General features: G+C 40.8%; 89 protein-coding genes (2 of these 89 only partly in view). 51 read left to right on the top strand and 38 right to left on the bottom strand.

Annotated elements, in window-relative coordinates; genetic code table 11:
• The 3 genes from GDK41_RS18115 to GDK41_RS18105 form a co-directional block, all read left to right on the top strand.
• Window positions 1-1,054 carry the 3' portion of a PAS domain-containing sensor histidine kinase gene (locus tag GDK41_RS18115; RefSeq protein ID WP_232056610.1) on the top strand. The gene continues 755 nt to the left of window position 1, outside the view, so 1,054 of the gene's 1,809 nt are visible here — the last part of the coding sequence; the start codon falls outside the window, past its left edge; the stop codon is at window positions 1,052-1,054.
• 9 nt (window positions 1,055-1,063) lie between these two features.
• A complete protein-coding gene (locus tag GDK41_RS18110; protein ID WP_152087882.1) occupies window positions 1,064-1,393 on the top strand; it encodes a response regulator in 330 nt (109 codons plus the stop codon).
• A gap of 115 nt (window positions 1,394-1,508) precedes the next feature.
• Window positions 1,509-2,690 (top strand): EAL domain-containing response regulator, encoded by a 1,182-nt coding sequence (locus GDK41_RS18105; protein WP_152087881.1) that lies wholly within the window; start codon window positions 1,509-1,511, stop codon window positions 2,688-2,690.
• A gap of 137 nt (window positions 2,691-2,827) precedes the next feature.
• Here GDK41_RS18105 and hmpA read toward each other — a convergent pair whose 3' ends face one another.
• Genes hmpA through GDK41_RS18090 form a run of 3 tightly spaced genes read right to left on the bottom strand, consistent with a single transcriptional unit; the run spans window position 2,828 to window position 5,452 of the window.
• On the bottom strand, window positions 2,828-3,991 hold the full coding sequence (gene hmpA, locus GDK41_RS18100; protein WP_152087880.1) for an NO-inducible flavohemoprotein: 1,164 nt from the start codon (window positions 3,989-3,991) through the stop codon (window positions 2,828-2,830).
• Window positions 3,992-4,010: 19 nt separating this feature from the next.
• Window positions 4,011-5,228, bottom strand: coding sequence for an NnrS family protein (locus GDK41_RS18095; RefSeq protein WP_152087879.1), 1,218 nt, complete (start codon window positions 5,226-5,228; stop codon window positions 4,011-4,013).
• Complete coding sequence (locus GDK41_RS18090; protein WP_152087878.1) at window positions 5,228-5,452, bottom strand: hypothetical protein; 225 nt, start codon at window positions 5,450-5,452, stop codon at window positions 5,228-5,230. Before GDK41_RS18090 ends, GDK41_RS18095 begins: the two co-directional genes overlap by 1 nt.
• A 160-nt stretch (window positions 5,453-5,612) precedes the next feature.
• Here GDK41_RS18090 and norR point away from each other — a divergent pair, with 160 nt between their 5' ends.
• From norR to bfr (GDK41_RS18075), 3 genes are all read left to right on the top strand, one after another.
• Window positions 5,613-7,175 (top strand): nitric oxide reductase transcriptional regulator NorR, encoded by a 1,563-nt coding sequence (gene norR / locus GDK41_RS18085; protein ID WP_152087877.1) that lies wholly within the window; start codon window positions 5,613-5,615, stop codon window positions 7,173-7,175.
• A gap of 244 nt (window positions 7,176-7,419) precedes the next feature.
• Window positions 7,420-7,890, top strand: coding sequence for a bacterioferritin (bfr, locus tag GDK41_RS18080; RefSeq protein ID WP_152087876.1), 471 nt, complete (start codon window positions 7,420-7,422; stop codon window positions 7,888-7,890).
• Between the two features lie 3 nt (window positions 7,891-7,893).
• On the top strand, window positions 7,894-8,379 hold the full coding sequence (bfr, locus tag GDK41_RS18075; RefSeq protein WP_152087875.1) for a bacterioferritin: 486 nt from the start codon (window positions 7,894-7,896) through the stop codon (window positions 8,377-8,379).
• A 111-nt stretch (window positions 8,380-8,490) separates the two neighbouring features.
• Here bfr (GDK41_RS18075) and bla read toward each other — a convergent pair whose 3' ends face one another.
• Complete coding sequence (gene bla, locus GDK41_RS18070; protein WP_152087874.1) at window positions 8,491-9,204, bottom strand: subclass B1 metallo-beta-lactamase; 714 nt, start codon at window positions 9,202-9,204, stop codon at window positions 8,491-8,493.
• A 504-nt stretch (window positions 9,205-9,708) separates the two neighbouring features.
• Between bla and GDK41_RS18065 the strand changes: the two genes are divergently transcribed.
• From GDK41_RS18065 to GDK41_RS20500, 7 genes are all read left to right on the top strand, one after another.
• The gene (locus GDK41_RS18065) at window positions 9,709-10,305 is read left to right on the top strand and encodes a TetR/AcrR family transcriptional regulator (protein ID WP_152087873.1); all 597 of its coding nucleotides are present in this window, start codon (window positions 9,709-9,711) and stop codon (window positions 10,303-10,305) included.
• On the top strand, window positions 10,298-11,140 hold the full coding sequence (locus GDK41_RS18060; protein ID WP_172971676.1) for an alpha/beta fold hydrolase: 843 nt from the start codon (window positions 10,298-10,300) through the stop codon (window positions 11,138-11,140). The genes GDK41_RS18065 and GDK41_RS18060 overlap by 8 nt, the downstream gene beginning before the upstream one ends.
• A gap of 155 nt (window positions 11,141-11,295) precedes the next feature.
• Window positions 11,296-12,528: an ABC transporter substrate-binding protein gene (locus GDK41_RS18055; RefSeq protein ID WP_152087871.1), complete on the top strand. Its 1,233-nt coding sequence runs from the start codon at window positions 11,296-11,298 to the stop codon at window positions 12,526-12,528.
• Window positions 12,525-15,842 carry a PAS domain-containing hybrid sensor histidine kinase/response regulator gene (locus GDK41_RS18050; protein WP_152087870.1) on the top strand — a complete coding sequence of 1,106 codons (3,318 nt, stop codon included), beginning with the start codon at window positions 12,525-12,527 and terminating at the stop codon, window positions 15,840-15,842. The genes GDK41_RS18055 and GDK41_RS18050 overlap by 4 nt, the downstream gene beginning before the upstream one ends.
• A gap of 53 nt (window positions 15,843-15,895) precedes the next feature.
• A complete protein-coding gene (locus GDK41_RS18045; RefSeq protein ID WP_152087869.1) occupies window positions 15,896-18,055 on the top strand; it encodes an exonuclease domain-containing protein in 2,160 nt (719 codons plus the stop codon).
• A gap of 83 nt (window positions 18,056-18,138) precedes the next feature.
• Window positions 18,139-19,146, top strand: a complete 1,008-nt coding sequence (locus GDK41_RS18040) for a tetratricopeptide repeat protein (protein WP_232056608.1) — start codon at window positions 18,139-18,141, stop codon at window positions 19,144-19,146.
• A gap of 148 nt (window positions 19,147-19,294) precedes the next feature.
• Entirely contained in the window at window positions 19,295-19,612 is a 318-nt protein-coding gene (locus GDK41_RS20500; RefSeq protein ID WP_442960220.1) for a DUF1294 domain-containing protein, read from the top strand.
• Here GDK41_RS20500 and GDK41_RS18030 read toward each other — a convergent pair.
• The gene (locus GDK41_RS18030) at window positions 19,598-21,763 is read right to left on the bottom strand and encodes a cation:dicarboxylate symporter family transporter (RefSeq protein WP_152087868.1); all 2,166 of its coding nucleotides are present in this window, start codon (window positions 21,761-21,763) and stop codon (window positions 19,598-19,600) included. The two genes, GDK41_RS20500 and GDK41_RS18030, sit on opposite strands and share 15 nt — an antisense overlap.
• 361 nt (window positions 21,764-22,124) lie before the next feature.
• On the opposite strand from GDK41_RS18030, the gene GDK41_RS18025 reads away from it, so the two are divergent.
• Window positions 22,125-22,595, top strand: coding sequence for a GNAT family N-acetyltransferase (locus GDK41_RS18025; RefSeq protein ID WP_152087867.1), 471 nt, complete (start codon window positions 22,125-22,127; stop codon window positions 22,593-22,595).
• A gap of 497 nt (window positions 22,596-23,092) precedes the next feature.
• Here GDK41_RS18025 and soxR read toward each other — a convergent pair whose 3' ends face one another.
• From soxR to GDK41_RS18010, 3 genes are all read right to left on the bottom strand, one after another.
• Entirely contained in the window at window positions 23,093-23,560 is a 468-nt protein-coding gene (gene soxR, locus GDK41_RS18020) for a redox-sensitive transcriptional activator SoxR (protein ID WP_152087866.1), read from the bottom strand.
• Window positions 23,547-24,044 (bottom strand): MgtC/SapB family protein, encoded by a 498-nt coding sequence (locus GDK41_RS18015; protein ID WP_152087865.1) that lies wholly within the window; start codon window positions 24,042-24,044, stop codon window positions 23,547-23,549. The genes soxR and GDK41_RS18015 overlap by 14 nt, the downstream gene beginning before the upstream one ends.
• Window positions 24,045-24,166: 122 nt before the next feature.
• Entirely contained in the window at window positions 24,167-26,416 is a 2,250-nt protein-coding gene (locus GDK41_RS18010; protein WP_152087864.1) for a TonB-dependent receptor, read from the bottom strand.
• Between the two features lie 302 nt (window positions 26,417-26,718).
• On the opposite strand from GDK41_RS18010, the gene GDK41_RS18005 reads away from it, so the two are divergent.
• The 6 genes from GDK41_RS18005 to GDK41_RS17980 all read left to right on the top strand — a co-directional run bounded on the left by GDK41_RS18005 (window position 26,719) and on the right by GDK41_RS17980 (window position 34,719).
• The gene (locus GDK41_RS18005; protein WP_152087863.1) at window positions 26,719-27,726 is read left to right on the top strand and encodes a LacI family DNA-binding transcriptional regulator; all 1,008 of its coding nucleotides are present in this window, start codon (window positions 26,719-26,721) and stop codon (window positions 27,724-27,726) included.
• A 107-nt stretch (window positions 27,727-27,833) separates the two neighbouring features.
• Complete coding sequence (locus tag GDK41_RS18000; RefSeq protein ID WP_152087862.1) at window positions 27,834-29,096, top strand: MFS transporter; 1,263 nt, start codon at window positions 27,834-27,836, stop codon at window positions 29,094-29,096.
• Window positions 29,097-29,105: 9 nt separating this feature from the next.
• A complete protein-coding gene (locus GDK41_RS17995) occupies window positions 29,106-30,611 on the top strand; it encodes a trehalase family glycosidase (RefSeq protein WP_152087861.1) in 1,506 nt (501 codons plus the stop codon).
• Between the two features lie 156 nt (window positions 30,612-30,767).
• A complete protein-coding gene (locus tag GDK41_RS17990; protein ID WP_172971674.1) occupies window positions 30,768-33,608 on the top strand; it encodes a reprolysin-like metallopeptidase in 2,841 nt (946 codons plus the stop codon).
• Window positions 33,601-33,990, top strand: coding sequence for a hypothetical protein (locus GDK41_RS17985; RefSeq protein WP_152087859.1), 390 nt, complete (start codon window positions 33,601-33,603; stop codon window positions 33,988-33,990). The genes GDK41_RS17990 and GDK41_RS17985 overlap by 8 nt, the downstream gene beginning before the upstream one ends.
• 270 nt (window positions 33,991-34,260) lie before the next feature.
• Window positions 34,261-34,719: a helix-turn-helix domain-containing protein gene (locus tag GDK41_RS17980; protein WP_152087858.1), complete on the top strand. Its 459-nt coding sequence runs from the start codon at window positions 34,261-34,263 to the stop codon at window positions 34,717-34,719.
• A 55-nt stretch (window positions 34,720-34,774) separates the two neighbouring features.
• Here the strand turns inward: GDK41_RS17980 and GDK41_RS17975 are convergent, their stop codons facing one another.
• The gene (locus GDK41_RS17975; protein ID WP_152087857.1) at window positions 34,775-35,920 is read right to left on the bottom strand and encodes an acyltransferase family protein; all 1,146 of its coding nucleotides are present in this window, start codon (window positions 35,918-35,920) and stop codon (window positions 34,775-34,777) included.
• 168 nt (window positions 35,921-36,088) lie between these two features.
• On the opposite strand from GDK41_RS17975, the gene GDK41_RS17970 reads away from it, so the two are divergent.
• Both GDK41_RS17970 and GDK41_RS17965 read left to right on the top strand, forming a co-directional pair.
• Window positions 36,089-37,231, top strand: a complete 1,143-nt coding sequence (locus GDK41_RS17970) for a sensor histidine kinase (protein ID WP_152087856.1) — start codon at window positions 36,089-36,091, stop codon at window positions 37,229-37,231.
• On the top strand, window positions 37,224-37,850 hold the full coding sequence (locus GDK41_RS17965) for a response regulator (protein ID WP_332096124.1): 627 nt from the start codon (window positions 37,224-37,226) through the stop codon (window positions 37,848-37,850). Before GDK41_RS17970 ends, GDK41_RS17965 begins: the two co-directional genes overlap by 8 nt.
• Before the next feature lie 59 nt (window positions 37,851-37,909).
• On the opposite strand, the gene GDK41_RS17960 is transcribed toward GDK41_RS17965, so the two are convergent.
• On the bottom strand, window positions 37,910-39,136 hold the full coding sequence (locus GDK41_RS17960) for a threonine/serine ThrE exporter family protein (protein ID WP_152087855.1): 1,227 nt from the start codon (window positions 39,134-39,136) through the stop codon (window positions 37,910-37,912).
• A gap of 122 nt (window positions 39,137-39,258) precedes the next feature.
• Entirely contained in the window at window positions 39,259-40,494 is a 1,236-nt protein-coding gene (locus GDK41_RS17955) for a glycosyltransferase (protein WP_232056607.1), read from the bottom strand.
• 301 nt (window positions 40,495-40,795) lie between these two features.
• On the opposite strand from GDK41_RS17955, the gene GDK41_RS17950 reads away from it, so the two are divergent.
• The 4 genes from GDK41_RS17950 (at window position 40,796) to GDK41_RS17935 (ending at window position 45,605) form a co-directional block, all read left to right on the top strand.
• Window positions 40,796-43,312 (top strand): S9 family peptidase, encoded by a 2,517-nt coding sequence (locus GDK41_RS17950; RefSeq protein ID WP_152087854.1) that lies wholly within the window; start codon window positions 40,796-40,798, stop codon window positions 43,310-43,312.
• A 3-nt stretch (window positions 43,313-43,315) separates the two neighbouring features.
• Window positions 43,316-43,726, top strand: a complete 411-nt coding sequence (locus GDK41_RS17945) for a hypothetical protein (RefSeq protein WP_152087853.1) — start codon at window positions 43,316-43,318, stop codon at window positions 43,724-43,726.
• Between the two features lie 160 nt (window positions 43,727-43,886).
• On the top strand, window positions 43,887-44,846 hold the full coding sequence (locus GDK41_RS17940; RefSeq protein WP_152087852.1) for a S41 family peptidase: 960 nt from the start codon (window positions 43,887-43,889) through the stop codon (window positions 44,844-44,846).
• A gap of 99 nt (window positions 44,847-44,945) precedes the next feature.
• A complete protein-coding gene (locus tag GDK41_RS17935) occupies window positions 44,946-45,605 on the top strand; it encodes a hypothetical protein (protein WP_152087851.1) in 660 nt (219 codons plus the stop codon).
• Here GDK41_RS17935 and GDK41_RS17930 read toward each other — a convergent pair.
• From GDK41_RS17930 to GDK41_RS17915, 4 genes are all read right to left on the bottom strand, one after another.
• Complete coding sequence (locus GDK41_RS17930) at window positions 45,602-46,456, bottom strand: EamA family transporter (protein ID WP_152087850.1); 855 nt, start codon at window positions 46,454-46,456, stop codon at window positions 45,602-45,604. The genes GDK41_RS17935 and GDK41_RS17930 overlap by 4 nt on opposite strands.
• A gap of 200 nt (window positions 46,457-46,656) precedes the next feature.
• Window positions 46,657-47,457 (bottom strand): class I SAM-dependent methyltransferase, encoded by an 801-nt coding sequence (locus tag GDK41_RS17925; RefSeq protein ID WP_152087849.1) that lies wholly within the window; start codon window positions 47,455-47,457, stop codon window positions 46,657-46,659.
• Window positions 47,458-47,534: 77 nt separating this feature from the next.
• Window positions 47,535-48,347, bottom strand: coding sequence for a GGDEF domain-containing protein (locus GDK41_RS17920; protein WP_152087848.1), 813 nt, complete (start codon window positions 48,345-48,347; stop codon window positions 47,535-47,537).
• Window positions 48,348-48,413: 66 nt separating this feature from the next.
• The gene (locus tag GDK41_RS17915; RefSeq protein WP_152087847.1) at window positions 48,414-48,839 is read right to left on the bottom strand and encodes a DUF3429 domain-containing protein; all 426 of its coding nucleotides are present in this window, start codon (window positions 48,837-48,839) and stop codon (window positions 48,414-48,416) included.
• Window positions 48,840-49,100: 261 nt separating this feature from the next.
• Here GDK41_RS17915 and ahpC point away from each other — a divergent pair, with 261 nt between their 5' ends.
• Window positions 49,101-49,670 carry an alkyl hydroperoxide reductase subunit C gene (ahpC, locus tag GDK41_RS17910; protein WP_152087846.1) on the top strand — a complete coding sequence of 190 codons (570 nt, stop codon included), beginning with the start codon at window positions 49,101-49,103 and terminating at the stop codon, window positions 49,668-49,670.
• Window positions 49,671-49,739: 69 nt separating this feature from the next.
• Complete coding sequence (gene ahpF, locus GDK41_RS17905) at window positions 49,740-51,314, top strand: alkyl hydroperoxide reductase subunit F (protein WP_152087845.1); 1,575 nt, start codon at window positions 49,740-49,742, stop codon at window positions 51,312-51,314.
• 430 nt (window positions 51,315-51,744) lie between these two features.
• On the opposite strand, the gene GDK41_RS17900 is transcribed toward ahpF, so the two are convergent.
• Complete coding sequence (locus GDK41_RS17900; RefSeq protein WP_152087844.1) at window positions 51,745-53,307, bottom strand: LytTR family DNA-binding domain-containing protein; 1,563 nt, start codon at window positions 53,305-53,307, stop codon at window positions 51,745-51,747.
• Between the two features lie 145 nt (window positions 53,308-53,452).
• Here GDK41_RS17900 and GDK41_RS17895 point away from each other — a divergent pair, with 145 nt between their 5' ends.
• Together GDK41_RS17895 and GDK41_RS17890 are read left to right on the top strand one after the other, a co-directional pair.
• Window positions 53,453-54,913 (top strand): alpha/beta fold hydrolase, encoded by a 1,461-nt coding sequence (locus GDK41_RS17895; RefSeq protein ID WP_152087843.1) that lies wholly within the window; start codon window positions 53,453-53,455, stop codon window positions 54,911-54,913.
• A 184-nt stretch (window positions 54,914-55,097) separates the two neighbouring features.
• On the top strand, window positions 55,098-56,168 hold the full coding sequence (locus GDK41_RS17890; RefSeq protein WP_152087842.1) for an SGNH/GDSL hydrolase family protein: 1,071 nt from the start codon (window positions 55,098-55,100) through the stop codon (window positions 56,166-56,168).
• 62 nt (window positions 56,169-56,230) lie between these two features.
• Here the strand turns inward: GDK41_RS17890 and GDK41_RS17885 are convergent, their stop codons facing one another.
• The 5 genes from GDK41_RS17885 to GDK41_RS17870 form a co-directional block, all read right to left on the bottom strand.
• A complete protein-coding gene (locus tag GDK41_RS17885; protein ID WP_232056606.1) occupies window positions 56,231-57,877 on the bottom strand; it encodes a methyl-accepting chemotaxis protein in 1,647 nt (548 codons plus the stop codon).
• Between the two features lie 344 nt (window positions 57,878-58,221).
• On the bottom strand, window positions 58,222-58,782 hold the full coding sequence (locus GDK41_RS17880; RefSeq protein WP_152087841.1) for a hypothetical protein: 561 nt from the start codon (window positions 58,780-58,782) through the stop codon (window positions 58,222-58,224).
• 27 nt (window positions 58,783-58,809) lie between these two features.
• Window positions 58,810-58,968 carry a hypothetical protein gene (locus tag GDK41_RS20275; protein ID WP_172971673.1) on the bottom strand — a complete coding sequence of 53 codons (159 nt, stop codon included), beginning with the start codon at window positions 58,966-58,968 and terminating at the stop codon, window positions 58,810-58,812.
• Between the two features lie 641 nt (window positions 58,969-59,609).
• A complete protein-coding gene (locus GDK41_RS17875) occupies window positions 59,610-60,062 on the bottom strand; it encodes an NfeD family protein (RefSeq protein WP_152087840.1) in 453 nt (150 codons plus the stop codon).
• Window positions 60,063-60,066: 4 nt separating this feature from the next.
• Window positions 60,067-61,020 carry an SPFH domain-containing protein gene (locus GDK41_RS17870; protein ID WP_152087839.1) on the bottom strand — a complete coding sequence of 318 codons (954 nt, stop codon included), beginning with the start codon at window positions 61,018-61,020 and terminating at the stop codon, window positions 60,067-60,069.
• A 359-nt stretch (window positions 61,021-61,379) separates the two neighbouring features.
• Between GDK41_RS17870 and GDK41_RS17865 the strand changes: the two genes are divergently transcribed.
• Complete coding sequence (locus tag GDK41_RS17865) at window positions 61,380-63,449, top strand: M13 family metallopeptidase (protein WP_152087838.1); 2,070 nt, start codon at window positions 61,380-61,382, stop codon at window positions 63,447-63,449.
• A 103-nt stretch (window positions 63,450-63,552) separates the two neighbouring features.
• Here the strand turns inward: GDK41_RS17865 and nudB are convergent, their stop codons facing one another.
• Entirely contained in the window at window positions 63,553-63,984 is a 432-nt protein-coding gene (gene nudB, locus GDK41_RS17860) for a dihydroneopterin triphosphate diphosphatase (RefSeq protein ID WP_152087837.1), read from the bottom strand.
• A 1,125-nt stretch (window positions 63,985-65,109) separates the two neighbouring features.
• On the opposite strand from nudB, the gene GDK41_RS17855 reads away from it, so the two are divergent.
• Both GDK41_RS17855 and GDK41_RS17850 read left to right on the top strand, forming a co-directional pair.
• Window positions 65,110-65,961, top strand: coding sequence for a hypothetical protein (locus GDK41_RS17855; protein ID WP_152087836.1), 852 nt, complete (start codon window positions 65,110-65,112; stop codon window positions 65,959-65,961).
• A complete protein-coding gene (locus GDK41_RS17850) occupies window positions 65,933-68,386 on the top strand; it encodes a DEAD/DEAH box helicase (RefSeq protein ID WP_152087835.1) in 2,454 nt (817 codons plus the stop codon). Before GDK41_RS17855 ends, GDK41_RS17850 begins: the two co-directional genes overlap by 29 nt.
• Window positions 68,387-68,553: 167 nt before the next feature.
• On the opposite strand, the gene dgt is transcribed toward GDK41_RS17850, so the two are convergent.
• The gene (gene dgt / locus GDK41_RS17845; protein ID WP_152087834.1) at window positions 68,554-70,032 is read right to left on the bottom strand and encodes a dGTPase; all 1,479 of its coding nucleotides are present in this window, start codon (window positions 70,030-70,032) and stop codon (window positions 68,554-68,556) included.
• Window positions 70,033-70,216: 184 nt separating this feature from the next.
• On the opposite strand from dgt, the gene GDK41_RS17840 reads away from it, so the two are divergent.
• Both GDK41_RS17840 and GDK41_RS17835 read left to right on the top strand, forming a co-directional pair.
• The gene (locus tag GDK41_RS17840; protein ID WP_152087833.1) at window positions 70,217-71,614 is read left to right on the top strand and encodes a hypothetical protein; all 1,398 of its coding nucleotides are present in this window, start codon (window positions 70,217-70,219) and stop codon (window positions 71,612-71,614) included.
• A 712-nt stretch (window positions 71,615-72,326) separates the two neighbouring features.
• Complete coding sequence (locus GDK41_RS17835; RefSeq protein WP_152087832.1) at window positions 72,327-73,307, top strand: LNS2 domain-containing protein; 981 nt, start codon at window positions 72,327-72,329, stop codon at window positions 73,305-73,307.
• A gap of 53 nt (window positions 73,308-73,360) precedes the next feature.
• Here the strand turns inward: GDK41_RS17835 and GDK41_RS17830 are convergent, their stop codons facing one another.
• Together GDK41_RS17830 and GDK41_RS17825 are read right to left on the bottom strand one after the other, a co-directional pair.
• Window positions 73,361-74,749, bottom strand: a complete 1,389-nt coding sequence (locus GDK41_RS17830; protein ID WP_152087831.1) for an MATE family efflux transporter — start codon at window positions 74,747-74,749, stop codon at window positions 73,361-73,363.
• 61 nt (window positions 74,750-74,810) lie between these two features.
• The gene (locus GDK41_RS17825) at window positions 74,811-76,199 is read right to left on the bottom strand and encodes an aminotransferase-like domain-containing protein (protein ID WP_152087830.1); all 1,389 of its coding nucleotides are present in this window, start codon (window positions 76,197-76,199) and stop codon (window positions 74,811-74,813) included.
• A gap of 93 nt (window positions 76,200-76,292) precedes the next feature.
• Between GDK41_RS17825 and GDK41_RS17820 the strand changes: the two genes are divergently transcribed.
• Both GDK41_RS17820 and GDK41_RS17815 read left to right on the top strand, forming a co-directional pair.
• On the top strand, window positions 76,293-77,663 hold the full coding sequence (locus tag GDK41_RS17820; protein WP_152087829.1) for a pyridoxal phosphate-dependent decarboxylase family protein: 1,371 nt from the start codon (window positions 76,293-76,295) through the stop codon (window positions 77,661-77,663).
• Between the two features lie 90 nt (window positions 77,664-77,753).
• The gene (locus tag GDK41_RS17815; protein WP_152087828.1) at window positions 77,754-78,794 is read left to right on the top strand and encodes a hypothetical protein; all 1,041 of its coding nucleotides are present in this window, start codon (window positions 77,754-77,756) and stop codon (window positions 78,792-78,794) included.
• 120 nt (window positions 78,795-78,914) lie between these two features.
• On the opposite strand, the gene GDK41_RS17810 is transcribed toward GDK41_RS17815, so the two are convergent.
• On the bottom strand, window positions 78,915-79,220 hold the full coding sequence (locus tag GDK41_RS17810) for a hypothetical protein (RefSeq protein ID WP_152087827.1): 306 nt from the start codon (window positions 79,218-79,220) through the stop codon (window positions 78,915-78,917).
• A gap of 116 nt (window positions 79,221-79,336) precedes the next feature.
• On the opposite strand from GDK41_RS17810, the gene GDK41_RS17805 reads away from it, so the two are divergent.
• Entirely contained in the window at window positions 79,337-80,212 is an 876-nt protein-coding gene (locus GDK41_RS17805; RefSeq protein ID WP_152087826.1) for a LysR substrate-binding domain-containing protein, read from the top strand.
• Between the two features lie 42 nt (window positions 80,213-80,254).
• Here GDK41_RS17805 and GDK41_RS17800 read toward each other — a convergent pair whose 3' ends face one another.
• The gene (locus GDK41_RS17800; protein ID WP_152087825.1) at window positions 80,255-80,734 is read right to left on the bottom strand and encodes a DUF1842 domain-containing protein; all 480 of its coding nucleotides are present in this window, start codon (window positions 80,732-80,734) and stop codon (window positions 80,255-80,257) included.
• A gap of 239 nt (window positions 80,735-80,973) precedes the next feature.
• Here GDK41_RS17800 and GDK41_RS17795 point away from each other — a divergent pair, with 239 nt between their 5' ends.
• The 4 genes from GDK41_RS17795 to GDK41_RS17780 all read left to right on the top strand — a co-directional run bounded on the left by GDK41_RS17795 (window position 80,974) and on the right by GDK41_RS17780 (window position 85,975).
• Entirely contained in the window at window positions 80,974-81,963 is a 990-nt protein-coding gene (locus tag GDK41_RS17795; RefSeq protein WP_152087824.1) for a WD40 repeat domain-containing protein, read from the top strand.
• A 15-nt stretch (window positions 81,964-81,978) separates the two neighbouring features.
• The gene (locus GDK41_RS17790) at window positions 81,979-82,962 is read left to right on the top strand and encodes a WD40 repeat domain-containing protein (RefSeq protein ID WP_152087823.1); all 984 of its coding nucleotides are present in this window, start codon (window positions 81,979-81,981) and stop codon (window positions 82,960-82,962) included.
• Between the two features lie 115 nt (window positions 82,963-83,077).
• Window positions 83,078-84,307 (top strand): nuclease-related domain-containing protein, encoded by a 1,230-nt coding sequence (locus GDK41_RS17785; RefSeq protein WP_172971672.1) that lies wholly within the window; start codon window positions 83,078-83,080, stop codon window positions 84,305-84,307.
• 264 nt (window positions 84,308-84,571) lie between these two features.
• On the top strand, window positions 84,572-85,975 hold the full coding sequence (locus GDK41_RS17780; protein WP_152087821.1) for a YfcC family protein: 1,404 nt from the start codon (window positions 84,572-84,574) through the stop codon (window positions 85,973-85,975).
• Window positions 85,976-86,332: 357 nt separating this feature from the next.
• On the opposite strand, the gene GDK41_RS17775 is transcribed toward GDK41_RS17780, so the two are convergent.
• The 3 genes from GDK41_RS17775 to GDK41_RS17765 form a co-directional block, all read right to left on the bottom strand.
• Window positions 86,333-87,208, bottom strand: a complete 876-nt coding sequence (locus GDK41_RS17775) for an AraC family transcriptional regulator (RefSeq protein WP_152087820.1) — start codon at window positions 87,206-87,208, stop codon at window positions 86,333-86,335.
• 192 nt (window positions 87,209-87,400) lie between these two features.
• Window positions 87,401-88,624, bottom strand: coding sequence for an EAL domain-containing response regulator (locus GDK41_RS17770; protein WP_172971671.1), 1,224 nt, complete (start codon window positions 88,622-88,624; stop codon window positions 87,401-87,403).
• 45 nt (window positions 88,625-88,669) lie between these two features.
• A complete protein-coding gene (locus GDK41_RS17765; protein WP_152087818.1) occupies window positions 88,670-93,478 on the bottom strand; it encodes an ATP-binding protein in 4,809 nt (1,602 codons plus the stop codon).
• 71 nt (window positions 93,479-93,549) lie between these two features.
• Between GDK41_RS17765 and GDK41_RS17760 the strand changes: the two genes are divergently transcribed.
• The 3 genes from GDK41_RS17760 to GDK41_RS17750 all read left to right on the top strand — a co-directional run bounded on the left by GDK41_RS17760 (window position 93,550) and on the right by GDK41_RS17750 (window position 97,954).
• On the top strand, window positions 93,550-94,029 hold the full coding sequence (locus GDK41_RS17760; protein ID WP_152087817.1) for a GAF domain-containing protein: 480 nt from the start codon (window positions 93,550-93,552) through the stop codon (window positions 94,027-94,029).
• A 131-nt stretch (window positions 94,030-94,160) separates the two neighbouring features.
• On the top strand, window positions 94,161-95,051 hold the full coding sequence (locus GDK41_RS17755; protein ID WP_152087816.1) for a cation diffusion facilitator family transporter: 891 nt from the start codon (window positions 94,161-94,163) through the stop codon (window positions 95,049-95,051).
• A gap of 140 nt (window positions 95,052-95,191) precedes the next feature.
• Window positions 95,192-97,954: a hybrid sensor histidine kinase/response regulator gene (locus tag GDK41_RS17750; RefSeq protein WP_152087815.1), complete on the top strand. Its 2,763-nt coding sequence runs from the start codon at window positions 95,192-95,194 to the stop codon at window positions 97,952-97,954.
• Window positions 97,955-98,026: 72 nt separating this feature from the next.
• Here the strand turns inward: GDK41_RS17750 and GDK41_RS17745 are convergent, their stop codons facing one another.
• Entirely contained in the window at window positions 98,027-102,460 is a 4,434-nt protein-coding gene (locus GDK41_RS17745) for an EAL domain-containing protein (RefSeq protein ID WP_232056605.1), read from the bottom strand.
• Window positions 102,461-102,927: 467 nt separating this feature from the next.
• Here GDK41_RS17745 and GDK41_RS17740 point away from each other — a divergent pair, with 467 nt between their 5' ends.
• Window positions 102,928-103,122 carry a bacterioferritin-associated ferredoxin gene (locus tag GDK41_RS17740; RefSeq protein ID WP_152087813.1) on the top strand — a complete coding sequence of 65 codons (195 nt, stop codon included), beginning with the start codon at window positions 102,928-102,930 and terminating at the stop codon, window positions 103,120-103,122.
• Between the two features lie 54 nt (window positions 103,123-103,176).
• On the opposite strand, the gene bfr (GDK41_RS17735) is transcribed toward GDK41_RS17740, so the two are convergent.
• The 5 genes from bfr (GDK41_RS17735) to GDK41_RS17715 all read right to left on the bottom strand — a co-directional run bounded on the left by bfr (GDK41_RS17735) (window position 103,177) and on the right by GDK41_RS17715 (window position 109,111).
• Window positions 103,177-103,641 carry a bacterioferritin gene (gene bfr, locus GDK41_RS17735; RefSeq protein WP_152087812.1) on the bottom strand — a complete coding sequence of 155 codons (465 nt, stop codon included), beginning with the start codon at window positions 103,639-103,641 and terminating at the stop codon, window positions 103,177-103,179.
• A gap of 9 nt (window positions 103,642-103,650) precedes the next feature.
• Window positions 103,651-104,118: a bacterioferritin gene (bfr, locus tag GDK41_RS17730; RefSeq protein ID WP_152087811.1), complete on the bottom strand. Its 468-nt coding sequence runs from the start codon at window positions 104,116-104,118 to the stop codon at window positions 103,651-103,653.
• Window positions 104,119-104,333: 215 nt separating this feature from the next.
• On the bottom strand, window positions 104,334-107,465 hold the full coding sequence (locus tag GDK41_RS17725; RefSeq protein WP_152087810.1) for an efflux RND transporter permease subunit: 3,132 nt from the start codon (window positions 107,463-107,465) through the stop codon (window positions 104,334-104,336).
• A gap of 14 nt (window positions 107,466-107,479) precedes the next feature.
• Window positions 107,480-108,631 (bottom strand): efflux RND transporter periplasmic adaptor subunit, encoded by a 1,152-nt coding sequence (locus GDK41_RS17720; RefSeq protein WP_152087809.1) that lies wholly within the window; start codon window positions 108,629-108,631, stop codon window positions 107,480-107,482.
• A gap of 132 nt (window positions 108,632-108,763) precedes the next feature.
• Window positions 108,764-109,111 carry a hypothetical protein gene (locus tag GDK41_RS17715; RefSeq protein WP_152087808.1) on the bottom strand — a complete coding sequence of 116 codons (348 nt, stop codon included), beginning with the start codon at window positions 109,109-109,111 and terminating at the stop codon, window positions 108,764-108,766.
• A gap of 174 nt (window positions 109,112-109,285) precedes the next feature.
• Here GDK41_RS17715 and GDK41_RS17710 point away from each other — a divergent pair, with 174 nt between their 5' ends.
• From GDK41_RS17710 to GDK41_RS17695, 4 genes are all read left to right on the top strand, one after another.
• Complete coding sequence (locus GDK41_RS17710; RefSeq protein ID WP_152087807.1) at window positions 109,286-110,650, top strand: DNA-3-methyladenine glycosylase 2 family protein; 1,365 nt, start codon at window positions 109,286-109,288, stop codon at window positions 110,648-110,650.
• Window positions 110,647-111,111: a methylated-DNA--[protein]-cysteine S-methyltransferase gene (locus GDK41_RS17705; protein WP_172971670.1), complete on the top strand. Its 465-nt coding sequence runs from the start codon at window positions 110,647-110,649 to the stop codon at window positions 111,109-111,111. Before GDK41_RS17710 ends, GDK41_RS17705 begins: the two co-directional genes overlap by 4 nt.
• Before the next feature lie 138 nt (window positions 111,112-111,249).
• Window positions 111,250-111,966: a transporter substrate-binding domain-containing protein gene (locus tag GDK41_RS17700; protein WP_152087806.1), complete on the top strand. Its 717-nt coding sequence runs from the start codon at window positions 111,250-111,252 to the stop codon at window positions 111,964-111,966.
• Window positions 111,967-112,026: 60 nt separating this feature from the next.
• Window positions 112,027-112,623, top strand: a complete 597-nt coding sequence (locus GDK41_RS17695; protein ID WP_152087805.1) for a thymidine kinase — start codon at window positions 112,027-112,029, stop codon at window positions 112,621-112,623.
• A 76-nt stretch (window positions 112,624-112,699) separates the two neighbouring features.
• Here GDK41_RS17695 and rlmF read toward each other — a convergent pair whose 3' ends face one another.
• A complete protein-coding gene (rlmF, locus tag GDK41_RS17690) occupies window positions 112,700-113,581 on the bottom strand; it encodes a 23S rRNA (adenine(1618)-N(6))-methyltransferase RlmF (RefSeq protein ID WP_152087804.1) in 882 nt (293 codons plus the stop codon).
• Window positions 113,582-113,683: 102 nt separating this feature from the next.
• Between rlmF and GDK41_RS17685 the strand changes: the two genes are divergently transcribed.
• Window positions 113,684-114,601: an alpha/beta fold hydrolase gene (locus GDK41_RS17685; RefSeq protein WP_152087803.1), complete on the top strand. Its 918-nt coding sequence runs from the start codon at window positions 113,684-113,686 to the stop codon at window positions 114,599-114,601.
• Here GDK41_RS17685 and GDK41_RS17680 read toward each other — a convergent pair.
• Window positions 114,546-115,343, bottom strand: the 3' portion of a protein-coding gene (locus GDK41_RS17680) for a tetratricopeptide repeat-containing sulfotransferase family protein (RefSeq protein WP_152087802.1). It continues 681 nt past the right edge of the window; 798 of the gene's 1,479 nt are visible here — the last part of the coding sequence; the start codon falls outside the window, past its right edge; it ends in the stop codon at window positions 114,546-114,548. The genes GDK41_RS17685 and GDK41_RS17680 overlap by 56 nt on opposite strands.

Below are 115,343 nucleotides of genomic sequence, written 5' to 3'. Positions count from 1 at the left end.
TAGTTCAATTGCAAAAATAGGCGGGTGGGAGCTTGATGTGCGAACAGGTGAATTAACTTGGACCGATGAAACGTTCAAAATATTAGAGTTTTCAAAAAAAGCCGGGCAAAAACCCATATTGCCTGAAGGACTTGAACTTTTTACTTCAGAGTATAAGCCAGTTATAGAGCGCGCAGTGGCACGAGCGATAGAGTTTGGCGAGCCTTATGACTTAGAGGTTAAAGCATTAACCGCGAAAGGAAATGAGCGTTGGGTACACACCACTGGGCATGCAAATGTTCATGAGGGTAAAGTGGTGTCGTTGTCTGGCACTATTCAAGATATCGACGAAAAAAAGAAGATTGAATATAAATATAAGCTTGAAAAACAAAACAGTATACAACAATCAAAATTAGCTTCCCTTGGTGAGCTTGCGGCAAGCATGGCGCATGAAATTAATAACCCGCTAGGTATTATCTCTGGAAATACGGAGTTGCTTCTGCTCACCGAGGAACTATCACAAAAAGGTCGCAACAAGTTAGATGTGATTTTTGAGTCTTGTGAGCGTATCACGCACATGGTTAAAAACTTGAAGCGTTTTTCAAGAAAAGAGAACGACACGACCAAAAAACACTGCGACTTGGCTCAAATCATTAATAACTCGGTTGCTATGGCTATGCCGAGGTTGAAGCGAGAGCAAGTTGTTTTACGCTTTTACAAACTTGAAGAATGTATCATTGAATGTTTAGAGTTTGAAATTGAACAAGTTTTTTTAAATCTTATTAATAATGCGATAGACGCGATTAGTCGTTTGGAACAACGGTTTATTGAAATAAGTATGTATGTTCAAGACGAGTTTATTCTATGTAGAGTGCTAGACGCTGGCTGTGGCATTAACAAAAGTGAAAGAGATAAAATATTTGAGCCATTTTATACTTCTAAACCGGTTGATGTTGGTACGGGTTTAGGTTTGTCAATCGTAAAAAACATACTTTCTGAGCATAACGCAAAGATTGAGTATGATGCTAGCTGTACAAATACGTGCTTTGTTCTTAAATTTCCCAAATGTCCTTAGGGAGCGGTTGTGATTATTTATTATTTAGATGATGAGGTTGCGTTATGCGAGCTCTTTGATGAGTTTATGAGTGGTGAGGGTGTAAATGTGTCGACATTTAATGATGCGCAATCATTGATAATAGCTTGTCAAAATACCCAGCCTGATCTTGTTGTTTTAGATTACCGGTTGACTGAAACAACGGGAGATAAAGTTGCGGCAAAGTTAGATAGTGAAATTTGTAAAGTATTAGTAACGGGAGAGCTGGACCTACCGAGATGTGATTTGTTCACACAAATCATTACTAAGCCTTATAAATTAAGCGACTTGAAAGGAAAGCTTATGCAAATGATGGAGTAGCTTTTTGTCATTTAAATATAAAAGCTATGGTCCCCTTGCAGTATATCTGTAGTTCTTCCATATTTTATAGTGGCATAAGTGAATAAAAAAAATACTGACTCTAAGAGAGGCTTAAATGATGCTTAAACGGATAATCGTTATTGATGATGAGCCACATTATAGAGAACTAATTAAAGAATTCTCGAGTTTGATTTCCGTTGAGTGTATGTCATTTGCACAATGGAGCGACGAAATTATTGAATACGCAGATAAGAACACACTACTTTTTTTAGATATTCATATGCCAAATCAAGATGGCATAGACACTTTGATGGAGTTAAATAGGCTTCGTATTGAAGCGGGTGTTGTCATTTTGTCTGGTGCAGAAGAGGGAGTCGTCGCGTCGGTAATGAAACTAGGTGAAGTAATGCACTTAACAATGTTGGGGCAACTGAATAAGCCTTTTTCAATTCAGCGTTTTAAAGAAAAAGTAGCTGCATTTCAAGCGGACAAGAGAAAGTACGCCGACACACAACTAAAGTTGGGTGCGCTGGAAATAACAGAGCAAGAACTAACGGAGTTTTTTGAAAAAGGGTGGTTTTATCCTGTATATCAGCCTCAGATAGCGCCCAAAACTCAAACAATTTTTGGTGTAGAGTGCTTGGCAAGGTTAGATCATCCAGACCTTGGTCCAATATCCCCTTTGTCGTTTATCGATGATTTGATAAGACTAGAGTTAATTGACCAGTTTACTTTGTTGCTGATAGAAAAAGCATTAACTGAACTGGGTCCTTATCTCAAAAAAAATAGGCATGTTGCTATTTCTTTTAATGTATCTGCCATGTCACTTAACCGCACCTTTACGTCTAACACTATTAATCTATGTCAAGAATTAGGTGTGTCTTCGGGGCAAATAACCATAGAGATAACAGAAACAAAAGCTATCACATTGTCAGAAGAGGCGCTGTACTCGGTATCTAAACTTAGGGCTGCAAAGTTCAATCTATCTGTTGATGACTTTGGTACGGGTCATTCAACGATGATGCAATTGCACGAGTTACCTTTTAACGAATTAAAAATAGACCGCTCTTTTATAAGCAAGATTACGCTCAGTAGTGCGGCTTTAAAAATAGTAGAAGCGACCATAAAAATGGCACAGAGCTTATCATTTAATGTGGTTGTTGAAGGTATTGAGACCCAAACGCAGTTAGACTTGGTTTCTGCGCTCGGTAATTGTTATGTGCAGGGCTACATTTATTCAAAGCCAATACCAGCGCAAGAATTCGTTGAGTTTTCAAACGCCTTGCAAGGGCTGTAAGCAAAGTGAATTTCTTTTTGCGAAATTAAAACTTGCTCAATTATAGGCTCAAAGCTCAGCTTTGAATAAACACTTCCCCCCTTACTTTTGGTGCTTTCACTCGTAACAGCTCGCTATTACGAGTGAAAGCAGTTTAGTTATAGAGTTTCGTGCGGGCCAAACACTTCATAAATGATTTGTGTTGGTGCCACGCCGAGATTAATTAGCTGCTGTTTTATGTTCGCCATAAAAGGAGTTGGGCCGCAAAGATAAAACTCGCCTTGTTCAAGTGGCAGCAACAGGTCACTTTGGTCAAGCTGAATACGACCTTGTTTATTTGTAGTATTTTCCTGTTCATACCAAACCTCTTGGCTAAGATTGAGATGTTGTTTGCATTTGATATCTATGGCGTCTTTAAAACTATGTTCATTTTTATTAATACATGCATGTATGAACAATAGCTTGCGGCTGTTTTGGCAGATAAGAGCCCGCTCTAACATTGCCATCATTGGGGTTATGCCAACACCGGCGCTAATAAAAACTTTATCCTTGGGGTTGTCTCGCAATACAAAATCGCCGGCCGGTGGGTATAGCTCCACTAAATCACCGATGTGTAACTGATGTAGGTGCTCTGAAACTAAACCCTGCTTCTTAACACTAATGCGGTAATGGCCTGCTTTTGGTGATTGCGATAAAGAATATTGACGGATTTGCATGTAGTCACAGTGTGTAGGTTTTATGCTTAGCGCTATAAACTGACCAGCCTGATAGCTTGCAATAGCATTGCCATCACAAGGTGTTAGATAGAAGCTTTTAACATTGGCAGATTCTTGCACTATATCGGTGATTTTAAATGCACGTTTACCTCGCCAGCCGCCAACTTGTTGCTGCGCATGTACGTAGAGTCCTTCTTCTTGAGTGATAAACATATCAGCAAGTAGCGCATAGGCTTCGCGCCATGCTTGCTCTATATCAGGTGTAAACTCCTGAGGTGCCAACTCTTTGAGTGTTTCAATCAAATGATGACCGACAATATCATAGTGCTGAGCTTGAATGTTCAAGCTCATATGCTTGTGATTAATACGGCTAATGGCGTCTTGCAGTACTGATGGATTATCAATGTGTGTCGCATAAGCTGCAATAGCATTAAACAAAGCAAAGTGTTGCTTGCCAGTTTGCTGGTTTGTCATGTTGAAAATGTGTTTAAGCTCAGGGTTATGAGAAAACAAACGTGCGTAAAAATGTTCTGTCACGGCTGTGCCAGCCCCACTCAATAGTGGAATAGTGCTCTTTACTAAAGAAATAGTGCGCTCAGATAACATAAAAGCTCCAAAATAATAATTAACCACGACGACCGTCAACGCGCTTTTGCGTTAAGACGGTAAAGTAGTGATATATAAATAAACTAAAACCTACACACCAAAATGCTGCGCTATAAAGCCAAGCTAGATGAGGGCTGATAAAACCGGGTAAAAACGCTCGACATAGCGCAGCTAAGGTGACGGCAATAAATGCGATATTGATTGTTATCGGTACACTTAAAGGCCTCCCTGTATGGCCCAAAGATACACGGGCCATCATTGCCATAATGGTAAGCCCGATGCCACCAAGCGTTATCAAGTGCAATGCATCATTAAAGTAGATGCGAGCTGTGAAAAAGCTGCTGGCCAAAAGCGCTAAACCCAAGGCGCTCAATGCATAACCTAAATGAAGAGACCACAGCAGCGGAACTGAGAAAATGCGTAATTGGAACCAAAAAATACTACGCGTTAAGTGTATAAATGCGGCTAGAGCGAGCAGATAACCGGGGTTGAGAGGCAGCTTAAAAACCTGGCTCAATACAAAACCACTCGTGCCGAGTATGCTCGTGCAAAGTAGCAAGCGGTCTAGATTGGGCGTGCGTACTTGCCCAACAAGCCCAAGGCCTCGAGTGGTAAAAAAGGGAATAACGCGACCACCAACAATGCCTATGAGCAACATAAACAAAAGAACCGCAACGTGGGTAAAGCTGCGCGCAAGCTCAAAATCAGTTTTCACTAAAGTAACGAAAAACAAGAGGTTGAATGTGCACAGAGCGCAGAGTATCGCAATAAAAATATAATTGCTTTTAGACTTGGCTCGAAGCAGCATACTACTCAAATAAATGATTGCTATCAGCCAAAATACAGTTTGGCCGCTAAGCACCAAAGCGAGCTTGCCAGGGTATGCAAAGAATACATAGCGTGTGGTTATCCAAATACAGGACAATAACGCAAGCTTATAACCGCTTACGCTTTGGACATTAGTCCAGTTTTGTGCTGCAGTGAGTAAAAAGCCAACAGCCACGGCCCCTGCAAAACCAAATATCATCTCGTGCGCATGCCAAAGAGTTGCTGGGATTGAGCTATTCCAACCAAGCTTACCTGTTAAAATGCCTACCCAAAGTGCGATGCTGATCACTGCCCAAATAGCCGCGGCAATAAACATGGGCCTAAATGCGAGCATAAATATTGGCCATTGTTTAACGTGGTACCAAAGCGATTGTTTAGAAATAGGTTCAACAAGATCAATAGGGCGCATTACTTTACCTCTATACCGAGTTGATATTGGCAAACGCAGCGAATAACGTAGCTAAGTTTGAACAAACCTGCGGTTATGATACTGCCTATATGAAATGCAATTTGAGAAGGTAAACTAAAGTGCGTAGCCAAAGGGTAGCTGGCAATTACCATGACAGTAAAACTGACAACAAAAAATCCTAAAGCCATATTTGCGATTTTTAAAAGCCTAATTTGGGGTTGCATAGTGAGCCTCAACAACAGGTTATAATCACTCCTGTACAGCACTCTTCATGCCAATCTTAATGCTTATAAAAATCAATGGTTTAAAATAAGCTGGTTGCAGATTGAGTCATAATGACCTAATCTTGTTCTATTCATAATTAAACAGTTGTGTCATTTAGACTTGAAGCCACAAACTCTCTCTCAATTACTTACGTTAAGTGTCACGCTAACCCGAGCCCAACCTTCTGACTTGTCTCACACTGTAAACGGGTTTTACAGCACCGTAATACAAGCTATCAAAGCGTGCATAAATGCTGATGCAGTTGCTTTGCTACTCAATCAAACCGGTACGCTTGTGCCTGTTGCAATAGAGGGATTAACCAAAGATACTTTAGGTCGGCGCTTTGAACTGAGTGCACACCCTCGTTTAGCTGCAATTTGTGGCTCTGCAGGCTCAATGCGTTTTGATGAGTATTGTGATTTGCCAGACCCCTATGACGGTTTATTGCTGGCCAACGATGGTGATTTACATGTGCATTCATGCATGGGTTTGGCGTTATTTAATGAGCAAGCATTAATGGCTGTAATTACGCTAGATAGCCTGACACCAGGCAGTTTTGCAAAGTATAGCGAGTCGTTTTTGCAGCATGTCAACGATATTGTTACCGAGCAATTAAAGTGTGTTTTATACAATGAACAACTTTTGCGTAAGGCACAGCATGGTTATGCACTTGTATCAGAATTAAGTCAGGCCACACATGATATGGTGGGGCAAAGTGCACCAATGCAATCACTCAATAATGACATACACCTTGTAGCAAGTTCTGATTTTAGTGTGCTTATACAAGGTGAGACGGGGACAGGCAAAGAATTAGTCGCGCGCAATATTCACAAACATTCTCGTCGAGCCGATCAGGCTTTTGTTCAGGTAAATTGCGCATCGCTTGCAGAAAGTCTGGCGGAGAGCGAGTTTTTTGGTCATCGAAAGGGGGCGTTTACGGGGGCAGATAAAAACCGTGAAGGGAAGTTTATGCTAGCTGATGGAGGGACGATTTTTTTAGATGAAGTTGGTGAGTTGCCTCTTAGTATCCAGAGTAAGTTATTACGTGTACTACAAAATGGGGAGATCCAACCTGTAGGAGCAGATCAAACTGAGCTAGTAAATGTCAGAGTTATCGCGGCAACAAATCGCGATTTAGAGCATGAGATTGTGCAAGGACGTTTTAGAGCAGATCTCTATCATCGCTTAAGTGTATACCCAATTTTCGTGCCGCCCTTAAATGCTCGCCGTGATGATATTTTGTTGTTAGCGGGTTTTTTTGTTGAGAAAGTTCGCAAAAAGCTAGCGTTAAAGCAGTTGACCCTAAGCAATAAACTCGAGCAGGTTTTGTTAGAGTATGACTGGCCAGGAAATATAAGAGAGCTTGAGCATGTGATCAGCCGCAGCGCATTGCGAGCCAAACAAGCGCAGTGGCCAGCAGATATTATTACGATAGAGCCCGAGTATTGTGAGTTACAAAGTACAACTTTATCTACAATTACCAGTAAGCCGGATGATAAAACGTTGTTTGAGGAAAAACCTTTAAAGCAAGCTGTTGATGACTTTCAGCGAGTAAGAATAATTGCCGCCTTAGAAAAAAACAACTTAAACTGGTCTGCAGCAGCACGTCAACTGCAGCTAGATAGAGCAAATTTAGTGCGCCTAGCAAAACGGTTAAATATCCAAGTCAAAAAATATGTATAAGCATTTTGATAATAGGGGAAGGTTGATAAGTTGCGTGATGGTGGCTTTCTGACTAGCCTGTAAAAAACTGCGAAAAAGCATTGTAACTACAACTGTAATTCACAATGTGAATCACTCTCAATAATGTTATAAGTCGTTTATTTTAAAAGAATATATTAAATATCTATTTAGTGCTAATCAGTCTTGCACCTAGGTGAATTTGTACTAGGGTTAGAGGGCGTGTGTATGTATTTTAGGGGGCCCCATGCAGGGTAACAAGCAAGTACTGAATGTACTAAACAGGATACTGACTTTAGAGTTAACCTCGATCAACCAATATTTTTTGCATGCTCGCATGTATAAAAATTGGGGGTTAGAAGAGCTTAATGAAAAAGCCTACAAAAAGTCTATCAAAGACATGAAACAAGCCGATGACCTGATAGAGCGCATTTTGTTTTTAGAAGGGTTGCCCAATTTGCAGCACCTAGAGAAGCTGCGCATAGGTGAACAAACCGAAGAGATGCTTAGTTGTGACTTGGCGTTTGAGATGGAGCAAATACCTGAGCTCAAATCTGCCATTGCTTTGTGTGAGCAAGAGCAAGACTTTATTAGCCGTGAGCTACTCGAAGGCATTTTAGAGTATGAAGAAGAGTATGTTGATTGGATTGAAGCGCAGCAATTTTTAATAAATCATACTGGCATCGAAAATTATCTGCAGTCGCAGATTGAGGGGTAACTCATGCAAGGCAATCAAAAGATAATCGATTTGCTCAACCAGCAACTAACATTAGAGCTTACATCAATGGACCAGTATTTAGCGCACTCTAAAATGTATGAGGACTGGGGAATTGGTAAACTAGGTCACAAATTGGCGCATGAATATGACGAAGAGCTTGACCACGCTAAAAACATTATTGAGCGAATTTTATTTTTAGAAGGTAAACCGGATACAGCATCTCGGGCGCCAATTAACGTGGGTGATAATGTGCAGCAAATGCTAGAAAATGACTTAGCTGCTGAAATGACCGTGGCTGCTAGTTTAAAAAACATCATCGCTGAGTGTGAGAAAGCACAGGATTACGTAACGCGAGAGATGCTTGAAAAGTTATTAGACGACACGGAAATGGATCATATTTATTGGTTAGAGCAGCATCTAGGATTGATTAAGCTAATCGGCTTGCCAAACTATATCCAAAGTCAGATGGGTGATGGTTCGCCGCAGTAATAGAAATGATGAATGTAAAAAGTACCTTTGTATGGTTTGCACCATACAATCCCAAGCAGCCGAATTACGGCTGCTTTTTCTTTATTATTGACAATTAATTACAGAACATTATCAGTGAGTGTTCGTTGCCAGTTGCGCAGTATGTTTGAGTAACTCAATACCACCTAGCTTTCCATGACCTGGCACTACTTGCTTAATGTTAGGGTACTTGGTCAATAAGTGGGTTATAGACTCTGGCCATTGTTTGACATTGGCATCAGCGAGGTTCCCTAAATTTTTACTATCGAGGCTTTTAACAAAGCAGCCACCAAATAACAGCTTCTGATTTGGTAACCAAACAACGATGTTATCTGTTGTATGGCCAGCCCCCGGGTAAAACACCTCTATTTGTTGATTAGCTAGGGAGTAGTGTGGCTCTGTAATTGAATGGCTCGACTGCATACGTTTATGCTTGCTAAGCAACTGGTTGGTCAACTGATTGGCGTAGGTGGGTATGCCATTGCGCGTCAAGTACGCAATACCGTTACTGGCATCTTGATGGTAATGACTAATAATAGCTGCTTTAGGCGTTAAGTTTTTTGCCCTTAACCATTTAACCAGTTGTTCGGTACCTTCTTCAGTCCATGGCGTATCGATAATGTAAGCCTCGTTTTTATCAATCATCACTAAACCATTGGTAGCAACCATCCCCCAGGGTTTGATTTCTTGGTAAGAAGTATGTTGATAAACCTGATCATTGATTATCTGTATGTCGATTTTTGCTGCTTTACTGTGAGTTGAACCTAGAATAGCGATTAGCAGAGCAAGCAAGACTCGTGTATGCATCAGTGAAACCTATATAAAAACGTTATCTTATACCAATTTTATTAATACATTGATCATTCTAGCGAGCTAAATAACTCATTAACTGCGTTAAATATTTCTCATGTAGAATAACTACATAGCGAAATATTTGCCTTGTTACTAAGCCATTTATCTGTCGCAATATCTGATCACCAATTTAATGCAATTGGTATTATTTAAACGGATATGAACGAAAGATGTATGTTTAGCGCATTTTCCCTATGTTTTTCAACGTACATTTTCACTTTAATGCTAGTTCATTAGCAAGTACCAAATAAATTTATATAAGTAACCTCAGCTGCACATAAGAGAATTTGCCCAATCAAGCTATTTCGCTCACTATCAAGGCATTGGATATTGAAGGGGTTGCAATGTCTCTCTTCTGAACTATCAAAACTCTTATCCGCAGCTGAGGTTAAGTAAATATTGCAAAACATAAATACACCGCTAAAATAAAACGAACGTTCGTTCTATTTTTTGGGTTTTATGCGCAAAGGAAAACACACTAAACAGCAAGTGCTGGCAATTGCACTTCAGATTGCGACAAATAAAAGCTTCAACGAGTTAACTATAGGAGGGCTTGCAAATGCCACCGGTATGTCAAAGTCTGGACTGTTTGCACATTTCAATTCTAAGGAAAACTTGCAACTCGCTGTGTTGGATTATGCAAAAGACGTTTTTGTAGAAACGGTCATTACCCCTGCACAGGAAGCCTCAACACCCCTTGGCAAGTTAATGAAAATGTGTGAGCTGTGGCAGGGGTGGTATCGGGAGCAGGCGTATTCGTGTGTTTTTATCAGTGCAGCTGTAGAGTTTGATGATCAACCTGGTGCCGTGCGAGATCGTGTCAAATCACAACTATCTGACTTGCTACATTATCTGAATGGGTTAGTTCAGGCTGCTATTGCAGCTCAAGAGCTCAATACGAGTACTAACGCAAAGCAGTTTACCTACGAATTGTATTCTTTGTATCTCGGTTCGCAGCATATGACATGGGTGGGCTTTGAAGATGGCGCACATTCAAGATTTAACATGGCGTTGCAACAACTGGTTGAACGCCACAAGGGGGAAAACCATGAGTAGTAAAATATATTTTTCAAAAAAATCAGGACGTAAGCCTATTAGCTTTTATGTTATAAAAGCCCTTACGGGGTCTATGGCCCGTTTGGCACCAAGCCTGGGTCAAAGGTGCGTGCAAAAGCTATTGCTGACACCTGTGCGGCATCAATCAAAAGCGTTAAAGCCTGCGGCTATGCGTGAACATAGGTTAAACACGCTCGGCGCGCCTTTGCATATATACGAGTTGGGTGAAGGGCCCGTAGTATTATTTACTCATGGTTGGTCAGGCAGTGCTAGCCAGTTTTATCCTTTAATGGAAAAAGTGGCTTCCCTTGGATATAGAGCGGTTGCGTTTGATCATTTTGCTCATGGCAAAAGCGCGGGCAAAATAGCCAACCTCCCATTATTTGTAAAAGGGGTGGACGCTGTACAAGGCTTTATCGGTGAGCCTATATCGGCTGCAATTAGTCACTCTATGGGATGTATTGCGGCGCTTAACCGAGTGAATGCGCAATCACATATTTTAATCGCCCCTCCTTTTGATTTTTACACCGGATTTGAAGAGCGTATTCTTGCAACAGGCATATCAAAAAACTTATTTGAAGGCATAATTCGCTCCGTCGAGCGTGAGCATAATATGCCGTTTCAAAGCTTATTGCCTGAGCAACACCTAACAAAGCATGAGAATGTATTTATCGTGCATGATTTAGAAGATAAATTTGCCTTTCATCACTTGAGCGAAAATGTTGCTAACAAACACCCTCATTTGAAGTTATTAACGACTCAGGGACTGGGCCATAGTCGCGTGATAAATGACGACCTTACTTGGCAGTCAATTAAAACTCAGCTTACAGGGTGAGTCGCATAATTGTATGTGAACTGCACGTTTACGAGAAACTTTGTCAATATCTCTCTCTATTTGGTTATAAAATATAGATTTATAGCCAACTAAGGAGTACAAAAAGGGAGAAAATGAGCTATTTTTAGGTTTATGATGAACTTAAAACCTGTCCTATGAACTCTCGCATTTGGCTTTTATTTTTATGTTTTGTGTGTCTACAGGCCGGGGCTGGACAAAGCGAACGGATTTTAAAAATATACCATGACTCCGATTACTCTAACCATAGGGCATCGGCGGATGCAATGAAAATAGGTTTGATGGCTGCGCTATCTGAGGTAAACAATCAAATTCAAGGATACAAATTGGTTGTGGTTGAAAAAGATCATCGTGGTAACAGCAACCGCAGCTTTTTGAACATGAGGCAGTTTCTAAAAGACCCGGACGCGATTGCAATACTTGGGGGACTGCACTCACCCCCTTATATTAAGTACCGTAACTTTATCAATGAAAATGGCATTTTATTGCTTGTACCATGGGCAGCTGGTGGCCCAATTACCCGTTACCCAAGTGCTGATAACTGGGTTTTTCGATTATCTATAGATGATACTAAGGCAGGTTATAAGTTAGTTGCACATGCAAAGCAAACGCTAAAGTGTAAGTCTATGCATGCACTGTTAGAAAACACTCCTTGGGGTAAATCTAACCATAAAACGATTTTATCAGCTGCGGGAAAAGAAGATGCGCTTAAGGTGACTTGGTTCAACTGGAATACTCAATTTAATAGTGCGCGAATTATTGTGCGAGATATTGTTAATAGTGATGCCGATTGTATCTTGTTTGTAGGTAATGCAATAGAAGGTAGTCACTTTGTTAACGCTATGGCGAGCATTGCAGAGCCATCTAGGTTGCCGATTGTTAGCCATTGGGGGATCACAGGGGGAAACTTCTTATCATCCACTAAAGAGGCGTTACAACAAGGGGTGGTGCTTCATTTCATCCAAAGTTGCTTTTCACTTCGACACTATCAACAACAGCCACAAGCTAGAAAGGCGGTAGCATCAGCTCGCGCTATTTTTCCAAAGCTTACGAAGCACATTGAAATTTTGCCCGCGCCAACAGGGTTTGTACATAGCTATGACTTGGGTAAATTACTATTAGCGGCGATGTCAAACATCACACTCTCTGGTGATATAAAGCAAATGCGGCTGACCTTGCGAAATGCACTAGAGAACATAGCAATGCCTGTGTCGGGCCTTATAAAAACATATCAAGCGCCTTTTTCGATGTGGACTGAAGAAACCCCCGATGCACACGAAGCGCTGGGACTTGAGGATTTTTGTCTGGCGCAATATGCCAATGACGGGGGCGTGACATTGTTATCAGAGCCAAAACAGGAAGCACCATGACCAGTCATTTATTAGGAAAGTGGTTAAGACTCAGATCAAACAAGTTATTTTACGCTTTTCTAATTATGAGCTTGTTGCTCTCTGTATTGATAAGTATTTTTTTAGTAGGCCAGCAAGCTAGTCGCTCCGTGACGGACTTGCAAATAAGTTCGAGTCAAATCGAAGCACAGCTTACGAAAAACTACTTGTTGCAATTTATTGAGGTGAGGGAGCAACTTTTACGAGATTTAGCAAATCAACCCACTGTAATTCAGGGGGTTATGGGGAGTGATACATCAAGAGCGTCTTTGTCAGACTTTCTAGACGGGCAAACACTTTTGGGCCGAAAAGAACCTGTTAGAGTCGTTAATATACTCGGCGAAACCGTGTATACCAGTAGTTTTGGAGGGAACTTTGAAGATAATCAAGCGCCATGGCTGCAAAAGATACTAATTGCAGAACGTCGAAATGCGATTGTATTGATAGACAATGGTGACTCTCAGCTATTTAAAATTGCGGTGCCTATTCGCTATAACGGCTTTACAGAAGGAGCAATAATTGCTGGGTTTGCAATAAATTTAAGTGATGTTTTGCTTGCGACTAAAGAAGATTATTCCTCAGCAATGAGCCTTAAGGGGGATTGGGTTGAGTATAGTAATTTAGACCCAAAAAGTAGTTACATTAGTATAGGTAAAGAGGAAATTGGTTCGACTGCAATAGCATACGAATACTTTGTAAAAACAAGCTGGTTAGAGCGTGAAGTTACAATGTTTAAGCAGAGTATTGGCTGGGCTATTACGTTAAGTTTAAGTTTGTCATTTGGGCTGCTGTTATTGTTTGGTCGGCATTTACTTTTAAATCCGTTTAGAAGCCTCGAAAAATCGGAACACCAAGCCAAAGCCAATGAAACACGATATAAGTTAGCTGTAAAAGGGAGTCACGACGGCCTATGGGATTGGGATTTAGAAAAGCAGGAAGTTTACTTTGCGCCAAGATTTAGAGAGTTACTAGGGTTTAATAGTGAAGATTTAGATAGCTTTCCTAACACACTGTCGGCCTTAGAGGAGCGGGTGCACAACCAAGATAGACCTCGCCTAAGAGAAGAACTGATTAATCATTTTAAATACAGTAAACCATTGAATATTGAGCTTCGGATAAAGTCTTTGTCTCGTGAGTATCGTTTCTATCGTGTTAAAGGGGTTGCGTTAAAAGATACGACAGGAAGAGCGACTCGAATGGCGGGGTCACTCACTGATATTACCGATCAACGCTTGTACCAAGAAGCGTTGCAAGAGGCAAAAGAACACAATGATATGCTTGCTGAAGCGATAGAGTCGTGTACTGCAGGCATATCTATCGCCGATGCGACAAAGCCGGGGTTCCCACTTGTTTTTGTTAACCGAGCATTTTGCGATATGACGGGTTACGATAAGCGCGTACTTGGTACAAATTGTCGATTTTTACAAGGTGACGAAACTGACGCCGACGCCATAACTCAAATGCGTAATGCAATAAAAAGCCACCAAAAGCTGTCAATTAAACTCCTTAATTACAAAAAGAATGGCGATAAATTTTGGAACAGTCTTCAGTTGTCTCCGGTCTTTGATGTATCGGGAAAGCTCAAAGCTTATGTGGGAATTCAGCAAGATATTACTGACAGAGTTGAATTTGAAAGGGCGTTAGAGGAAGCAAAAATTGCAGCAGAGCAAGCCAGCCAAGCCAAAAGTGAGTTTTTGGCATCAATGAGCCATGAAATTCGTACTCCGATGAATGGCGTACTGGGTATGCTCAACTTGTTACTCAATGGGGAGCTAGAAAAAGAGCAGCAGCACCGTGCCCGCGTGGCATTAAATAGCGCAACATCCTTACTGAGTTTGATTAACGATATTTTAGACTTTTCAAAAGTAGATGCCGGGAAGTTAGAGTTAGAGGAGCTTGAGTTTGATCTTAGGGGGATGCTTGACGATTTTGCACAAGCGGCTGCCATGCAAGCACAACACAAAGAACTTGAGTTGATACTCGATATGACGGGAGTTGATGAATCAGTGGTGAGGGGCGATCCTGGTCGCTTAAGGCAAATACTGACTAATCTAGTTGGCAACGCAATAAAGTTCACTGAACAGGGCGAAGTACTGGTCACAGCAAGTTTACACAAAGTGGATGATGAACATTTACGTTTGGAGTGTGCGGTTAAAGATACGGGGATCGGTATTTCACAAGAGCAGCAAAAAAAGCTTTTTAAATCATTTTCGCAAGTAGATGCGTCAACAACTCGTAAGTATGGTGGAACCGGGTTAGGTCTTGCTATCGTTAAAAAGCTTTGCGAGTTGATGGGGGGGCGTGTTTGGGTAACGAGCGGTGAAGGCCAAGGAAGTTGCTTTTGTTTTGACGTAATAGTGAAGGTGAGTGCGGTATCTGAGCATGTTATACCGAATGTTAATATGTCTAAATTGCATATTCTTGTGGTAGATGATAACGATACCAATCGCGAAGTGCTCACCACCCAGTTGCAACATTGGGGGGCGAACACTTATGAGGCTGATTCGGGTAAGCTTGCACTAGAAACGTGCGACACGTTTTTGAAGCAAACAGGGCGTTGTTTTGATATCGCGTTTTTGGATATGCAAATGCCGCAAATGAATGGCGCTCAATTGGGAGAAAAACTAAAGAATTCAGCGAAGTTTGAGCGCATGAAACTGGTTATGATGACCTCCATGGGAGGGCGAGGCGACGAAAGTTATTTTGCAAAGCTTGGATTCTCGGCATATTTTCGAAAACCGGCAACAACCTCTGATTTATTTGCCGCGCTATCTATTGTTGCTGATAGTGAGCAAGTTCTGTCTCACAACAGACCTTTAGTAACATCGGGTTATATAAAAGCGCTTAAAGATAAAGCGGTTATAGAGCCTGAACAAATTTTGTGGGACGACTCTATTCGTATTTTATTAGCAGAAGATAACCAAGTTAATCAAATTGTGGCAACCAGCATGCTACAAAAGCTAGGGCTAAAAGTTATTGATGTCGCTGCTGATGGATGTGAAGTGTTGGAATTACTCAAACAACGTCGAGAAGATGACAGGTATACTTTGTTGATAATGGACTGCCAGATGCCAGAACTTGATGGGTATCAAGCAACACAAGCAATAAGAAGGGGGGATGCAGGGCAACGCTATGCAAATGTAAACATTGTTGCAATGACAGCGAATGCCATGGTTGGAGATAAAAACAAGTGCTTAGAAGCTGGGATGGATGATTATATCTCAAAACCAATATCGCAAGAAATATTGCTAGAGAAGCTGATGCAGTGGCTACCGTACACACTTAAAAGCGATTAGCATCGCTGTTATAAATGTGTAATACTGTATAAAAAAACAGTTCTGGTATTCGCGTGAAAAAACAGCTCCCGCAAAAGTATTACCTACATCATTTTAACGAGTTTATTAGCTTTACCAAGCAGCATAACTTGCATTTGCTTAATGACAAACACCGAGCTTTACTCGATACAATTGGGCAATTAACTGAAGATGACTTGTGCTTGCTGGTTAGGCTTTTGAACCGGAAGTCGAGTTTTGTAGCTTGCTCATCGCTTAAATACGAAGAAATTAACGCCATAGAGCAGTCGTTAGCTGTGCTTAATAAGCTTAATTTGATATCGCCGATAGCAGCTCCTCAGTTTAGCTGCTGGATAAAAGTAATCACAAAAGCTGAAATAATACTTCTATGTGAGTCAAGCATACACATAGATAAGCCAGTTCGCACAGCAAAAAAATCGCTATGGATTGAGTTTGCATTAGCACATTTAGCATTCGAAGATATAGCGCAGCACCACGTTTTGCAGCACTACTTGTACGTTTGCGTTGCCCAACAATTTGAATACATTTTATTTCTATTTTTTAATCGGTTAGAAACGAACCTTGCGCATTTTTCAATGCGGGATCTAGGGGTAATGAAAACGCATGAAACCGTTAGCGGCGCGAGTTATTTTGATAGCCTAGAACATGCGCTTTGTGCATATCACTATGCTAAGCAAGCTCAAAGGTTAAAAGATATCAATACCTCGCAAGGTATTCAAATGGCAAAAACACTATTGCAAGAGGAGACTGCTAATGGACTGGGCTACCAAGCACAGTTGAGAAAGGAAAAAGTGCATTTCAAACTAGCATGCTTGCTTGAAAAGTCACACCCTGAATTAGCGATTCAGTTACTTGAACCTTGTGAAAGTGCAAAATCACAAGAAAAGCGCATTCGCCTGTTGTATTCGCAAGGAGAGAGTGAGTACTGTAAGCAGCTTTTATATGCTGTTCTAAAAACCCCAAATGATGAACATTTGTTATTGTTCGCAAAAGATTTCTTGCTTCGTAAATATGGACAAAAACGCACCTCAATTTTAACTGATTTATTAAATGAGAATGAGCAGCTGATAGCGATAGATGAAGCATATAAGGGTAATACTGAAAAAGGAGTGATTGACCATTATTTTAATCGCGGAATTAAAGCGTGGCATACCGAAAATCGGTTGTGGCTGGCATTATTTTCACTCGTTTTTTGGCAAGAGCTTTATGACGAAAAGCAAAGTATGCCAGCCAACGAGTTTGAGCGTTACCCTCAATTACTTAAGTTAAACCGCTTTTATGATGTACTTGGAGACAAAGTTGAACTGAAGCTGGAGTTTGTCAGTCAGTTAGCTGATATTTCTAAGTGGCTGTTAAGGCAAGCCTCTTTGTCTTTTGGCAAACCGAATCCACTATTTCAGTGGAGCGATGCCCTACTTAATCAATTATTTATCCTTGTGAAGTACTCAAGCATAACAGCGATCGTTTCACTTCTTAGAGCAATGAGCAAAGATTTTCAAAACTTAAAAGATGGCTACCCAGACTTGATGGTGCTCGAACGAGAAAATTTACGTTTTGAAGAAGTTAAAGCGCCTGGTGATGCCTTAAGGCGCAATCAACTTGTGTCGATTAATCGACTCAGTGAATGTGGGTTTGCAGTGACAGTGCAACGGACTTCTTGGCAATTTGATCCAAACCAAACATATGTGGTGGTTGATTTAGAAACTACTGGTGGCAAAAAAGAGACTGATAGAATAACGGAAGTTGGTTTGGTAAAAGTGAAGCAGGGTAAAATTGTGTCAAAGTGGCAGAGCTTAGTGAATCCGCAGCGACATATTCCAAAATATATTACGCAACTGACTGGTATAGATAATGAAATGGTTGCCACTGCGCCAAGTTTTGGCGAGATAGCAGAAACAGTAAGAGAGTTTTGTGAAAATGCCATATTTGTGGCACATAACGTGAATTTTGATATGGGATTTTTGAAATATGAGTTTCAACGTTTAAATATTGTGTTTAGTAAACCCAAGTTATGTACCGTGCAACTAGCTCGTAAATATTTACCGGGCTATCCGTCCTATTCTCTCGGTAGCTTGTGTAGCTCTTTGGAAATAGATTTGCATCAGCACCACAGGGCCTTAGATGATGCTATGGCTGCCGCTAAGATATTACTTTTGATAAATAATCTAAGGGGAACCGAGCAAGTCGTAGCGTAGACAAACTAACACGGCGTATTTTGTATAATCAGCTTTTAGTAACTAGAGTTAAGTGTATTGATTAGCGATGTGATGAGGTTGTCTTGCGCTTACTGTTACTCATTGTAGCCGCATTGGTTAGTTGTTCGCTTGCTGCGCGTAGTGTAAACCCTGTAGGTATCATGAACGAGGCGGAAGATTACCTAACAGTTAATCCCGCCCACTCAATTGTATTGCTTGAGCAAATAGAGGCCCCTATAGAACTCCCTGATAACCTATTCTTGCGTTGGCATTTACTGATGATGCGTGCCTCTGTACCCACTAATCAAATGCCACGGTTAATGGACTCACTAGAGAAAGTATTTACAAAAGCGGATATCCCTTACTTTAAGAGCAATATTACGTCTATCACGAGTGCGCTGGGTATTTGGCTGCGCAGAGAGGGGTATTATCAAGATGCGCAAATCAGTTTAGATTGCTCATATAAATATGCACAAAATGACCGCCAACGCCTGACAATCACCAACAGTATGGCGTTGGTAGCCAGAGAGCAAGGTAATTATAAAAAAGCGCGCAATTTGTATAGCCGCTCAAGGCTCCTTGCGCAGCAGATGCAGCTGACTCCAGTACTTGCAATGATTGAAAACAATCTTGGTAGTGTGGCTTTGGATCAAGGTAACATTGACGAAGCAGAGCAATTATTCCGAAAGGCTTTGAGTGATTATCAAGAAGTAGATAAGCTCTCTGGAAAGATTTCTGCGGGGATCAATCTGCTGTTTATATTTCTTATAAAAGAGCAAGTTGTTAACTACCAACGGTTAGTTGAACCGACGTCAAAATTGACGGAGATATTTCCAAATCAGTCGAAACAGGCTTTATTGCTTTGGTTAGATGCACGCTATAAGCAACTGCAAGGCAACGATCCTGATGAGAAGCGAGCGCTAGCGCTTAAAGCGGCTTATGAAGAGTTACAAAGCAACAAAGTAAAAGCGCAAGTACATAAATACTTAGCTTCGAAACTCAATGTAGATGTGAGCAAGCCGCTACTGCCTGCAAAGCAAAGCTTTGAAGCTAGCTGGTTTAGCGCGGTTGAGGCATGCAATTGGGACTAGCGCGCTAAAAAATTTATTATAAACTGAGCTACAATGTTGGCACATTAACCCTTGGCTAGCCGTTTTGTCAGCTCTTTCTGTAAACACTTTATTTAAAGCTTTAAGCTACTCTTTATCTCGATGCAACTGGATACTGATAATCCTTATTGTGGTGTATATAGCAAGTATCGTAAAATTTTCTCTATTCTTTGTTACTGCTATTTTGACTTACTTTTTATTAATAACTATATTTTTCATATGGTTATTTTGGTTAGATAAACGTAGAGCACAAAGCTCTTCGCAAAGAGTGAGTGAAATAAGCTTGTTATGTATGTCTGGGTTAGGCGCAAACATCAGTATGTTTGCGGCGCAAAAATGGCTACATCATAAAACACTAAAACAAAGCTTTAACGCAAAGTTATGTGTATTTACTGCGTTGCAAACTTCCATGCTGATTTCGCTGTGTTATTGGTTATTCCTTGAGTAACTGTGGTGCATACTCGTCAATGAGTGACCAGCGTTTAGTTGTTTTTTGACTTCCTTGACCAAGGATCCAATATTGATAGTTAGCCTTAACTTGTCCGCTTGCTTGTTGAATATCTAACCATGCATTTAAGTAATTGAGCAAGTCGTAGTTGCGTTTGGCTACGGCAAAGCCTGTTGGATATTTGCTAACGCCATCTTGAGGAACAACAACCCCAAACTCTGGGTAAAACATGCTCCAAGCAAAACCTGCTTCGGCGCTTATTACCAAGGCATCGTACTTGTCTGGCTGACTAAAATACGCTTTTAGGTTTGCCAATTGTTTAAATCTGATGTTAGGCCTATCTTTACTGACCTTAGCAAGTAAAGGCCCATATTCAACATGTGCAAACGTTAGATTTTGTTTTTCAATTTGGCTAAGGGTAGTAAATTTATCTAATTGATGGTCTTTTGCTAGTAAAGCTAATTGTAGTTGTAGGACTTGGTCGCTAAAACGGACTTTAGTCAAATCAGCCACGTTTATCTCAAGCCCTGACATGGCAATATCAAAATAGCCCTTATTAAGGTACTCGCTTAGTTGCTGTTTTTTGAATGGGATAAATTCAACTTTTACATCAAGATCGGAGGCTAAGCGATGAGCAAGGCTGATATCAAACCCGACTAGCTCATTCTTTTGGTTAAAATAGCTAAATGGCACATTGTCAGTCAGGTAGCCAATGCGTAATAGGTTACGTTTTTTTATAACGTCAATGTTGGTCAAAGACAATTCGCCACTTTGGTAGGCTTTAGGCACATAACTTAATACATGACTTGGGACTTTATCAGCGACTACCATATTGGCAATAACTTCATCTGCAGCTTGGGTATTTTTGGCTAAATGACTATTGAATGTGTAGCTAGCCAACATAAATGCAGGCAGTAGGGCACTAAGCAGCGTTAGATAATATACTGAGCGCAATCGTTTTAGATGCAGCTGCTTACGACAATAGAAGATGCTCAATATTACAAAAGCAAAGATGTACACCACCGTAGTTGGTGAGACAACTTTTGCGGTTAATACCGACATGGATAAGTACAGTTGATAACTGTCGGCGGGTATTTTTAGGCTATCGAGCATAAATGGAATGGCTAAGTGTACATTTGCAAAATAGCTTAGCATGGCTGAGAGCGTCACATTGGGAATGTCAACAAGCCCCACGGGGTTACCTGTGAGCCACCCGGCAAACATCACAAAAATAAGCGTTGTTAACTTACCTAAGCTTGGGAACGTATAGGCAATGGGCACTAACACCTCTGCTATATGATCAGCCTGCTCATCGGCCCTTTTGATGTGTCGTAAATGATCTTTTATGCCCTCGGTTATAACCGGTAATACGATAAACACATTGCCAGTACTAAATGCGGTTATCCACGCATTGCGCATTACCATAATCAAAGCGCGATATTTTATTGGGGTAAGCGCTGCAACAAGCATAGGTAATAAAACCAGCATCAAGTAAAGGCCAAGACACAACACCAAAACCCAATACACCTGCAGATTGTTAAGCTCCTCAACGCTTAGCGTGCCAGCGGTGCTTGCTGTCATAGCGAATATTCCAATCGGGAAGATACTAATGATTTTTTTCGAGATAACCGTGAGCCCTTGCCCTATTACGTCAAGAAACTCTAACACCGCGTTTTTGCGCTTGTTGGCGATCAGTGCCATACCTAAAGCGATACAAAATATTACGATAGCGGGTACATTCCCTTCGGCCAACGATGCGAATGGATTGGCAGGAATATACTGCTTAGTAAAATCAATCTCATTGTTAGAGGTAACCAAAGTTGGTGAGAAAAACGTGCCAGCATCATGATGTGGCAAAGTAAAGGTAAAGCACCAAATAGCAAATAAACCCACACCCCATAAGCACATCATCACCGTTGCCGCTTTGAGTAAAATGCTGCGTACTTGCTCTGGATTAAACTTACCTAACCCCACAATGAGGCTGACCACAATATATGGGAAAATGGTGATTTGCATGAGTTTGACAAAACCAGCCCCGATAGGCTGTAAAAATGCCACGCGTTCACCAAAAATTACCCCTGTGGCAATCCCTAAAATTAAGGACCACAGCATCCAGTTGCGATTTTTTATAAACTCTAACAGCGCTTTCATAATTGATAATAACGTAACTTATTGTGCTTTTAAGCATAATAGAAAATGAAAAGAGCGGGGATTTTACTCGAAGAAACTGACCAGAAGGTGAATCATACCAATTTTATGCAATTGGTATCAAAAAAAACGACGCTAATGCAATACTGGGAAGAAGAAAGTACCATTTACAAAACTAAAGAGCATGTCCTTGTGATTGGTGCTGTTGTGTAGGCACAAGCGGCGTGGCATAGTTGATTTCGAAGCATGACAGAAGTTTTATTTTGTTCGTATATTTGCGTTTATGCTTTGTTTGCTAAAGCGCAGACTGCCAAACAGCAGGTGTTTGCTTATAAAATAAGGTAACAGAATTTAAAGGGGCCACATGACACAAAAAGTAATAATAAGAGAAGCAAGCGAACATGACCATGCATTTATTTTTAGTCTTTCTTCATATTTGGCCGAGGTAGCGCAATTGGGTTGGCATAGTGATGATGCCGTTCAAAAGATGCAGGATGAATACATTTCTCAAATGCTTGCACACACATCTACGGCCAACAAAACGTTAATTGCAGAAGTTGCGGATCAGCCGATGGGATTTGTACACGTTCGTAAACATCAAGACGGTATTACAGGTGAAAGCTGTGGTACGGTGCCTTTGCTGGCTGTATTACCTGAGGCTCAAGGGCTAGGGGTAGGTAAAATGCTGATGGCAGCTGCCCAGCAGTGGGCTAAAGATAGGGGTTATCGCTTATTGCACCTAGAAGTATTTGCTAATAATGCCAAAGCAAATAGCTTTTATCAGAACCTCGGTTTTAAGCCCGAGATGCTGCACATGATCAAAGTGCTCGATTAATACAAAGCTGGCCTGTTAATGCAGGCCTATGGCTAAAACCACAACTTATCCTTTAGTACCAGAGCTGGTTGCTAACAAAGAGCACGGTAGGTCGGCATAAGCGAAGTGCTATCTAATACCAATCCGTAATAACACTTAATCCTTTTGAGGGATTAAACCTGGCGACAGCTGCGTTAAAAACTTCTCATTTAGAACAACAAAATAACGAAATTTTTGCCTTGCTATCGACAAGGTTTTCTTGCTTCAAAATAGACCACTTAGTTAAGCGGATTGGTATAACGTTTAAACATTGTTACGCTATGGGAAATTATTTTGGCAGATTTGCATTGATTAGAAACTTATTTATCTCAAATTAACGCTTGCGCTTAAGCACAATAATGATTGCGCGTTGAGTTGTATTTACGACTCAGATAACAGATTTTGGATGGTTTGGTTTTGCTACGCATTTGATCTACTCTGCTTAACATGCAAGGTAAGCGAAAGCCATTACTAGCATGTCACCAGTCTTTGCCAAGTAGCAGCGCGCCGCTGCCGTTTTCACCTAATACATCATCAGGGTTATAAATTGGGCAATTTTTCATAGATAAACAACCACAGCCAATACAACCTTCTACTTGGTTTCTGACTTTTTGCATGTAGGCTATTTTTTCATCAAGTTGTTGTTGCCAAGCTTTTGAAAGCTTTGCCCAGTCTTCTTTGGTTGGGGTACGGCTGTCGGGCAGCGTACTCAGTGTTTGCTTGATTTCTTCAAGGGTGACGCCCATTTTCTGCGCCGCTTTAATAACAGCGATGCGCCGCAGCACGTCAGGTTTGTAGCGGCGCTGATTGCCGCTATTTCGCCAACTGCGGATCAATCCTTTTTGTTCATAAAAATGTAAAGCCGACACTCTTACGTCACTGCGCTTGGCAACGTAACCGGGTGTTAGGTTGGCATCTTGTAAGCGTTTAGTGTTATTTGTTGGCATCTTTTTTTACTCGTGTTTTCCAGCCGGTATATTTGCCATGCACGCCACGGGTGAGGTTAGTAAAACTAGATTCTAGTATATCTACACCGTACAAAATGCCCACGACAATAACCGACAACTTTATTGCAACCAAGGGCCCGGCTACCGCAATAGATACACCTATTGCCGCGAGCATCCAAATGGTTGCGGCTGAGGTCACGCCCACTACCACGCCTTCTTTTGAAAGCATGACGCCAGCACCTAAAAAGCCAATGCCTGTGACCACTTGGCCTATAATTCTCGAGGGATCAGCTACTTCATTATTTACTTGAATAGAGAGCATAATAAAGGCATAAGTACCTAGCACGATAAGTGATGAAGTACGTATACCGACCGGTTTGCCTCTAAGCTGGCGCTCTAGGCCTACAATGGAACCTGCGATAATTGCTGCGCCAATATCAGGCCAGCGAAGCGGGGCAATACTAAATAAAGTTGCTAAGTCCATGAACATCAAGTTGTAACAAGTCAAACTCAGAGTTTAATCGAATTTTTATGGCTATGACAGATGCTACTATGAAAAAAGCCCAGTTAGATAAACTGGGCTTGTGATCTTAGGGAGTGTGTTAATTAGAAGCTGTAGCTGACGCTGAATTTTATGCTGCGAGGCATAATATAGCGTCCATTTGGCGAGTTAACGTTACGAGGGTCGCCTTCGGTGATCCCTTGTTCGTCGGTTAAGTTATCCGCTGCAAGTTGCAGCTTTACGCCCTCTGCCGGTTCAACAATCAAGCCCAGGTCAAGTTTCTCATAGCCCTCTAACACAACAGTGTTTTCGTTATTACCAAAACGGTCATCAACTGCTGAGAATGTGCCATAAACGGTCGCAAACATACCTGCAAGTTCAAAGTCATAGCTTGGTGTAATACGCAGCTGCCAGTTTGGTTGGCGTTGGCTGTCATTACCTTGATTGTCCGGGCTGTCGGTTATCTCAGCATCTTGTATGGTCGCGTTAAGATTTACTGATAAACCAGACTCATGGTTATAGTTGTAATCAAGCTCTAAGCCTAATGCTTCATTAGTTAAAACCTCAGCAGGCGCACCAGGGCGGCGCACAAAGGTGTCACCTTTTACTTCGTTTTTGAATACTGTGGCAAAAAAGTCGGTGTTATCACCCATAAACTTATAACCAAGCTCTGCTTGTGTTACTTCTTTTAACAATGGATCGCCAGCTTGGTAAGTGCCATAGTTATCTCTAAAATCATCAAAGTAAGGCATTTTATAGCCTTTGTTAAGACGTGCAAATACGCCCATATCATCGGCCAACTTGTAGTCGGCACCGATAGTCCATGAGGTTTTACGTTCACTGTAGTCAACTACTTTATCAATAGAGCTATCAAGGTTTTCGTCAACGGAATAATCTACTTGGTGGCGTTCAGAGCGCAGCCCAAGATCGAGCGTTAATGAATCAGTTGCTTTATAGCTTTGAGTTGTATAGAAAGCTAAAGTTTTAGCATCACCCGTACTGTTGATATCGTAATTCCACGCACAGCCTTCAACCGATGAATTGCACTCAATGCCATCAAGCATTTCTCCACCAGGCGCAAGTACGTAATAGGCCGCATTCCCAAGGCTCCACCAATCCTTTGCTGACGTTGAAGCACTGTAAATACCAAATGCACTATCAAGTTTGCCAAAGGTTTTGCTAAATGCTAGGTCGTTGGTAAACGACTCGATGTCTTTTAAAACTACCCAGCGGCCCATGCTCTGCACTGCGGTATCTGCAGAATAGGTTTTGCCTGTGACATAACCTGTGGCATCAACGTCATTGTCTGCTACTTCACTTAGAGTCGTTGCAGTTCCTGCTGGTACAAGGCCGTAGGTATTGGCATCGCCTTGGGTAAGACTAAAGCGGTCAATAAAGTGCCAACCATTTTTTAGCTCTAACTTGATGCTACCGCCTGATACGTGGCCTTTCCAGCCTCGGCCTTCGCCAAGGTCGATTTCCATCGCTTGCGCGTTGGTGCCGGCATAAATGGTTGCTTGGCGATTGAGAGTACCCAGTTGTGTATATTCGGCATCTACCCCCTCAACATTAAGTGGAGTAGGCAAATACCATGCGCCCGTATCATCGGTTTGACGTGTGTATAGGTTGATTTCGCCGTTGTCTAATTCTTTGGTGATATTGATGGTAAACTGTTGCCCACGCTCAGATGTGAAACCTGCATCACGAATGCCCGATGAGCGCTTGATGTACCCACCAACCATGTAGTACAAATCGTCGCTTAGCTCGCCACTGACTACCGCGTCTAAGCGCTGAAGACCATAGTCGCTGGTGGTATATTTGAAGGTACCTTCTGTATCTTCATGACCGCGTTTAAGCTGAAAGTTAGTTGTTAAACCAGGTTGACCATTTGAAACCACTGGGTTTGGACCACCTCGCAGGGCTTCCATCATGCTGATGGTTTCGTCTAAGCGAAATATTGAAGAGTTTTCTAAAAATGACAGCGTAGGTGCAGGGTAAACCGGTGAACCTTGTAGGCTTACTGTCAAAAAAGGGGCATCACCACCACCTGGAAAGCCACGAACAAACACATTAGCGCCAGACTCACCACCAGAGCTTTCTACCCAAATACCAGGGACTGCTTTTAACAAGTCGGCAGTGCTTTTAGGTGCCAGTTTATCGATTTTAACGGCATCGATATTGGTCACAGCAAAACCGGCATCGATTTTTCTAATTCCGCGACCACCGGCGGTACCTGATACAACGATAGTTTCGACTTTTTGTTCTTTACTTTGTGAGTCTTGTGCTATCGACTGGTTACTCAAAACTGCAGCAATGGCTGAAGCGAGCAGTGAGTATTGCTTGAGTTTGCGCATGGGAAAGCCCCTTTTGTTGTCATATGGTTCATATCATTGTGTTGCGCCACTCCCCAAAACTTAGCCGTAATAACCAAGTTTGTAACCCAACAGAGGAGAGTTTGCAGATGGCGCTGAAATTAAAATAGAGGTTATTGCAAACGTTTGCAATAATTTTAATGTAACTTTTTTTACATGGTTTGTTTTAGTGCTTTTCGTTTTAGTGGCAATTAAATAACATGTTAAGCTCGGTAATATGCTATTTTCCCAGAGATTTAGTATGCTTTTTAAGTTTTACAAGCAAGGTGATAAAGGGGTTATTTGTGGCGCAAAAAAAATTAAAGCTGGCGGATTTAGCCAAACTAGCAGGGGTGTCTACCTCTACGGCATCCCGCGCGCTTAATGATAATCCGGTTATCAAGCAGGCAACCCGAGAGCACGTACAGCAACTTGCCAAGCAGCACAACTTTAGTCTAAATACCGCAGCAAGTCGCTTAAGATTGCAAAAAACTAAAGTGATTGCCGTGGTGATTAATCTTGATGCTAACACCGAGCAATCGATAGACGACCCGTTTTTGCTTAAAGTAGTAAGTGATATAAATCAAGCGGTTAACCGCCAAGGCTATGAGCTTTTGTTATCAAACTCCTACATGGCAGGTGATGATTGGCATGGTTATTTTATAGATGGCCGACGCGCCGATGGCTTGATAGTTGTGGGTCAAGGTAAGCATCAAGGGCGTATCGAATTAGCAGCCAAGCTTGGTGCCCCGCTGGTGGTGTGGGGCGACCCTAAAACACCCAGCGACTACCCCATAGTGGGAAGTGACAATTACTTAGGGGGATTGCAAGCCACCGAACATTTGATAGCGAAAGGGGCCAGCAAACTGTTGTTTTTAGGCGATCCAGGTCATGCTGAGATCAGCGAGCGTTATCGTGGCTTTAATGCTGCTATTGCGCAATCAGAGCACGTTACTTCACCACAGACTATCAAAATCGATATCACCAGTCACGCGGCATATGATGCGATAAATCAACAATTACGAGAGCAAGGGCTTAACTTTGACGGCATCTTTGCATGTAGTGACATGGTCGCTTTAGGCGCACTTAAAGCGTTGAAAGAGCGATATGTCAGCGTGCCTAATGATGTTCGCTTGGTTGGTTTTGATAATATCGCTATGGCCGATGTAAGCCATCCATCTTTAACTACAATCAAACAAAATACACAATTAGCAGCTAAAATACTGGTCGATAAATTGTTAGCACAGCTAAACAATGAAGTCGTTGATTCGCAAGAAATTGCGATTGAACTATGTTGCCGCCAGTCTAGTTAGTGATGTAAAAAGTTGCATCAGCTTTTGCTGATTTGCCTTTGCAAACGATTGCAAAATGTTTTTTACAAGGCTAGACTAAAATCATTCAAAGTTAACGAGTTCAGCTTATGACAGGTGCACCAACTACATTAACCAATGCATCGCGAGCGCGTATTATATTTGCCATGATGGCATGTTATTTTTTATTTGCTGTTCTGCTAAATAGCGTTGGAACTGTAATTTTGCAGTCGATCAACACCTTTAGTATAAGTAAAACACAAGCGGCCAGCCTTGAGGGGTTTAAAGACTTATCAATTGCTTTGATGTCATTTCTGGTCGCATCAATGATCCCACGTTTTGGCTACAAATTAGCATTGTTGGGCGCGTTAGCTGCCGTTATGCTTGCTTGTATCATGACGCCTCAGTTAGGGCAATTTTATGCATTTAAGTTGCTGTTTGCCGTTGTTGGCTGTGCTTTTGCGGTGGTTAAAATTAGTGTGTATGCGTTGGTTGGGCAGTTAACCGATTCTCCTTCATCGCACTCAGCGTTACTGAATACTATTGAAGGGATGTTCATGGTCGGCGTATTAAGTGGCTATTGGATATTTAGCTTTTTTATCACTGATGATCCGCAATCATTAAGTTGGCTAACAGTCTATTACATCTTGGCATTATTAAGTTTGGTATGTTTGCTTTGTATTGCTGTGGCACCTATAAAAAAACAAGCTTTACCCCCTGACAGTAGTATAGTTGGAGAATTTACCGCCATGCTCAAGCTGAGTTATCAACCGCTTGTGTTGGTGTTTATTATTTCTGCGTTTTTGTATGTACTGATCGAGCAAGGCGTGGGTACATGGCTACCCACTTTTAATAATCAAATCTTACATTTACCAGTTGATGTCAGTGTCCAGTTAACCAGTATTTTTGCAGCAAGTCTGGCGGCTGGCCGATTACTTGCCGGGCAAATTTTAAAGTTTTGTCACTGGTATTTGCTTTTAAATATTTGTTTATTGGCAATGGGCGGATTGATTGTCCTCACCTTGCCTTTAACTCAGGGTGTATCGGCGCAAGATGTTACCTCTGTATTTAATGCCCCACTTGCTGCCTATTTTATGCCGATGATCGGTCTATTTATGGCACCGATTTACCCTGTGCTTAACTCGGTTATTCTCAGTAGCTTGGCCAAGCATCAGCAAGCATCGATGACGGGAATGATCGTTATTTTTTCTGCTTTGGGTGGTACAACAGGCTCCATTCTGACGGGGTATATTTTTGAGCACTTTAGTGGCCAGCATGCGTTTTACTGTGCGCTGGTGCCTTTGAGTCTGCTCATTGTTTTTGTTTATTTATTCAAACAGCGCAGCACGCCTGCGCAAGCTGTTGCTGCTTAAGAGGTTTTGATGAAATTTGAATACTGTACTTTGTTTAAGGATGTGCAGCTTAGTGGCATTTTCAGTGATAGTAAAACGTTCGCGGATGCTATCCCTAAGCAAAGTTGGCAAACAGCGCAGCAAGCCTATGAACAACTCGACTTACCTTTGTCTTACTGTGAACTAAAAGGCTTTGTTGAGCAGCATTTTTCGTTTGCCCTGCAGCCTGAATTGCAAGCGCTTAGTGATGTGAGCTGTGTTAAAGATTACATTGAGACTCTGTGGCCTAAGTTACAGCGCCATGGGTTTTCGCAAAGCAATAACTCTTTACTTGCTTTAGAGCATGATTATGTGGTGCCCGGTGGTCGTTTTAATGAGATTTATTACTGGGATAGCTACTTTACGGCACTAGGTCTTGAAGATTGCGGTAGCATTGCGCTTATTGAGGCAATGGTAAACAACTTTGTTAACTTAATAGAGCGGTTTGGGTGTGTGCCCAATGGTAACCGAGTTTATTATACAAGTCGCTCTCAGCCACCAGTATTGGCTTTAATGGTCCAGTTATTAATGCCTTACAAAAAGTCCGATATTGAGTGGGTTAAGCGTGTTGTTAACGCGATGCTAAAAGAGCACGCGTTTTGGCATCAAGGCGAGCAGCAATTAGCTGATTCCAGTGGCGAGTATAAACGGCTGGTAAAATTTGCCAATGGTGCAATGCTCAATCGCTATTGGGACGATAAGGCAGAACCAAGGCCTGAGTCATACGCTGAAGATGTGACTGATGCGCAGCAATTGCCAGTGCAACAACGAGAAGCATTTTTTAGAAATATTCGTGCTGCATGCGAATCAGGTTGGGATTTTAGCGCTCGCTGGCTAGATAATCCTGCAAGCTTATTGAGTATAAACACTACCAAACGTGTGCCTGTGGATTTAAATGCCTTACTTTATCAGCTTGAAATTACGTTGAGTGAGTGTTTATTACTGCTTGAACAAGCAAGTCACAGTGAAGAACATGCTAAACGAGCCGGTAGACGTAAGTCTGCCATTTTACAGTTACTTTGGAGTAATGAGCATGGTTGGTTTTGTGATTTTGACTTGGCTAAAAATAGTATTTCAAATGTGTTGAGTTTAGCGGGTAGTGTGCCGCTGTTTTGCGCGATTGCAAGCAAACAACAAGCTGATATTATCGCTAAAAAACTTGAAAGTAACTTTTTACGACCCGGTGGGTTAGTTAGTTGCCTGAGCCAAACTTCGCAGCAATGGGATTCACCCAATGGGTGGGCTCCGTTGCAATGGTTCGCTATCAGTGGGCTACGTGATTATGGGCATCATAAATTAGCAGAAAACATTGCCCAGCGTTGGCTTAAAATGCTCGAACAAGACTTTGCAAAACGAGGTTGCTTATTGGAAAAATACAATGTTTGTGAGCCAAATGAAACTGCTGGCGGTGGTGAATACCAGGTTCAGCAAGGGTTTGGTTGGACCAATGGGGTCACTAGTCGTTTGTACAGTCTGTATTGTGCAATGCTTAGTTAAGTTATATTTTTATTGGTGCGGTTTATCGAATAATTTTGCGACGTTAAATGTGACTAGCGCAAGGTGTGAACAATAATAAAAAGGCTGTATAAAAAATAAGCAATCATGGGTCTGCGGTCTATACTCAGCTTTAACGTCTGTTACACGGAGCTGACTATGAACCGCTTTCTGCTGTTTTTATCTTTACTTATTTTACCCTTTACCCTTCATGCCAATAATGTGAAAAGTTGGCAATGGCAAGAGATGAGCGTTAAGTCTGATGACTTGTCGCAAGTAGATTACCTATCACTTTACAGGCTTGATTTTAATAGGGTTAAGTCTGACCTTTTGTCGTTGGCAAATGATAAAACGGCACTCAACGTTAGCTTGCCAAACGGGCAGGGCGGATTTGTCGATTATGTTTTATGGCATGACTCTATAATGGCGCCTGAGCTACAGAACAAATATCCGATGATCCGAAGTTTTGCAGGCCATCAAGTTGGTGCAACGCACAACACGGGCCGGTTTGATGTTGGTCCAAATGGTTTTTTTGCCTTCTATCATATAGATGGTGAAGCGCTATATATTGACCCAACCAATACGCTATACAAAGTCTACAAAAAAACACGTCACAACAGCGCTTGGGAAGATGAAGTTGTGACTTTATCACAAAGTAATATGCCTTTAGGGGATGATCATAAAAGAGGGCCATTAATTAGTAATGGTGGCAAAGTTGAAATGGTCACATATCGATTAGCGGTTACTACAAGTGACGAGTATACCACCTTTCATGGCGGTAAAACTGAAGCACTGAACGGGGTTGTTACAACCATTAATCGCGTTAATCAAATTTATCAAACTGACTTATCGGTAAAGTTTGAGCTGGTTGCCAATAATGACACATTAATTTTTACCGAAAATGATCCATATGATAACGGTAACTTGAATGACACGCTTTCAGTTGTGCAAACACAAATTGATACCCTAATCGGGGCTGCGAATTATGATGTCGGTCATTTAATGGCTACCTCAGGTGCAGGGTTGGCAGCATTGGGGGTCGTTTGTGCTGATGGGGCAAAAGCTCAGGGGATGACGGGGATTGCAAACCCAAAAGGCGATGCGTTTGACGTTGACTATGTAGCTCATGAGTTAGGTCATCAGTTTGGTGCAAATCACACTTATAACGGTTCGGATGGCTCATGTACAACAAGAGTATCTGACTCAGCATATGAGCCAGGAAGCGGGATCACGATTATGGCTTATGCGGGGATCTGTGCCAGTGAAAACTTGGCATCCAATTCTATCGCGATGTTTCACTCAAAAAGTATTGAGCAAATGCATAATCACCTCACTCAAGAGTCGGGTGCTACTTGCGGAACTTTAACCGATAGCGGAAACAACGCACCTGTTGCTGATGCAAAAGATAATCATACAATTCCTGTTAATACACCATTTATGCTTACGGGCTCTGCGACTGATGCCAATAGCGGCGATACGCTGTCATATGCATGGGAGCAATTAGATTTAGGGGCTCAAACATCAAACAGCACAGACTTAAAAGACAATGGTGAGGGGCCTATGTTTAGACCTTACTTACCAAGCGCATCGGCTACACGTTATTTTCCACTACTCGCTGATGTTATATCAGGCCAAGTGACAAAAGGTGATGGCTACCCTACTACTAACCGGACGATGACTTTTCGCTTTATTGTCAGAGACGGTAAAGGTGGGGTGAGTTTTGACACCGCGACTGTGACGACAGTTGCAGCGGCTGGGCCTTTTGCAATTACTGCGCCAGATGAAAACACCAAAGCAGGTAGTAATAATATGGTTACGGTGAGTTGGGACGTTGCTAATACCGACCAAGCACCAGTTTCTTGCGCTAACGTCAATATCATGCAGACCAATAGTGATGCGACAGAAACTCAAATTATTGTTGCTAACACGCCTAATGACGGGCAGCAGGAGGTGACCTTAGTTGGTAGCGAAAACAACAAAGCGAGGGTGATGGTTCAGTGTGCATCAAGCGTTTTTTATGCGCTGTCTAAAGAATTTGAGTTAGCTACAACACTCGCAGTGACGTCACAACAATCTCTTAGCGTTGCTGAAGATACTAGCATAACCCTAGAAGCATCGCAGTTTTCAGTGGTAAATCAACAGGTAGGTTCGGCTCTATCCCTTACGGTACTTTCAGGTAGCAACTACACTTTTGCGGGTAATGTTGTTACACCTGCGAGCAATTATAATGGCGATTTAACCGTTAATGTTACCCTTACAGACGGCACAACAAGTACAAGTTACGCTGCAAAAGTGGTGGTGACTGCGGTTAATGACGCACCACAGGTTGTGTCGCAACAAGCTTTGTCAGTCAAAGAAGATGAGACAATTACGCTTGGAGTTGCATTGTTTGAAGTGCAAGATGTTGACAGTAGCAACTTTACTTTGGCAATTGAAGCTGGCGAAAATTATACTCTAGAAGCAAATGTTGTAAGGCCTACTGCCAACTTTAATGGCTTGTTGCAAGTGCCGATTAAAGTGAGCGATCAGGACGGAGCAAGCGCAAACTTTACCACCCAGATAACCGTTGAACCCGTGAATGATGCGCCTGTCGCAACCAATGACACTGGAGAGGCAACCTCTGGAACTGCAACTACATTTGATGTGTTGACCAATGATACGGATATTGATGGCGATGACTTAACTCTTAGCGACTTGATATATGAGGGTACCGGCACGGCTGCAATATCGGGTAATGTAATTAGCTATCAATCAGCTGATGGTTTTTCAGGACAAGAGCAGATTGTCTATACCATTACTGATGCGGGCGGAGAAATGGCGCAAGCTATGCTCACGATTGATGTGAGTGCGCCACCTGTGGTTGTAACACCACCGCCAGCAAATAACTTAGATGAAACGCCTGATAGTGGATCAAGTGGTGGTTCATTTGGTTATTGGTTACCATTGCTGTTAATAGGTGTTGTATCTAGGCGCAATAGTAAAAGGAATGAGTATGCTTAAATTCAGTATCGGTTTACTTGCATTATGTTTGTTAAGTGGTTGCGAAATGGTAGCAAAAGATCAACCCAGCCCATTGCCAACCGCTTTGGTAAATGAGCAAAGAGCGCTTGAGTGGTTTGTCGATAACCCTGTTGAACAAGTTATTAAAGCGCATGAAGCTGAACAAGTTTTTGGATTAATAGCACTCAACAGAAGAGGTTACTTTTATCCAAAAGTGGGTATGGCACGCGGACCTTTAAGCCTAAGGGAAGGTTGCCAAACTTGGCTTATTGCTGCTTCAGATGACGTGCTCAAAAGCGATAGTGAACGCGAGAAAGCAGCTGCACTACAAGCATTCGCTGCAAAGTTCAATATGCATATGGAGTCTAAGTGTTTACCTTAAAGTGATAAAGTTAAACAGCCAACCTTTGTTGGCTGTTTAACCTTGTTATGTGTTTACTTCCTAAGCCTTCCTGTATTCTATCTGGCTACTTCATATCACTTTTCCACTAGTTAAAGTATGATCTTTCAATACCGTTCAATACTCATGTTTTTTATAATTGCTTGATATAAAAGCTTATAGTTTCACATTGTTTGCCTGTCGGGTAGAAGTCGTAAGCGATTAGAAAAATATGTGCCAACCTGTGAGAAATAAAGTGCAAGGGTATAAAGCATGATTTTAAAACAGCTTCGCTTGAGCAAGCACTTAACTCAAGAGCAACTTGCCAATATGGCGGGTCTTAATGTTAGGACTATTCAACGTATTGAAAATGGTCAAAACGCGAGTATCGAATCATTAAAATGTTTGGCCAGTGCACTTGACGTAGATATTAAACAGCTACAACAGGAGCAATTTATGATAGATAAAAATGAAGACAACTGGCAGACTTTACCACTGTTTTTGAAAATATGGTTTGTGTTTAATTTTTTGCAGGCCAGACCAACTAGACGTTCAGCGACTCGTGTGCAGTTTTTGGCACATATCAGTGGTTTTGTGTTCTGTTGCTTGGGCTTTGTAAGTGAAGCTGCTCTGGCGGGAGGATTGATCATGTTGGCAAGTGGCTACTTATTTAATTTTCTTATCTATCAAGGTGATAAATACGGAATTTGGTATGATATCCATACTGATTAAATACTTAAAGCCTCTGCTAGGCGAGCAGAAGTCCTCGCCTATGCATGACAATGATCTAGTATCTTTTCCCGTTTAAAAATACACCAATAAAGCTGCGTCTAACTATGAGATGGTAACTGGCAAAACAGACAAATAAAGTGCCTAATACACTCAGTATATATTTAACAAAAATTGACAGAGATAAATCTATCAATGGTATTTGTACAACAACTAATACCGGAAAATGAATAAGATAAACCCAGTATGAGGCATCGCTGACATAGCGGAGTATTGCATTCGTGTGAGACATAAATTGATATGCCAACACCACCGCCAATAATGACCAGCTAACGATTGAGATACTCTGTATAACCACAGTGAGCAGGTGATTAGCACCGGATATGTTTGCTTCACCTAGTTGTGCAAAGAGAATAACTTGCTCAATACTGAACGGTTCAGGTAATCGTTGTAAGTATATGCTGTAGCTCACAATGCCTATTAAAAATAAGTATTTAGCGTATGGCTTTAGCTTTTCAAGTAAGGTTAGATTTTGATATAAGCTTGCTCCGAAAAAAAAGAAAACACCATAAAATCCATATGACCACAGCTCAATAGTAAGTTTGTCCGGGGCGCTAAAAGGAACGTATTGAAAATAGAGTGAGCATGAAATAAGCAAAGGTAGCAGAACTATTAATACGAGAGGGTTGTTAAACATATCAAGAATACAAAATAGCACCTTCTTTTTTTGCCAAAACAAAGTAAAGAGCACGCAAAAGCCAAATAGATTCCACAAAAACCAAAGGTGCATAGAGCTTAACTGTGGCTCTTTCATATGGCTGAACAGTTCAAAAATGGGTGGAAGATTTGTGACAATCGAGGCTTGCCACTTGAGAGAAAAGATAAATGCAATGCTCAATAATGGTAAAAAAACAATAAATGGCAAAGCAAGACGTTTTGTGCGATGCCACAAAAATATTTTGCTTCCTTTTGCTGCTAATAGAAGGTGCGCGAAAAAGCCTGCGATGATAAAGAAAGCAGGCATCCTAAAGAGATGTAGCCAGTGGCTGAGTAAGTCAAAAGCATAGTTTGATTTTGGGTCTGCAGTAAACCATAAGTTTTGCATAAATGGGCTGTAAGCTAAAGCCGCATGGTAAATGATACCAAGCAATAGAGCTTGAGCACGCAAGTTATCCATAAAATGATATCTGGCATCGTTAAACATCTAAATCACCTATAAAAATAGAAAGTGCAGCTAGCATAACGAAACCCCAATGGTAAAAAATGTGATGCCTATCACGTTATTTTCTATGACATTTATCACTGGTGCAAAAGGTGGTGGCTTGAGATAATAAATGGGTACACTTTTTACTGGGTTAGAGCAAAAATAATAATGGAACAAACCATACGACACACAACTGACTGGAGTTACTCAACGATTGCTTCTTGGCTGGGAGTAACAATAGCGTGTTTTTATTACGCCGATTCGCAACTCAGTATATTTATGCAAACACCAATCCATTTGGCATTGTTATGTTTATTGTGGTTTATCATAAAAAGACCGAATGATTATGTTAATCATGCTGCCAGCGTCTATTTTATGCTGCTAGTTTGGTTGATGCAGCTTACAACGACGAGTTTAGTGTTTATTCATTTGGTGATGTTTACTGCAATTTTTAGTGCGCACTTTTCTGCGTTTAAAATGCTGCTGTGCGTGATCGCTATTTTAAGTGCGTACTGCATCACGCATTGGCAAAGATGGGAGGGGAGCATCCCATGGGCTACCTTGCTAGTTTGGTTTTTCTTTTCGCTTATGAATTGGTTCGTTAGTCGAAGGATCGTAGAGAGTTTAAATATTCATTATCAATCAAAACAAAACTATAAAGAGCTTAAAGCAACACAAAGCTTGGTGGCGGCAATGGGGGCAGAGCAAGAAAGGTTGAGCTTATCGAGGGAGTTACATGATACGCTGGGGCATAAGTTAACTGCGTTGAGTATCAACTTAGATCTAGCCAAACGACAGGCGTCTAGTGAGACGTTAGACGCAATATCGCTTTGCCATCGTTTAAGTCAAGATGTGCTTGATGAAGTCAGAGAAATCGTTTCTAAGCAACGGCAAAAGCACGCAGTACTCGAGGATAGCTTAGAGCAGGTATTTGCTGCGACCCCGCAACTAAATTGTAAACTATCAATCTCAGATGAGCTTGTAACACTTACACAGCAACAAAGCATATGTGTGGTACGATTTTGTCAGGAAATGATTAGCAATACGCTAAAACACACCAAAGCGACTGAAATTGAATTTACGGTACAAATTGTGCAATTTACTGAAAGTAATAGCAATGCACCTTGGCTCAGAGTGAGCGCGCTGCACAATCAAAAAGAAGTTAAACAACCAAAACCGGGTAATGGGCTAAAAGGTTTAGGTGAAAGGCTAGAGCAATTATCTGGCACGTTTAAACAAAGTATTCTCAAAGACCGATTAATCAGTGAAATTTCATTTCCGTTAACGTTTCAAGAGGCTGATTATGAGTAACGAGATCATAAACTGCTTATTGGTTGAAGACCAAACGCTTGTGCGTATGGGGCTAAAAAGCTTGCTAGAACTTGATGAAGCCATTCATGTAAAGGACTGTGCAGAAAATGGCGAAGTCTGCTTAACGCTATTGGCTGAAAAGCAATATGATCTGGTTTTGCTTGATATGCGCATGCCAGAAAAAACCGGGCTTGAAGTATTGCAAACGATGAAAAGCCAAAACAACAACACCAAGGTATTAATTATCACCACTTTTGAAGATTGTGATGTGTTGGTCAAAGCAATACATCTTGGTGCACGTGGTTACATCTTAAAAAATGCAGAGTTAGAAAGTTTAATAAGGGCAATCAAAGCGGTGTATGGCGGCGAACTTGTCTTACAAGAAACGATAACCCGATATATGTTAAAGCAAACCGCGGCGAAAACGGAGTCATTAACCAAAAAAGAACATGAAGTACTCAAATGTATGTCGCTTGGGTTATCAAATAAAGCGATTGCTGAGCAATTAAACAACTCTGAGGGGACTATTCGTAATCATGTTTCTACAGTGTTGGCCAAATTAAACGTAAAAGATAGAACACAGGCAGTAGTAAAAGCGATTAATGAATGTTTAATATAAAATAACTTATTAAACAAAATAGTCCCTAAACAATCCTAAATTTGTGATTAAGCCCTTATTTAAAGGGCTTTTTTTGGTGGCAATGCCACGTTCGCAAAAATTAAACCAGCGAGCAACGACATAAATATCAAGAATGTTTGTTGTCCGATGTGATCTGCATGCACAAAACTCTGCCCCTCGATAAGGGAATTTAAGCCAATGTATGTTTTAGAGCCCGGTACTAATACTATCAAGCCTTGCATCGCTACAATTGAAGCGGGTGCGTTAACTATGCGGTTGAATAAGTTACTAAATACCCCAACAGCAAAAGCGCCAACGAATGCACCAATAGAATAGTCAAAATAGACTGCAGCACTTATGCTGGCTGCATATGCAATAAAGCCAGAAGCGATTGACCAACTTGCGTGCTTTAATTTTGTTCTAAAAATAACAATCAAGCTTAAACACAGTAGTAAAATAGCCAACCAAGCAGTCCATTTAGGGAGTGGGGTGGGCTGGACAAAATCGGTTATCCCAAACATCGAAAAGCCAATGCTAATACCAAGAAATGCACCAAAGTACAGTTTAAATAATAGCATGAGTGAGTCCATGACACGGGCGGTGCCCGAGACCAAATGCCTTGATGATAACTCTGCAAAAGCAAGCGCTAACGCAAGACCGGGAATAAACACAATGATTGCGGATAGCACCACTAAGCGAATATTAACGCTTGGGTCGATATAGCTACTTATAGCGCATGCCCCAATCGCTGCCACGATTGCAACCAAAGGTTCAAGCATGTGCGTTACACGTTTAGAGCGCGCTGACCAAAGCACAAACAAAAATACCACAATAGACAACAGCCCTGACCAAAGCACATCGTTCCAGCTTGTTCCCATAAGCATTGCGAACGCAGCACCTGAAACTGAAAATGCAAAACCTGTCATAAGCTTGCTGTAGGGCGCCTTTTGTTTACTGATAGCTTCTAGTTCAGCATCGGCTTGTTCAACGGTCAGTTGACCAGACAGCATTTTATTCACTACATCATCGGTGTCTGCTAACGAGCCTAAATCATGATCGCCTGGGTCTACTCGCGCTACATGAGTATATTCTTCCTCGTGGCCCTCGGTCCAAATCACAAATGTCACTGAGGTTGGAGACATGACAAATGACGACTTTAAGCCTAAGTGTGTTGCAACCTCCATAAGATGCGCTTCAAGGCGGTATGCAGGCGTACCATATTTGTGCAACATCTTACCAAGTTTTACAATAAACTTGCGCTTTTGAGTAAAGGTAGCTGTGTTCAACTGTGTGAAACCTAAAGTAAAAGAATGACCAACCATTGACCTTCTGTGAGATTACAGGCGGTGAATGGAGCGATTGGAATTGCTGCGCATTCTAATCGCTTTCATTGCAAAGTCTAGGCTATTTAACGATTTTTATTGACATTTTTTGCTTCAATCCACTGCGCCATATATTGAGTGCTGCGCATAGTATGATGTTTAAGCATTTGGCCAACAAAATTGTGTTGGCGATGAAGTTCTATATCTTTAATTATTAGTGATATTTTTTCAAATAGCTGTTGCTGTAGTTGGGTTTTATCATACAGGTGGTTTAATACGTTGCTGGCAGCTATTTGCGCTTGAGTATAGGCTAGCTCATCATTATATAACGCAACGGCTTTATCTGCGAAATCTTGAGCGCTCGTTGCAATACTGCCTGGCCACGGTAGGTCTAAATGCATACCTTCAGCACCTATTGGGGTAGTAACACTTGGAGTCTGGGTTATCATCGCTTCGAGTAGCTTGCCTTTTATACCCGCTCCAAATCGCAGTGGCGCTAAGCATACCCTGCTATTTTTCATCACTTCAAGTGCATCATCAGCCCAGCCTTTTATTAAAAAGCCTGTTTTTGGATTATTAAGCGCAGTTGCTTTTGGCGGAGGATAAGAGCCATAAATGTGAAGCTCTGCTTTAGGAAGCTGCTTTCGAATGAGTGGCCATATTTCTTGTAAGTAAAGTACGGCATCCCAGTTCGGCGCATGCCTAAAGTTGCCTATCGTCATAAAGTGCTGACGCTCATTGCGCGCAGGTAGCGAACTGGGCAAATCCGTTAGGTCAACCATAAATGGCAAATGATGTAATAACGCTGGGTCAACTTTATATGTGTCTGTTAATAATGCCATTTCATAACTAGAAATAATGAGGCTGAGATCGCAGCGTAAAATGGCCGCGATTTCTCGTTTAGCCAGATCTGAGTGAAGATCGCTTTGCACTAGTGGCCGTTTTGCTTTATGCGCATCATGGCGGGCGTTACGAAGACACTGCAAATCTTCTGTATCGAGAATTTTTAATGCATTAGGGGCAAACTGGTCAACTCGCCAGCCAAATTGCTCTTCCATCATAAAGCGGTCGAACATGACTATGTCAGGTTGTAACTTTTGCACGTATTCATCAAAACTCGCGCAATTAAGTTGAATGCTTTGAGTTGTTATATCGTACTGCGATAAATCAGTCATATGGTCGGTTGGTTGTGCGGGGCTCGCAAATTCAACATGCCATTGCTGAGATTTAAAAAATTTCAGTAGCGACATCATGTGGCTACCAGCAGCTGAAGAGTTGGGTTCTGGCCAAACATAGCCAATAACTAAAACTTGTTTACACACAGTGATGATTCTCACATTTACTACGACACATCTACTAAGGTGTGTACTTCGGTTACAGATTAAAAATACCCTGTGTAACGATAATGTTCAAAAGGGGAGTGGGTCGCATAGCCTATGGCAATTTGCCGCTGTATTTTACACTTTAATCAATATTAAGCATCCAGATATGGTACCGCAAAGCCCTTAATAGAAAAAGCCGCAACTTAAGCAAAAGTGCTAAAGGGGGCTGAAATTTGTGATTTTTAAGTATACTATGTGCGGTTGAAATGAAGGTTCGAACTAAGTTAGGGCAACAAAAATAATGAAGCAAATTTGGCTGTTAGGACTAATTATTGTCACTTTAGTGCCAGCGTTTGGCAAAGCTGAGCAACCAGCGGGTTATCAGGCTCCAAGCCCAGCAATAGCGAAGCTAGTGGATGCAAAGTTGATCCCAAGTAGTTTTCTTAGTGCTGATGGTCGATGGTTGGCTTTGTTAGAGCGTCAAAGAGTGGTGTCGTTAAGTGACTTAAACCGTCCTGAAAAGGCGTTAGCTGGTATCAAGTTTAACCCTCAAACATTTATGCGTAAATCTCGCCACACTTATGTATCGTTAGAGTTCAAACATGTTGACACCGGCTCGGTATTGCGCCCAAGCGGCTTACCAGCTAACGGTGTGATACGCTTTCCAAAATGGTCGTCAGACAGTCGATATTTAGCCTTTGTTGTTGAACAGCAAAGTGATGCAACGCTTTGGGTATATGACGTTAAAGAGCGCGAATCAACTCAGCTAACGCAGTCAACACTTAACGGTGTGATAACTAAAATCCCCTACGAGTGGCTACCTGATAGCAAAGCAATTGTAGTAAATTTTGCAGTAAATCACGGACAACCTGCTTTGCAACCAACAGCACAAAAAGTAGTGCCTATTATTCAACAAAGTCGTGGTGAAAAGGCGCCAGTAAGAACCTATCAAAACTTATTGAGAAGCCCATTCGATGAAGCCCAGTTTAAGTTCTACGCTCAAGGGCAATTGGCAAAGATATCTTTAAATGCCAAAGCAAGGGCAATAGGCAAGCCTACTTTGGTAAAATCTTTCAGTGTATCTCCCGATTCCACTAGTTTAATTGTGGGTATGATAGCAGAGCCTTTTTCATATCAGGTGCCGTACGAGCGCTTTGCAAGTGTTTGGCAAATATGGGGAATGACAGGTTTTCCGCTTTATGAGCTTGCAAAGCAACCTCTTGCAGAGAATATCCCACAAGGTTTTGACAGCGTTCGTAGTGGTCCAAGAGCATTTCAATGGCGTGCTGATGAAGGTGCGACTGTGGTATGGGCGCACGCGCAAGATGAAGGAAATATGAAAAATGACGTTGAACATCATGATTATTTGTATTCAATTAGTGCGCCGTTTAAACGAGAGCCTGAGCTATTTGCAAAAGTTGAACACCGTTTTTCATCCATTTTATGGGCTGACGACGAAGTTGCCTTATTAACCGAATGGCGTTTTAGTGACCGCACTGTACGTACTTCTGTGATCACACCAAGAGCTGCAGACCTAAATCGCGTGGTTTTTTCTGAGCGCAGCTACAACGATGCCTACAAAAACCCTGGCAATTTTATAACTACACGCAGCGATTTAGGCTCTGAAGTATTAAAACTGGTGGGTGGGCGTTATTTATTTTTACATGGTAAAGGGGCTTCAAAAGAGGGGAGCCGACCATTTTTAGACAGATATGATATAAAAACGAATAGTTCAACGCGTATTTGGCAATCGCAAGCACCGTATTATGAACGTATCAAAGGTTTACTCGATGATGAAGGCATGCGCTTTGTGACAATTAGAGAGTCAAAAACGGAGCAGCCGAACTTCTTTATCCGCGATTTGAACTTTAACACCTTAACTCAATTGACTCGCTTTTCTCATCCTTACCCAGAGTTTAATGGTGTTAAAAAAGAGCAGCTTAAATACACTCGCAATGATGGTGTTGAGTTAACAGGGAATTTGTATTTACCTGCAAACTATGATGTTACGCAAGGGCCTATCCCAGTACTCATGTGGGCATATCCACTTGAGTATAAAGATAAAAAAGTAGCATCTCAGGTGCGCGAATCACCCTATGAATTCCCATATTTTGGTTACTGGGGACCTATGCCTTATTTAGCAAACGGCATTGCTGTATTTGACGACCCTAAGATGCCAATTGTGGGTGAGGGGAGCGCCTTACCGAATGATAGCTTTAGAACACAACTAGTTGCCAGTGCACAAGCTGCGGTTAATGTGTTGGTTGATAAAGGGGTTGCAGACAAAAACAAGATAGCTATTGCTGGGCATTCATATGGTGCTTTTATGGTTGCTAATTTGCTTGCCCATTCTGATCTGTTTGTTGCAGGTATTGCACGCAGTGGGGCATATAACAGGACGTTAACGCCATTTGGTTTTCAAGGTGAGGAGCGCGACTTTTGGCAAGCTCAAGACGTGTATGCCAACATGTCCCCGTTTTTTCATGCAGATAAAATTAATGAGCCTATGTTGATGATACATGGACAAGAAGATCCTAACTCTGGCACTTTTCCAATGCAGTCAGAGCGTATGTTTGCTGCGTTAAAGGGGCTAGGAAAAGAAGCTCGTTTAGTGATGCTGCCAAGTGAAGGACACGGTTACAAAGCGCGCGAAAGTATTCTCCACGTTTTATGGGAACAAGAGCAGTGGCTGAAGCAATATCTATTTCCTGAAACACTTGTTGAGCCAAATGAAGCCGTACAGCAAGATATACAAAATTTAGACGAAGAGAACAACGAGCGTCAACTCGATATTGAAGTGCAGTCGGGAACGCACTAAAGCATGCCTTATAAGAGGTTGCTAGCAAAATTCATGATAGTGCTGGGGGTTGCCACAGCACTATTGTTATATGGTTTGCTATTAAGCTCAGTGGCACCCTCAGGCAGCAGTGACATTACACAGGCTAAAACTGCTGCGCCCTATATTTACAAAAGCGACTTGAAAAGCTTGGTGCAAATCACTCAGCTTTCAAAAGCACAGCAGTTTTTGCATGAGCTACAAAGCTCGCCTACGGTTGTTTTATTATTCTTGTTTGCGTTTTTGAGCGTAAGATTACTGCCTTATAAAGCATTGCTGTTTTTACATTTGCAGCCGTGGTATTGGCATTGTCACCCACCCAATAAGCTACGTGTTTCTTTATGGCGAGATAGCAATATTCTCATTCGCCAAACCCGCCACTCGCTAGACCTTTAATTTGTTCTTGAATTTATAGAATTAATTAACCCCAGAGCTGGATACGCGATGTCGCACACAATGATCATTATTGGTTATTGAGTGATTTCAGCTTGCAAAGCATTTTTGTCTCAAAACGCTTAGCCAAATCTGAGGGAAATAACAAATAAAAGGAAAACAAATGAAAACAATTCGATTATTTTTAAGCACTGTATTGTGTGTATGGTGTCTCTTTTTTTCATCAATAAATGAAGCCAATGTCAGTGTTCATTCAGATAAACTCCTCGCCAGCGAGCGTTTAGCTGCAATAAACCAGATAGCCCAATACATTGATAGCAGTTACGTGTTACCAGATGTGGGCACTGATGTTGTAGCGGCACTAAAAAGTGCGCAAAACATCGGTAGGTTTTGCCATATAAACAGTAAAAAGCAGTTTATAGAAGAAATAGGGCAATTCTTGCGTGAGCAAAGTAAAGATGGGCACTTGGGCCTAACATTCATGCGTAGCGATAAAAAAGTCACCCATGTTTTGCAAGAGCATGATGAAAAACGCATCAATAATTTTGCTCTCGAGCAGGCAAAAGTGTTGCCCGGTAACATCGGCTATTTCAAACTTAATAAGTTTCACCCCAACGAGCAGGCTAAACAGATAGCAAGTTTTGGACTTAATTTCTTGAGTAATACCTCACACCTAATCATCGACTTACGCCAAAGCACGGGTGGCTCAATGGAACTGGTGACTTACCTTGTTAGCCATTTTATACAAAAAGACATACACCTTTGGGATATCTATGAAAGAGACGAATTGGCTTATCGTGTACACAGCCACGCTGTTGATAGAGAGCCTCAGCTTTTGAGTATACCACTTACTATTTTGACAGCTAAAACATCGATCAGTGCAGCTGAGTTTTTTGCATATACGTTGCAGCACTTAGGACGAGCGCGCATTGTTGGTGAACAAACCGAAGGGCTTGCTCATGCAACTGGCGCGCGAAAAGTAAATGATTGGTTGGTGTTACGACTGCCGTTGATGCGACCTGTGAATCCCATAACCAATACAAATTGGGAACAAGTTGGAGTTAAAGCTGACAAGGAAATAGCTAAGGAATTAGCACTAGATTGGGTGCTTAATACGCTTTGAGCATAGCTTACTATGGCAGCCTTGCTGTCATAGTATTTTGTAACGCTGTGTGCTTGTGTATATTAATCTAAACAAGGTCAGATATGAGCGAAGATAGTGATGGAACAAATACTAAGTGACACCTATACGTTTACTCTAAGTAATGAAGTACTGCGAGTTTTTGATAATGCAAAAGCGATGTTGTTCCCTGCTATCAGGTTAGACAAACCACCGTGGTGCGTGCAAGCGCATCCCATCGAGCAAAAACTATTAACGCTTTGTTATGGTGGTGCCGGTATTGATGTGTGGGATTTGCACTCAGCTTCGCTCTTATTTTCGGTCAACACACGCGAGGCGCCCAATGAGTTTATTATGTCAAATAGTGGCAGGTACGTGGTTATTAGAGCCTGCTGGGATGCGATTTCTAGTAGTGGTACTTGCCTTTATCTAGTTGATTTACAGCGTAAGAAAAGTGATATCGCACCTTATACCATCGTAGCTATACCGTTTGAATACCCTTACGAATTCGACCCTAAGATCTATTTTAGCGATGATGAACAGTTTCTTTATTTAATCTGGGATGACGAGTTTGAGCAACAAAGTGACGTTGTGAATGTGTGTTACCACTTACCGAATGAAGAGTTAGATAGCCTAGGTGAGCAAAAAGTGTCGCATGAGCGGCTACCTACAAAGCCATATCATCCTAATTACTATCCACAAGATTTAGTTAGCAATTTAAGTGAATTAGCCATTTTAAAGAATGGACAATATTTTTATTAATGTGCTTTGCTCGTTGCGAGCGAACTGCCGACAGACGCAATAATCACCATAAAAATTGCCAACCATTGCCAAAGGCTTAGCAGTTCACCGAGAATAATAAACCCAGCGAGTGCCGCAATTGCGGGCTCTAAACTCATCATAATGCTAAAGCCTTGCGCTGGCATGTTACGCAGCGCTACCATCTCTAAGCTATAAGGTAATGCACTAGAGAGAATGCCTATCATAATGCCCAATGGAATCAGCTCCCAATTGAGTAAAGCACTGCCTTGCGATGCAACCCCAATAGGTACAACGGCAATTGCCGCCACGCTCATGCCCAATGCCACCGTGGTGCCACCAGAACCTTGGTTGCCAGTTTTTTTACCAAATAAAATGTAGCCAGCCCAGCAGGCGCCTGCAATGAGCGCTAAAAGTACCCCGATCGGATCTAGCCCATCAGCGGCGCTCATATCAGGTAGCAATAGTACAATGCCAAGCAGGGCGAAGAGCACCCAGATGTAATCTCGTTTGCGCTTTGACGCAAATAACGCCACTGCCAGAGGGCCGGTGAACTCTAGCGCTACTCCTATGCCCAGAGGAATACGCTCAATAGCATAGTAAAACGTGATATTCATGCCACCGAGGCATAACCCATAAACTAATATAGACTGCTTGTTAGCAGGTATATGACGCCAAGGACGAAATACTAAACACAGAATTAAGGCGGAAAACCCAAGTCGATACGCAGTGGTCCCTTCAGGGCCAACGAGAGGGAACAATTGTTTCGCGATAGAGGCACCCGATTGAATAGTCACCATTGCAATTAGTAAACATAATACAGCAAATAAAAAGTCTCTATTGGTGAGTTTCATTCAGTTTAGGTCTCTGATTGGCAAATCATACGAAGGGGGCTAGTCTAAAGGCCTGAACACTCGCTATCAAGTTTTTTGTATACATTATTCATAGTCTTTACGAGGTGATTTCTTGATGTTTACACTGTGTAACTTTATTGCGATTTTCTAGCTACGTCTGTTGTTAAAATCAGGCCTTAACTGGTTTGATTTAGGCGGTATTATAAATGACTATTTTTGTAACCGTGCAGGTAATCGAGCCAAGCTTGTTGATGTTTTTGCATTGTCTTATGCTTTTTGGCGTTTTGATGTGCAAGTTTATCGGCTTCGCTATGAAACGGCCCCGCCCTGCAAATACTGCAATGGTTATCGCCAAGATACTCAGGGGTCGTTAGCTGTGCACTAATTTTAGGATTGGATTTTGCTGAAAACACATAAGTGATACCACTGGTATCTTTAACGTGTTTATCACGGTCAACATTACGAATTTTATAGCCAGGAAATTGGTCGATATTAAATGGCAGTTGACCTAGATATTGCATCTGTGCGTGTTTGGTAAGCGTGCCTTCTAAATCCCATTCACAGTATGGCTTTACATCTTTTGAAGTAATATAACAAAGCATCGGGCCGTTAGGGTCAAGGGCAAAGCGATAAGCGTTATCAAGAAACTGGCGAAGCAGGGCTCGATTTAATGTATTAACAGTTAATTCAGACTCGGCAAACGCTTTGTGGCTTGAAAATGCAGGGATCAAGGGGAACTGAAAGATTGCTAAATCGTACTTTTTAGGTGCCAAACGCTGCCATGCTTGTGGGTTTTTGACATCGAATTCTGCAAAGTAAGGGACATTTTCTTTGGCAAGCAGCTCAAGCGCATGATACTTGTACTTGTCACGAATCGTTTGTTCACTATCGTAAGTGCTTGCAGTAACGTGGCCATTTGACATAAGAAGGTGCAAGGCGTGTGAAAAACTTAAATCGCCATCGCCTACAGTTAGTACTCGCCAGTGTTTGTCTAAAATCATAGTGCTTCATCAAAATTAAAACACGCGAAGTGTACCACTGATTGCAAACTAACGTGACATCAAAACCGCTGCTTTAGCTAGTCTCTGGACTTATCTCGGTACATTTTTGCATCTGCTTGGCGTAGTATTTTGTCAGGGCCTAGTTTTGGATCGGTTTTAGTTGAGCCTATGCTTGTACTAACTTGGTACTGCTTCATAGGGTCGGTCAGGTTGTCGCGCAAGTTTTCAAGTTTATCCGGTGCATAATTGCTAAAAGCGACAAATTCATCACCACCAAGACGGAACACCGCCTCGTGAGTAAATTGACTCGTAAGTGCTTTGCCAAAGAGCTCAAGTACTTTGTCGCCAATGTGATGCCCATATTCATCGTTCGCTTGTTTGAAGTTATCTAAATCAAAATAATATAACCATTTATACTGCCCGCTTAATTCGTCAAACTTATCGAAACAGGCTTTGCGGTTCCCTAGTTTAGTCAGGGGATCATGGTGTGCTTCATACCTGAGCTTTTCTTCAAGTTGCTGCTTGGCAGCAATCTCTAGGTTTAGTTTGGCAATGGTTGCTTTTTTAGAAGCAAGCAACAGTAGCATGCCATAGCACACTAGAATGAACCCAATACTTTTTAAAGATGTATCGAGCAGTAAAAAGGGGACCGTGAAATCTAGGTAGCCATCAAACACGTCAAGGAGTAAACCTAAACAATAGCATGACCAACCGTAAATTAGGGGCTTACTATTAAGTTGTGGTGCTGCCACCACAACCACGGTGATTGATAAACAGAACCACAACACTTCTTCAATTGTGTCGAGCCCAATATCGCCATGAGTAATTGTCCAGAACAAAAACAACGCACCCAGAGACCATACAAACGCGATAAGAAATTTTTGGATCATGGTCGTTCCTAGTTGCGGTTATGTTTTAATGCTCATTAATTAGGTATAGCAGGTCCTAAGAGATGTTTAACCTCTTGTAAGCTCAATACTTTGCGCAATCATGAATAAATGACAAACAAACACCACCGACGTTAAAATAAAACGCATTTTATGATAATCCTTGTGATGGCTTTGCCAAGCAGGCATCCCACGTTCAAACAGCAACACTATGGGATAGCAGATTGCGAGATAAATAAGGGTGGTAGTTGCAGATGCAACAGCAAGTAACGGAAAGGGGATCACCACCAGTACAGCCATTACAGCATGCGTGTAAGATTGCTCACCTGAGCGCCACAAAGTACCGGCCATAAAAGCAAGGATCCCCATACTGTAAAAACTAAATGCTTCAACCGCTTGAGCTGATGAGCCCAGTAGTAATGGCCAAAATACACATGCCAAGAAAGGGAGCACGCCGTAGTAGCCTAACTGGATGTGATTTGTGTATGGATGCATTAAACCCTCTTTCATTGTTTGTGTTTACCGTTGGGAGTATAACCTAGCCATCGTTAGGTTAATAATTTCTATGGAAAACTATTAATAAAAGATCACTTTTAGTTGTTCAAATAGTGGTCTAATCTAAAAAATGGATTGATATAATCTAAACAATCCATTTTATTTGTTAAGTCATTCACACTATCTTAGTAGCCAAGCAAAGCGAACAGCACGGTGCTGTTTAAATTCACTATTTAATAATGTTAACTAAGAGAGAAAACTATGACTACTTCATTGATTAACACTAAAATTCAACCTTTCAACGCAACGGCATACCACAACGGTGACTTTGTACAAGTGAGTGAAAAAGACTTACTAGGTAAATGGTCAATCGTATTCTTTTATCCTGCAGATTTTACTTTTGTATGTCCAACAGAGCTTGGTGACTTGGCAGATCACTACGCACAGCTTCAAGACATGGGTGTAGAGGTGTACTCAGTATCAACCGATACGCACTTTACTCACAAAGCGTGGCATGATGCGTCAGAAACCATTAAAAAAATTCAGTTCCCAATGATTGGTGACCCAACAGGACGTATTACACGCAACTTTGGTGTAATGATTGAAGAAGATGGGTTAGCGCTTCGCGGTACTTTTGTTATCAATCCTGAAGGTGAGATTAAAGTAGTTGAAACTCACGACCTAGGTATTGGTCGCAGTGCAAAAGAGCTACTTCGCAAAGTGCAAGCAGCGCAGTACATTGCAAGCCACGATGGAGAAGTATGTCCAGCGTCTTGGCAGCCTGGTGAAGAAACGTTAGCACCTTCATTAGACCTTGTAGGAAAAATCTAATGACAAGTGGGTGGCTTTGCCACCCTCAGCTCACTTTTTGAACCTATGTTGTTGTGAGGATGACCAATTATGTTAGACCAAAATTTAAAAAACCAACTAAAAAGCCATTTCAGCGCCTTAAAAGACCCTGTTGAGCTGGTCATTGCCCTTGATGACAGCAACAAATCAAAGGAGCTGGAAACTTTAGCGAATGACTTTGCCTCGTTAAGTGATCAAATCAGTGTTACGAATAACACCGATATTAGCGTTAGAAAGCCAAGTATGACGGTGCACTCGCCCGTACGCGATACTGATATTCAATTTGCAGGCGTACCTATGGGGCATGAGTTTACCTCGTTGGTACTGGCCGTATTACAAACGGGTGGGCACCCAGCAAAGGCGTCAAATGATGAAATTGAGCAGATACAAGCACTTGATACTCAGTTGAACTTTGAAATTTACATTTCTTTGAGCTGTCAAACCTGCCCGCAAGTTGTGCAAGCCCTAAACTTAATGGCAGCACAGAACCCATTGATCAAGACAACCATGATCGATGGTGCTTTGTTTCAAGATGAAGTGAACGAGCGCAACGTTTTGGCTGTACCGGCTGTGTATTTAAATGGCCAACTTTTTTCTCAAGGTGCGGTTACGCTTACTGATATTTTAACTAAGGTGGACGGTAATGGCGCTGCTAAACAAGCACAAAAGCTCAACGATAAAGATGTATTTGACGTGCTTGTTGTGGGGGGCGGCCCAGCAGGGGCATCTGCTGCAGTATATGCTGCTCGAAAAGGGCTAAATACTGGCGTTGTTGGTGAACGATTTGGTGGGCAAGTTGCTGACACGATGAGTATAGAAAACTTTATTTCTGTAAAAGCCACTGAAGGTCCAAAACTGGTTGCTCAGTTAGAAGAGCATGTTAAACAGTATGATGTTGATATCATGGCTGGGCAGCGAGCGGCAAAACTGAGTACCGACACCTTAATTAATATTGAGCTGGAAAGTGGCGCAACCCTTAAAGCTAAGTCAGTGATTTTAGCAACTGGTGCCCGATGGAGAAATATGAATGTGCCAGGAGAGGCAGAATATAAAGGGCGTGGCGTAGCCTATTGCCCTCATTGTGATGGCCCGTTGTTTAAAGGCAAACCTGTTGCGGTTATTGGTGGCGGAAACTCAGGTATTGAAGCGGCTATTGATTTAGCCAATATTGTTGAACACGTGACTGTGCTTGAGTTTGCCGATACCTTGCGCGCTGATGATGTGCTAGTTAAAAAGGCACAGAGCTTAAGCAACATAACCATCATTAAAAATGCGCAAACGACGGAGGTGCTTGGCGATGAAAAGCGCGTAACTGGTTTGCGTTATACCGATAGAGTAACGCAACAACAGCACGAACTGACTTTGGCGGGCATATTCGTACAAATTGGTCTGGTGCCAAATACCGAGTTCTTGCAAGACTCGCCAATCGCCTTAACCAAGTTTGGCGAAATTGAAATAGACAATAAAGGCGCAACGTCAGTGCCGGGAGTATATGCCGCAGGGGATGCCACAACTGAGCCGTTTAAGCAAATTATTATTGCCATGGGCTCTGGTGCTACTGCAAGCTTGGGGGCATTTGATTACTTAATTCGCCACAGTGAAGAAAAAGCAACGCGAGCTGCTTAAACGAAACATTGCATGTTAGCTTGTTAGGTAGCTGACAACACCCAGCAATGTAATACCAATTTTATTAATACAGTGATCATTCTAGCGAGCTAAATAACTCATTAACTGCGTTAAATATTTATCATGTAGAATAACTGCATAGCGAAATATTTGCGTTGTTACTAAGCCATTTATCTGTCGCAATATTTGATCACCAATTTAATGCAATTGGTATAAAGCCACTTCTTGGCAGTAAAGTTATACGTTTTTGATCTGATGAGTCATTTAGAGCAAGCTGCTGAATCTTATCAGTTTAAACGGGTAGCATTGCTTGTGTGGGAGTGGCTTTTTTTTAAAATAAAAATGCCAAGGTAATCCTTGGCATTTGCACTCATAAACTAGAACTTCTGTAGCATCACTATAATAGGCAATGCAAAAATGATTTAGTTCATTAAATTTGTTGTTTGAGGGTATCTTTTACCGTTGGTAATAAGCGCCTACTTACCGGTACGGTTTGATTTGAACTTAAGGTGAGCTCGCTCATGTTACCTTCTTGGTTTAAATTTGAGGTTAACGAAACTACTTCGGCTAAGTTAACCAAGTAAGAGCGATGCACACGTAAAAACGTTTCTGGCAAAAGGCTTTCAAGGTGTTTGAGAGAGCCTGAAAATAGCTTTTCGGATTGGTCGTTTAGATATAGCTCGACATAGTCACCGGCAGCTTTGCAGTAAGCTATGTCAGTTGCGTTGAGGTATTCAGTCTTTCCTGCTACTGATATTTCTAATTTAGTTGGGGCGTTAAGCTGGGTATTTTGTGCAAGCTTGTATTCTAATTTTGCCAGTCTTGTTTGTTCTTGGTGGAGCATTTTCTGTTGTTGTCGCACATCACTGGCCTGTTGAACAAACAAATAACTCAGTAGTAAGCCAATAATGACAAAGTGGACAATTTCATGAAAACTGGCAGCACTTATAACAATGGTTACTACAACTGCAAACTGAAAAAGCAGCCAACGCAGTGTTTGCGTATTTTTGGTATTAATCCAGTAATACAATAACAAAACTAAGCTCACCAGCAGCGGGATAAAAATGCCGGCGGTGGTTTTTGTATCAAAACCGGGAGCAAAAATAAGCGTGATAGCGCTCAGTAAAACGCCAATATACACCCAATGTACCGCATGTTTTCCTGCTAGCTTTCTTGCGCTGTACAGCAAAACAAGAGTACCAAAAATAAAAGATAATGCGGTGATCACAACAAGGCGAATGTCATGCCATTGGTAGCTGTAGTCAAATAGTTTTCGCGATATTTCGGCGGTTAATTGACAAGCGGCGATTAAGCACAGGGCCGTAAAAATTCGGTAAGTACCTGCATCTCGATTACCAAAGCTCAAAACTAAAAAATAAAGTGTGCCTACGGCGAACGCGCCGACCAGAATCAGGCCAACCTCACTGTAGTTTTGAATAAACCTTTTCGGCGATCCAAAAGGTCCCAGTGTAAGCAAGTGCATGGGACTGTCAAGTTCAATGATACTGTTGCGCCCCGAAAGGTGCATTATGAGTTCATTGTTCTTTAGTTTAATCAGTTTGTTGGGCACATAAAATACGCTATCCATTTTGCCAGCCACCTCATCAGTGTGTGCCGACGCTAACGTTGTTTCGGGTTGCCCATTAGTACCCAATAACTGGCTATTCAAATAAACTCTGCTGGCTGCTTTTCCTGATATATAAAAGCCCAGCGGTGGTTTTACCTGTTGCCATTTCTTGGGTACATCAAAATTTATTTTTACCCAGATATTATTTGCTTGAGGATTAATATCTTTGACGGTTAAAAGCTTACAATCAGCATCAGTAAATGAGGGGGCTGCGGGCTCTAGCAACCGAGTTGTTTGCTCAACTGGGCATATAGTAGCTGCATGGTTGTAGGGCAAAAAAAGTAGTTTATCTTGTGCATACACCATAAATGAAAATACATACAGCATCGCTACAAGTATGACATTTACTGATGTTATTTTCGTCATTTAAACATATCCGTAAGCCCGTTTGTCGAAATATTACTACCGTTTAGCTTGTAAGTCAGTGTTTTAAAGCCTTTTAAAGAATATTGCTGGTGGTGCTGCTTAAGCATCGGCTTAATAGGTTGCATACCTAAAGAGGAGATATTCTATGAAATTTAAAGCAGCGGTACTTACAGCGTGTGTCGGGCTAACGGGTTTAAATCAGCTCGCATGGGCCAATACCAACCCATATAAAAATGAAAAAGAAATTGAATTTGTTGCCAACAGCGGTGAAAAAACACAGGCTTTCGAAGGCTTCTATATGGTGCGTGAAAACCGTGATGACCCGCACAGTCGCATGATCAGAGTAAACTATGTGCGCTTTGCAGCAACAGGTAAGCGCAAAGGTGCGCCTATTGTCTATTTAGCAGGAGGCCCTGGGGGCTCAGGTATCGCTACGGCTAAGTGGCGTCGCTTTCCTTTGTTTATGGGGCTTCGCGAATATGGTGATGTAATCGCACTAGATCAAAGAGGCACCGGCGCTTCTGAGCAACCTGAGGTCTGTACCTCAGATATCAAAATAGCACTCGATAAAAAAGCCAGTGCGGTCACAATCGCTTCTAAGTACCACCAAGCTGCTAACCAATGTTTAGCTAACTGGAAGTCACAAGGTATTGATGTTAAAGCTTATAATTCAGTACAGAATGCATATGATATAGATAGCCTGCGTGAGCACCTACAAGCAGATAAAGTGACACTGTGGGGGATCTCTTATGGTAGCCATTTGGCACTGACAGCAATCAAGCTGTTTCCTGAGCGGCTTGATAAAGTCATTATTGCCAGTGCTGAGGGGTTAAATCAGACTGTTAAATTACCTGCGATGACAGATAAGTATTTTGCACAAATACAAACGGTAATAGATCAACAGCCATTAAAAAAGTTGGTGCCAAACTTACCTGCCTTAATGCAGCGAGTACACGGTAAATTAGATAGCGCACCTATTACTTTGCAAATACCGAATAAAGACGGCAGTGAGCGAGCAATATTGTTTCAAACACACCATATGAGAATGTTAGCGAGCATGATGATTGCTGATCCAAACCACTACTTGGCTATGTTGATACATATTTATTTGGGACTGGATGGCGGAAATACGGATTTGCTCGTTAATGTGCTGCAAAGAGGAATATTCAAAGATGAAGCGATTAGTTTTAGATTAATGCCGCTGGTTATGGATGTTGCATCGGGTATTACCGAAGCAAGACTTAATATAGTTAAGCAACAAGCTAAAACGTCTCTGCTCGCTGATAAGCTCAACTTCCCGATGCCGATGCTCAACCGGTTTGAAGCAACTCTAGATTTAGGCGATCGCTTCAGAAAAGCACCACAAAGTGATGTTGCTACTTTACTATTTACAGGGTCGCTCGATGGTCGAACTTACCCCAAAGAGCAACAGGCCGCGGTTGCAGGGTTAAGCAATTTAACCCATATAATGGTAAATAACGCAGGTCATAATTTGTTTACATCTTCTGCCGACGTGCTGGATATAATGAAGCTGTTTTTAGCTGGTGAAAAAGTACAGCAAACGCAGATTGATTTGCCTCTACCCGATCTGTCTTTGAAAAAATAAAAGAAGATAAATCAGATTTTTAAGTGTTTTTCTGTTGCCGTTGATAGATTGGCTGATTAGAGCAAATGGTGTTTTTATACGTCATATAACTGTCATGTGGCTTTACTATGAGGAAAACTACATTGCCTTGTTTAAGCGTTAAATTTATGTTGTATTTTTAATCAATGAAAAAGGAACACACAACATGTACAAGGCAATAATTTTACTCAGCGTGCTGTTTAGCACACCCTTGTTTGCAGAATCTCTTCGTGCTACACACCATAGCGTTGTTTATGAGGGAAGGGTGGTAAAGCAGTATGATCAGGGACATGTCAGTATTAACTGGCCAGGCAGCAATTTTAAAACAAAGCTAACAGGGCAAAGCCTACACGTTACCATGGTCGGTTTAGGTAACCAGTTTGATGTGCTAGTGAACGGACAACCCCACAAAAAAATTGTTACTGACTACAGCGGCCAGCCACAGAAATTTGAGCTATATCGTTCTGACACGCCTAAAACGGTAGAAATTGAAGTGGTGAAACGCTCAGAAGATACTAATAATTTTAGTGAAATTATTGGTTTTGATGTTGAGGGCAATCTAGAGGGAATATGGCAGCAGCAAAAGCATATTTTGTTTATTGGTGACTCTATTAGTGCTGGGTTTGGCAGCGAGTCTAATAAGCGTGAATGTACATGGCAAGAGGTGCAGCAAACCAGTAATGCGCGATTGGCTTTCCCTTATGTGAGTTCACAAATGTTAAACGCAACGTTAACGCAAGTATCAATGTCTGGACTTGGCTTGATCCGTAATTGGAGCGGTAACCAAGCACATCACACGATCACTCATTACCTAGATAAAGCCGGCGCATTATTTGAAGATAGCCGCGAATTTGAAGACCGTTTTCCTAATTTAATTGTTATTGAAGTGGGCACCAATGATTTTAGCACCGATCCGCAACCGCATGAGCCTTGGCAAACCATTGAGGAAGTAAAACAAGCTTGGATAAAGCGTATGGTCGAGTTTGTGACAACCATCCGTGGGCGTTATCCAAAACAGCCTATCGTTTTTATGCCTCGTCCTGCCTACCCTTATAATTTTATTATTCCTGCCACTGAAGAAGCTATCTCATTACTAAAAGCCCAAGGTCAGTCTGATTTATATAGCCACACTTTTTATTCTCAACTGAGTGGTTGTGTGTGGCACCCAACCGAGCAAGAGCATAAAGCTATCGCTCAGCAGCTCGTTGATTTTATTAATACAAATAAAGTTCTTTAGATTCAAAGTGAAGGTTGATTTAATTATTCCCCTGCCGCTGTAGGTAGTAGCAGGGGAGTGAGTTAAATTTTGAAAAATGAAATGTCTTTTTTAAGCTTGGTTGAAAGCTTGGCAAGCGTGTTGGTCGATGCATCGTTTTGTTGCATTGAGTCTATAAAGTCCTCAGACATAGCAGCGATTTTTTCCATGGTAGAGTTGATATCGCTGATCACCGCCACCTGATCCGATGATGCCTGAGCCACTTCTCTTACGCGCTTTAAAGAGTCGCTAGCTTGTTGCTCGATATTAAGTAATAGCTCGGTTGCTTTCATGGTTTTTTCTTTACCACTTTCTACTTGTGGCCGTACGGTTTCCATTGCGCTGACCGAGGCAACTGTTTGCGCTTGCACATCGTTGATCATAGACTCGATTTGAGAGGTGGCTTCACCGGTACGTTGCGCCAGTTGACGAACTTCGTCGGCAACAACCGCAAAACCTCTACCGGACTCACCAGCACGAGCCGCCTCAATCGCAGCATTTAGTGCCAATAGGTTAGTTTGTTCAGAAATACCGCTGATCACATTAATAATGCCGCCAATTTGTTTGGTGTTTTCTTCGAGCTTGCTGATCTGCTCAACTGTTGTATTAACGGTTTGAGATATTTTTTCCATTTCGGTTGCAGTCGCATCGACAATCTCTCTGCCTTGCTCTGCATATTTGGCCGTTAGCTCTGAGTTTTCTTCAGTATGGTGGGCAATTTGCGATACCTGATCGATGCTTTCACGCATTTCACTCAGCTTTGCGGCGGTTTGAGACGTTAATTTAGCTTGATTTTTTGCTGCATTAAGCACGTCTTTTGAGCCTTGTGAAACGTGTTCAACTTGCGTAGCCACGCTATTTGACGCATCAATGATATTACTAACAATACTGATAATCTTTTTATTCATATCAGCAATTGAGCCAATAATGCTATTTGGATAGCGTGAATTAATTGTCTGTGTTAAATCGCCCCCTGCTGTTACATTGATGGCTTTTTGCGCCTCAAACGGCTCACCCCCTAATGTGGCACGCAGGCTGCGCTCAATCAGCAGCCCCACAAAAATAGACACTGCAATTGCAATGGCGCACAAAATCAACATAAGGTTTTGAAAGCCCCCAGCCACAGCACGTGCCTCTGGAGTGGCTTGTTGATTTTGGTTTTCTTGATAGTCAATAAACTCATTAATGGTATTTAGCCAATCAATAAAAGCAGGGCGGGCTTCGTTTAATACTTGCTTTAATACATCTTGCCCGGCTTTTTTTGCAGCAATAATGTCGTTTACCAGCGGCAGTGTTTGGTCTTGTATATCGTCTATGCGAGATAGAATGTTGCGCTCTTGGCTTGCAAACTGACTGCTGTTGTTGCGCAGCATGTTGTTCATCTTTGATTCTGAATCACGATAGAACTTTTCTAGCTCTTTTATTTCTTGTACAAACTGATTTATTTGCGCATTGTTATCGGCAATCGCAATATCGCGAATAGCTATCGCTCTATCGTGAACGCTACCACGGTAATTAATGGCATAGCGCTGCTTTACCGAGTTTATATCTGTAATTTCGCTAAGCGTGCTATTGATAAAGTTTACCTTTTGGATCCCCTGAACGGTCAGTAAAATGAGTAAGGCAAGAATAAAACCAAACCCGGTCATAAGACGGCTTTTTACCGTCATTTTTGTCAAGAAATCCATCATTGTCGTTTTCTCTTTGTTAAGCACAGTTTTATAAAGTCTAGCGCTAAACCACACTAATACAATTAAGTAATTTCAATCATTACAATCACTTTTTTAGTATGTTTAGCTTTTGTTTGATGTCGCGCTGTGTCAGTGACAATGCATAACAGGCACCTTGGTGAGGGAGCGGGGCTAAAAAGGGCAAGCCACAGCTAGTGCATGCTAGCTGGTGGGCATAAGATAACTGATTGTACTCAAATACTCGTCGCCACAGTCAAATACGAAAAGAGTAAACCCACAGGTAATAAAAATGGCGACCCAAGTCGCCATTTTTGCATGAATGAAATTTTATTTTTGGAAATCGATTACTCAGCGGCAGCGCGTCTTTGCTTAAATTTCTCTTTGAGAGAGCGAACTGGGTAAGTACATAGGGCACCGACTGCTATGAAGTTGCACATCCATCCAACGACTTTGTATAACAAGGATAGTTCATGGTAATCGTAATAGCCCCTTGCAATCAGCTGCATACCCAATAGCATCATTTGCACTAGAGTTGCATAAACAATAACTCGTGCAGATGATGAAAAAGTACATCCTCTCACTAAATGCAGGCAGAAGAGCGTTGCGATGAGTGTAAATAGGCAGATAGCCATACTTGTATAAAATAGTTTAATATGCTCTACTTTTTCCATCTGTAGCGCCAACAGAAAGCTTTCCAGTTGCACAGCTACAAAATGGAATATTAGGAAGCAAAAAGCAGTTAAGAAACATGAGTACAGCTCATGATGCTTAACAGAAGTTAGGTCTTTTCTTACTCCAAAAAACAACTTCCACTTCATTTTAGAAAATTTATGTAGCCAAAAAAGTACTACAAGAAGCTCTATACCAATAAGTATCCAACTTACAATGTCTAAAAGTTCATTCATGCTTATTCCTTTATATGCAAAATTGCCTTAACAGTTAATACACGTAACATACGTTGACCAATAATGGGACCCCTGCTGCTGTGGCTCTTTAGTAGTCAAGGCTCCACCACCAACCAACTTTGCTTTGTCTTTCGATAGCTCTTTTAATTTTTTAGCTTTGATATTTAATTTAATTGAGGTTTTCATTATCCAATTCCTTATATCTGGTATACATTCCTCACCTCATTGTGCAATGTTAACTCTTAGTACACAATTTAGCAACAACTTGGGCGTTAAATTTTTGCTAAAGGCTTGGTATGTATGAAATTATTTATATTCTCGTACCTAGTGCGATAACATATTCCGCATGTTGGTAAAGTTATGGTACTTTTTTCGACGGCGAGGAACAAATAATTTAGTTAATTTGTGGTATTTGTTAGATAAGGTTATTAACAAGCTTTTTTCAATAGTAAAGTATATTGTATTCGCTTCTTTGTTAGATAATGCTTGCTCATTACTAACTATCTAAAAGCGCTGTTGTACTAATTTAAGCAATTAAACTTGATAGGTTAGACAGAGCTTTTTGAAGTTTGCTCTACGCCTTTTTGTTATCGCTAAGGGTTGGGGTTGCGAGTTTTTAAAACAAAATAAAACAACGAGCAAGTGAACTAAAAGGCCAAGCCTTAAATTAACTCAGAGTTACAGACTATCTCTTGTAAGTTTTAAGCGTGTAAAAACACAGCGCTTGGGGGCAAAGCCTCTTACTGCTCTCATGTCTTCTGACGAAGACAGGTACAATCCTTACTCGTTGCTTTTTGCTGTGTGCATTATTATATCCAGCGATGCGCTTACAGCGCTTTTACCCACATTACCCCAACGGTTTTTTTAACGACTTTAACGTGGGTGCCTTTGCTAAGAGGTTGTTTGCTTTTGAGCTGCCATTGAATACCTGAGTAAGAATGAAATACTTGACTGTTGTCGTGTAAATCATCTTCTAAGATAAAGTCGATATCTGCAAAGTCGTTGTTGAGTTGCTCATCGTTACTTGGCTGTTGTAAACGCTTTAATGGCTTCCATAATATTAGTGCTAAAGCAAAGGTGAACACGGCATTAACCCAAAGCGCTGTCATCCAGTCGTTTGCAATAAGCCCCGCGTACATCATGGTGCCACTAAATATCAGCGATAGCCCCAAAAATAGTAATACAAAGGTGGCAAAGCCGAGTACGGCAACTTCAATGATTAAAGCAAGAATACCGATAATGATAAGAGATTGTGGCAAGTTATTTAAAACTAACTCCATATGCTTATCCTTTTTGCTGCTTATTGATTGAACTAATAATAGACATACCTTGCGCAACCAGTGAACTGGCATCTGTTCCTGCATCTGGCAGTAGCACCACTGACGACTCTTTTGCGATGGCCTCTTTGGCGGCAATGGCTTTGGTTGCTAGGTCTAATTGAATGGCTTTTTGGCCTTGTTCGGTATTAGCCGCTTCACCGACTTTACGCAGCGCTTCTGCCTGTGCGTCTGCCACTGCAATTATCGCCTGTGCCTCACCTTCAGCGCGCAAAATCTGCTCGGCTTTCTCGCCTTCTGCGGCTAACACTTGCGCTTGTTTTTTACCTTCAGCTACATTGATTGCTGCTTGTCTATCACCTTCAGACTCTAAAATTTGTGCACGTTTTACTCGCTCTGCCTTCATTTGCGCTTCCATTGCTTCCATCACAGAGTTAGGTGGCACTATGTCTTTGATCTCATAGCGAAGTACTTGAATGCCCCATGGCTCAGAGGCACTATTAATTGCGGCAACAATATTGGTATTGAGCAGATCTCGCTCTTCAAAGGTTTTGTCTAATTCCATTTTACCCAACTCACTACGCATGGTGGTTTGCGCAAGTTGCGTTACCGCAAACACATAATCGTCTACGCCATAAGTGGCTTTATATGGGTCAAGTACACGAAAATAAAGCACACCGTCAACAATCAACGAGATGTTGTCTTTGGTAATTGCAGATTGCGAGGGCACATCAACAGCTTGCTCTTTTAAGCTTCTGTCGGCGGCTACTTTATCAATAAAAGGCACAATAAAGTTAAGCCCGGCTTCTTTGGTTGATTGGTATTTACCAAAACGCTCAATTAACCACGCGCGGTTTTGTGGTACAAATTTGATGCTGCTTTTTAAAACAACCAGCACAAAAACCAGCAGTAACACTTCAATATTATACAAAGTTTCAAATAGTTGAGTTACGGGATCCATGGTGTTCCTTAATTGGCTAAATAGTCCTCAAGTTCAGATTAGCACTGTACAGACAGCGGTGCTAGATATTGTTTAACTTAGCTTACAAGAAAAACGTGTTCACTATTAAGATGTGGCGGTTAAGGCGAGCGATAGCCATTGCTTTTTGTCTGTATCTATTTAAAAAAGAACAAATAATTTATTATAAAATGAACCAGTAGTGAGTATATGAGATTTGGTAAACTTTTGAAATTAAATGATTTAAAGCTTTTTGGTCGTGCATATTTACATGTTGTCACACTTTAGCCTTGTTTCTATTTTGGTTTACCAGATAATCTTTTAACAACATTAGCCTTCAGTTAGACAAACAGAGAATAAAAATGAAAAAAACGACCCTAGCGCTCGCTATTGGTGTTGGTATTGCAATGCTTTCTGGTTGCAGCCAACAGCTTAATAGCTCTAACACAACTCAATCAGCGCAAAGCTTGGCTGTAGCAAATACTGTGCAATCTGGCATTGATACTGAAAATTTTGACCAAAGCGTGAGAGCACAAGATGACTTTTTCCGTCACGTTAACGGCAAGTGGTTAAACAGTACAGATATTCCTAGCGATAAATCGGCATGGGGTAGTTTTTACAAGTTAGCAGACGACTCAGACAAGGCTGTTAATGCGTTAATTCAAGAAGCAAAAGACAGCGCAGCACAACCTGGTAGTAGCGCGCAAAAAATCGGTGATTTTTACGCCAGCTTTATGGCTGAGCAGCAGCTTAATGAGTTAGGGTATGAACCTATCAAGCCTTTACTTGAAAAGATTGCAAACGTTAAAAACTATCAGCAACTGAGCGCATTAATGGGCGAATTGTCGCGTTACAATATTCAAGTACCAGTGGGTTTAGCGGTTATTCCTGACGGTAAAGATGCGACCACAAATGCGCTGTATATGTGGCAAAGTGGTATTGGCATGCCAGATAGAGACTACTACCTAAAAGAGGATGAAAAGTCTGCTGAGCTGCGCGCTGCTTATCTTGCAATGGTAACTGAAAAGCTGCAGTTAATAGGGGAGCCGCAAGCAAAGAAAAAAGCGCAAACCATTTTAGAATTAGAAACTAAAATTGCAAAAATCATGTGGGATAGAACAAAAACACGTGAAATTAGCTTAATTTACAACCCACAAACGCCTCAGCAGTGGGATAAAACCTTAGGGCAATTAGATTGGCCTAAGTTTGCACAAGCACTGGCTTTGCCACAAATGGATAAAGTAATTGTAAGCCAGCCAAGCTTTTTTGCTGAGCTAGGCACGTTGTTTTCGCAAGTTTCTGTTAGTGATTGGCAAGACTACCTAAAATATCAAACCGTTAATGAGTTTTCTAATCTACTGAGCGAACCGTTTGCTAAGTCGCATTTTGAGTTTTATTCAAAAACTTTACGCGGTGTAACTGAGCAACAAGCGCGATGGCAGCGCGGCGTTAGGCTAACTAGTGGCACGTTAGGCGAAGAAGTAGGTAAGCTTTATGTTGAAAAGCACTTTTCGCCAGCAGCCAAAGACCGTATGGAAGAGTTAGTTAAAAACCTAATTGAAGCGTATCGCATTAGTATTAACGACCTAGATTGGATGTCTGACGAAACCAAGCAAGCAGCGCAAGAGAAGCTTTCTAAATTCAGATACAAAATTGGTTATCCTAACAAATGGCGTGAATACAACTTTGAAATAAAAGCCGACGACTTAGTAGGCAATGTTATGCGTGCAGCAGAGTTTGAGAGCACGCGTCAAATTAGCATGATAGGCAAGCCTGTTGATAAAGAGCAGTGGGAAATGACCCCACAAACTGTAAATGCTTATTACCACCCATTAAAGAACGAAATTGTGTTTCCGGCGGCTATTTTACAACCGCCATTCTTTAATATGGAAGCGGATGATGCAGTAAACTATGGTGGCATCGGCGCAGTAATTGGCCATGAGCTTGGCCACGGTTTTGATGATCAAGGTGCCCAGTTTGACGGCGATGGTAATATTCGTAACTGGTGGCATGAAGCAGACTTAGCCAAGTTTAAAACCCGTGGCGATGCCCTTGTAGAGCAATATGGTAATTACAAGCCATTTGACGATGCGCACGTAAACGGCCGCTTAACTCTGGGCGAAAACATTGGTGATTTAGGCGGTCTTACTGTTGCTTATAAAGCCTACCAGTTATCTTTAAAAGATAAGCCACGTCAAGTACTTGATGGTTACACGCCAGAGCAACGCTTCTTTATTGGCTTTGCACAAGTTTGGCGTGCCAAAGTGCGCGAAGCGGCATTGCGTGAGCGTTTGGTGACAGACAACCACTCACCAGCAGAATACCGTGCTAATGGCTCATTAACTAACTTTACGCCATTTTATGAAGCATTTGCGCTAAAAGAAGGCGATAAGTTGTATAAGCCAGAGAATGAGCGCGTAAAAATTTGGTAATTATTATTAGAGCATGACCCACCTTGCATGGGTTGTTATATCTAAAAAGGCATGTAATTCATGCCTTTTTTATTGAGTAAAGAGCTTAACTAAATGGGCTAGGTTAAATATTCAAAATCTCTTTTTGATTGCTGGCGGACCAAGCTTTTTTTGCGGCAATCGATTGTGGCAACCATTGATAGTCGGTGTGCTCATTTGGATCTAAGGTGATCTGAATGTTATTAGGCACACAAATACTAAATACATGCTCGGTATTTATTTTGGCACCTTCTACATAGCGGTGTCGCCAACACGGGCGTATTTCGTACTGATTAGTACTGTGATGATCTTTAATCTCAATGCCTAGTGCGCGGGCATCAATACCTGTTTCTTCTTTTAATTCTCTGTAGGCTGTATCTAACAGTGATTCGTTTGGCTCAACGCCACCCGTTACTGACTGCCAAAAGGTTGAGTCGTCAGCGCGCCGTATTAAAAGGAACTCTTTTGCTTTGTTGTAGATAACAACCAACACCGAGATAGGTTTTCTTAATTGCATAGCAAACTAGCTTAACTCTATGTTTATTTTAACGGTTATGATGATATCACTATATAAATATGTTTAGGCAAAAAAAAGCGGGCCCAACATGTGGGCCCGCAGTAATAACAACACCTAAACAGTGTGCTTAAGGAAGATAAAACACCACCAACATCCTTGTTGGTTATAGCGATATCTACTTGTTTAAGGAGATAATGCTTTAAATGCAACACAAATGGTACATCTATGTTTATTTATTGTAAACATAAAACTTAAATTTATTTTAAATTATTTAACATCTTTGAGCTGTTAAAGGAACGCTATTGCTCAAAAGTAAATGTATTTTTTGGGTGAGTGTCTTCATTTTTAATCCACATTTGTACGCTAACTTAACGTAATGCAATGACTTTTCCATTAGCAAAGCTGTTGCAAATCCAATGCTCATGGACGAGCGCTTTAAGCAAAAAATAAGACCATTACTTTGCTCTGCCAAAACCCTGAGTGGTTATGTTGTTTACTCTCAACCTAGCAAACCTTGCTAAATCATCGCTGTAATACCCTGTAATTGATAAATAAAATTGGTAAGTTTAATTTACAAGGTTTTATTACACAGAATGTAGATGTGACAGGCTAAAAATTACCTTTTATGTAAACGCAAAGTGAACTTTCTCCGTGTTTTTTGACGCATATCACTATTAAATCTGTAAAACTTCATGTTAAGTTAAGGACGTTGTAACCCGCCTGTATAGCCACACCACAGCAGCTGTTGCAGTACCCAAATTACGACGGTTAAGGAAGTAACAACCGAAATGAAAGGAATTTTATGCGTTTAAAAGAAGCATTGAGTGTTTTGTCAAATCCGTCCAGTGATATGAATAAATTTATTCTTTTACCTTGTGTTAATGAGCAAGACGTATTCCGTGTTGTAAAGCGATCAAGGCCTTTCACAAATCGTACTATACGTCTCAACATTCAGCGCATTTTTAAGTATTTGATGCCCAATATTACATTGAAAAAGAAAAAGAATTTGCAAGTTCGGTAACTAATACAACTATTGTTTTAGAGTATTTTGATGAAACAAGCAATGAGCAGTTTTTATTACGTGATATACAAAAATAGATTGATGTGCAAGGTGAAGTAACCTAATTGTTGCTAGCAAGAAACCCAGATTATGCAGTTATGGAAGTCAGCGATGAGTTTTTACGGTTGAAAATAGAGCAGGAATGTATGAGAGAGGATATGAAAAATAACGTAAAAAAAGTAAAAATAGACTCGTCTTCCGAACTACATTTAATAGACTTTTCTGCATATTCAGAGGATTTTATTAAAGACTTTGAGTCGCACCTGAGTTCTATATGTGTGGGGAAGCTGGGGAAAAAGCTGAGCTTGATTAAATTGCGATTGAGAGAATTCTTGTACAGTAAAGATGATAATACGAGAAGTGGAGCGATAGCAGAGTTGTTTATAGCTTATTATTTGAAAAATGCAGGCTATAAGCAAGAGTACTTGTTTTTTAACCTTGAGGAGGGTTCTATTAAAAAGGGATTTGATGGTGTCTTTAGTATGAAAAAGAAAAGCTATCTCATGGAGAGTAAATCAACTCTGCCTAGCACAAAAAACAAATCACATAGGTCAAAAATCAATGAAGCTTACACCGATCTCAAAAATTATGTAGAAGGAAGAAGTAAAAAAGGAAAAAACAACCCATGGAGAAATGCCTACAATCATGCCTCCCATTGCGACGTGAAGACCAGCCAAAGTATAAAGAAAAAACTAGACAAGCTGGCAGATAAATTTGATGAACGTAAGTATATAAAAGTAAGATTGGTAAACATCATACCTTGCTCTACTATCTTTGGGCTTACTAAAGATGCCTGTCCAAATCAGGTTGCCGAAGATGACTATGACTATATAAAAAATTTAGAAGCTAATAGTAAAGTTATACTTTGTATTAAAAGTAGAAATATTAATGACTTTATTTCATATTTGGAGAATTGATTTGTTTAAACAATATTTAAGTTCCACTCTATTTGAAAGTTGTATAAAAAAAATTACTCTGAATAAAAGTTTAAGTTCAAATGAAGCTGAATATCTTTACTCTGTAGCGATTGTTTTTCTTAATGTCTACGAGAAAGATAAAAGAAAAAGAACTTATTTTGATTTTTCATACTATATTATACTTTTAGTGTCAATTTCTATTAAAGATTATCGGGCACTTCATCATTTTAGCCTTAGCTTTGGGTTGTACCCAATATCAAGCCACATCAAAAGGTTCAAGCTAATTGATGATGACTCTCTTGAAGAGGTTTTGATTGGTGAGCAGATCGAATGTTACAAATCTGATGGGATTGTTGATACTCATGAACAAAATACAGCTCGAGACTTAATATTGGAAAAGCAGGCTGCAGACTTAGCCTTTATTGCTCCCACTTCATTTGGAAAAAGCTCGACAATTGTCAGCTTAATTAAGAAAAATAATAAAAAACGATTTGCTGTTATTGTTCCAACTAAGTCCCTTTTAGCTCAAACATTTAGAAAGCTAAATGCTGAGTTGCCAGACAGAAATTTGTACTTTCACGATGAAATGTTTGTTAATTGCAATGATTTTGTCGCTGTTTTGACTCAAGAAAGGGCGCTGAGAGCTCTTAAAAAGCAAGGTGTGAGTTTTGATTTTCTCATTGTGGATGAGGCACATAAGATATTTGACTTCAATTCGAGGTCGATTTTACTGTCGAGGTTGATAAAAAGAAATAAAAGGCTTAACCCAAGTTCGAACACCATATATTTGTCACCTTTAATCAGTGATCCGAATAATCTTGCGATAGACATAGGGCAAAGATTTGAAGAGGCGAGAATTGAGAAAAATGTTAAAGAAGTGAGGGCTAAATTACACGACGAAGATCATAAAAACTATGTTTTTAACCGCTATGTTCAAAAGTTCTTTTATGAGAGCGATTCTATTGACTATATGTCATATATTTTGGAAAACAAGAAAGAGAAAAATTTTGTTTTCTTGAGAACACCGAGAAAAATAGAAAGCTTTGCTAAAGAAATAGCAGCCAATTTGCCTGATAAAAACAACGCATACTTAAATGAAATTGCTGAAATAGTTTCGAGATATATTCATGAAGAGCACTTTAGTGTTGAATATATTAAAAAAGGTTTAGTTTATATCCATGGGCAAATGCCAGATATCTTAAAGGAGTATCTTGAGTATAAGTTTGGGGTAGAAGCTAGAGTTAGTTTTTTAATTGCTAATTCTGTTGTTCTTGAAGGAGTTAATTTACCAATCGATAACTTGTATATGTTAGATCTTAGAGGTGTAAACGATTCTGATTTAATAAATCTTGTAGGTAGGGTTAATCGACTTAATGAAGTTTTTAGTGAAAAAGATAAGAATCTAGATAAACTTGTAGCAGAGGCTCATTTTGTACATGCTGGTAATTACACTACTTGCAGTATGAAGAATAAAGTAGAGCAATTGAAGTCTAGATTAAAAAAAGATGAAGTGAAAAATCCACTTTTACTAAACCATGATATGAAGAAAATCGAATCGTTAGCTGAAAAAAGTAATGAGGAAGGTGAAAATGCAAAATTAAAGCTTGTGCGATTAAATCAAGTTTTAGAAAACGAAAATTATTTGGATTTAAATTATCTTGATGACAGTGATATAGCGGTTCATCTAATCGAAAATGGAGTTAGTTCACATTATTCAAATCAAGGAAGTGTATTAGATATTCTTAGAAGTAGAGCACTTGAATTTCGAGGGACAGAAAGTTGGCATAATCTTGACGTCTTGGACAAAGTCTACCATTTTTTTATTAAGGGTCTAGATGCTTATTTGACGAAATGGTTTGTCAGGCTAAGCCATTTCAGATTCGAAAATACGAGGGAGTACTACCGTGCATTTATACGTAATCTGCATCAACTTACTTTAAAAGAGCATTTGCAAAAGCAGATAAGGTATCAGTATCAAATTAAATCCACTGAAAAAGGGCGGTTATTTTTCATTGGAGAATCGTTCGGAGAAATATCAAAAGATGAAGGTAATAAGCTATATGTAGACTTGACAGATAAATCAAGAAAAGAAATGGTTAATTTAGCGTTGATAAAAATTAAGCTAGAAGGGGACCTTGTAGCATATAAAATCAATATTCTAGTTGAAGTGCTTTATCGGTCAAAACTTTTAACTGATAGTGAGTATAATTTGTTTATTTATGGTACAAATAATGTGGTTCTAAACTCTTTTAGCAAGCTAGGAATCAGCTCTCGACTATTGAGAAAACTGGAAGCTGACGGACAATTTAGAAATATCAAAATAGATAACAATGGGCATATCGATATTAATGATGAATTTAGAGATTACCTGTTAAAGCAAGACGATTTTGCTAAGTTTGAAATGCTGAAATATTTAAATGTTTAAATTGGGAAAAAGTGCATTGCTTCTTGAAATAAGCTCTTGTTTTAAAAAGTTACGGAACCCTTGAGCTGCGCAGCTAAAGAGTTCTGTGTTTGCTAAATCCTGCAAAAGTGGATTGTCTTACAAGATAGATAAAGCGAGTTGTTAATTTTTAACCTACTACTATTTTATCAATCCGCCACCATCAATGCTCTGTACGTATCATACGCAAATTGGTCGGTCATGCCGCTGATAAAGTCTTGTAGTAGGCGGCAGCGGTAGTAAAACTCAAATATGGGGTTTTGCTGTTGATCTTCGCTCAACGCTTCTACCGTTTGCTGGTATACCGCCACAAATTTACCTGATATGCGGTTGAGTAGCCGTACCTCTACAGGGTAGTCTTTGCTTTTATTGATGACTGTTGCAAATTGCTCGGCGTTTAAATCCAACAGACGTTGGTATTCGCTTAAAATACCTGAAGTGATTTTGTAGCCTTGTAGTTCAAGCTGCTCTACTTCTTTGTGATTAAATACATGCTTAAATGCCACGTTTTTTAGGGCTTGGGTAATGGCAAATTGATAGCTATCGTCCTCAAGTAAGGCCTGATTAAAACTGCCGTGGTACACGGCCTCTAGGTTGTCAACAAAGCGTTGTGTGGCGTGTTTTACCAAGGGGTGCGTTAAGCTTACGCGTAGCCAAATAAAAAACTCGTTGTTAAAGTTAGCTGAGTTAGCGCTGGCTTTATCAAACGCGTATTGGCATTTTTGCGCAATAAAGTCGGCATACGGCTGTTGGCATTCTGGCAATGCCTTAAGCTGGCTTTGATATTCTTGGTTTAACACCACCATTAGCTTTTCAACACTAATTAAGCCCTTTTCTACCGCGTCTTCAATGTCGGCTAGGCAATAAGAAATATCATCGGCTGCTTCCATAATATACGACACTGGGTGCCTATGGCCTGGGGTTATTTGCAACTTGTCGCACAGCGTATGCACAAAAGTTTGCTCGCTAAAATAGTATCCGACCTTTTTTTGTAGATAGCTTAGTGGCTCGGTTTTATTTGGTTTAGGGTCGGTGCCACAGCGGGTGTATTTTAAAATGCTGGCCGTTTGGCAGTAAGTAAGGTTTAAGCCGCACAAAGTATGCACAATGCGAATGGCTTGAGCGTTACCTTCAAAGTGACACACATCAAACAAAAGTTTGTTTTCTAAAGAGCATAAATTTGGTTGCTCGCTTTGATTGAGCTGCGCGATATTATCGGCATACGTTTTATGTTGTGCTAAGTAACGTTTAAACCAATCGTTTATTGCTGCCTCGCCAAAGTGGCCGAACGCTGGGTTACCAATATCGTGCATTAGGCACGCCATTTCAACAAGGGTTTCGAGTGCTGCGCCAAGCTCGGAGTGTAACTCGGGGGCCAACTGTCTGCGCTGTAGCTCTTTAGTTATTGACTGGGCAATAAAACGGCCGTTTTGTTGAACTTCAAGGGAGTGGGTTAATCGCGAGCGTACTGCAGCATTGCGCTCAAGCGGAAACACCTGTGTTTTTTGCTGTAAGCGACGCAATGCGGCGTTGTTGATGATACGCCCTCGATCACTCTCAAGGCTGCCTTGTAGTGTTTTCATGGGGTTGTGAGGGCGTAGCAAATTAATTTTTGTATTGAAGTTCATACATAAGCTTAAAAAACAATCGTTTTTGTATTGTATGGGTTATGCGCAGGCTTGTAAATTTTATGTGATTTCATGAGGCCTATATGTAAGTGCAAAGTGAGGGGAGTGTGTAACCTCCTGTAATTTACTAATGTGAACGATAGGCTCTATAGTTCACGGTGAATTACGTTATAAGGAATGTAATATGTTACCGTCAAACATTAAGAGACATGCGGTGAGTTTAGTTGTGGCTTCCACTGCGCTTGTCGTTTTTGCTCCCGCAGCCCACGCATACTCAAAAGAAGCATGTAACCTTGAGCCAAGTTGGTTTGCCAACCCAGTTCCAAACCCTAACGAGGGGCCAAATAGCCCGTTTGCGTTTAAAGATGGTAAAGACAATTCAAGCAATTGTGATTTCCATCAATGGTCTTGGAATAAGTTTTTATATTTAACCCAGTCGGCTAAAGCGTCGGGCGGACTGTTTATGTTTGGCAACGGCTTTTGGCAAGTTGATAACGCATTAAAGCCATATTTTGAGCCGTGGAACGACCTACTCAACCCAACTGGTTTAATGCCCACCAAGCATCTAATTTTGGAAGACTTTAATCAGGCTGGACGTGGCGACCCTATTATTTACAGCAAATACGGCGGTAAATCGGTTTACTTTTCAATTCATGTAAACGATACCTTTATGAAATCTGCAATGGAGCATCCAACAGCTGATCCTAACGCTGAGTTTGCGGTGGGCTCTGTTGAGATGAAAGTCGCTTGGATTGATGTTAAAGACTTACAACAAGTATATAAAGGTGTTGATTTATCTAAGCAATTTTATATTCGTAAAGCAGTTTATAAAACCGACAATAAGTATAGCGATCCAACCGATGTAGCGATGATTGGCATGCACGTGGTAGGGGTTGTTGAAGACCATCCTGAATTTATTTGGGCAACGTTTGAGCACAAGTTAACTGCGCCAGATTATTATAAATCGGGTATGGAGTTTCAAAAGAGTGAGGAATATTTACAGCAAGATAAAGTTGTGAGTACCAGCGATAATTACCTGCTTTATAAAGGCGGCACTGAAGTGCAAAATGCCCATTTAAGCTACCCTGCAACCGAAAAGCATACTAATTCTTTTCGTTTATACCAATATGGCGTGCCCAATGGTTACCCATATACCAACAGCAGCAACTCTAGCTTAGGAGCGCCACAATCGCAGCAAGAGCGTGATGTTGAAAACTACAAAAATATCGCGCGTTTAAATAGCGAAGTGACAGCAAAATTGGCCCAATCTAACCCGGTATGGAGCAATTACTTTTATGCAGGCTCAGTTTGGCTAAGTACCTTAGGCTACAACTTTGATAACGGTATTAGTGGAGATATCGTTGGAAAAGACAGAAACGATAAACTACGTGGCTCTTTAGCCGTTGCCAATATGACTATGGAAACGTATACCCAAACGTTCAGCACCACCACGGGCGCCAATCCACAAATTAAGCCAGAGAACTGCTTTGCGTGCCATGGGATCAGTAAAGGCCAGTCGACAATGCAAGTTAGTCATATCTACAACAATTACTTAAAGTGGATTAAAACCGCACAACAATAGTTTTCTCCCAACGATTTAGTGGCACTGTTTCCCCAGCAGTGTCACTTTATTTATTATTATTTATCAATAGTATAATTGTATTTCGGTTCACTCATTACAGTTGAATTTTTCAGCATTATACCAATTGCATTAAATTGGTGTTCAGATATTGCGACAGATAAATGACTTAGTAACAAGGCAAATATTTCGCTATGTAGTTATTCTACATGAGAAATATTTAACGCAGTTAATGAGTTATTTAGCGCGCTAGAATGATCAATGTATTAATAAAATTGGTTTTACTTGTTTAGCTCATTTTCAGCGCTGAGAGCGTGTTTCATGGCCTAGTTGCTATTGGTAAGGTCCAAACTTACATCAATATGATGCTCTGGGAGCATCGCTGCTGTTATGGCTCAGTCATTTTTGTTATTTAACCTCAGCTGCACATAAGAGAATTTGCCCAATAAAGCTATTTCGCTCACTCTCTTCGTTATTCTCATTTGTAATAGCTCGCTATTACTTCACGAAAATGCCTTGATAGTGAGCAAAATATCGTCATTGGATATTGAAGGGGTTGCAATATCTCTCTTCTGAACTATCAAAACTCTTATCCGCAGCTGAGGTTATTTAGCATATGACACTGATATGAAATGCTGGTTTTTCATATTTTGTTAATAAAAGTTTAATTTTTTATCTATAGTGTATTTACTCCAAAAAATACAAAGGATTAAAAATGAAAACGTCGTGCTTTAAAAAATCATTGGCAGTGCTCGCTATAATCGCTTCTTGCAATGCTTCGGCATTACCTAGGTGCGCTGATGCCACTTGGATGGAAATTGACTACGCCAAACCACAGTTACCTGATACGGGTTATCGCAATGGCTTAAATCGTTTTATTACTTGGTTACCTAGCTTTCATATGATCCATGATGTGGTTGTAGCAAAGGGCAATACCGCAACACTCAGTGCTAAGTTTGATTATGGGGCGGTGGCACATAAAGATTTAGAGTACGAAACAGTTAGGTTTTATATTCGTGGTGAGCAAGACAGCCAGTGGCAGTTTTTATCAGAGCAAGTCACTAATAGTGATGGTAAAGCGTTTGTAACTATTCCAGCATTACCCGCTGGTCAATATCGTATTTATGCCGGCGTGCCTGCAGATGGCAGCGGCACTGAAGGGTTTGTAACGGTGGTTGACCCAAATACCCCCGCGGTATTATTTGACATTGATGGCACGCTCACCTTATCAGATGAAGAAGCGATTGGTGATTATACGGGCATAGATAGAGCCGATGCCCGTGAAGGCGCTTACAGCTTAGTGCGCCGATATATGGACTTGGGCTATCAACCTGTTTATTTAACCGCTCGCGTTTATTGGTACGCTAAAGGTACTCGCAGTTGGTTAGATTGGCTTGGGTTACCTGAAGGTATTTTACGTACAACCATGAGTAACGAAACCAGCCTATATAGAACAGCTGAATATAAAATAGAGCAGATAAATCGCTTTAAAGCACAAGGATTAAATATTGTGCGTGCTTATGGCAATGCAAAAACAGATGCCGAAGCCTTTATTAAAGCCGGTCTTGGTAGCCAAAATAGTTTTACAATAGGTGAAGATGCGGGCCATTATGGTACTACAGCGATATTAAATGATGGGTATTCCGAGCATATTTCACAGCACGTTGACAATTTCACTCAAGCTCAATGCGAATAAAGCATTGGTAGCGTAATGGCCTGTGTTATCTGCACAGGCCAATAAGTTTATGACTAAATAGCAGCTTGAGGCGCAGCGTCTTCAGTAGGCTTATGTTTAAGTGCTTTACTAAATATGCGACCTTTTAAGGTGAGCTGTAACATTGCAAATACCAACACCGCTTGAATGCACACCGTTACCACCGAAATGGTCCATATGGTGGTAATGGATAAGGCTTGTTGTGATAAATAATATGCTAATAACAAGCAGAAGCTGCCCACTCTTACCGTAGTGCCTAGTAGCGATGGCCAAGTATTACCAAAAGCCTGAAACATCGCAGAAGCAGAAAAAACCAACCCAGCAGGCACAAAGTTGAGACCGATAAAGCTTAAAAAGGTTGTTGCTGCACGGATCACTTCAGCGTCATCAGTAAATGGACTAAAGAAAATCTGTGGCATTAAAATACAAGGTATCGAAATGATTGCCATCAGTGATACTGTGCACAATGTACTTACTTTGTAAGTGACATAAACACGCTTGGGCTTACCCGCTGCATAGTTTTGGCCAGCAATAGCTGGGGCTGCAAACGCAATTGCCATTACGGGTAAAAACAACGATTGCATAATACGGCTACCTAAGCCAAACCCTGCTTGCTCGGCTGCGCCAAAATCTGCTAAAGCCCAATAGATAACAGCCATATAAAAAAAGGTCAGCATAAACTCGCTACCGGCAGGAATACCAACTTTGAGTAATTGCGTTAACGTTGGCCCATGATGGCTAATAGCGCGCAGGTCTAGTTGCAGCGTTTGCGTATTACTACGTAAATACTTAATGGTTAACAGCAAGGCAATAAAGGCTGAAATAGAGCTTGCCAATCCGGCACCGCTTACGCCCATTGCGGTAAATAGGCCCACTCCAGTGATCAATACAGGTGACAACAATGCGTTGATAACGAGTGCAAACATTTGGATTGCCATAAATGGCTTAACTAGACCCGCACCACGCATTGACGCCGCTATAACGGTCAGTACAAATTGCAGAGCAAGAGCGGGTAAAAACCAATAAAAGTAGTCAATACATGCTTGAAAAGTTGCTTGATCGGCAGCCGTTGCTGCAAAATAGTTATCAGAAAATCCATATCCTAAAACGACACTCAATAAGGTCATTAATAGCGCATAAAACAGCGCATGACTGTAGATTTTATTGGCAAGTGGCTTATCTTTTCGGCCTATGGCATGAGCAACCAATGTTGCACAGCCCACGTTAAATACTTGTGTGAGTGCCATCACAAAAAAGAATAAATTGCCCGCAGTGCTTACACCAGCAAGTGCTGCCCCACCAATGTGCCCAACAAAATACAAGTCGATAATAAAATAAAGCGTTTGAATTAGCATACCTATGGCTATGGGTAGTGCCATCGTTACAATATGTTTTGCTATTGGGCCTTTAGTTAAATCTTGCATCGAGAACCTTACTTTTGAACGAATTTGCAAAGTGTATCGCTATAAACTTATGAATACATGATTAAGATTGCGCTTTGATAACATCAACGAGCATATTTAGCTTGGTGAGCGTTTCATTTGAGGGTCTTAGCCCAAAGTTAATCCGTATACAGTTTTGATACTCATTGGTTGTAGTAAAGTCGGTGCCCGGGCGCACAAAAACTTGCTGTTGCCACAGTAAGCGGCTCAGTTTAAATGCGTTTAACTTGCCCAAACTCAGCCAGATCACCAACCCACCTGTGGGTGAATAAGCTTGACAGGTGTTGGGTAAAGAATCAGTTAAAACTTGGCTGTAGGTTTTTAAGTGTTCAACTAGATGCCGATTTACACTGCTGATATGCTGCTGGTAATAACCTTGTTGAATATATCTGGCCAAAGCCAATTGTATTGGTTGATTAACGCCTAAGGTTCTGACTTTGCGTTGCTCAATGTATTTTTCATAATAGTGACCCGGGCTGCACCAGCCAACACGCAAGCCAGCCGCCAGTGTTTTAGATACGCTCGAACACCACAACACCCAGCCAGATTTATCAAAATGTTTTATGGGTAAAGGGATAACAGGCGAGTGACTTAGCTCTCTAAAAACATCATCTTCTATGATGGGTGTGCGGTATTGTTCAGCCAAAGATGCCAGTTTTTGCTTTTGTTCGGTACTTAAGCTGTGGCCTGTTGGGTTTTGATGATTAGCACTAATAAGACATGCACTAATTTGCTGGCGTTGCATTGCCTGTTCAACTTGTTCAATATCAAGCCCATCAATGGTACTGGGTACTTCAAGCACTTTTCGTTCAAGCAGTTTTAAGATATCTAATAAACCAGAGTAACAAGGAGAGGATACTAAAATTGTATCGCCCTTGTTGCTGACGACTTCCAACGCGAGTAACACGGCGTCAAGGCAACCATTGGTGATCACCAATTGTTCATAGTGGGTTGTAAATCCTTGTTTTAAAAAATGTTCACTTAGCGCTTTTCTGAGCTTTTCTTCACCACGTATATCGGCATAACCCAGTGTTAGTGAAGGGTCTTTGCCAATGTGCTGCCAGCATTTTTGAAAACCCGTTTTGTCTACCAGTGCTTCATCTAATTGCGCTGTTGCAAAAGAGTGCTCAGCAATAAAATACTCGCTATGTCGTTTGTCTAACTGTGTCGTTGTAGCGATAAAGCTGGGAAATTGATAACCGCTATTAGCTCGATAGGGCTGTGTTACAAAATACCCTTGCTTGGGCTTGGCAACGGCATAACCTTGCTGCTCTATATATCGATAACAGTTCAAAGCCGTTGTCATACTGATTTGCTGTAGTTGAGCAAAAATGCGTAACGAAGGTAAAGCATCACCACACGTATACTTATCTGCCAGTATGTCGTCGATGATGTGATTAGCTAAACGCTGATAAGTTGGAGTTTTATTCATCTGTTATCTAAATTAAATAAAAATCTGTATCTGTTATCTTATTCTCTTGAGCATACACTAAAGCTTATTGCTTCACTATTAATAGGTTTATTTATGCAGTTTAACGATGAGAATAGGCAGCAGATTTTTGCGTCATTGCAGTATTTTTTTGAGAAGTTTCATCAACAACTTGATACATCAGCGGTAGCTAGCAAACAAACACAATTGCCCGATATGCCACTGTCGGCGCATCCACGCACTCTAAGCGCGCTCAACAAGATAATTGAAGAACAACTTAGTGAGCATGTATCGGGTAGCAATGGGCCGCGATATTGGGGATTTGTAACCGGAGGCGCTAACCCAATTGCCACTTATGCAGATTGGCTCGTAACAACTTACAACCAAAACTTAAGCAAAGGCGGAGATTCAATTGCTTCAAGTTTTGAGCGTCAAGCGATTAACTGGCTTTTGGAATTATTCTCTTTGCCGGCCCAATTTAGTGGTTTGTTTACCACAGGGGCGACGTCAGCCAATCTACTCGGTGCGTTAGTGGCAAGGCAGTTTGCTGGCAGCCAGCAAGGTATAGACATTGCCAAACAGGGGATGTTTGCTCTGGATGTACAGGTGTTTAGCGCTTGCCCTCATGCCAGTATGATCAAAAGCTTAGGTCTGGCTGGATTTGGTCAAAATACCTGGCAGCCGGTAGCGTGTTTGGCAGATAGTGAAGCGATGGATGTTGAAGCTCTCAGAGAAGCGCTCTTAAACAGCAATGCCAAAAGTAAGATTGTGCTTGCCAGCGCTGCAACCGTTACGGGTACTGATTACGATGACTTAATGCGGATCAGCGAGCTGTGTAAAACACATAATGCTTGGTTACATGTAGATGCAGCATTTGGTGTGTTTGAGCGATTAGTTAGTGGACCAAATGGTAAAACAAAAGGCCTAGAGCGAGCAGATAGCATTACGCTTGATTGCCATAAATGGCTTAACGTCCCTTACGATTGCGGCGTGTTTTTAACGCGCCACCATGCTTTGCTCAAACAAACTTGCCATGTGGGTGCGCCTTACTTAGTGCAAGGTGAAGAGTTTGATGACTATATGTCGTTGGGCATTGAAAACTCTCGTCGCTTTAGGGCTTTTCCAGCCTGGTGTACTTTATTTGCTTACGGCAAATCAGGTATTCGCGAGGCAATTGAAAGTAATATTGCACAAGCAAAAGCATTGGCAAAATGGCTAGATAGTAGCCCTTATTATACGTTGCTTAAACCGTGTGAATTGAATGTAGTGGTGTTTGCGCCCAGTGTTAAGCACCCGTTGAGCTCATCATCTGAGTGCTTAAGGGCTATCAACAACAGTGGAGAAGTTTTTGTTACACCAGGACTTTGGCAAGGCCAAGCAACCATGCGTGCGGCGTTTAGTAATTGGACCACGCAAATGAAAGATGTTGAGCGCTCTGTGACCGTCCTTGAAGACATTTGCAAATGATTGTGCGATGCGCTGCACTGATATTTCGGGGTTGCGTTGTGTCGATTCGGTGATAAATTTGTAGTATCACTGAGTTTTAGGTTTGTACCATTGGCTAAAAAACGCCCCCATTGGTTAGTTTATTGTGCTGTTGTGAGCATTGCATTGCTGTCGATTTTTATATCTAACGGTGAGTTTGTGAGTGTTTATTTGACACCGGCTGAATCAAGCAAGCAGACAATTGAGTTGCACCGCAATGTTGTTGTTAAGCCTGAACTCACACAAGCCACTGCGCTGAATAAACACCCTGTGAGTCACGGTGCTGATCACTACTGTAATATGGACGGATTTATTAAAAAGCAGCAGCAGCGAGCAAAGCATTTGCAAAGTATGTTGAGTGCTGAATTTAAGCAAACGCAACATGTATTTAGTGTAAATTCAGGTCCAACCGTTATTTTATCCGTGTATTACACCCAGCTTAGCGAGCTGGCGCTTGATATGATCATCGAGCGGTTAAGCATGGTGCACGACATGTACTCACAGCTGTTACCTAACAGCCAAGGCAAAACGGTCACACTTAATTTGATTGTGCTATCCGATCGCACTCAGTACGAAGATTACACCTCACGTTATGGGTTTGATCCTCGCACCAGTCAGGGGGTGTTTTTTCATGGTAGCAACTCTGCTTTTGTTGAGTTTAAGAACGATAAACAAGTTATTAAAACCGCAATCCATGAGGCAATTCATGCTATGAATTTGCGTTTAATTGGATTAACACCTAGATGGCTTAATGAAGGAATGGCGCAGCTATTCTCTAGCATTGAGATGCAAAATGGTGAACTTGTCTTTGCAGTTGAAAAAAAGGCGTTGTCGTTAGAGTCTCACGACATCTATAGTCTGCTAGCGTCGGAGTCGCAATGGGAGAGTATAGATACCAATAAGTTGTATTACAGTGGATGGTCTTGGTTGCGGTTTATGATGGGTGATGAGCAAGGAGCAAAAACGATGGCGCATTTGCTTAGGCTCGAAAGCAGCAACCCTTGTAATGTTTTATCCGCAGACGAAACGTATCAGTTGTTACAAGGCGCATTTCCTACCTTTGAACAAGCATTTTATGATTGGCAGCAACGTTTAGACCGCTCAGCTCAGTAAGCGACTGTCATTACCAGATAAAAGCGCTGTTGTTTTCAGACTCTAACAGCTTAGATATGTTTAAATTGCCTTGTAGCCAGCAAAAAAGCGAGTTACAAGGCACCTCTGGGGAAGAGGAATTTATAGCTTTGCTAAAATTTGCTTAGCCGTTGCTCTGGTTAAACAAGCCGCCATAGGAGAGTGCTTAAACTTTTTGTGACTCACTTTTTGCGGTGCGCTGCTGTGTTTTAATGTGTCGCTTATAACGTTAACGTGGCATTCGATACCGTTGTCTAATTCACTGTAATGCAGCTCAACTCTTTGTGCTTTGTGGATCACATTTTTGTAAGGGTAACCCTCAGTTGTATTAATTTGCTCTGTTGCTTGTGTGTTTGCATAAGATGCTGTGGTAAACAAAACAAGCAATAAAGTTGCTAAAGATTTCATGATGTACTCTCTTATCTCGCTGTTGGTGTGCATTGAGTATTAAGATTTTTTAGCAAGCAGACAAACGATAAAAACTTCCTTATAATTAAGTTTTTCTTAAGTGTTGATGATCCTCTATGTCACTACCCCCTTTAAAGAGCTTGTTGTATTTTAAGCATGCAGCCCAGTTAGGGAGCTTTAAACTGGCTGCCCAAGAGCTGTTTGTTACACAAGCGGCTATTAGCCAGCAGATTAGAATGTTAGAAGCACACTTAGGCTGTATGCTGTTTGTTAGAGAAACTCGTAAAGTAAAACTAACCCGCCAAGGGGAGCAATTGTTACCTCATGTGCTGGGGGCTTTTAGTCAATTTGAAGCGGGTATAAAAGCATTAAAACATGACCCATCACCACATACGTTAAACTTGTCCGTTTTGCCCTCATTTGCAGCGTGCTGGTTATTGCCGAAAATCGCTGATTTTCAAAATAAACACAGTGATATAAAACTGCGTATTGACCCAAGCGATAGACTTGTAAATTTTGAGCAGGGAGAAGCTGACTTAGGGATTCGTTTTGGCGAGGGAAACTATCGCGATTTACATAGCGAGTGTCTTGGCGACGATCACATGTTGTTGGTATATAAAAAAGGAATGCTTGACGATAGCGTGTCGCTTAAAGCGCAATTATTAAAGCACCAATTGATTATGGACGTGTGCCCTGATGCTCAGCGTGCATGGCAATTAATGCTCGGCAATTTAGGCGTGTTAAAAAAGCAGCAACCCAGCTTTTTAGAGATAGATAACGCAGCGCTGGTGGTACAAGCTGTGTTGTCGGGTCAAGGAGTGGGCATGCTGCGTCGCAGACTCATAGAGCCGGTATTAGAAAATCAACAGCTCGAGGTTTGGCCAAATTTTGAGTTGCTGTGTGATTACAAATATTATCTTGTTGGACCTGAAAACCACTTTTCTTGGCCAAAGGTTGGTGCATTTAAAAGTTGGCTGCAAACTCATTTTTAGTTTGTGAACACAGCCAAATAAGTTGCTATATAAACGACTCAGTTAAAGCCCTGCTTTGGTTGACTGTGTTAACGTATATAGTTTATCGAGCTTTTCATTACCCGTGCGCGTATCTAACTGTGCGACTGCAGTAGCTATTTTATGCCACGCGCCTTCTTTTTTATATTCGAACATACCATATCCAAACTGCCAGTCTTCGTTAAGCAGAAGTCGTACTTTTAAATTTTCGTATTCTTTTGCTTCACCGTCAAAAAGGACTTTTGACAAACAAGCGCCACTTAAAACAATCAGAATGGAAGGCTTATTTACGGATGGAATGTACTGCCAATCGCCAAATACAGAGGACTGCACACTGGTGCTTGTGCTTGAATAAACTTGGCTAACGCCATTAAGGTGATTTGCTATGGGGTTAATGAGCAGTTGTAGCGTTACAGATAAGTCGCCAAGTTGGTTTGGTTTATTAGGTTTTAGTAGGTATGTGACAGGCAGTAACTCAATGGGTTCATTAGTTAAAGTGTTCATTGCATTTTCCTTTATTATCGAAGTGAGCTGAGCATCATGTTAAGGTAGCAATTAATAACATGACTGGTTAAAACTTATACAGGTTTCTAAAATGTGTAAATTACACTGGATTACACGTTGTGAATACGGGTACCCTTTAGCATTAGAGTATCTTTAATGGCACTATGTTTGCTTAGTTAAACGAGTGGTTTTGGCTACGTGAGATAAGGGGCGCGTGGCGATATATGTTGAGGTATAAAATGCGTAAGCATGTGGTTTTTACATTCCTGTTTTTATTGCTTTTATCGGGATGCTCAAAAGATGTAGCGATAAGCGAAGGTGTTGTGCACCAGTTTGAGATTGAGCCATTGTTGATGGGTCAAATTTCTGACGATGGCAGATTATTGCTTACGGTGAACACCTCAGAGCAAGTTAAAGTGTGGCGTACTGCATCGAAGCAAGTTGAATATCAAGTACCAGAAAAAGAGTTATTGAAACCGGTTAGGCATGCTTTATTGTCGCGTGATAATACATTGTTACTCATGGCCAATTACGATACCTTGGGAGTGTGGTCTGTAGCGGGAAAAGCTTTTATTCATAAAGTGCAATTTAGTGGCGTAGATCCTATGGCTGTCATCAGTCACATTGCACTGTCGCCAAATAACGGTCGAGTGCTTGTTGCAATGACCGATGGCTCACTCAATATGGCCGATATGAATACACGGCTAAACAACCGATTTAAACCACATGAACGCCCAATAGATTTTTTGTCGTTTGGTAATCAGGGTGAATTATTTTTAACTGGCGCTCAAGATGGCAAAGTCGCGCTTTGGCAATTTGGCTCGCCTAAAGCTATGTTTGAGAAAGAATTTGCGCATCGTGTAACGAGCTTAAGTGTAAATAAAGACTTCTCTCGGTTTTTTGTATCTGATGGACTTAATGCTCAACACATAAAAACTCTGACGCAGGGTGAAGAAGTTGCTAAACTTAATTATAGTGCGCGCTTTAAAGTGTTCAGAAAGTCTTTGTTTATTTCCAACGCCGATTTGCTGGCTACTTCTTCCTCAAAATCTCACTTAACCCTATGGCATACCAACACTGGAGATGAACTGGGTACTTGGACGATACAAACGCAGCGAGAGGGCGCAACCATATTGTCGATGCACGCTACACAAACAGGTACACTTTATACGTTGAATAGTGATGCAATTTTAGAAAGCTGGGATTTAAGCGCGCTAAGACAGCTTTAAATGTAAGGTTTTAAAATGCATAGAACCGTGTTAGTTGGACTGTTGATCACATTTTTAATGTCATGTAGTGAGCCTATTTTGCTTGAGCCGACAAATCAATATCAATTTAGTGATGTGCTGGTGCTCGATGGGCAACTTTCTGGAGATGCTGAGCAAGTAATGCTATTGCTTGAAGGCCCTAATTTGGCGATTTGGCGGGTTTTCGACAAGCAAACGGTTATGTCTATAAATGAAACTCAATTGCCGAGTAATGTGCGTACCATTCACTTAAATGACCTCGCTAAATTAGTATTAGTTGCGGGCGATAACATTGTTCAATTTTGGCATTCTTTATCTGGTGAGTTGATTGGAACGTTGAACGTTGCGGGAGTTGATGAGCTGGCAAGAGTTTGCGCATTAACTACCTCGGACGATGGCGACGAGGTGGCTATTGGTTTTACTGATGGTTCAGTGTCTTTAGTAAAGCGCAAAAGCAAAGAAATGAAACAATTTATGCCACATTCTAGTAATATCATCGCAATACACTTTGTAAAAAACAATAGAATGATCACAGGTGCTCACGATGGGGTTGTGAAAGCATGGGACAGAGAAACGGGTGATAATTATTATCAGCGTAAGTTTGACTCTAGGCTAAGTAGCCTAGCGCTATCTGAGGATCATCAACAGTTATTTGTCGCCGATGCCTTAAAGACACAAGAAGTATTATCAGTCAATGATGGTTCAACCCTGAGTAAGTTGCACTATATCACTCGATTTAAGTGGTTTCGCCAAGCGTTGTTTATGCCTAACTCCCGTTATTTAGTAACATCATCCCCCAAAGCTGAACTCACAGTTTGGGATGTGTTATCAGGGCAAGAAAGAATGAGTTGGCAAATAGACACACACAGTATGGGCACTACATTGCTAGATATGGTAGTGATCAACGATCAATTTGTTACCCTCAGTAGTGAGGGAGTAATTGAAACTTGGCCATTAATATCTACATTAACTGACCTTTAATCATTCTATGGATACAAGTATAATTTTTGACATGAAGACTTTAACGATATTGTTCAGTCGATACCTCGACCTTCTAAAGCCCCGCAGAGCAAGTTTACTCTTGTTGAGTATCTGCGTGACTTGCACACTCAATGTGCAAGCACAAGCAACACTTGCGCCTGATGTGTGTCGGGGTTTTGTGAGCGAGGCTGAGCAATTAGTTCGTTCAGGGGCAAATCAAAAAGGGGATCCTTCGTATAATCGGCTACAGCGTTTAGAAGAGCGCTTAAGGCAATTTTGTCCAAACAGTGATTTTCTAAAAGAACCTCAAAAAAAGCCCACAGCTTCAGTAAAAAACGACAATAAACCGGTTCTACAAGTTGCAACAACTCGTTTAAAGCAAATTGTTGAACCTTACCAAAATGCCGATAAGCATAGCGCATGGCTACAATTTTACCAAGCCTCGGAACGCTGTGCTAAAACTCAAAAAACCACGCAGGAACATGTTTATTGCAGTGAAGAAATCGCGCAGCAAAAACGCCTATTTGAGTTGCAATGGCAACAACCCTCGCCAGGCGCTGAATTAACTTCGAACGAAAAAGTAGCGGACTCTGAACAAACAGAGCCGACTAAGCAACTTAAAGTAAGCCCTAATGCGAATAAACCGAGCAACCAAACAACGCCACTTGCAAACCCTCAAATGCAAGGGTATACGCCAACTCAACAACAGACCTCTCCTTGGCTTTATGTGGGTCGTTATGTGTGGCTAATATTGTTGATTGCGAGTATTTTGGTGGTCGCTGTGACTGTTTGGCCTTACACACGCAGAGTACTTTATCATCAAGCAAGCCGGTTGCTTTTAAGCTACGTTTTAGCTAAAGCGTTACCTAAGTCAGCGTATACCTTAACAGGAAAAGTGTATTTTTTTGCTGATGGTAAAATGCACCAAATTGATGAATTGGTTGTTTCAAAATTCGGTATCTTTGTTGTGCAATATCAACGTCAAGCGGGTGCTATTTGGGAAGATGCACACTCTGATCTTTGGACACAGAGCATCGACGACGAAAGATATTACTTTGATAACCCGATGACCGAGTTATCGCAAAAAATAAAGTGGGTTAAAGGGTTATTAGATGTAGAGCACCATGTAGATGGTTGCGTTGTATTTCCAAATGATGTGCACTTTCGCACTGAAATGCCAGAGCAGGTTTGTCTGTATAAGGGCGCGCCGAATTACATCAAGCAATTTAATACTGAGCAATTTACTTCCTTGCAACTTGATATGTTTAAAGAGCAAATTAAGTTGCATCGCAAAGATATGTCTTTGGCGCAAAGAATTGGCCAACTCGTTACCCAAGGGCCATAACAAGTATTTAATCAGCAAAATGTTGTTAGCTATGCGCTAGACGGGTCGTTCAGAAGAGTTTCAAGTTGCAGTATCTTGGCACTTAAACTCGTCAAGCTGCTTAAGTGTAAGTGATGGCGTTAGATCCGACCCTTCTTTATGTCTAAAATAGGTGCTTTACGTCTAAAGCTCTGTGCAACCGTGTCCTAAAAACATAGTGAAGTTTGAGCCTGATATCGGTAATATGTCGCCACTTAAAAAGATAAGAATGAAGAGGCTGTTTATATGGGACAAATGATAAAAGTGCCTCATACCTTGATATTACTTTTGGGTATGATGGTCATTGCACTTGTTGCCACTTGGGTTATCCCACAAGGTTTTTTTGATACTGCAACGACGGAGTCTGGCCGTCAAATGGTGCTCGCTGGTACATATCATTTGGCTGAAAATACGAAGCTACTGACGCCATGGGATTTACTTAAAGCGATACCTCGAGCCTTTGCTGCTGCACAAGATGTGATCTTTTTTGTGCTTATTGTTGGAGGTGTTTTATCGATTGCAAGAGCAACCGGAACGGTCGATGCGCTAATAGGTCGATTGTTAGAAAAGCATGGGGATAAACCTCAAAAACTGATCTTTATGGTGGTGTTTTGTTTTGCGCTGGCATCTAGCACTATTGGTACGGCGGGTGAGTATATTCCGTTTGTTTTGATCCTAGTGGCATTGTGTAAGGCTATGAAACTAGATGCGATGACCGCTGTAGGTATGATAATCGCAGGCTATGGAATTGGTTATGGTGTCTCAGCGTTTAATCCATTTACCGTAATAATCGCTCAGCAGATCGCTGATATTCCAGTTTATTCAGGCATTTGGCTTAGGTTAGCTATCTTTTTGCCTTTTGTTTTAATTGGCTTCCACCATGTTTGGAGCTACACCAAGCGCGTTCAAGCGAACCCAGAGCTGTCAATGATGAAAGGGGTAGAATGCCCGCTGGCAGGTCAGGCTCAACAAAATTACCCATTATTGAATAAACGTCATCAGCTCGTTTTACTGTCGTTTATTGCAACGCTGGTTGTTGCTGTATGGGGTATCGCTACGTTGCATTGGTACTTATATGAGCTGGGCGGGCTTTTTATTGCTTGGGGTGTGTTGATCTCAGTGATTGGTAAGTTATCTGCCGATGAAGCGGCGCATAAGTTTATAGAAGGGGTGTCAGATCTCGTCACAACAGCCATACTTATCGGGGTCGCTCGAGGCATAGCGTTAATTTTAGAAGATGGGCAAATCTTACACACTATTGTTAACGGCCTATCCACGCCACTGTCTTATGTTGCAGCCGAAGTGTCGGCAGTTGGTATGCTGTTTATTCAAACCTTACTTAATTTATTTATTCCATCAGGCTCAGGCCAAGCTTATGTCACTATGCCACTTATGGTACCGGTAGGTGACTTGGTCGGCGTTCCGCGTCAAGTTGCTGTTTTGGCTTATCAGTTTGGTGATGGCTTGTCGAATATGATCGTGCCAACAAATGCCGTACTTATGGGCATTATTGGTATGGCTGGTGTGCCTTACACTCATTGGTTTAGGTTTTGTTTGCCGCTTTTAGCCAAGTTAATGCTTGCTGCAAGCACTGTTTTAGTGCTTGCTGTTGTATTTGGTTATGGGCTAGACGTTCAGCCACAGCTTTAAACATGCTTATGTGTTGGCAGGTGTACTATTTCCCTGTCATCACATTGGTATGATAGAACTAAAAATGTTTTTTAATGCCCAAGAAGGTTGCTCATTAACTGAGGCATAGCAGATGAGTGACGTAATACCAATTTTATTAATACATTGGTCATTCTAGCGAGCTAAATAACTCATTAACTGCGTTAAATATTTCTCATGTAGAATAACTACATAGCGAAATATTTGCGTTGTTACTAAGCCATTTATCTGTCGCAATATCTGATCACCAATTTAATGCAATTGGTATAAGACGCATTTTGGGGTTCTTTAACGGTATTCAGAAAAAGAAATGCGCTGTGTTAGTACAGCGCATTTTAGTTATTTAACTAAACAATGTATGCGGGTTAATAATTCTGAGGGGGGAGTTTGTTTGACATCATTTAAATACTCTTCAAATGGTGGAAAGTCGGCCAGCTCGATTTGATTTTCTGGGATCCATTGACCAAACAGCCAATCATAGGGTTTGTCTAATTCCGTATAATCACCTTGGAATAGCACACTTAGCGCTGTGCCTGCTGGTAGCTCAATAATTTGTAACTGTTCATCTGGTAACTCGACGTTAGGGTTATCAATACTAATGCATGCCATTGACCTTAAGTTGTCGGTATCGACGGTTTTTGGGTCATCATAGTAAATTCCGAAAGAGCGTGAATGCTCATTAAGCAATCCTGCGCTACCTGCTAACATGCCTAACTTCTCAAAAGCTTGACCAATTTGCATGTAATCACCTTGATGCGGTAATCCGATTAATGTCAGTTTGTCATTTTGTATACGTTCTACGTTGTACATCTGGTTATACTCCTTTGGGCGTGTCGGATAAAACACAGATTGTTCAAGTTGCTGGGCACTGCGATTAAGACGGTATTGGTTAGGTGTTTCACCATAATGCTTGGTAAAAGCCCTATTAAAGGCTTCTACGCTGGCGTATTTTACCTGCTTTGCAATATCAGCTTGGCTTAAACGGCTGTGTAATAGTAAAGTTGCCGCTTTAAACAAACGCATTCTTCGTACGGTAGAATTAATTGTTTCGCCAGTAAACTCTCGGTAAATACGATGAAAGTGATAAGCAGACATGTTGGCAAGCTCTGCGAGCGAGTTTACGTCTAAGTCCATATCAGTATGCTGATAAAGGTAGTCAATGACCTTCAGTAACCTTTGCCTGTAGCTGTGCTTTGTCGTATTTTTTAAAGTCATAGTGTATTCCTGAAAGAACGCTTTTACTGGTACAACATATTATATTACCGAATAAAATAATTGTTCGTTATAGTGACAACGCAGATAATGTACCGTAGGTGCGATTGATAATGTTTGCTAACTTTTCTTGAGCAGACAAGTGAGCAGACAAGGGGGTAGGTAAAAGTTACAGCTAGGTATTTAGGTTGGTTTTTAACCGCGCAGCAGAGCTTGTCTGCTTTGAGTGTTGTAATTGGTTTGCGACTCAATACTTTTTAGAAAATTGAGTTTTTCTAAGGGAAGTGCGAATAGGTAACCTTGCCCATAATCGATGTTGTATTTTCCCAAAAATACGAGGTCTTGTTGCTGCTCAATACCTTCAGCAACCACTTTTAAATTTAGGTTTTGTGCAAGCGCGGCGGTCGCTTCAATAATCGCTTGCTTGTCGGTGTCAATTGCACAGTCATGAATAAAGCAACGGTCCAGTTTTAGCTCGCAAAATGGAATTTGGCTCAATTGCTTTATTGAGGAGTAGCCTGTACCAAAGTCATCAATCGACAGTGAAAAACCTTTTAACCTCAATCTTAATAACACATCAAGAGATTGAGTTAAGTTTTCGATCAATAAGCTTTCTGTGACTTCAAAGACAATCATATCAGTAGGTACATTATAAGTACTAGCCAGCTCGGCAAGTCGCTCAGGTAGTTTTAAATCCTCTAGATTTTTTACACTTAAATTTATGTTGAAAGTAAGTGACTTCAAAAGTTCAAAGTGCTGTTCTATGAACTCAAAGGCTTCTTTAACAACCAAAATAGAGAAGTCATGTACGAGATCTGAATGCTCAATTAAATCTATGAAGTAAAAGGGTGACAATACACCAAACTCTGGGTGGTTCCATCTTACGAGGAACTCCGCGCCAATAACCTCTTCATTTGACAGAGTAACTTTAGGTTGCAAATACAAGCACATTTGTTCCGCTTCAATCGCAGTTTTTAATTCTTCCAAATTAAAAGCGCGTTGTGTAAGGTGGGAAGACTTGTGATGAGGCAACTTGAATAAGGACTCTATAAGTTGTTTGATTTGCCCAGCTGTTATTGGTTTATCAATACCAATAATGACATTTAAGTTTCTCATTTGAGCTAGATTTTTTGCCATTTTTATAATGTTGTTATCTTCTCCACTGAGTAACACGATAGATGCAGAGATATTTATATCGGATAAATGCCGAAGTACTTCTATGCCATCCATCCCTGGCATATTGAGATCTAAAAATATCAAGTCGGTAGGATGTTGTTTTAAAAAAGACAGTGCATCTGGCCCGTTGGTGAAACCCGAGAAATTCACATGATATGACTGTGATAACAATAATTTTAGCTGTGTTAAAATTAGTCCGTTATCATCTATGGCAATTATGTTTAATAAGTCTTTATCATCCATTAGCCAGCCTTTGGGGTCATGCATAGATTTGGTTCAAAACAAGTGTCATTCGTTTAGATCCAGTATAGATGTAATTTCAGAACATACCTCATTAAATATAGAAACGCAGCTAGGAAGCATATCGAGTATTTTGTCGCTGTGCTGTGCTTTTGCTGCTTGTTCAATTTCCAAGTAGAGGTTGGCAAGTTCATTGGCGCCAATGGCTTTGGCTGATGACTTTAATTGATGAGCCGAACTTTTTACGAGCTCAAAATCTTTCGCTCGTTTTTGTAGAGCACTCATTAAGGGAGTTGAGTCTGCGATAAAGTTCTTTAAGAATAAATGCTGAATTTTTGTATCGTCGCCAACATAGGTAGCAAGCTGTGATAAATCAAGTACATTTTTGTTGTCTTGATTAGTTTTATTCTCTGGTTTTGCTGTATTATTGCTCGATATTGCAGAAGGCATCCATTTTTGAAGTAAATTTTTTAGGTTGTTTAGTTCAATAGGCTTAGAAATGTAGTCGTTCATACCGCAAGCAATACATTTGTTGCGCTCTCCGCTTAGCGCATTGGCAGTTGCAGCGATTATTGGCAACTCTTTTTGTGCCGAGCTCAGGTGTTCTCTCTCTCGATACTTTTTGGTAAAGGTATACCCATCCATGATTGGCATGTGGCAATCTGTAATGACGAGTGCAAAAGAATGAGAGGCTAAAAAGTCAAGGGCCATCTCTCCATGCTCTGCAATCATGCACTGATAGCCCAATATACTCAGTTGGCGTTTAAATACTTCTTGGTTATATGTGTTGTCTTCCACTACTAAAATAAGTTGGTTTTGTTGCTGGGCTTGCTCAATAGTTGGTAAAGGGTGGTCGTTACTAATTAGCTGTGTTGGCAAAATCTCTGGGCTAATAATACCCTCTCGAATTGCGATATGTTCAATGATTTTAAAGCTGTAATATGGGTTAAAGTAAATCGCCTCACAGCAACTTTCTTTTGGTAAAGGGATAGTGAAGTTATTATTGACCAAAATAATGTAACTTGTTTTTTTATTATCAAGTTGGAATTGGTAGTTAGCGGTGATGATTTGTTGATAACGTTCAAGTGTAACAATGACATAGTTTACGTTTAACGCATGTATATTGTTATCGCTTACATTAACCCAATTAATGATTGAACACTTTGCACCGTGGGCTGTCAGGTTTGCCTCTAAGTCGGACTCAAAAATATCTTCATCCCCCAAAATGCAAACACTCACATCTTTGAATATGATTTCTATTTCTGCTTGTTTGTGTGTCGTCTTTGCACAGGGCAAGGTGATCTTAAAAGTGCTTCCAATATTTTCTGTGCTGCGACAATCAATAGATCCTTGCATCATAGTAACCAGCTTTTGGGTTATTGACAGGCCAAGCCCTGTTCCTCCGTATTCACGCTGTATACTGTCGTCTGCTTGAGTGAAGGGTTTAAATAGCAGTGTTTGCTGCTTTTCGGTTATGCCTTTACCGTTATCTGAAACTGATATTTCTAACTGATGCTGATCGTGCTTTGCACTCGAAATTGATACTTCAATAAGGCCAATTTTACTTGATGATGTTTTAGTAAACTTTATGGCATTGCCAATGAGGTTGAGTAATATTTGCCGTATTCTGATTGGATCGCCTATTTGCCAATATCCAAGCTCAGGATCAAACAGAAAGTACATTTGTAGATGCTTTTCTTTTACTTGGTGAGCGAGCAGCTCGGCTATTTCTTTTATAACATTGTGCCAATTAAAGGGGACTTTATCGATGACCATTTTCCCAGCTTCGATTTTCGAAAAGTCGAGAATATCGTTGATGATCCCAAGAAGCATAAGTGAAGAGTTTTTAGCCACTGAGGTTAAGTGGCTTTGCTCTGCACTGAGGTTACTTTGATTAAGCAAGTCAAGCATGCCCACAACACCATTCATAGGGGTTCTAATTTCATGGCTCATGGTCGCTAAAAAACGAGATTTTGCATCGTTGGCAAGCTCCGCTTTGGCCTTTGCCTCTTCTAGCTGCATCGCATCTTGTTTTCTTTGTGTTATATCATGTTGGTACATCAAAATTGATTTGCCATTATGAGTCTCAAGAGTCGTTATGATCACCTCAAACCATATTGGCCCATCTGTGATTACGTATTCACATTCTAGTTCCGCTAAATAGCTGTCTTGAAATTTAGCCTCTCGAAGAGCATTTATTAAAGGCTTATTTTTTGTCAAAGGTAATGTATTGATCGCATCAATACAGTCATCACCTACATTGAAGAAGGTGTTTAAAAACAGCCCTCCGCTAAACTGATCTGCATGCTGAGTTTTAAACCAGTACTGATTAACTAAGGTTACTCTTGCTTGTGAATCTAGTAGCAAAATGAATGCGGGTATACTATCTAAAGTTTGTTGCAGTAACCGTTCTGTTTCTTTGTTTTCTTTGAGAGCTACTTCTAAGGCGTGGCGCTGCTGATCTGCTTCTTCCATTTTAGCTAAAGCTGCTTCTCGCGCCGCTCTTAGGGCTGCCTGCTGTCTTTGTTGGCGGTTTTGCTCCATGACCAGTAGGGTTACATTTTTGACGATACCCACCAATGTTTTTTCTAAAGGCCCGTGTTCGTCGTGTTCAGAGGCTTGCCAGTTTGCTACCAAATCAACATGTGTGATGTTGGGTAAGTTCTGCGTGGTCAATTGAAGAGTTATTGATTTTAGGATTTTGTATCCTTTGATGGCTTTGATTAATTGATGACGACTTTCAGGCTCGATAAATCTAAGAATACTTCGAGCGGAGTATTGTGATGCCTCTCTCGGTAGGTTGAGCATATTAGAGAGTTCTTTTGAAATATGTATGTGTAACTGCCCCAAGCTCCACTCCCAAGACCCCATATTCGCTATTTTTTGGGCATTGTTGAGTTGGATTTTGTCTTTTTCTAGCTGTTGCTCAGAGTGTTTTAATTGAGAGAATGCGCTATTTTGTATTTTGTATGTGAATAATAGAATTGCTCCACCCAATGACAGCAATATAAATAACTGAATAGAAAATTCTTGTTGCACATTTTGTACAATAGCATCAACAGAGGCTAGTTCGTGTTCTGCACCAACACCAATATGCAACTCATTGTTCCAAACTAATACGCCGATTACTTCCTTATCTAAATAGTTTTTGTATTGACGAGGGGTCTGAGGGCTTAATAGTGGTTCAATTGTATTACTATGACTTTTGCTTGCCGCTTTTTTTAAATTTTTGTAAATGCCCTTGTTCGTTACTATATTACGATTGTCAAAGTAGATGATATTTGAGTCTGACTCTAAAAAAGGTGATTTGAGTATCGATATAAGAGGAGAAAGATCTGTAAGAGAGTACCAAATCTGATAGGGTAGAACGCCTTGCTGACTCACTAACTGGGTTACAAAATGTGCGCTTAGCTTGTTATTTCGATAGACGGTGGTTAAAAGTATTTTTCCTTGCTCAACAGCCTTATATTGACCTTTTATTTGTTCAAGTGCTGTTTTTAATTGGTTATTTTCATTAATCAACCACGCTTTATTTTGTATGTCGTAGATTGCAACATTGGCATTAGAAATATACTTAGAAAGTATCGGTTGCGCTTCTATTTGTATTTGAGTTAGAGGAAATAGCGCTTTTTGAATAGCCATTAATTCGCTTTTTGCCGGTTCATACCAAATCGCCTCAGCGCTTTTTAATGTGTGTACAGCATTATTTTTAAGCTCACTAGTTAACTGCAGTTTTAGTTGGCCTTCAAGCTCCCTTTGACTAACTTTGTGAGCAAGTAGCATAACTAACAATATTGAAAATAGTACGAGAGAAAGTTGCCAATAGCTGACTGCGGCATGTTTGTTCACGCCTTTTGGTTTTGCTAACTGCCATATCGCGTAGAATAAAAAACAGCTTACACATGCAACTGCTACAAATGTGGCAATCATAAGTTGGGATTTGATGTTTGTTGTCCTGACATACTCTTGAGCGAATGACTGGCCGTCGGCAACAATAGTTTTACTTACAAGAGTAAGCATATCAATGTAGCGTGTACTGACCTCCCACCAAGTAGCGGCCGACATATTCGCTTGGTTGTTAGCTCTTAAAGCATTGATCAAGGTGTTGAGTTGCAATCGCTCTTGTGAATTCTCGATTGCTACGAGTGCATCGTTGACTTTTTTTGATGCATGTATATCACTGAGTGAGCTATTTAAGTTAGCGTTTAGGTAAAAAATAGTAGGGGTGAGCTGTGCACCTTTAGTATTTGAAAAGTTTAAAAGTTTGCCTGTTTTTGCTCGCAGTTTTCCTGCATATTCTATTGCCTCTATTAAATTTACATAAGCAGATAAATCTGGGTATGTTGTTTTGCTAGTATTGACTCCAACAAAAGTTTTATGTTTGAAAGCCAAGAGCATATTTAACAGCGAATCAATTACCTGCGTGTATTGAGTAAAGGACTGTTCTGTTGTTATTTCTTTAGATTTGATTTGGCTTCTTATCGTTAAAACCCTTTGAAGAAGGCCGTTAAGTATGTCAACCGTATTGCCATTGGTGCCATTGGTGCCATTGTTGGCTTCGTTTAAAGTGTGAATAAGCTCATTAAATTGAAGCTGTGTATCGTTTTGATAAGTCGATAAGTGTTGGCGTGAACTAGAACCACCAAAGTGAGAAAAAACAGAGGTAAAGCCGCGCTCTTTTTGCAAAGAAAAAATTATCTCTCCTAGAAGGAGAAAGCGCTCACTATTGAGGAGCACCTGTTGATGCATCTTTAGGTTCTCGTTTTCAATATAGTAACGCTTAGAGATCCCATCTAGTAAATAAAAACACCCTAATAAGAGGGGAAAGCATATGAACTTTTTAAAGATTTCTTGCATATATCTATCACTAACAGGGTTTAATAAACTACTATAGAACAAGGCCTATAAATTGCTATTTAACTTAAGATATGAAAACACCCGAAAAACCAGAAAATGAGCCGCTGAGAATTCAAACGCTTAATCAGCTAGGATTGTTAGACACAGAGCCTGATCCGAAGTTAGATAGATTGACTGAGTTCGTAGCTCATGTGTTTTGTGTGCCAGTGGCTCTAATTAGCCTAGTTGATAGTGATAGGCAGTGGTTTAAGTCAAAAGTTGGTTTAGATGCCTGCGAGACATCTAGAGATATTTCGTTTTGTGGTCACGCTATTTTAGGTAACGATGTTTTTGTTGTACCAAATGCACTGAAAGATGTGCGTTTTAGTGATAACCCTTTAGTAACTGGCCCTCCTTACATTCGCTTTTATGCCGGAGCACCATTAATTCATGAAAATGGCACAGCATTAGGCACTTTGTGTTTAATTGATATTGAGCCTCGCACCTTTGATGAAGACGACATTAAAGTACTTCGGGAAGTAGCAAATAAAGTCGTTAATGAATTTTATTAAAATAAGAAATAATTAGAATTACTTGCTGTTCTGCAGGTTTTTGGTGCGTCTTCACTTAAAAATAGTTACAATTGTGACTTTATATCATTACCCTCGCGGTGCATTTCAATTTTAAGGTTTTCCATCTGTCGATGACTGACATCACAACTCACCAAGATTCTAGGCGCAGATTACTCATCGCGCTTGCTATTACCTGCTCATTTATGGTTATTCAGTTAGTTGGCGCATATTACGCTAACTCTTTAGCTGTATTGGCTGATGCTGGGCATTTGTTTGTACATAACAGCTCTTTGTTTATTGCTGTTATCGCGTCTAGTATCGCCGTGTATTTAGCGAAAACCTTCAATGATGGTTACAAAAAAGCCGAATATGTAGGCGGGCTAATCAATGGCATCCTATATTTGGCTATATCAATACTCATCATTGTGGAAGGTGCACAAAGGTTTATGCATCACAGCGATGGTCATCAACTCGAAGTTAACTCATATTTAATGTCAGTTATTGCTGGGATTGGCTTTTTATTTCATGGCTTGTCAACATGGGTGCTTTACAAAGGCCGTAAAGACAGCATCAATGTTTATGCTGTTTTTTTGCACTCGTTCTTTGATTTACTGTCTACCGTATCAACGTTTTTTGCCGGTGTAATGATCTATGTAACTGGGTGGGAAATAATAGACGTGGTATCAAGCTTATTAATTTCACTTTTTGTTATGTTCACTGGTGTTAAAGTGGTTAGAAGTTGTATTAATGGATTGTTTTTTTCTCAAATTGCTTTGCCTAAGGCGACTCATGTCGAGAAAGTGATTTTAGCCACTGAACACGTTGAAAGTGTTCACAATATAACGGTTAGTGAAGTCGAGGGTATGCTCGCTATTGGTGCGCATATTGTGCTAAAGCATCATTGCACGATTGAACTACATGATGCCTCTTGTAGAGTGCAAGTAGAGCAAGCTTTACAACGCCGTTTTGATGCGCACCAGTGTGTGCTTCAGATTGAAAGTCACCAATGCCCTGCCCACTAGCCGGGTTACATTTGAAAAACAGTGCCTAATGCATTGTGATAGGCGCTTTCAAATAGTTTTTTGTTAGCAAATTACTCTAATTACTTGGCATTATGAGCATTTTCTTTTACCTTTAAGTGGTATTTTTTTGGGAATCTTGTGTGCCGAATTATCTTCATAAATATACCCCCTTACTTGTAACGCTCCTTTTAGGTACGTTGGGAGGGGGGGCTAATTTACTGCCATTTTTTTTCTTAGATGCGTCGGAGTTTTTGTTCGGCCAACTTTTCGTATTGTTGTGCCTAGTATTATTCGGTTGGAAATATGCGTGTTTAGCTGTCGCACTCGGCGGATGCTTTATTTTTTATCGTTGGGGACATAGTTGGCCCTCGGTTGTATACCTCTTAGAGATAGTGTGGTTACAGGTATTTTGTGTTTCAAGAGGAAAGCCATTCTTTGCACGGGGCCTTGGATTTTGGCTAGCCGTGGGGTTACCTATATTATTACTTTTTGGTTATTACCTACTGGAGTTGCCCAATCTCGTTATTGCAACTGCATTAGCTAAGTATTTTATTAATGCTGCACTTTACCTTGCGATAACCGATTTATTAAGCTTCTTCTTCATTCGTCATCTATGGAGAGCGCACCCTTTAAGTTCAATATTGAACTATACCGTAAGTCTACTGATAGTGTTGGTAGTGTTAATTACTTCAATTGTATTGACCAATAATAGTTATCGTCGCATCGAATTTGAAGTGCAAGAGCAGCTGCATACCTCAGCTAATAATATTAGTGAGCAACTAGATGATTATTTACAGTCTTACCGTCGAGCGGTTGTTGGTGCCGCAAAGTCGGTAGAGCTTGGGTTAGATGAAGACGCTGTTATCAAATCATTGGTTGATTTACAGCCTGATCTGAAAACAGCGATATTTGCAGATCAAAATGGTAGAGTCAGCGCGTTTTATCCTAGCGTATTTAACAGCAACGCGGTCAGTGAAGTAGTGTCTGTGATTGACAGAGATTACTTTGTGCAAGCCCCTTATTACCCCGATGGTTATATTTCGTCTATTTTTAAGGGACGCAGTTTTGGGAGTGATTTGATTATAGCGATCTCAGCCCCTATTTTTGACGCAGAGCAATTTAAAGGGATTGTTGAAGGATCATTATTATTTGGTTCCTTTTCACGTTTTCAGCCTAATATTCTCGCCCATAAAGGTGATATCGTTTTACTAGATAATGATAATAAAGTTGTTTTTAGTTCATTAGGTGAATCATTTAATACTCTTGATGTTGTTGATTCAGAGGTTTTAGCCAGTTGGTTGGATAACCAATTAGTGTCGTATACCACGAGCTCAGGAGACGTTTATTATCGCCATGCGGTTAAAGTTGAAGGATTAAATTGGACGGTAGTAACACTATTAGAAGGTCATATTATACGCCTAGCAGCAGCTTCTGCATGGTTGAAGTCATTACTATTGGCGCTTGTGATCATCGTTTTAAGTAGCTTTTTTGTCAGTCAGCTATCACGCTTTTTGGTAAAGCCGATTAAAGCTCTGAGTGAAGATATCAATCGGTTTGAGCCAAGCACAATGTTAAAGAACTCTGCGGGAGAGGAGGTCAGTTGTTTAGAGGTAATAACACTACAGCAGCACTTTAATCAGTTGGCGTTTAAGTTAACGATGAGCTTCTCAAAGTTGCAACTGGCAAATAATGAGAATGAAGAGCTGAATAAAAAGCTGACTAACTTTAATCGAGAGCTTGAGCAACAGGTTAACGAAAAAACGGAAGAACTCTTAGAAGCTGTTGCATCTGCCAACAACGCGAACAAAGCAAAAAGTCGCTTTTTAGCTAATATGAGTCACGAAATTCGTACACCTATGAACGGTATTATTGGTTTAACGGGGATTTTGATCGAGCAAAAAAAAGGGGATGAAGAAACGTTAAAGCAATTAGATATTGTACATACTTCGGCAAAAAGCTTGTTGTTGATTCTTAATGATATTTTGGATTACTCGAAAATTGAAGCAGGAGCTTTGACTTTAGATTTGCATCCGACAGACATTTTGAAGATGTTTGACACATTAGCATCATTTTTTAAGCAAGCAGGATTAAAAGACAATGTTGAATTTGAATATCAATTGTCGGCACAACTTCCGCCCTGTTTATTAGTAGACTCACTAAGAGTCACTCAAATAGTCAATAACTTGCTCAACAATGCAGGTAAGTTTACTGAGCAAGGCAAAATTACTTTAAAGGTTGAATATGACAATGGCACTTTGATGGTCAGCGTTCAAGATACCGGGATAGGTATAACCCAAAAACAACAGCAACAGCTATTTAAAGAGTTTACTCAGTTGGATGTGTCTACGACTCGACGCTATGGAGGAACAGGGCTTGGACTGACTATATCAAAGTGTCTGGCGAGTCTAATGGATGGCGACCTAGTGGTTCAGAGCCAAGAGGGAGAGGGGAGCTGCTTTACACTCACAATTCCTGCTTCGATTGCTGAATTACCTATTGAAATAGAGCAAAAGGGTACTCAGCTGAATTTAAGTGGTGTCAGTGTATTGCTTGTTGAAGATAATATGGTTAATCAAATTGTGGTGTCTAAAGCTTTGCAAAGCACGCAATGTAATCTTAATAAAGCGATGGACGGTGTTGAAGCGTTAGCGTTTTTGCAAGAGCATCACGTTGATATCGTGCTAATGGACTGTCAAATGCCCAATATGGATGGTTACGAGTGCACGGAGCATATTCGCAAACAGCCCGATGTTTATGGCAAGCCTTATATTATAGCTATTACTGCCAACGCATATAATGAAGACCGACTAAAGTGTTTGCAAGTAGGTATGGATAGTTTCGTTGCTAAACCCATCGATAAAGAGTTATTGTTCCGAGCGATGCAGCAATACAAAGTTTATTAAGTAAAGTTAGTATTGCCGAACACTCAAGACATTAGTAACCAGACACTGGGACTCAATTGATGAGGTTGAAGCTCAGTGAGTACTCATTGCTATAACGCCCTCTAGCTTTTCTGCGTTCACTGGGGGAGAGAAATAATAGCCTTGCATTAAGTGGCAGCCTAGATCTTTTAGAAAGGCTAGTTGCTCGCTGGTTTCTACTCCTTCAGCTATACACGACATATTTAAGCTTTGAGCAAGCAAATATATCGTTTTAATGATGGACTTGTTACTGCTTAGTACATTCATCTTTCTAACAAATCCCTGATCTATTTTAATAATATCTATAGGAAATTGATTTAGATAAGTGAGTGAAGAGTAACCTGTACCAAAATCATCTAGCAATAAAACAAAACCAGCCCGTTTTAGCGCGTCAAGTGACCGTTTAGCAGAGTCAGTATCTTCCATTAGGGAGCTTTCGGTGATTTCTAGGCGCAGTACGCTGGGACTAAGATTAAAAGCGCGCAGAATGTTAAGAAGGTTTTGAGCTATGTCCGTTTTTAATATATGCACAGCAGAAAGGTTGAGTGATAGATAGAAGTCTCTGCCATTAACAATAAACTGGTTCAACTCATAGAGAGCACGTTTAAGTGCCTGTTCGGTCATCAACTCGATGAGCCCAACCTCCTCAGCAATTGGAATAAAGTCCATGGGTGAAATCGCTTCTCCTTCATGAGTCCACCTCATTAGCAGCTCAACACCGACGACTCTGCCACTAATGATATTCACGATAGGTTGGTAGTTATTGTATATTTTCCCTTCTCGATAGGCCGTTTTTAGTGCATTTTCTAACGTTAACTTACGTGAAAACTGGGTGTTCATTTGACTGGTAAAAAACTTAAAGCCGTTTCTTCCTGATTGTTTAGCATGGATCATGGCGATGTCTGCATTACGGATCAGCATTTCAGGTGAATCTGCATCAAAAGGGTACATGGCTACTCCGATGCTTGCGGATATACTCATGGAGATACCACCAATTTCAATTTTATTGGGTAGACATTCAAGTAGCAACGTGGCCAGCTCACTGAGCTTATGGGGAGAGTGCACATTTTTCACTAAAACTAAAAATTCATCACCACTTTGACGGCCAAGTATACAATTACTCGTTAACTTGCTTGAGATCCGCTCTGTGATTTTAATGAGTAGTTGATCTCCAGTATGGTGACCATAGGCATCATTAATCGGTTTGAATTTATCTAGATCAATAAATAACAATGCGCAATATTTACCAGATAGCTCAGCATTATGTAAAGCAAATTCAATGTGTTGTAGCATCAAAGTTCTATTAGGCAGTTTAGTGAGTGTATCAAAGTTTGCCAGATATCGAAGCTCACTCTCTGCTTGTTTTTGATCTGTCAAATCAGATATCACAATGACGTAATGCTCTATAAGCTCTTCATTTTTTGATATTGCGTTGATACTCAAGTGGATCGGATGCGCTACTTGATGAGAAGTTTTAACTGTTAGCTCTTGTCGTATGTGTTGGTTGGGACCAAGTTCATGTATTCTTTTGAGTAAACTATTTAATCGATTAAGGCCAACGACTTGAGCTAATTTACGAAATGAAAGCTCTTCAATCGCTGTTTCTTCATCTAATTCAAATGCTTTACAAAAGCTTGTATTGACTGATAGTGGATTCAATTCTGCATCTAAGATTAAGATCCAATCGCTGACCTTACTGAAAGCTTCGCCGAGTATACTAGCACGTAAGTCAATGGCTTTTTGCTCTGTAATATTGGTATAAATTCCAGTCACTTGCTCGGGATTGCCCTGTTCATCAAAGTTCAGTACTTGTCCAATGTCATGATACCAACGCCATGGCTCATCACCGCTCTTGACTCGGTACGTAAGAGAAAACTGTTGATTTGTGGCCGACTGGAGTATTTGTTCCCAAATAACGCTAACTTGATGGCGGTCATCTGGGTGGATAAGGTCAAAATAATTTCTTAATGGTATTTTCTCATCTTTTGATTTACTCAAGGAGCAGTCAATATTTCTGCTCTGCGTTATCATTTTTGATGACAAGTCGACTTGCCATACTCCACTGCGGGTGGTGTTTAATGCCATTTCTGTTTGTTGTTTGCTAACAGTGACTTCTTGTAAAGCTGATTCTATCTCCCGGCGCTTTTGCCTACTTTGCCATATTATGATGACTAGAGCACACATGGCAAAGGCAATATACACTCCCCAAGCGAAAGGAGAGCCAAAGGTTGAATGTTTTACCTTGAATGGCAGTGTAATCGTATCAACAACTTTGTCGCTGCCAAGCATTTGCTGTTCAATAGCAAGTGTGTACTTGCCAGGCTTCAGCTGGTTAAAAAACAAGTGGTTCGCCTTTAAAGAGTCAAATTCTATAGAGGTTGGACCGTCTAACTTAGCACGATAGTTATAAACTTGCTGCTGTGCAAAATCGAAATTGCTAAACTTTATGCTAAGTCCTAAATCATCGTGGTTAAGCACCAGAGACTGCGTGCTTAAAAAGCTTGGGAAGTAATTTAAGCTACGAGTCATTAGGTTTATGTCAGTGATTGAAAGGGATGACTCAGAGTTGGAGGTGTCAATAAAGTCTTCTGGAGAAAACCACACCATGCCACTGATAGTGCCAAAGGCGAGCTTTGCGTTTTTAATTGTTGAACTGGCATTAGCGTTAAATTCACTATTGGGCAGTCCATTATTTGTATTAAATTTTTTAATTTGGCCCGTTTCAATATTGTAACGTATGAGTCCTGATTGACTGCTTACCCATAAGTTTCCAAAGTTGTCAGGCTGCATCTGGTATAAAGTTTGAGAGCCATCTCCTGATGCGGTATTTACTTTAAATTTAACTGAGAAGTCATGTTCATTCAGTGCAACTAGACCCTCTATCGAACTTGCAAGCCAAATTGTACCGTTTGGCGTTGCTACCCAGCTATCAATGACTGAAAAACGTTCAGAATCTGTTTTTGTAAATTCGTATATTTTGGTTACTGTGCCTGTTTCTTGGTTGTAACTAATGAGTTGTTGCTCTGTGCTAAGAAGGAGCTCATTGGGCCTTGATGGCAAAGGGGGCAAGAACTTATAAGCGGTGCCAATATCAACTTGTTGTGTTAACTGAGAGAGGGGATGAACTGTTTGAGATTTAATATCATAAATAAAAAAACCTTGTTTACTTATAAATGCAATTTGTTCGCCGTGTAATAAACGCGCGCCCCAGTTTAGTGTTTCGAAAGGGTTATTTGGTAATTGAGAAGCTAAGGGGGGGAGGCGTATATGGCCAGTTGTTTTGCTGAGTAGTTTGAGGCCTGTGAGTGTTTCTAAAAATAGTTCATCTGATTTATTGGTGCTGGATCCAAACACTTGATAAACGGCATTACTTGCATAAGCAGCTTTAATGTCATTATTTTCGTAGTAACGCTGTGGACTAGTATCTGCTAATGAATGATATCTCAAGATGCCATTATCTGTGCCCAGCCAAATTTCGCCTGATTCGTCTTGGTAAATTGACCATATATTTTTGTTTAAATTAGGGTTATTCGCACCGAGTGTTTTAAACCGTAGAGATGGCATTGGCCAAAAATAAGCCCCCTGATTGAGCGTCGCCATCCATATATTACCCTGCTTATCATACATTAAGTCTGTAATGCTTGTTTGTGGGAGTTCATATTTACTTTGTTGTAGTGATAGAAGTTGCTCTGCAGATTTGGTGCTACGGTTTATTTTAAAAAGCCCAAGCTCTGTCGCAATAAGTTCGCCATGAGGGGTTATCTCATGAGCCCATATATTGTAATGTGGCACGAGTGTATAGGCTGCATGCAATTGCAACGACTTATTGTTTATCGGGATCGCATATAAACCTTGAACGGTACCTACTAGCAAGCCTATCGCTGGGTCGACTTTCAACAACTTTATATTACTGTTGAGACTGGTTCTAAATGGTTCATCAAGAAACTCAAGTCTTTCAAGCTGTCCTGACTCGGGGTTTAAGTTGAATAGGCCATGGTTTGTGCCAATCAATATTTGTTTATCAAATTTAAGCAATGCTCGAACATAATTGTGTTTATCAAGTGAGGTGACAAAGGTTGAGCGTTTCGAAGTAAGATCTATTCGGTAAAGATTATTATCAATGCCTGCATATAAAAAATGACCTACTTTGATAGCCGCAGTAATTTCTGAAAATGTATTAGAGTTTGCTGATAGCTTGCCTGAGTATACTTGCTCGATATTTAGCGTATCAATATTAATGAGGTAAGCACCGCTGAACGCTGTCGAAACGAATAGAGTATCTTGGTCTAATAGTTTGAGTAATGAGATATGTTTGGTCGAAAGGTTGACAGGTTTATTGATTACGTTTATTGAGTCGCCATCGTACCTATTTAACCCAAGATGTGTGCCTATCCAAACATACCCGTGTTTATCCTGAACAATATTGCTTACACTTGCTTGAGACAACCCTTCTGCAGTAGAAAGCCGATTTATTGTATCGCTGTTCACTGCAATTGCATTGTTGTGCAAAACAAATATTATGCAAACAAATAAAATAAGCATACAGCGTTGGTACATCTAAATGTCCTTTGATTAATAAGTTATATTTTTGACTGTTCCCTGATTTCTGACACCACGGTAACCGTACTAGATTATATCATTTCACTGTGTAGTAGCGAAGTAGGTTAAATTCACAAATTAACATGATGTTTAATTTTTATCTCAACATAATTAAAGTTTCTGCAACAGGAACTAACTGGCTAATCATCTCTTTCTGTAAAGCCTTAATATACACTTTAGTATAGATTTTACTTAATCACATGAAAGCACAAATGTGATGGCACGCAATGTGTTGCAATGGTTTAAATTTATCGGAATGACAATAATTCTCATTTTTTGTAATTGTGTAGTTGATAACTATTTTTGTTTAGATTAAACTCTGTATCAGTTAATGTTATTGAGATTGGTTTGTATTCATGTACATCTGCATTTGTCACGGTGTGACGGACAAAAAAATTGCCCAAACGATTGATGAAGGCGCGACGAGTATGCGTGAGCTTAGTAAAGAGCTCGGCGTGGGCACTCAGTGTGGTAAGTGTACAAATTGTACTAAAAAGATCTTAAATGAAAAACTCATTGAGATAGTCGATGTGACGGATCAAGTTGCTTAATAACGATTTATATTTGATGCTAAAAGGGCCTGAGGGCCCTTTTTTGTTTCATGCTTATATTTGAGACTGAAGGTAGTTTTCAATACCCATTGTTTTGACTAGGCTTTGTTGGGTTTCAAGCCAATCGATTTGCTCTTCTTGTTCGTTCAAAATATTGTCTAGTGCTTCTCTTGAGATATAGTCACGTTTTTCTTCTGCTAATTTTATGGCTGCCTTCAGATCTATCAATGCTTGTTGCTCAAACGCCATATTTGCCGCAATCATTTCTTCACTGTTCTCACCAATTCGCAGGCGTCCAAGGCTTTGCAGATTTGGAAGACCTTCTAAAAACAGAATACGTTCGATTAATCTGTCAGCATTTTTCATCTTCTGGATAGAGGTTTTATAGTCAGCTTTATCCAGTACACTAAAACCAAAATCTTTAAACATACGGGCATGTAAAAAATATTGGTTAATTCCTACTAGTTCGTTCGCAAGTACTGCATTTAGCGAAGCGATAACGTCTTTATCACCTTTCATATTGGCTCCTTATAATTGCGACTGAATATAGTTTTGCGTACCGATTTTATCCATTAAGCCAAGTTGTTGCTCAAGCCAATAGACATGATCTTCTTCGGTATCGAAAAGCAACTTTTCAAGTGTTTCACGAGACTGATAATCTTGCTCCTCTTCACAAATTGCTATTGCTTCTTTTACACTTTCAACAACCTCTAGTTCGAGAGTTAAGTCGTTTTGCATCATAGAGCGTACGTCACTACCAATTAAAAGGTCGCGACGTTTAGTCATATTCGGCGTACCTTCCAAAAACAATATACGCTTTATTAACCAATCTGCATGAGTCGTTTCTTCTTCCATTTCGTGGTTTAAACGCTCGTACAGCTTATTTAAGCCCCAATCATCATACATGCGAGAGTGAATAAAATATTGGTCGATTGCTGCCAATTCATTGGCTAAAAGTGCATTAAATGCATCAATAACTCGTTGCTTACCTTTCATAACATCTACCTGTTAGTAACTAATAGGGAGCCAGTTTATAGAAAAGTACTATACTGTCAACAAAAAAGCCATAAAAATCATACGGTTAAATATTGATTATAATTCGCATTACAGTTAATTTTTGTATACCCAAAACGCATCGTATGATTTATCAATCAGTAGCACATTTATTATCTGAATTAGGGTGCTACTAATTGATGGTTTTTAAACGTATTTTATTGCCCTCTTTGCATTTCAGTTATTTTGTATGCCGAAAAGCGGTTAAATAGAATGGGCAAAACAAACAAAGTAAGTAAGGTTGAAGATACGAGTCCACCAACGACAACCGTTGCTAGGGGTCGTTGAATTTCAGCCCCAACACCGCTTGATAAAATCATCGGCACAAGCCCTAAAGCAGAAGTAAGCGCAGTCATTATTATGGGCCTTAGTCTAGATAATGCACCGTGATATATCGCGCTATTGCTGTCTTCGCCTGTCTTTATGCGCTGATTGATACTTTCAACCAGTACAACGCCATTGAGTACAGCGACACCGAATAGTGTTATAAACCCGACTGAACTGGGCACCGATAAATATTGCCCTGATATATACAGTGCAAATACACCGCCTATGACTGCCAATGGCACATTTATCAAAATGAGCATAGCTTGTGCAACCGAAGAAAATGCAATATACAGCAATAAGGCTATCAGTATTAAAGACAGTGGTATTACCAAGCTTAATCGCTTTTGAGCACGTTGTTGGCTTTCAAATTGTCCACCAATCACCACAGAGTATCCCGCTGGCAGCTTGATTTTAGTGTCAATCTCAGAGCGTATTTGAGAGACTGCGCTCCCCATGTCTGTGCCTTGAATATTCGCTTGTATTACCACCGTTCGCTGAACGTCTTCTCGTCTGATTTGTGGTGGTCCTGACTTTAATTCGACCTCAGCTATATCCCTAAGTTTTACCCAAGCACCGTCGGTAGTGCGAAGTCTAAGATCGTTAATCACTTGGGCATTCGCTCTAAACTGTTCTGCGAAGCGCACATAAATATCATAACGTTCATTGCCGTTAATGATTTGCCCCGCACTGGTTCCGCCAATGCCATTGCGAACTAAAGACATTATGTCAGCAACAGAGAGGCCATAGCGAGAAAGCTGTTGGCGATTAGGTGTAATAATAAGCTGTGCTTCTCCTGCAATTTGCTCTAGTGCGACATCGGTGGTGCCATTTATTTTCTTGATAAGCGCTTCTATTTGCTTGCCTTTTTCGGTTAGTACTTCAAGGTTAGGGCCAAATAGCTTTATTGCTAGTTGTGCTTTTACACCTGATAGTAATTCGTCTACTCGGGTGGCGATAGGTTGTGAGAAATTAAATAGTAAGCCTGGATGTGCGGCTAACTTATCCAGCATTAAGTTTTGCAATTGATGGCGCGTCTTTGCACTTTGCCATTGTTGTATTGGTTTTAAGCCAATGTATATTTCAATGTTGTTGACCGGTTCTGGATCACCTCCAATTTCAGCGCGACCAATACGGCTCAGTGCATATGTCACTTCAGGAAATGTAAGTAGCTTTTCCTCAAGCTTTGGGGCAACCGAAAGGGCTGTATCTAAGCTCGCTGATGGCGCCAAAGTTACGCGCAAATTAATAGTGCCTTCTTCAAGTTCTGGGACGAACTCAGTCCCAATTTTAGGTGTTATTGTGACTGTTGCGATCAATAGTGATAAAACCGTTAGCAGTATGAAGGTAGGTTTTGCTAATGCTTTGCTTAGTAATTTGCCATAGCAGTGCTCTATAGGTGTAAAAAATATACTTGTTCGTGTTGATAACTTATATTTGAATAAGTAGCTAGCCAGAGCAGGTACAATTATAACTGCAACAAATATTGCACTGACTAATGCCAGCATAATACTCAGTGCCATGGGCTGAAACAACTTTGCTTCAACGCCTTCAAAACTAAATAAAGGTGCAAATACAATTAAAATAATCACAGCGGCAAATATAACCGGGCGAGCAACTTCTTTGCTCGCTTGTGCGATTATCTCAGGATTGGACTGATTGTTTTGGCTTACGTGCTTAAAAATATTCTCTACCATTACTACCGAACCATCAACTAACATGCCAATAGCAATGGCGATGCCCCCAAGTGACATTAAGTTAGCCGATATCTCTAACCAAGACATGAGCATTAAAGCGATTGCAATAGATATTGGAATGGATATGAGTACCAAAAAAGTGGCTCTTAAGCTCATTAAAAATAGCGCGAGTATTACGATGATTAATATAAACGCGATGCTCAAAGCCTGAACCACGGTACTTACTGCCTGCTTAATTAAATTTGCTTGATCATAAAACGGCTCAAAACGTACTCCCTTTGGCAAAGTGCTTTCAATCAGCTTTAGCCGTTGCTTTATACCCTCAATCGTATTGTTGGTGTTGGCATTCATTCGTTTAAGGACAATACCCGTTACGACCTCGCCCATATGTTGTATTTTTCCGTACTCGTCTTTTCGCGTCATGGTCACTGCACCTTGGCGAATCTCACTGCCAAGCTCTACATTTGCAACCTGTGCTATGGTGATCACGGTGCCGTCAATGGTTTTAACCGGGGCTTGCTTGAGCTCTGCGATACCTTGTGCACCGCTGTTAAACCACCCCATGCCTCTTACAACGAGTTGCTCTTGCCCCCGTTGCATATACCAACCTCCCGCATTCTCGTTATTTTGTTTGAGCGCTGCAATGACGTCATGTTGCGACAATCCGTAAGCAATAAGTTGAGTCGGGTCTATATTTACTTGATATTGTTTGACTTCTCCTCCAAAAGACAACACATCGGTAACCCCATCGATGGGCATGAGTAAGAGTTTCACAACCCAGTCGTTGATGCTTCTTAGTTGCATCGTATCAATGTTTGAGTCTGGGTCGCTGATAAGTAGATATTGATATATTTGCCCTAAACCAGAGGTGTTTGGGCCCATTTCTGGGGTGCCTAATCCATCAGGTATTAGGGCTTTTGCAGCCTGCAAACGTTCAAAAACCAGTTGTCGTGCAAAGTAAATGTCAGTTCCTTCTTTGAATACGACCGTGATCCCAGACAGCCCTGTTTTTGACACCGATCTAACTTGTTCGACATTTGGCAAAGCATACATTACGGCTTCAATAGGATAGGTGATCAGCTTTTCTATCTCTTCTGCTGCAAGGCCCGGAGCTTGTGTATTGATGGTTACCTGTACGTTAGTGACATCTGGAAATGCATCTAGGTTGAGTTTTGGAATTAAAACGCTTGCAACGCTTATCATAGCTATAAGCAGCAAAACAACGAGTAGGCGGTTTGTAATAGCCCAGTCAATTAAGCGATTGATCATAATATGCGCCTCGCTTAATGGTTATGAATATCAAAGTTGCTTTTGGCAAACTCAGAGGAAATGAAAAATGCGCCTTGAGTAACCACTTGTGTGCCTGCAGGTAAGCCGCTAATTTCAACCAAGTCACCAAAGGGGCGTCCTCGTGTAACTCTTTGTGGTAAAAACTGGTTGTGGTCATTGAGCACAAATACTTGCCATTCTTCATCGGCATTTTGCATTAATGCCGTTTCAGGCACCGCTAATAGTGGCTGTTTACTTGGCAAGTTGAAATATACGTTCACAAACATGCCTGCATGAAGACGGTCATCTGCATTATTAACTACCAAGCGAACGGTTCGAGTGCGAGTGATAGGGTCAATAGTGTGAGACTCTTGAATCACCTTGGCATGATATGTATCTTCTTTGAACTGCACTTTTGCTGTACTTTTAATATCAATGGATTCATTGTCATTGGCTGATAAGCGTGCTTCAACCCAAAGGTTTTGTTCATCCGCTAAGCGTAACAATGTTTGCCCTGTATTTACGCGTTGCCCTTGGGTAAAGTCATCTTGTAAAACTACTCCGCTGACTTGTGCATAGAGAGTGTATTGACCCAGCTTGATATCGCTTTGTGTTGTCAAAGCTGATATCGCTTCATGGCTCAGGCCCAAAGCGTTTAGCCTCCCAACGCTTGCAAGATAACGAGTTTTAGCAACAACGCGTTCACTTTCGCTGAGCGTCTGCTTTTGCATATTTTGAATGCGTAACCATTCGCTCTGAGAGACCATATAATCGGCTTGAGCATCAGCCATTGATTCGCTGTAAAGCGTGATCAGTTTATCGCCTTGGTTTACTTTTTGCCCCAAAGCGACATGTCGAGTCATGATTACTGAGTCTGTACGAGGGGATACGATATAGCTGGTGTAGCCGTTTTCTTTTAGTACACCAGGGGCATAGTGGTGCTGCATTAAAAATCTGGGCTGTAGCTCAGAAACCTGAATATTCGCCGTCTTTATCTGACGTTGAGTTAAAGAGACTAAGGTATTTTGTGCGTGGTTATCAGAGTCGGTGATTTGTGGCTGCTCGTTATGGTGATCATGATTCTCGCCAGCAGTTGCAATTGTATAAGGTGTAAATAGTAGAGCGACAGCAATCGTACGCACTGCCATAGTATTAAATTTAAACATAGCTATCTCTATTATCCATATGATGAATGGAAAATTTTTATAAAAAAACACATAGCGCAGCGCTGTATAGCAACAATTTATGCGCTAAAAATGTGAGGGTTTAAGTGCCTTTGTGGCTGATAAAGGGTGAGATTAAGCTCTTGGCGGTTTGAATTGTGGTTCGTGACGATATTGCGCTTGTGAGCGCTCATGGTCAATGTCATCACGAGGTTGCTTTACATACAATGCGGTTGTTGATTTGCTGACAAACCAGCTTAAATGGCTGCCACTACAGTGACCACAATGGTGACAGTCTTTTATATTGTGGCCATCTTGGTCATATTGATCGTTTAAACTGCTCAGCTTTGAGCTATGAACATGCTCGCTTTGCAAGTGTTCGATATCAATCTGATGAACTTGTGTACTGGCAGCACTAGCCCCAACAGATTGCATTGCAATTGCTAAGGTGATGATGATGCTGAAAATAGTTTTTAAGTTCAAGGCTATTGATACACTTTAGATTATGTTCGAGCGACAAATTATCAAACATTAGTAAATTGGTCAATTTAAGCAGCCATAAGATTGGGTTGCTTTAGGTCTAGTTCCATTTATGGCGATCGCTATTGGATTTTTGCGATAAACTAAGCCTATTCGACCTTATTTGATTGAAGTTTTATGCTCAGTGCCGCTATCTGCCAAAAAGCCCGTGAAAGTCGCGACCATAGATTTGATGGTTTGTTTTATGTTGCGGTTAAAACAACAGGCATCTATTGCCGTCCGATTTGTCCTGCGCCCGCGGCAAAAGAAGGTAATGTTGAGTATTTTCAATATGCTCATAATGCCGCTGATGCAGGCTTTCGACCATGTATTCGTTGTCGACCTGACGCAGCCCCCGGTAGTTATGCATGGCTTGGTATCCAAACAACGGCGGTTAGAGCGAAAAAGATGATTGATGAGGGTGAACTATCAACACATACGACAGCCCAATTAGCTGAGCGTTTGGGTATTACGCAACGATATTTAAATAAGTTGTTTAAGCAGTTTTACGGTACGAGCCCGAAGCAATATGCGCTTTATAGACAATGTGACTTCGCTAAACAGTTGTTGCAACAAACCACGATGTCAATTGCAGACATTGCCTTTGCAAGTGGCTTTAATTCATTACGCCGTTTTAATGACGCTTTTGTAAGGTTATATCAACTATCACCAAGTCAATTACGGCACAAAAAAGCGCAGTCGCAGTCGCACATAACCTTATTCTTGCCTTTTAGACCTCCATATAATTGGCATGCTTTACATGAATTTTTATCAAAAAGATTGATTGAGCCGGTTGAATGGTTAACAGCGAATAGTTATGGGCGTACCTATTGTTTAGGTGATTACGATGGCTCTTTTGAAGTTGAGTTTGAACCAAGCAATCATAGGTTTAGAGTAAAAATTTCGATTAATGATGTGGCTGGATTGCACCTGATAGTCGGTAATATAAAACGAGTGTTAGATTTGGATTCGGATCCTACATTTATAGAAGCACACTTAAAGCGGGTATTACCAGAAACTTTTAAGTTAACAGAAGGTTTGCGTTTGCCGGGTCTTTGGTGTGAATTTGAAGCAGGAGTGCGTGCCATTTTAGGGCAACAAGTGAGTGTTAGTGCAGCGAGAAATTTACTTAAAACTCTTGTGAGTGAGTTGGGAGAGGGAAATCATCTAGGCCAACGACTGTTTCCAAAACCAGCCGCTATGAAAGACAACGGGTTTTCGTTTTTTAAGATGCCAGCACGGCGTAAGGAAGCATTAGCAAGTTTTGCGACATACTACAGTAAAAAAAGTGACAGTCTTGATTTAGATAAATGGTTGTGTATTAAAGGGGTGGGGCCATGGACCGTTGATTATGCCAAGATGCGAGGACAAAGTAACCCCGATATTTATCTTGCAGGAGATCTAGGCATAAAGAAAGCATTTGCGCAGCATGGTGAATTGGAAGTACAAGCTTGTGCGCCATTTCGCAGTTACTTAACTTTTCAACTTTGGCAACAATTATGATTTACCAACATACTATGAATACACCCATCGGTGTACTAACGATTCAATCATCAAGTTACGGCCTAACATATGTCGGGTTTAACCCTAAAAATGAATATGAAGAAGTGTGTAACGAACATACCAGACAAGCAAAGCAGCAGTTAAAAGAATACTTTTTAGGAACTCGGCGCGACTTTGATATTGCCTTAGATATCAATGGCAGTGTGTTCCAAAAATCAGTATGGCAACTATTAAAGCAAGTAGGGTATGGGCAAACTAATACGTACGGGTGGATGGCTAACTTTTTGGGAAAACCCAAAGCGGTGCGCGCAGTCGGTGGGGCGAATGGCAAAAACCCGATCAGCATTATTATTCCTTGCCATAGGATCATTGGTGCAAACGGTACTTTGACGGGCTACGCAGGTGGAGTAGAAAAAAAAGCTTGGTTGCTTAAACATGAACAGCAAAATAAATTAAATTAGATATACTTATTTGGCACGCACATAAAAGACTTGGAGTAACCTCTGTTGTTACAAAAGCTGTTGGTATGTTTTACCCTAATTTTGTTCGCTTTACCTGTTTGCGCGACAACACTTACTTTTTGCTATGAAGATAAGGAATTGGCACCATCGTACATGGGAGTGGGGTTAACTGTGCCTAGCGTTCGCCCTGGCGTGAGCATAGAAGTTTTACAAATGATGGAGCGACAAATCGAAGGGCTCAATATTCAATTTGTTCGCGAACCTTGGCAGCGGTGTTTGCATGATATGAAGCGTAATAAGGTTGATGCCGTGATCGCAAGCTACCGGCCTGAAAGGTCGCAGTATATGGTGTTTCCTACCACTGAATCGGGAGAACTGAATACATCACTGGCCCTTAATCAGTTTGGTCGATGTTTAGTTGGAGACAAAGTGTTTATTGATGAACTAAAAACCACGAAAGACAGCTTTAGTTTGGCTATCCCTCGTGGATATTCATCAGCTAATAGCCTCAGTGATACACGATTTGTAAAAGTAGATACACTCTCTCAGTTGGATGCATTTGATTTAGTAAATAAGCGAGTAGTAGACGCAACGATAGGGCTATGCATGATAAATGGCAAAGCTGTCAAAGCGTTTCCTTATGCAAAGAAACTTCATGCTTTTTACCCGCCATTTGATACTAGTTTTGGTTTCTTAACATACTCTAAGCTGTTTTTTGAAAACAACGAGGGGCTAGCAAAGCAACTTTGGCAACAGCTTGCTCAATTTCCGTTTGCAGACGTATATATGGAGTACTTGGCAGCGGAACATCAACAAATTAATAGCCATGTGTCTGACATGCCGAGTTCAAAGTAAAATAGTAAACGTAGTTAACTTTAGTTAGACTACTGCCATTTTTAGCTCAAAGATAATTTTATGGCACAACTTTATTTTTACTATTCAGCAATGAATGCTGGAAAGTCAACAACTTTATTGCAATCTGCTTTTAACTACCGTGAACGTGGCATGACACCTTTTATTCTTACCGCTGCGATAGATAACCGAGCTGGTGTGGGTAAAGTGGCATCTCGAATCGGCCTTGAGGCAGACGCGCATGTTTATGATGTCCAAAGCGACATAATGCAGATAATACGAGATGAACATCGTGAGCAGAAAATTGACTGTATTTTGGTTGATGAGTGTCAGTTTTTAAGTAAGTCTCAGGTTAATGCTCTAACAGACGTAGTGGATGAATTAAAAATACCGGTACTTTGCTATGGCCTTAGAACGGACTTTAGAGGCGAATTGTTTGAAGGTTCACAATATTTATTGGCGTGGGCTGATAAATTAATTGAGCTAAAAACGGTATGTCACTGTGGAAGAAAGGCTAACAGAGTGCTCAGGACTGATGAAAATGGGGTTGCTATTGCCGATGGCGCGCAGGTTGAAATTGGTGGGAATGACCGTTATGTATCGATGTGTCGGGCTCATTACAAAGCACAATTAAAGCAGGCAATAAAAGCAGCCGAGTAAAGCCTCGCACGACATGATAGGGCCGCATCTTGTTTTTGCGGCCCAGTACAATATAACTTGTTCTAGATTAAAAAAGTTAGTCACAATAACGCCAAGCAATAAAGCGGCTAATTTTTTGACCTTGCGCCATCTTAATGACTTTTATCTCTGCGGGTTGTTGCTTTTTTAAGTAGAGCTTGAGGGGAGATAAATTGTCTTTGTTTGAGACTAAGCATGTAAACCATCCCACCTGTTGGGCATAATTTTTACTCTCTCTTATCATAGTTTTGATGAACTTTCGCTCACCACCGTCACACCAGAGCTCTTGGCTTTGTCCACCAAAATTCAGTTTATTATTTTCTTGCTGCTTTAAGTTTTGCCATTTTCGACGTGTTCCCTTTTGTGCTTGCTCTTTACTTGAATGAAATGGAGGGTTGCACATCGTTACATCAAAAAAATGTTTTTGTTGGATCACACCTTCAAAAATAGTGCTGGGGTTATTTTGTTGGACCAAAGCAATATTTAGTTTGTTTGCATCGATAATCGCTTTTGCACACTTAATTGCGTTGGGGTTAACATCGGAGCCGGTAAATTGCCACTGATACTCAGCATTGCCAAGCAAAGGGTAAACTAAGTTTGCACCAGTACCTATGTCTAAAACGCGGATTTGTGGATTTGGTTGTTGTTGGTTTAGTAGATCTGCTAATGCATGAATGTAATCAGCTCGCCCCGGAATAGGTGGGCACAAAAAACCGTCTGGGATAGACCAAAACTGAACGTTATAGTAATGCATTAACAGGGCTTGGTTAAGACAAACGACGGCGCTTGGTTTTGCAAAATCGATACTTTGTGTGCCTTTTGGTGTGGTAATTAGGTGCTCACTCAGCTGAGGTAAAGTTTTACACAAGGCTTTAAAGTCGTAGCCATGGCGGTGTTTGTTTCTATTATGCATTGATAATCGTTCAATTAGTGTTGGCATACCATTATATCGTTTACTGTTGAGTTGTGCCAAACTCAGGCGATTGCGAGAGATTAAAACTACTGGTAGGATGAGTTGGTGAGTTCATAATAAGAATCAATAATGATAAACCAAACCTCTTTGTTTGTTTGTCTGCGTGAGAGCCAGAAATTACATTTAAGATATATTGCTCAGCCCAATAGCGATGGGCCAATAGTGTTTTTTATGCATGGTGCGGTAGAAAATGGCAAAATATTTTATACCAAAAGTAATAAAGGGCTTGCACCATTTTTAGCATCTCAAGGATATCGTTGCTATGTTGGTGACCTGCGTGGCAGAGGGGATAGTGTGCCTCTCATATCTGCGCAATCAAGTTATGGACAAACAGAGGCTATTGTGGAGGACATCCCGGCGATGCTTGAGTTTATTTACCAGCATGGCGGCAGTTTTCCACGATATTGGGTTGCTCATTCATGGGGAGGAGTGTTAATGAATAGCTATTTTGCGCGCTTTCCCGACGATGTATCCAAAGTTGATGCATGTGCATATTTTGGTTCTAAGCGCTCTTTACATAATCATCACTATAGCAAGTACTTGCAAGCAAACCTGATATGGTATGGACTAGCGCCTTTATACACAAAAAAATATGGATTCTTACCCGCTAAAAAGCTCCGCTGGGGAAGTGATAATGAGACGAAAAAGTCTCATGAGCAAGGAATGGAGTGGGCAAAGCGCAAACCTTGGATGGACTCAGATGATGGCTTTGACTATGCCAAAACATTAAAAAATATGAAATTGCCACCTACTTTGCACATCGCGGGTGTAAAAGATAAAGCACTTGCTCAACCTATTGACATCAAAAAATTTATACAAGAATCTGGCGTGGGCGTCCAAGAGTTGAAAGAATATGGCCGAAAACATGGACATCAACATAATTACGGCCATATAGATATGCTCACTCACAAAGCGGCTCATCACGATCAGTTTAAAGACTTATTGGATTGGTTTGCTCGATATGATCGATTTGCTCACCACTGTTAAACAGTTCAATCATTTTTTCTTGATAATTTTGCCAGTTGGTTAGCGGAGCTTTGCTAATGGGCTTGCGAACCTGAGCTTTACTTAATGTACTCACAGGTCGATGATCCTCATAATACTTCATGCATTCCGGCTCATACTTCTGGCCCAAGAACTTTAAAGTGCGGCTTATCACTTTCTCAGGTTGTGCAACCAGTGATTCATAGCTTAGGGTAAGGATGCTGTCAGGTATTTGCTGTTTAAAATGAGCCATTAATTCATCTTCTGCTTCTGCATAAAGTTTAAACTCACTTAAAGAACAAAAATAGGGCTCATCGGCATTAAAGTGATTACTAAATACTGACCACGCAGTAGCACCAAAATCACGTGTTAGATGGATAAAGCGAGCATTAGGGAATAACCTATAAATCATGCCAATGTTCTGAAAGTTGGCGGGTAGCTTGTTAATGACTACTTCATCAGGTACTCGTTGCTTTTTAATTTCATCTACGTATAAGTTACGGCAATAATCCGACGCCGAAGTGCTTAAGTTACCAAAGCAAAATGGAAAAGGTAACTCGGAACGTTTAACTAGAAATGGCACAATTTTATCGCTTAGAACGGTACTTTCACCTAACGAGCCTATACAGCTGTGCTGTACTAACATTTGCTCGAGCAAAGTCGAACCTGTTCGTGGTAACCCGATAATAAATGTTGGCGTAAACGTCGTTTTTACACGATCAGTCGGCTTTTGGAAAAACTCAGC

Source organism: Pseudoalteromonas sp. A25 (genome assembly GCF_009176705.1).
GTDB lineage: Bacteria > Pseudomonadota > Gammaproteobacteria > Enterobacterales > Alteromonadaceae > Pseudoalteromonas.
This window is presented reverse-complemented; position numbering and strand designations above follow the sequence as displayed.

Bases quoted from the DNA above. Each gene is read 5' to 3' on its own strand.
- GDK41_RS18105 (WP_152087881.1), top strand. From the start codon at position 1,509: ATGATGCTTAAACGGATAATCGTTATTGATGATGAGCCACATTATAGA.
- hmpA (WP_152087880.1), bottom strand. From the start codon at position 3,991: ATGTTATCTGAGCGCACTATTTCTTTAGTAAAGAGCACTATTCCACTA.
- GDK41_RS18095 (WP_152087879.1), bottom strand. From the start codon at position 5,228: ATGCGCCCTATTGATCTTGTTGAACCTATTTCTAAACAATCGCTTTGG.
- GDK41_RS18090 (WP_152087878.1), bottom strand. From the start codon at position 5,452: ATGCAACCCCAAATTAGGCTTTTAAAAATCGCAAATATGGCTTTAGGA.
- bfr (WP_152087876.1), top strand. From the start codon at position 7,420: ATGCAGGGTAACAAGCAAGTACTGAATGTACTAAACAGGATACTGACT.
- bfr (WP_152087875.1), top strand. From the start codon at position 7,894: ATGCAAGGCAATCAAAAGATAATCGATTTGCTCAACCAGCAACTAACA.
- bla (WP_152087874.1), bottom strand. From the start codon at position 9,204: ATGCATACACGAGTCTTGCTTGCTCTGCTAATCGCTATTCTAGGTTCA.
- GDK41_RS18065 (WP_152087873.1), top strand. From the start codon at position 9,709: ATGCGCAAAGGAAAACACACTAAACAGCAAGTGCTGGCAATTGCACTT.
- GDK41_RS18060 (WP_172971676.1), top strand. From the start codon at position 10,298: ATGAGTAGTAAAATATATTTTTCAAAAAAATCAGGACGTAAGCCTATT.
- GDK41_RS18055 (WP_152087871.1), top strand. From the start codon at position 11,296: ATGAACTCTCGCATTTGGCTTTTATTTTTATGTTTTGTGTGTCTACAG.
- GDK41_RS18050 (WP_152087870.1), top strand. From the start codon at position 12,525: ATGACCAGTCATTTATTAGGAAAGTGGTTAAGACTCAGATCAAACAAG.
- GDK41_RS18030 (WP_152087868.1), bottom strand. From the start codon at position 21,763: ATGAAAGCGCTGTTAGAGTTTATAAAAAATCGCAACTGGATGCTGTGG.
- GDK41_RS18025 (WP_152087867.1), top strand. From the start codon at position 22,125: ATGACACAAAAAGTAATAATAAGAGAAGCAAGCGAACATGACCATGCA.
- soxR (WP_152087866.1), bottom strand. From the start codon at position 23,560: ATGCCAACAAATAACACTAAACGCTTACAAGATGCCAACCTAACACCC.
- GDK41_RS18015 (WP_152087865.1), bottom strand. From the start codon at position 24,044: ATGGACTTAGCAACTTTATTTAGTATTGCCCCGCTTCGCTGGCCTGAT.
- GDK41_RS18010 (WP_152087864.1), bottom strand. From the start codon at position 26,416: ATGCGCAAACTCAAGCAATACTCACTGCTCGCTTCAGCCATTGCTGCA.
- GDK41_RS18000 (WP_152087862.1), top strand. From the start codon at position 27,834: ATGACAGGTGCACCAACTACATTAACCAATGCATCGCGAGCGCGTATT.
- GDK41_RS17995 (WP_152087861.1), top strand. From the start codon at position 29,106: ATGAAATTTGAATACTGTACTTTGTTTAAGGATGTGCAGCTTAGTGGC.
- GDK41_RS17990 (WP_172971674.1), top strand. From the start codon at position 30,768: ATGAACCGCTTTCTGCTGTTTTTATCTTTACTTATTTTACCCTTTACC.
- GDK41_RS17985 (WP_152087859.1), top strand. From the start codon at position 33,601: ATGCTTAAATTCAGTATCGGTTTACTTGCATTATGTTTGTTAAGTGGT.
- GDK41_RS17980 (WP_152087858.1), top strand. From the start codon at position 34,261: ATGATTTTAAAACAGCTTCGCTTGAGCAAGCACTTAACTCAAGAGCAA.
- GDK41_RS17975 (WP_152087857.1), bottom strand. From the start codon at position 35,920: ATGTTTAACGATGCCAGATATCATTTTATGGATAACTTGCGTGCTCAA.
- GDK41_RS17970 (WP_152087856.1), top strand. From the start codon at position 36,089: ATGGAACAAACCATACGACACACAACTGACTGGAGTTACTCAACGATT.
- GDK41_RS17965 (WP_332096124.1), top strand. From the start codon at position 37,224: ATGAGTAACGAGATCATAAACTGCTTATTGGTTGAAGACCAAACGCTT.
- GDK41_RS17950 (WP_152087854.1), top strand. From the start codon at position 40,796: ATGAAGCAAATTTGGCTGTTAGGACTAATTATTGTCACTTTAGTGCCA.
- GDK41_RS17945 (WP_152087853.1), top strand. From the start codon at position 43,316: ATGCCTTATAAGAGGTTGCTAGCAAAATTCATGATAGTGCTGGGGGTT.
- GDK41_RS17940 (WP_152087852.1), top strand. From the start codon at position 43,887: ATGAAAACAATTCGATTATTTTTAAGCACTGTATTGTGTGTATGGTGT.
- GDK41_RS17935 (WP_152087851.1), top strand. From the start codon at position 44,946: ATGGAACAAATACTAAGTGACACCTATACGTTTACTCTAAGTAATGAA.
- GDK41_RS17930 (WP_152087850.1), bottom strand. From the start codon at position 46,456: ATGAAACTCACCAATAGAGACTTTTTATTTGCTGTATTATGTTTACTA.
- GDK41_RS17925 (WP_152087849.1), bottom strand. From the start codon at position 47,457: ATGATTTTAGACAAACACTGGCGAGTACTAACTGTAGGCGATGGCGAT.
- GDK41_RS17920 (WP_152087848.1), bottom strand. From the start codon at position 48,347: ATGATCCAAAAATTTCTTATCGCGTTTGTATGGTCTCTGGGTGCGTTG.
- GDK41_RS17915 (WP_152087847.1), bottom strand. From the start codon at position 48,839: ATGCATCCATACACAAATCACATCCAGTTAGGCTACTACGGCGTGCTC.
- ahpC (WP_152087846.1), top strand. From the start codon at position 49,101: ATGACTACTTCATTGATTAACACTAAAATTCAACCTTTCAACGCAACG.
- ahpF (WP_152087845.1), top strand. From the start codon at position 49,740: ATGTTAGACCAAAATTTAAAAAACCAACTAAAAAGCCATTTCAGCGCC.
- GDK41_RS17900 (WP_152087844.1), bottom strand. From the start codon at position 53,307: ATGACGAAAATAACATCAGTAAATGTCATACTTGTAGCGATGCTGTAT.
- GDK41_RS17895 (WP_152087843.1), top strand. From the start codon at position 53,453: ATGAAATTTAAAGCAGCGGTACTTACAGCGTGTGTCGGGCTAACGGGT.
- GDK41_RS17890 (WP_152087842.1), top strand. From the start codon at position 55,098: ATGTACAAGGCAATAATTTTACTCAGCGTGCTGTTTAGCACACCCTTG.
- GDK41_RS17885 (WP_232056606.1), bottom strand. From the start codon at position 57,877: ATGATGGATTTCTTGACAAAAATGACGGTAAAAAGCCGTCTTATGACC.
- GDK41_RS17880 (WP_152087841.1), bottom strand. From the start codon at position 58,782: ATGAATGAACTTTTAGACATTGTAAGTTGGATACTTATTGGTATAGAG.
- GDK41_RS20275 (WP_172971673.1), bottom strand. From the start codon at position 58,968: ATGAAAACCTCAATTAAATTAAATATCAAAGCTAAAAAATTAAAAGAG.
- GDK41_RS17875 (WP_152087840.1), bottom strand. From the start codon at position 60,062: ATGGAGTTAGTTTTAAATAACTTGCCACAATCTCTTATCATTATCGGT.
- GDK41_RS17870 (WP_152087839.1), bottom strand. From the start codon at position 61,020: ATGGATCCCGTAACTCAACTATTTGAAACTTTGTATAATATTGAAGTG.
- GDK41_RS17865 (WP_152087838.1), top strand. From the start codon at position 61,380: ATGAAAAAAACGACCCTAGCGCTCGCTATTGGTGTTGGTATTGCAATG.
- nudB (WP_152087837.1), bottom strand. From the start codon at position 63,984: ATGCAATTAAGAAAACCTATCTCGGTGTTGGTTGTTATCTACAACAAA.
- GDK41_RS17850 (WP_152087835.1), top strand. From the start codon at position 65,933: ATGACTTTATTTCATATTTGGAGAATTGATTTGTTTAAACAATATTTA.
- dgt (WP_152087834.1), bottom strand. From the start codon at position 70,032: ATGAACTTCAATACAAAAATTAATTTGCTACGCCCTCACAACCCCATG.
- GDK41_RS17840 (WP_152087833.1), top strand. From the start codon at position 70,217: ATGTTACCGTCAAACATTAAGAGACATGCGGTGAGTTTAGTTGTGGCT.
- GDK41_RS17835 (WP_152087832.1), top strand. From the start codon at position 72,327: ATGAAAACGTCGTGCTTTAAAAAATCATTGGCAGTGCTCGCTATAATC.
- GDK41_RS17830 (WP_152087831.1), bottom strand. From the start codon at position 74,749: ATGCAAGATTTAACTAAAGGCCCAATAGCAAAACATATTGTAACGATG.
- GDK41_RS17825 (WP_152087830.1), bottom strand. From the start codon at position 76,199: ATGAATAAAACTCCAACTTATCAGCGTTTAGCTAATCACATCATCGAC.
- GDK41_RS17820 (WP_152087829.1), top strand. From the start codon at position 76,293: ATGCAGTTTAACGATGAGAATAGGCAGCAGATTTTTGCGTCATTGCAG.
- GDK41_RS17810 (WP_152087827.1), bottom strand. From the start codon at position 79,220: ATGAAATCTTTAGCAACTTTATTGCTTGTTTTGTTTACCACAGCATCT.
- GDK41_RS17805 (WP_152087826.1), top strand. From the start codon at position 79,337: ATGTCACTACCCCCTTTAAAGAGCTTGTTGTATTTTAAGCATGCAGCC.
- GDK41_RS17800 (WP_152087825.1), bottom strand. From the start codon at position 80,734: ATGAACACTTTAACTAATGAACCCATTGAGTTACTGCCTGTCACATAC.
- GDK41_RS17795 (WP_152087824.1), top strand. From the start codon at position 80,974: ATGCGTAAGCATGTGGTTTTTACATTCCTGTTTTTATTGCTTTTATCG.
- GDK41_RS17790 (WP_152087823.1), top strand. From the start codon at position 81,979: ATGCATAGAACCGTGTTAGTTGGACTGTTGATCACATTTTTAATGTCA.
- GDK41_RS17780 (WP_152087821.1), top strand. From the start codon at position 84,572: ATGGGACAAATGATAAAAGTGCCTCATACCTTGATATTACTTTTGGGT.
- GDK41_RS17775 (WP_152087820.1), bottom strand. From the start codon at position 87,208: ATGACTTTAAAAAATACGACAAAGCACAGCTACAGGCAAAGGTTACTG.
- GDK41_RS17770 (WP_172971671.1), bottom strand. From the start codon at position 88,624: ATGGATGATAAAGACTTATTAAACATAATTGCCATAGATGATAACGGA.
- GDK41_RS17765 (WP_152087818.1), bottom strand. From the start codon at position 93,478: ATGCAAGAAATCTTTAAAAAGTTCATATGCTTTCCCCTCTTATTAGGG.
- GDK41_RS17760 (WP_152087817.1), top strand. From the start codon at position 93,550: ATGAAAACACCCGAAAAACCAGAAAATGAGCCGCTGAGAATTCAAACG.
- GDK41_RS17755 (WP_152087816.1), top strand. From the start codon at position 94,161: ATGACTGACATCACAACTCACCAAGATTCTAGGCGCAGATTACTCATC.
- GDK41_RS17740 (WP_152087813.1), top strand. From the start codon at position 102,928: ATGTACATCTGCATTTGTCACGGTGTGACGGACAAAAAAATTGCCCAA.
- bfr (WP_152087812.1), bottom strand. From the start codon at position 103,641: ATGAAAGGTGATAAAGACGTTATCGCTTCGCTAAATGCAGTACTTGCG.
- bfr (WP_152087811.1), bottom strand. From the start codon at position 104,118: ATGAAAGGTAAGCAACGAGTTATTGATGCATTTAATGCACTTTTAGCC.
- GDK41_RS17725 (WP_152087810.1), bottom strand. From the start codon at position 107,465: ATGATCAATCGCTTAATTGACTGGGCTATTACAAACCGCCTACTCGTT.
- GDK41_RS17720 (WP_152087809.1), bottom strand. From the start codon at position 108,631: ATGTTTAAATTTAATACTATGGCAGTGCGTACGATTGCTGTCGCTCTA.
- GDK41_RS17710 (WP_152087807.1), top strand. From the start codon at position 109,286: ATGCTCAGTGCCGCTATCTGCCAAAAAGCCCGTGAAAGTCGCGACCAT.
- GDK41_RS17705 (WP_172971670.1), top strand. From the start codon at position 110,647: ATGATTTACCAACATACTATGAATACACCCATCGGTGTACTAACGATT.
- GDK41_RS17695 (WP_152087805.1), top strand. From the start codon at position 112,027: ATGGCACAACTTTATTTTTACTATTCAGCAATGAATGCTGGAAAGTCA.
- rlmF (WP_152087804.1), bottom strand. From the start codon at position 113,581: ATGCCAACACTAATTGAACGATTATCAATGCATAATAGAAACAAACAC.
- GDK41_RS17685 (WP_152087803.1), top strand. From the start codon at position 113,684: ATGATAAACCAAACCTCTTTGTTTGTTTGTCTGCGTGAGAGCCAGAAA.